At 39.9% G+C, this 115,343-nt stretch carries 94 protein-coding genes, 9 tRNA genes and 3 rRNA genes (2 of these 106 cut by a window edge); 44 read left to right on the top strand and 62 right to left on the bottom strand.

Annotated elements, in window-relative coordinates; translation table 11 throughout:
- From QQK06_RS17580 to QQK06_RS17565, 4 genes are all read right to left on the bottom strand, one after another.
- A protein-coding gene (locus QQK06_RS17580; protein ID WP_284246104.1) for a Gfo/Idh/MocA family protein crosses the window boundary here: on the bottom strand, positions 1 to 599 show its 5' portion. It extends 379 nt beyond the left edge of the window; 599 of the gene's 978 nt are visible here — the first part of the coding sequence; it begins with the start codon at positions 597 to 599; its stop codon lies beyond the left edge, outside the window.
- A gap of 36 nt (positions 600 to 635) precedes the next feature.
- Entirely contained in the window at positions 636 to 983 is a 348-nt protein-coding gene (locus tag QQK06_RS17575) for a DUF6176 family protein (protein ID WP_284246103.1), read from the bottom strand.
- A gap of 77 nt (positions 984 to 1,060) precedes the next feature.
- Positions 1,061 to 2,344 (bottom strand): YfiM family lipoprotein, encoded by a 1,284-nt coding sequence (locus QQK06_RS17570; RefSeq protein WP_284246102.1) that lies wholly within the window; start codon positions 2,342 to 2,344, stop codon positions 1,061 to 1,063.
- 124 nt (positions 2,345 to 2,468) lie between these two features.
- Positions 2,469 to 3,062, bottom strand: a complete 594-nt coding sequence (locus QQK06_RS17565; RefSeq protein ID WP_284246101.1) for a hypothetical protein — start codon at positions 3,060 to 3,062, stop codon at positions 2,469 to 2,471.
- Between the two features lie 174 nt (positions 3,063 to 3,236).
- On the opposite strand from QQK06_RS17565, the gene QQK06_RS17560 reads away from it, so the two are divergent.
- Positions 3,237 to 4,454 (top strand): pyridoxal phosphate-dependent aminotransferase, encoded by a 1,218-nt coding sequence (locus tag QQK06_RS17560; RefSeq protein ID WP_284246100.1) that lies wholly within the window; start codon positions 3,237 to 3,239, stop codon positions 4,452 to 4,454.
- A 30-nt stretch (positions 4,455 to 4,484) separates the two neighbouring features.
- Positions 4,485 to 5,096 (top strand): 5'-deoxynucleotidase, encoded by a 612-nt coding sequence (gene yfbR, locus QQK06_RS17555; protein WP_284246099.1) that lies wholly within the window; start codon positions 4,485 to 4,487, stop codon positions 5,094 to 5,096.
- A 5-nt stretch (positions 5,097 to 5,101) separates the two neighbouring features.
- On the opposite strand, the gene QQK06_RS17550 is transcribed toward yfbR, so the two are convergent.
- The 4 genes from QQK06_RS17550 to QQK06_RS17535 all read right to left on the bottom strand — a co-directional run bounded on the left by QQK06_RS17550 (position 5,102) and on the right by QQK06_RS17535 (position 10,922).
- Positions 5,102 to 5,629, bottom strand: coding sequence for a VC2046/SO_2500 family protein (locus QQK06_RS17550; protein ID WP_284246098.1), 528 nt, complete (start codon positions 5,627 to 5,629; stop codon positions 5,102 to 5,104).
- A 361-nt stretch (positions 5,630 to 5,990) separates the two neighbouring features.
- Positions 5,991 to 7,304, bottom strand: a complete 1,314-nt coding sequence (gene deoA / locus QQK06_RS17545; protein ID WP_284246097.1) for a thymidine phosphorylase — start codon at positions 7,302 to 7,304, stop codon at positions 5,991 to 5,993.
- 10 nt (positions 7,305 to 7,314) lie between these two features.
- On the bottom strand, positions 7,315 to 7,722 hold the full coding sequence (locus QQK06_RS17540) for a cytidine deaminase (RefSeq protein ID WP_284246096.1): 408 nt from the start codon (positions 7,720 to 7,722) through the stop codon (positions 7,315 to 7,317).
- A gap of 167 nt (positions 7,723 to 7,889) precedes the next feature.
- Positions 7,890 to 10,922 carry a TonB-dependent receptor gene (locus QQK06_RS17535; RefSeq protein ID WP_284246095.1) on the bottom strand — a complete coding sequence of 1,011 codons (3,033 nt, stop codon included), beginning with the start codon at positions 10,920 to 10,922 and terminating at the stop codon, positions 7,890 to 7,892.
- A 721-nt stretch (positions 10,923 to 11,643) separates the two neighbouring features.
- Here QQK06_RS17535 and QQK06_RS17530 point away from each other — a divergent pair.
- The 3 genes from QQK06_RS17530 to QQK06_RS17520 are packed head-to-tail and all read left to right on the top strand — an operon-like array spanning position 11,644 to position 14,881.
- Positions 11,644 to 12,267 carry a TetR/AcrR family transcriptional regulator gene (locus QQK06_RS17530; RefSeq protein ID WP_284246093.1) on the top strand — a complete coding sequence of 208 codons (624 nt, stop codon included), beginning with the start codon at positions 11,644 to 11,646 and terminating at the stop codon, positions 12,265 to 12,267.
- On the top strand, positions 12,267 to 13,466 hold the full coding sequence (locus QQK06_RS17525; protein WP_284246092.1) for an endonuclease/exonuclease/phosphatase family protein: 1,200 nt from the start codon (positions 12,267 to 12,269) through the stop codon (positions 13,464 to 13,466). The genes QQK06_RS17530 and QQK06_RS17525 overlap by 1 nt, the downstream gene beginning before the upstream one ends.
- Before the next feature lie 32 nt (positions 13,467 to 13,498).
- Positions 13,499 to 14,881, top strand: coding sequence for an alkaline phosphatase (locus QQK06_RS17520; RefSeq protein ID WP_284246091.1), 1,383 nt, complete (start codon positions 13,499 to 13,501; stop codon positions 14,879 to 14,881).
- Between the two features lie 269 nt (positions 14,882 to 15,150).
- On the opposite strand, the gene QQK06_RS17515 is transcribed toward QQK06_RS17520, so the two are convergent.
- Positions 15,151 to 18,339, bottom strand: coding sequence for a TonB-dependent receptor domain-containing protein (locus tag QQK06_RS17515; RefSeq protein WP_284246090.1), 3,189 nt, complete (start codon positions 18,337 to 18,339; stop codon positions 15,151 to 15,153).
- Positions 18,340 to 18,815: 476 nt separating this feature from the next.
- Here QQK06_RS17515 and QQK06_RS17510 point away from each other — a divergent pair, with 476 nt between their 5' ends.
- Complete coding sequence (locus QQK06_RS17510; RefSeq protein ID WP_284246089.1) at positions 18,816 to 20,279, top strand: M28 family peptidase; 1,464 nt, start codon at positions 18,816 to 18,818, stop codon at positions 20,277 to 20,279.
- A gap of 167 nt (positions 20,280 to 20,446) precedes the next feature.
- Positions 20,447 to 20,632 (top strand): hypothetical protein, encoded by a 186-nt coding sequence (locus QQK06_RS17505; protein ID WP_284246088.1) that lies wholly within the window; start codon positions 20,447 to 20,449, stop codon positions 20,630 to 20,632.
- A 29-nt stretch (positions 20,633 to 20,661) separates the two neighbouring features.
- On the opposite strand, the gene QQK06_RS17500 is transcribed toward QQK06_RS17505, so the two are convergent.
- From QQK06_RS17500 to QQK06_RS17450, 11 genes are all read right to left on the bottom strand, one after another.
- On the bottom strand, positions 20,662 to 21,132 hold the full coding sequence (locus QQK06_RS17500) for an outer membrane lipoprotein (protein ID WP_284246087.1): 471 nt from the start codon (positions 21,130 to 21,132) through the stop codon (positions 20,662 to 20,664).
- 19 nt (positions 21,133 to 21,151) lie between these two features.
- Complete coding sequence (gene lpoB / locus QQK06_RS17495) at positions 21,152 to 21,754, bottom strand: penicillin-binding protein activator LpoB (RefSeq protein WP_284246086.1); 603 nt, start codon at positions 21,752 to 21,754, stop codon at positions 21,152 to 21,154.
- A 41-nt stretch (positions 21,755 to 21,795) separates the two neighbouring features.
- Positions 21,796 to 22,233: a YcfL family putative periplasmic lipoprotein gene (locus tag QQK06_RS17490; RefSeq protein WP_284246085.1), complete on the bottom strand. Its 438-nt coding sequence runs from the start codon at positions 22,231 to 22,233 to the stop codon at positions 21,796 to 21,798.
- 12 nt (positions 22,234 to 22,245) lie between these two features.
- Positions 22,246 to 23,667: a COG3014 family protein gene (locus tag QQK06_RS17485; protein WP_284246084.1), complete on the bottom strand. Its 1,422-nt coding sequence runs from the start codon at positions 23,665 to 23,667 to the stop codon at positions 22,246 to 22,248.
- A 232-nt stretch (positions 23,668 to 23,899) separates the two neighbouring features.
- Positions 23,900 to 24,376, bottom strand: coding sequence for a transcription elongation factor GreA (greA, locus tag QQK06_RS17480; RefSeq protein ID WP_284246083.1), 477 nt, complete (start codon positions 24,374 to 24,376; stop codon positions 23,900 to 23,902).
- Between the two features lie 134 nt (positions 24,377 to 24,510).
- Positions 24,511 to 27,729, bottom strand: a complete 3,219-nt coding sequence (carB, locus tag QQK06_RS17475; protein WP_284246082.1) for a carbamoyl-phosphate synthase large subunit — start codon at positions 27,727 to 27,729, stop codon at positions 24,511 to 24,513.
- 24 nt (positions 27,730 to 27,753) lie between these two features.
- Positions 27,754 to 28,884, bottom strand: coding sequence for a glutamine-hydrolyzing carbamoyl-phosphate synthase small subunit (gene carA, locus QQK06_RS17470; protein WP_284246081.1), 1,131 nt, complete (start codon positions 28,882 to 28,884; stop codon positions 27,754 to 27,756).
- A 279-nt stretch (positions 28,885 to 29,163) separates the two neighbouring features.
- Positions 29,164 to 29,970, bottom strand: coding sequence for a 4-hydroxy-tetrahydrodipicolinate reductase (gene dapB, locus QQK06_RS17465; RefSeq protein WP_284246080.1), 807 nt, complete (start codon positions 29,968 to 29,970; stop codon positions 29,164 to 29,166).
- A 33-nt stretch (positions 29,971 to 30,003) separates the two neighbouring features.
- Complete coding sequence (locus tag QQK06_RS17460; protein WP_284246079.1) at positions 30,004 to 30,423, bottom strand: DUF6841 family protein; 420 nt, start codon at positions 30,421 to 30,423, stop codon at positions 30,004 to 30,006.
- A 50-nt stretch (positions 30,424 to 30,473) separates the two neighbouring features.
- The gene (gene bamJ / locus QQK06_RS17455; protein WP_284246078.1) at positions 30,474 to 31,097 is read right to left on the bottom strand and encodes a BamJ family beta-barrel-assembly machinery protein; all 624 of its coding nucleotides are present in this window, start codon (positions 31,095 to 31,097) and stop codon (positions 30,474 to 30,476) included.
- A gap of 108 nt (positions 31,098 to 31,205) precedes the next feature.
- Positions 31,206 to 32,147 carry a ketopantoate reductase family protein gene (locus tag QQK06_RS17450; RefSeq protein ID WP_284246077.1) on the bottom strand — a complete coding sequence of 314 codons (942 nt, stop codon included), beginning with the start codon at positions 32,145 to 32,147 and terminating at the stop codon, positions 31,206 to 31,208.
- A 117-nt stretch (positions 32,148 to 32,264) separates the two neighbouring features.
- On the opposite strand from QQK06_RS17450, the gene QQK06_RS17445 reads away from it, so the two are divergent.
- Positions 32,265 to 33,590 (top strand): Na+/H+ antiporter NhaC family protein, encoded by a 1,326-nt coding sequence (locus QQK06_RS17445; RefSeq protein WP_284246076.1) that lies wholly within the window; start codon positions 32,265 to 32,267, stop codon positions 33,588 to 33,590.
- Positions 33,591 to 33,750: 160 nt separating this feature from the next.
- Here QQK06_RS17445 and bamC read toward each other — a convergent pair whose 3' ends face one another.
- A complete protein-coding gene (gene bamC, locus QQK06_RS17440) occupies positions 33,751 to 34,845 on the bottom strand; it encodes an NlpB/DapX family lipoprotein (protein WP_284246075.1) in 1,095 nt (364 codons plus the stop codon).
- Between the two features lie 233 nt (positions 34,846 to 35,078).
- Between bamC and QQK06_RS17435 the strand changes: the two genes are divergently transcribed.
- Positions 35,079 to 35,606, top strand: a complete 528-nt coding sequence (locus QQK06_RS17435; RefSeq protein WP_284246074.1) for a glycine cleavage system transcriptional repressor — start codon at positions 35,079 to 35,081, stop codon at positions 35,604 to 35,606.
- 9 nt (positions 35,607 to 35,615) lie between these two features.
- Positions 35,616 to 36,086 carry a thioredoxin-dependent thiol peroxidase gene (gene bcp, locus QQK06_RS17430; RefSeq protein ID WP_284246073.1) on the top strand — a complete coding sequence of 157 codons (471 nt, stop codon included), beginning with the start codon at positions 35,616 to 35,618 and terminating at the stop codon, positions 36,084 to 36,086.
- Positions 36,087 to 36,575: 489 nt separating this feature from the next.
- Here the strand turns inward: bcp and QQK06_RS17425 are convergent, their stop codons facing one another.
- Positions 36,576 to 37,640, bottom strand: coding sequence for an AI-2E family transporter (locus QQK06_RS17425; RefSeq protein WP_284246072.1), 1,065 nt, complete (start codon positions 37,638 to 37,640; stop codon positions 36,576 to 36,578).
- 4 nt (positions 37,641 to 37,644) lie between these two features.
- Entirely contained in the window at positions 37,645 to 37,869 is a 225-nt protein-coding gene (locus QQK06_RS17420) for a sulfurtransferase TusA family protein (protein WP_284246071.1), read from the bottom strand.
- An 89-nt stretch (positions 37,870 to 37,958) separates the two neighbouring features.
- Between QQK06_RS17420 and QQK06_RS17415 the strand changes: the two genes are divergently transcribed.
- The 5 genes from QQK06_RS17415 to QQK06_RS17395 all read left to right on the top strand — a co-directional run bounded on the left by QQK06_RS17415 (position 37,959) and on the right by QQK06_RS17395 (position 42,892).
- On the top strand, positions 37,959 to 38,594 hold the full coding sequence (locus QQK06_RS17415; RefSeq protein WP_284246069.1) for a hypothetical protein: 636 nt from the start codon (positions 37,959 to 37,961) through the stop codon (positions 38,592 to 38,594).
- A 22-nt stretch (positions 38,595 to 38,616) separates the two neighbouring features.
- The gene (bepA, locus tag QQK06_RS17410; RefSeq protein WP_284246068.1) at positions 38,617 to 40,068 is read left to right on the top strand and encodes a beta-barrel assembly-enhancing protease; all 1,452 of its coding nucleotides are present in this window, start codon (positions 38,617 to 38,619) and stop codon (positions 40,066 to 40,068) included.
- A gap of 48 nt (positions 40,069 to 40,116) precedes the next feature.
- Positions 40,117 to 40,458 carry an arsenate reductase (glutaredoxin) gene (arsC, locus tag QQK06_RS17405; protein WP_284246067.1) on the top strand — a complete coding sequence of 114 codons (342 nt, stop codon included), beginning with the start codon at positions 40,117 to 40,119 and terminating at the stop codon, positions 40,456 to 40,458.
- 10 nt (positions 40,459 to 40,468) lie between these two features.
- Complete coding sequence (locus QQK06_RS17400) at positions 40,469 to 40,852, top strand: DUF2069 domain-containing protein (protein ID WP_284246066.1); 384 nt, start codon at positions 40,469 to 40,471, stop codon at positions 40,850 to 40,852.
- A gap of 81 nt (positions 40,853 to 40,933) precedes the next feature.
- A complete protein-coding gene (locus tag QQK06_RS17395) occupies positions 40,934 to 42,892 on the top strand; it encodes a hypothetical protein (RefSeq protein ID WP_284246065.1) in 1,959 nt (652 codons plus the stop codon).
- A 78-nt stretch (positions 42,893 to 42,970) separates the two neighbouring features.
- Here QQK06_RS17395 and hda read toward each other — a convergent pair whose 3' ends face one another.
- Together hda and QQK06_RS17385 are read right to left on the bottom strand one after the other, a co-directional pair.
- Positions 42,971 to 43,717 carry a DnaA regulatory inactivator Hda gene (gene hda, locus QQK06_RS17390; RefSeq protein WP_284246064.1) on the bottom strand — a complete coding sequence of 249 codons (747 nt, stop codon included), beginning with the start codon at positions 43,715 to 43,717 and terminating at the stop codon, positions 42,971 to 42,973.
- On the bottom strand, positions 43,710 to 44,849 hold the full coding sequence (locus QQK06_RS17385) for a DUF2066 domain-containing protein (RefSeq protein ID WP_284246063.1): 1,140 nt from the start codon (positions 44,847 to 44,849) through the stop codon (positions 43,710 to 43,712). The genes hda and QQK06_RS17385 overlap by 8 nt, the downstream gene beginning before the upstream one ends.
- A 174-nt stretch (positions 44,850 to 45,023) precedes the next feature.
- On the opposite strand from QQK06_RS17385, the gene purM reads away from it, so the two are divergent.
- The 3 genes from purM to QQK06_RS17370 are packed head-to-tail and all read left to right on the top strand — an operon-like array spanning position 45,024 to position 47,509.
- Positions 45,024 to 46,070 carry a phosphoribosylformylglycinamidine cyclo-ligase gene (gene purM / locus QQK06_RS17380; RefSeq protein ID WP_284246062.1) on the top strand — a complete coding sequence of 349 codons (1,047 nt, stop codon included), beginning with the start codon at positions 45,024 to 45,026 and terminating at the stop codon, positions 46,068 to 46,070.
- A gap of 3 nt (positions 46,071 to 46,073) precedes the next feature.
- On the top strand, positions 46,074 to 46,718 hold the full coding sequence (gene purN, locus QQK06_RS17375) for a phosphoribosylglycinamide formyltransferase (RefSeq protein WP_284246061.1): 645 nt from the start codon (positions 46,074 to 46,076) through the stop codon (positions 46,716 to 46,718).
- 32 nt (positions 46,719 to 46,750) lie between these two features.
- Positions 46,751 to 47,509 (top strand): DUF3108 domain-containing protein, encoded by a 759-nt coding sequence (locus tag QQK06_RS17370; protein WP_284246060.1) that lies wholly within the window; start codon positions 46,751 to 46,753, stop codon positions 47,507 to 47,509.
- Here QQK06_RS17370 and QQK06_RS17365 read toward each other — a convergent pair.
- The 4 genes from QQK06_RS17365 to QQK06_RS17350 all read right to left on the bottom strand — a co-directional run bounded on the left by QQK06_RS17365 (position 47,502) and on the right by QQK06_RS17350 (position 51,847).
- Positions 47,502 to 48,302 carry a class II glutamine amidotransferase gene (locus tag QQK06_RS17365; RefSeq protein WP_284246059.1) on the bottom strand — a complete coding sequence of 267 codons (801 nt, stop codon included), beginning with the start codon at positions 48,300 to 48,302 and terminating at the stop codon, positions 47,502 to 47,504. The two genes, QQK06_RS17370 and QQK06_RS17365, sit on opposite strands and share 8 nt — an antisense overlap.
- 65 nt (positions 48,303 to 48,367) lie before the next feature.
- The gene (locus QQK06_RS17360; protein ID WP_284246058.1) at positions 48,368 to 48,937 is read right to left on the bottom strand and encodes a DUF924 family protein; all 570 of its coding nucleotides are present in this window, start codon (positions 48,935 to 48,937) and stop codon (positions 48,368 to 48,370) included.
- Between the two features lie 527 nt (positions 48,938 to 49,464).
- Positions 49,465 to 49,791: a hypothetical protein gene (locus QQK06_RS17355; protein WP_284246057.1), complete on the bottom strand. Its 327-nt coding sequence runs from the start codon at positions 49,789 to 49,791 to the stop codon at positions 49,465 to 49,467.
- Between the two features lie 31 nt (positions 49,792 to 49,822).
- Positions 49,823 to 51,847: an ankyrin repeat domain-containing protein gene (locus QQK06_RS17350; RefSeq protein WP_284246056.1), complete on the bottom strand. Its 2,025-nt coding sequence runs from the start codon at positions 51,845 to 51,847 to the stop codon at positions 49,823 to 49,825.
- Between the two features lie 325 nt (positions 51,848 to 52,172).
- Here QQK06_RS17350 and ahpC point away from each other — a divergent pair, with 325 nt between their 5' ends.
- Both ahpC and ahpF read left to right on the top strand, forming a co-directional pair.
- Positions 52,173 to 52,742, top strand: a complete 570-nt coding sequence (gene ahpC, locus QQK06_RS17345; RefSeq protein ID WP_284246055.1) for an alkyl hydroperoxide reductase subunit C — start codon at positions 52,173 to 52,175, stop codon at positions 52,740 to 52,742.
- 105 nt (positions 52,743 to 52,847) lie between these two features.
- Positions 52,848 to 54,446 carry an alkyl hydroperoxide reductase subunit F gene (gene ahpF, locus QQK06_RS17340; RefSeq protein WP_284246054.1) on the top strand — a complete coding sequence of 533 codons (1,599 nt, stop codon included), beginning with the start codon at positions 52,848 to 52,850 and terminating at the stop codon, positions 54,444 to 54,446.
- A 61-nt stretch (positions 54,447 to 54,507) separates the two neighbouring features.
- Here ahpF and oxyR read toward each other — a convergent pair whose 3' ends face one another.
- Positions 54,508 to 55,407: a DNA-binding transcriptional regulator OxyR gene (oxyR, locus tag QQK06_RS17335; protein WP_284246053.1), complete on the bottom strand. Its 900-nt coding sequence runs from the start codon at positions 55,405 to 55,407 to the stop codon at positions 54,508 to 54,510.
- A 181-nt stretch (positions 55,408 to 55,588) separates the two neighbouring features.
- Here oxyR and fadE point away from each other — a divergent pair, with 181 nt between their 5' ends.
- The 4 genes from fadE to QQK06_RS17315 all read left to right on the top strand — a co-directional run bounded on the left by fadE (position 55,589) and on the right by QQK06_RS17315 (position 61,341).
- Positions 55,589 to 58,030, top strand: coding sequence for an acyl-CoA dehydrogenase FadE (fadE, locus tag QQK06_RS17330; protein WP_284246052.1), 2,442 nt, complete (start codon positions 55,589 to 55,591; stop codon positions 58,028 to 58,030).
- 181 nt (positions 58,031 to 58,211) lie between these two features.
- A complete protein-coding gene (gene yihG / locus QQK06_RS17325) occupies positions 58,212 to 59,105 on the top strand; it encodes a 1-acylglycerol-3-phosphate O-acyltransferase, YihG family (protein ID WP_284246051.1) in 894 nt (297 codons plus the stop codon).
- Positions 59,106 to 59,188: 83 nt separating this feature from the next.
- On the top strand, positions 59,189 to 59,857 hold the full coding sequence (locus tag QQK06_RS17320; RefSeq protein WP_284246050.1) for a TetR/AcrR family transcriptional regulator: 669 nt from the start codon (positions 59,189 to 59,191) through the stop codon (positions 59,855 to 59,857).
- A 110-nt stretch (positions 59,858 to 59,967) separates the two neighbouring features.
- Positions 59,968 to 61,341 (top strand): aldehyde dehydrogenase family protein, encoded by a 1,374-nt coding sequence (locus QQK06_RS17315; protein ID WP_284246049.1) that lies wholly within the window; start codon positions 59,968 to 59,970, stop codon positions 61,339 to 61,341.
- A 90-nt stretch (positions 61,342 to 61,431) separates the two neighbouring features.
- On the opposite strand, the gene QQK06_RS17310 is transcribed toward QQK06_RS17315, so the two are convergent.
- From QQK06_RS17310 to QQK06_RS17300, 3 genes are all read right to left on the bottom strand, one after another.
- Entirely contained in the window at positions 61,432 to 63,252 is a 1,821-nt protein-coding gene (locus tag QQK06_RS17310; protein ID WP_284246048.1) for an acyl-CoA dehydrogenase C-terminal domain-containing protein, read from the bottom strand.
- A gap of 121 nt (positions 63,253 to 63,373) precedes the next feature.
- On the bottom strand, positions 63,374 to 65,104 hold the full coding sequence (locus QQK06_RS17305) for a thiamine pyrophosphate-binding protein (RefSeq protein ID WP_284246047.1): 1,731 nt from the start codon (positions 65,102 to 65,104) through the stop codon (positions 63,374 to 63,376).
- Between the two features lie 32 nt (positions 65,105 to 65,136).
- Positions 65,137 to 66,756, bottom strand: a complete 1,620-nt coding sequence (locus QQK06_RS17300) for an FAD-dependent oxidoreductase (protein WP_284246046.1) — start codon at positions 66,754 to 66,756, stop codon at positions 65,137 to 65,139.
- A 104-nt stretch (positions 66,757 to 66,860) separates the two neighbouring features.
- Between QQK06_RS17300 and QQK06_RS17295 the strand changes: the two genes are divergently transcribed.
- Entirely contained in the window at positions 66,861 to 67,820 is a 960-nt protein-coding gene (locus QQK06_RS17295) for a response regulator transcription factor (RefSeq protein WP_284246045.1), read from the top strand.
- A 99-nt stretch (positions 67,821 to 67,919) separates the two neighbouring features.
- Here QQK06_RS17295 and QQK06_RS17290 read toward each other — a convergent pair.
- The 8 genes from QQK06_RS17290 to QQK06_RS17255 form a co-directional block, all read right to left on the bottom strand.
- Positions 67,920 to 67,996: transfer RNA gene (locus QQK06_RS17290), tRNA-Asp, on the bottom strand.
- Between the two features lie 45 nt (positions 67,997 to 68,041).
- Positions 68,042 to 68,118: transfer RNA gene (locus tag QQK06_RS17285), tRNA-Asp, on the bottom strand.
- A gap of 40 nt (positions 68,119 to 68,158) precedes the next feature.
- Positions 68,159 to 68,235 (bottom strand) — tRNA-Asp (locus QQK06_RS17280).
- Positions 68,236 to 68,262: 27 nt separating this feature from the next.
- Positions 68,263 to 68,339: transfer RNA gene (locus tag QQK06_RS17275), tRNA-Asp, on the bottom strand.
- A 153-nt stretch (positions 68,340 to 68,492) separates the two neighbouring features.
- The gene (locus tag QQK06_RS17270; protein ID WP_284246044.1) at positions 68,493 to 69,812 is read right to left on the bottom strand and encodes a TIGR03503 family protein; all 1,320 of its coding nucleotides are present in this window, start codon (positions 69,810 to 69,812) and stop codon (positions 68,493 to 68,495) included.
- Positions 69,800 to 70,555 carry a DNA polymerase III subunit epsilon gene (dnaQ, locus tag QQK06_RS17265; protein ID WP_284246043.1) on the bottom strand — a complete coding sequence of 252 codons (756 nt, stop codon included), beginning with the start codon at positions 70,553 to 70,555 and terminating at the stop codon, positions 69,800 to 69,802. The genes QQK06_RS17270 and dnaQ overlap by 13 nt, the downstream gene beginning before the upstream one ends.
- 13 nt (positions 70,556 to 70,568) lie before the next feature.
- Positions 70,569 to 71,057, bottom strand: coding sequence for a DUF2919 family protein (locus QQK06_RS17260; RefSeq protein ID WP_284246042.1), 489 nt, complete (start codon positions 71,055 to 71,057; stop codon positions 70,569 to 70,571).
- Between the two features lie 5 nt (positions 71,058 to 71,062).
- Positions 71,063 to 71,779 carry a DUF599 domain-containing protein gene (locus QQK06_RS17255; protein WP_284246041.1) on the bottom strand — a complete coding sequence of 239 codons (717 nt, stop codon included), beginning with the start codon at positions 71,777 to 71,779 and terminating at the stop codon, positions 71,063 to 71,065.
- A gap of 246 nt (positions 71,780 to 72,025) precedes the next feature.
- Between QQK06_RS17255 and QQK06_RS17250 the strand changes: the two genes are divergently transcribed.
- Together QQK06_RS17250 and QQK06_RS17245 are read left to right on the top strand one after the other, a co-directional pair.
- Positions 72,026 to 74,404: a DUF5916 domain-containing protein gene (locus tag QQK06_RS17250; RefSeq protein WP_284246040.1), complete on the top strand. Its 2,379-nt coding sequence runs from the start codon at positions 72,026 to 72,028 to the stop codon at positions 74,402 to 74,404.
- Between the two features lie 191 nt (positions 74,405 to 74,595).
- A complete protein-coding gene (locus QQK06_RS17245) occupies positions 74,596 to 76,974 on the top strand; it encodes a carbohydrate binding family 9 domain-containing protein (protein ID WP_284246038.1) in 2,379 nt (792 codons plus the stop codon).
- A 40-nt stretch (positions 76,975 to 77,014) separates the two neighbouring features.
- Here the strand turns inward: QQK06_RS17245 and QQK06_RS17240 are convergent, their stop codons facing one another.
- Complete coding sequence (locus QQK06_RS17240; RefSeq protein WP_284246037.1) at positions 77,015 to 77,851, bottom strand: RDD family protein; 837 nt, start codon at positions 77,849 to 77,851, stop codon at positions 77,015 to 77,017.
- A gap of 219 nt (positions 77,852 to 78,070) precedes the next feature.
- Here QQK06_RS17240 and cysK point away from each other — a divergent pair, with 219 nt between their 5' ends.
- The gene (gene cysK, locus QQK06_RS17235; RefSeq protein ID WP_284246036.1) at positions 78,071 to 79,039 is read left to right on the top strand and encodes a cysteine synthase A; all 969 of its coding nucleotides are present in this window, start codon (positions 78,071 to 78,073) and stop codon (positions 79,037 to 79,039) included.
- A 98-nt stretch (positions 79,040 to 79,137) separates the two neighbouring features.
- Positions 79,138 to 79,569, top strand: a complete 432-nt coding sequence (locus QQK06_RS17230; RefSeq protein WP_284246035.1) for a hypothetical protein — start codon at positions 79,138 to 79,140, stop codon at positions 79,567 to 79,569.
- A 75-nt stretch (positions 79,570 to 79,644) separates the two neighbouring features.
- Here QQK06_RS17230 and ggt read toward each other — a convergent pair whose 3' ends face one another.
- Positions 79,645 to 81,405, bottom strand: coding sequence for a gamma-glutamyltransferase (ggt, locus tag QQK06_RS17225; protein WP_284246034.1), 1,761 nt, complete (start codon positions 81,403 to 81,405; stop codon positions 79,645 to 79,647).
- 9 nt (positions 81,406 to 81,414) lie between these two features.
- Positions 81,415 to 81,993, bottom strand: coding sequence for a tRNA-uridine aminocarboxypropyltransferase (locus QQK06_RS17220; RefSeq protein WP_284246032.1), 579 nt, complete (start codon positions 81,991 to 81,993; stop codon positions 81,415 to 81,417).
- A gap of 28 nt (positions 81,994 to 82,021) precedes the next feature.
- Between QQK06_RS17220 and rrtA the strand changes: the two genes are divergently transcribed.
- On the top strand, positions 82,022 to 82,618 hold the full coding sequence (gene rrtA, locus QQK06_RS17215) for a rhombosortase (RefSeq protein WP_284246031.1): 597 nt from the start codon (positions 82,022 to 82,024) through the stop codon (positions 82,616 to 82,618).
- Between the two features lie 65 nt (positions 82,619 to 82,683).
- On the opposite strand, the gene QQK06_RS17210 is transcribed toward rrtA, so the two are convergent.
- Complete coding sequence (locus QQK06_RS17210) at positions 82,684 to 83,550, bottom strand: flagellar protein MotY (protein ID WP_284246641.1); 867 nt, start codon at positions 83,548 to 83,550, stop codon at positions 82,684 to 82,686.
- 185 nt (positions 83,551 to 83,735) lie between these two features.
- Between QQK06_RS17210 and rnt the strand changes: the two genes are divergently transcribed.
- On the top strand, positions 83,736 to 84,422 hold the full coding sequence (rnt, locus tag QQK06_RS17205; protein ID WP_284246029.1) for a ribonuclease T: 687 nt from the start codon (positions 83,736 to 83,738) through the stop codon (positions 84,420 to 84,422).
- On the opposite strand, the gene QQK06_RS17200 is transcribed toward rnt, so the two are convergent.
- The 3 genes from QQK06_RS17200 to QQK06_RS17190 form a co-directional block, all read right to left on the bottom strand.
- Positions 84,419 to 84,799, bottom strand: a complete 381-nt coding sequence (locus tag QQK06_RS17200; protein WP_284246028.1) for a hypothetical protein — start codon at positions 84,797 to 84,799, stop codon at positions 84,419 to 84,421. The two genes, rnt and QQK06_RS17200, sit on opposite strands and share 4 nt — an antisense overlap.
- Positions 84,800 to 84,937: 138 nt before the next feature.
- Complete coding sequence (locus QQK06_RS17195; RefSeq protein WP_284246026.1) at positions 84,938 to 85,543, bottom strand: peroxiredoxin; 606 nt, start codon at positions 85,541 to 85,543, stop codon at positions 84,938 to 84,940.
- Positions 85,544 to 85,640: 97 nt separating this feature from the next.
- Complete coding sequence (locus QQK06_RS17190) at positions 85,641 to 85,973, bottom strand: Grx4 family monothiol glutaredoxin (protein WP_284246025.1); 333 nt, start codon at positions 85,971 to 85,973, stop codon at positions 85,641 to 85,643.
- Between the two features lie 258 nt (positions 85,974 to 86,231).
- Here QQK06_RS17190 and sodB point away from each other — a divergent pair, with 258 nt between their 5' ends.
- The 4 genes from sodB to QQK06_RS17170 all read left to right on the top strand — a co-directional run bounded on the left by sodB (position 86,232) and on the right by QQK06_RS17170 (position 91,911).
- Positions 86,232 to 86,813, top strand: a complete 582-nt coding sequence (gene sodB, locus QQK06_RS17185) for a superoxide dismutase [Fe] (RefSeq protein WP_284246024.1) — start codon at positions 86,232 to 86,234, stop codon at positions 86,811 to 86,813.
- A gap of 308 nt (positions 86,814 to 87,121) precedes the next feature.
- Entirely contained in the window at positions 87,122 to 89,056 is a 1,935-nt protein-coding gene (locus QQK06_RS17180) for a PrkA family serine protein kinase (protein WP_284246023.1), read from the top strand.
- Between the two features lie 33 nt (positions 89,057 to 89,089).
- A complete protein-coding gene (locus tag QQK06_RS17175) occupies positions 89,090 to 90,367 on the top strand; it encodes a YeaH/YhbH family protein (protein ID WP_284246022.1) in 1,278 nt (425 codons plus the stop codon).
- A 20-nt stretch (positions 90,368 to 90,387) separates the two neighbouring features.
- Positions 90,388 to 91,911 carry a SpoVR family protein gene (locus QQK06_RS17170; RefSeq protein ID WP_284246021.1) on the top strand — a complete coding sequence of 508 codons (1,524 nt, stop codon included), beginning with the start codon at positions 90,388 to 90,390 and terminating at the stop codon, positions 91,909 to 91,911.
- A gap of 38 nt (positions 91,912 to 91,949) precedes the next feature.
- Here QQK06_RS17170 and fadR read toward each other — a convergent pair whose 3' ends face one another.
- On the bottom strand, positions 91,950 to 92,660 hold the full coding sequence (gene fadR / locus QQK06_RS17165) for a fatty acid metabolism transcriptional regulator FadR (RefSeq protein WP_284246020.1): 711 nt from the start codon (positions 92,658 to 92,660) through the stop codon (positions 91,950 to 91,952).
- An 866-nt stretch (positions 92,661 to 93,526) separates the two neighbouring features.
- Here fadR and nhaB point away from each other — a divergent pair.
- Positions 93,527 to 95,119 carry a sodium/proton antiporter NhaB gene (nhaB, locus tag QQK06_RS17160; RefSeq protein ID WP_284246019.1) on the top strand — a complete coding sequence of 531 codons (1,593 nt, stop codon included), beginning with the start codon at positions 93,527 to 93,529 and terminating at the stop codon, positions 95,117 to 95,119.
- Positions 95,120 to 95,267: 148 nt separating this feature from the next.
- Positions 95,268 to 95,786, top strand: a complete 519-nt coding sequence (dsbB, locus tag QQK06_RS17155; RefSeq protein ID WP_284246018.1) for a disulfide bond formation protein DsbB — start codon at positions 95,268 to 95,270, stop codon at positions 95,784 to 95,786.
- 50 nt (positions 95,787 to 95,836) lie between these two features.
- Here dsbB and QQK06_RS17150 read toward each other — a convergent pair whose 3' ends face one another.
- Positions 95,837 to 96,478, bottom strand: a complete 642-nt coding sequence (locus QQK06_RS17150; protein ID WP_284246017.1) for a DUF1707 domain-containing protein — start codon at positions 96,476 to 96,478, stop codon at positions 95,837 to 95,839.
- A gap of 259 nt (positions 96,479 to 96,737) precedes the next feature.
- Positions 96,738 to 98,150 (bottom strand): glutamate--tRNA ligase, encoded by a 1,413-nt coding sequence (gltX, locus tag QQK06_RS17145; protein ID WP_284246016.1) that lies wholly within the window; start codon positions 98,148 to 98,150, stop codon positions 96,738 to 96,740.
- A 272-nt stretch (positions 98,151 to 98,422) separates the two neighbouring features.
- Between gltX and QQK06_RS17140 the strand changes: the two genes are divergently transcribed.
- From QQK06_RS17140 to QQK06_RS17125, 4 genes are all read left to right on the top strand, one after another.
- Positions 98,423 to 98,498, top strand: a tRNA-Val gene (locus QQK06_RS17140).
- A gap of 37 nt (positions 98,499 to 98,535) precedes the next feature.
- Positions 98,536 to 98,611: transfer RNA gene (locus QQK06_RS17135), tRNA-Val, on the top strand.
- Between the two features lie 31 nt (positions 98,612 to 98,642).
- Positions 98,643 to 98,718, top strand: a tRNA-Val gene (locus QQK06_RS17130).
- A gap of 224 nt (positions 98,719 to 98,942) precedes the next feature.
- Complete coding sequence (locus tag QQK06_RS17125) at positions 98,943 to 99,341, top strand: ExbD/TolR family protein (RefSeq protein WP_284246015.1); 399 nt, start codon at positions 98,943 to 98,945, stop codon at positions 99,339 to 99,341.
- A 615-nt stretch (positions 99,342 to 99,956) separates the two neighbouring features.
- Here the strand turns inward: QQK06_RS17125 and rrf are convergent.
- The 6 genes from rrf to pssA all read right to left on the bottom strand — a co-directional run bounded on the left by rrf (position 99,957) and on the right by pssA (position 106,846).
- Positions 99,957 to 100,071, bottom strand: a 5S ribosomal RNA gene (gene rrf / locus QQK06_RS17120).
- Positions 100,072 to 100,257: 186 nt separating this feature from the next.
- Positions 100,258 to 103,136, bottom strand: a 23S ribosomal RNA gene (locus QQK06_RS17115).
- Positions 103,137 to 103,563: 427 nt separating this feature from the next.
- Positions 103,564 to 103,640, bottom strand: a tRNA-Ile gene (locus QQK06_RS17110).
- A 39-nt stretch (positions 103,641 to 103,679) separates the two neighbouring features.
- Positions 103,680 to 103,755, bottom strand: a tRNA-Ala gene (locus tag QQK06_RS17105).
- A 74-nt stretch (positions 103,756 to 103,829) separates the two neighbouring features.
- A 16S ribosomal RNA gene (locus QQK06_RS17100) occupies positions 103,830 to 105,370 on the bottom strand.
- Together the 16S, 23S and 5S rRNA genes with 2 tRNA genes alongside form the textbook arrangement of a ribosomal RNA operon.
- Before the next feature lie 636 nt (positions 105,371 to 106,006).
- A complete protein-coding gene (gene pssA, locus QQK06_RS17095) occupies positions 106,007 to 106,846 on the bottom strand; it encodes a CDP-diacylglycerol--serine O-phosphatidyltransferase (RefSeq protein ID WP_284246014.1) in 840 nt (279 codons plus the stop codon).
- Between the two features lie 191 nt (positions 106,847 to 107,037).
- On the opposite strand from pssA, the gene QQK06_RS17090 reads away from it, so the two are divergent.
- The gene (locus tag QQK06_RS17090; RefSeq protein ID WP_284246013.1) at positions 107,038 to 107,457 is read left to right on the top strand and encodes a DUF4124 domain-containing protein; all 420 of its coding nucleotides are present in this window, start codon (positions 107,038 to 107,040) and stop codon (positions 107,455 to 107,457) included.
- Positions 107,458 to 107,482: 25 nt separating this feature from the next.
- Here the strand turns inward: QQK06_RS17090 and clpB are convergent, their stop codons facing one another.
- The 4 genes from clpB to rluD form a co-directional block, all read right to left on the bottom strand.
- Complete coding sequence (clpB, locus tag QQK06_RS17085; RefSeq protein WP_284246012.1) at positions 107,483 to 110,062, bottom strand: ATP-dependent chaperone ClpB; 2,580 nt, start codon at positions 110,060 to 110,062, stop codon at positions 107,483 to 107,485.
- 85 nt (positions 110,063 to 110,147) lie between these two features.
- Entirely contained in the window at positions 110,148 to 110,960 is an 813-nt protein-coding gene (locus QQK06_RS17080) for a hypothetical protein (RefSeq protein WP_284246011.1), read from the bottom strand.
- Between the two features lie 29 nt (positions 110,961 to 110,989).
- A complete protein-coding gene (gene pgeF, locus QQK06_RS17075; RefSeq protein ID WP_284246010.1) occupies positions 110,990 to 111,751 on the bottom strand; it encodes a peptidoglycan editing factor PgeF in 762 nt (253 codons plus the stop codon).
- Positions 111,732 to 112,706, bottom strand: a complete 975-nt coding sequence (gene rluD / locus QQK06_RS17070; protein WP_284246009.1) for a 23S rRNA pseudouridine(1911/1915/1917) synthase RluD — start codon at positions 112,704 to 112,706, stop codon at positions 111,732 to 111,734. Before rluD ends, pgeF begins: the two co-directional genes overlap by 20 nt.
- A 152-nt stretch (positions 112,707 to 112,858) precedes the next feature.
- On the opposite strand from rluD, the gene QQK06_RS17065 reads away from it, so the two are divergent.
- Positions 112,859 to 113,623: an outer membrane protein assembly factor BamD gene (locus QQK06_RS17065; protein WP_284246008.1), complete on the top strand. Its 765-nt coding sequence runs from the start codon at positions 112,859 to 112,861 to the stop codon at positions 113,621 to 113,623.
- Positions 113,624 to 113,783: 160 nt separating this feature from the next.
- A complete protein-coding gene (locus QQK06_RS17060) occupies positions 113,784 to 114,578 on the top strand; it encodes a substrate-binding periplasmic protein (RefSeq protein WP_284246007.1) in 795 nt (264 codons plus the stop codon).
- Between the two features lie 100 nt (positions 114,579 to 114,678).
- Here QQK06_RS17060 and pnp read toward each other — a convergent pair whose 3' ends face one another.
- Positions 114,679 to 115,343, bottom strand: the final stretch of a protein-coding gene (gene pnp / locus QQK06_RS17055; RefSeq protein ID WP_284246006.1) for a polyribonucleotide nucleotidyltransferase. 1,468 nt of this gene lie beyond the right edge of the window; only the last 665 of its 2,133 coding nucleotides appear in the window; its start codon lies off the right edge, out of view; it ends in the stop codon at positions 114,679 to 114,681.

Here is a 115,343-nt window from a genome sequence, read left to right as displayed (position 1 = left end):
CCGAGCAAATAGGAAAAAAGATCGAGTCCATGACTGGCTAAATCATCAAAATAGCCGCCAAGAGCAATATTTTTATCGGTACGCCAATTATACTCTTGCGATATATCGAGTTGATTAGCAGGTTTTGATAAATGCCAGCTGAGGTGTCTGACATCACCAATGTCTCCATTATCCAACAGCGACTTGACGTGATTAAAGCGAGGTAATGATCTGCGATAATAAGCAACGAATAGCGGGACATTGGCGCGGTTAAACGCAGCGACGATTTCCTTGCTCTGCTGATAATCAGGTGCAAGTGGTTTTTCAATACAGCATGGTTTGCCTGCTTGCGCGACTTTTAAGCCATAACACTTATGAGTATCAGGTGGAGTGGCAATGTAAATAGCATCAACCCAAGGGTCATTAATAAGTTCATCTGCATTGGCATAATAACTTTCTACTTGGTGACGTTTTGCATAATCTTTTGCCAACGCGCCATTTCTTCTCATCACGGCAGCCAAATTAAAATTAGCGACCTTTTGATAAGCTGGACCACTTTTAACTTCAGTTACTGCTCCACAACCAATAATGCCCCAATTAATAACCTGTTCAATATTCAATGCTCTACTCCCTATAGAAAATAATCTAGCTACTTATTAATGAGAAAATTTAAAAGACGAATTAAAACAAAATATCGGCTCTATATCCGTGTATGGCTCTGGTGCCCAGCATTGACGGCGAAATTGTTCATAAACTTCACGAAATGGCGTCGGTGAAAGCTCATTTTCGTCTAACATAATTTTAGAAAAGTCGTGCGATTTGAGAACTATGTATAAGAAATCGGCTTCATCCGTTTGCTCAATAAAGGTTGAATCCCAAAAGTAACCTTTTTGCGTCATTTCATTGGCCGGATATTCTATATTCTCTCGCATATAAGCAATTAAACGCTCCAATTGTGAGCGATAACCTGAATTTAGTTTTATTTTGAGTAACTTAGATTCCAACTTCCTAATCCTTTAGAACTAAAATGATGCATTAGTATTGTCCTTATTAAGGCGGTAAACAATAGATTAAAACTAATTTATTCCCACCCTAACTGATAAACCGGAAGAGATTTTAATCGGCTATCAATTTCACCTATTGCTTGTTGATAATGCTGAGAGTCAGCATGTTGAAATTGCTGTTCAAAGTTCTGCTGATGTAACCCTTCCTGCAAACCATTAATGCTGGGGAGTAATTCCTGATCAGTCACCTTAGCAAGCAGCTGTTGTGCTTGTGTTGCATGTTGCTCTGAACGAGTCACTATTATCGCCAAACGGGTGCCTGCACGATCCGCCTGCAAGTCAGCAAAGCTAAAGCCACTGCCGCCTTCATTGGTATCGAGAAACTCTTTAAATTCACCAAGTGCATCACTGGCTCCATGCGTGCTAAAAAGCTGCAATGCAATGGAATAAATAAAATGCTGTTGTAAATCAACCCTGTCTTGCAAAGTCACGTTACGGCGCATTCGGTTACGAAGCACTAAAGATTGATGATCTCGAATAATGACATCTCCAACCAGTTGTTCAAACCTGTCGGCGCCAAAGTAGATCACTAGCGCCATTAACGCCGCCTGATTTTCCTCACTCGCTACGTAGTTTTCCGTCACGGTGCCACGCACCCTTGCCAATTCAAACAAATAGCGAATAAAGCCGGCTATCGATGATTGATGCGATTGACTTTGAGCAAATTCACTTAACGACTGATAATAAAATGATATTTTTTCAACATCACCAAATAACGCTAATTCATCCCGAAGCGTTAATAAAATAGATTTACTTTGCGCCGAGTCCAACGTCTCTTTGAGTGCAATATAGGCAACGATTTGCTGCTCATTGATTTCCACCGCATTAATCATGGCTAATGCCTTATCGGCGATCCCATCTTGAACTAGGTTATTCACTAACCAACGGGCGATCTTAATAAATAAAGGCCCGCTTATCGCCAGATCTCCGACAGTAATTTGCTCAAATGCAAGGCCTTGCTCTGATGGTAAAACAAACGCATGAATATTTAAGTAGCGAATGAATTCTGGCAGTGGCAGTTGTAATGACGCATTGGCTGAGGCACCAAATTTCGATAAACGAACATCAAGGCTCACCTGCGGAAAGGCACGATGCATTAGCGCAGTTAAACCATCGATTTCATGTTGCGTAGTGGTGATAACACTGATCTGATTATTTTGTTTTAATGTACTGGCAATTCGCTTGGCCAGATGCTGACTTTTTTGCGCCGCACTGGCGCTGATTTGACTTTTTTGTATCGTGCTCGGCTGTGACTGTAATGCCAGATAGAGCATAAGTACAGTGACGGTTACCAACGCCATTAAGCTAATAACTAATGCAAGAAAGAACTTTTTCAAGGTGTCTAAATAAATGAATTGCTTTAATACTGATGATACTGCGTTTAGTAAATAAATTCAGTAATTAACTTAATACGCTTACTATCTTTTAGCCTATATCACATAAGTCCCAATAGATTTTACGATTAAAAAGCTGGGCAAGTTTGAGATTAAATTCTTTAAACGTAGAGATCTTACTATCATCGGGCTTAAAACACTGCCAGATAAATTGATGACAGTTATTACTGATCACATGGTAATCACGATATTGAAATATCTGCTCAACTGCCCGTTGTGCCGCTTGCCTACTTACCAGCGGCTGAGCGTGAGAATCACAAGCAATGAAAATTTGTTTACCGGAGCGCTCTTTGGTAAACCTTAATGGCGAAATAGCTTTAATTAATCCCTCCCCATCAAGTTCAATAATGGTATCATCATCGACCCAGATACCGGTATGGTCTAAAATACCACCGATGCCACAACACACTACCGCCCCAACCTCAGGCTTGACACTTTGCTCCGTTGATAAAAAGTCTGATGGATAAATCGCAATAGGTGACTCGTGAGGCTTGAGATCTGTTAATGTTTGTACATTACGGTAGCGTAAACGTTTAAGTTGCTGAACCTTGCGATCATCTGATAACTGCTTTGCCGCTAACGCTGACACGGCAGCAGCACCAAGCCATAATAAAGGTAACGCCATAAACACCTCCAATCACATATTTTACAGCCACTAATAACAAGATTATCGTTAATTAGTACTTTTGCTATAAAAAAGTTGCAACTAACTATTTCAAAGTGTCGGATTATTAGCAACAATAGTGAGTCTAGCAATTAGCTATAACTTCAATAATTTAACGATATCAAGTGGTCTCCTATGAAAAACGTCAATAAATCTGCCAAGCTCAATAATGTCTGTTACGAAATTCGAGGACAGATAGCCGCAGAAGCCCGTCGTTTAGAAGACGAAGGCCATAAAATATTAAAACTCAACATTGGCAACCCAGCACCATTTGGCTTTGAAGCCCCTGACGATATTTTAAAAGATGTTATTCATAACCTGCCAACGGCACAAGGTTACTGTGAATCAAAAGGCATTTATCCGGCACGAGTTGCAGTGATGCAATACTTTCAGCAAAATGGCATTTTAAATGTTAGTGTTGACGATATTTTTATTGGTAATGGAGTCAGCGAGTTAATCGTTATGGCAATGCAAGGCTTGTTAAATAACGATGATGAGGTGCTGATCCCTGCCCCAGATTATCCACTTTGGACCGCTGCGGTTTCATTATCAGGTGGCGTTCCTGTGCATTACCGTTGTGTTGAAGAAAATCAATGGTTTCCTGATCTGGATGACATTGCCAGTAAAATCACCGATAAAACCAAAGCAATTGTCTTGATCAACCCGAATAACCCTACTGGCGCTGTCTATTCTGAAGACGTATTACAAGGGATTTTAGCCTTAGCCCGCAAACATCAGCTCATTGTCTTTAGCGACGAAATTTACGATAAAATTTTATATGATGACGCTAAGCATATTCCAACCGCCAGTCTAGCGAATGATGTCTTAGTGATCACTATGGGTGGCTTATCAAAAAATTACCGTATTGCTGGTTTTAGAGCCGGTTGGATGGTGATCACCGGCCCTAAATTACACGCTGAAGATTATATTGAAGGGCTGAATATTCTATCGTCAATGCGACTTTGCGCCAATGTGCCCTGCCAGCATGCAATTCAAACGGCATTAGGCGGTTATCAAAGTATTAACGAGCTGATCAAAGATGATGGACGATTAATCAAGCAACGTAATTTAGCGCACCAATTACTCAATGAAATAGATGGTATTTCCTGTAACCCGGCAATGGGCGCACTGTATTTATTTGTCAAAGTGGATGCTGAAAAATTTAATATCACCGACGATGAGAAAATGGTGTTAGATTTACTGAAACAGGAGAAAATATTAGTAGTTCATGGTCGTGGTTTTAATATTAAAGAAAAGAATTACTTCCGTTTAGTGTTTTTACCGCATGAAGATGAACTTAGACCTGCAATCGAAAAGATTAAGAATTTTTTCAGTACATACCGCCAAGAATAACACTTGATTTTACCTGCTAATGGAGCACCTATGGCAACGAAAGAGAAAAATCAGAGTACATTTTTAGCCTGGCTATTTCGCATGCCGTTAATCAAACGCTGGGCATTAATGTTTTGCGTCAAAGAAGAAAATGTTGCCGAACACTCACACCAGGTTGCCATTGTTGCTCATCTGCTGGCGGTGATTAAAAACAAAAAATTTAACGGTCAACTCAATGTTGATAGAGCCGCAACTATCGCCCTCTATCATGAAGCAAGTGAAACCCGTTACGGCGATATTGTCAGTCCAACTAAATATGCTAACAAAGAAATAGCCCGCGAATTTAAAAAAATTGAAAGTCTGGCTGAGCAAGAGTGCTTATCATCATTACCCGAAGAGTTTCAGGTGATTTTTTCCGACATCATAGTGCAGGATAATGTCGCGCATGAATATAAAAAAATTGTTAAAGCGGCGGATATTTTAGTCGCCTATATTAAAGCACTTGACGAGTTAACTCATAATAATCATGAATTTGATCACGTTAAAATTCGCTTAGAAAAGAAATTATCAGAAATAAAAAAAGAGATGCCGGAAGTAGAATATTTTCTTGCTACCTTTCTCAGTGCCTGTTCGGCAACGGTAGATAAACTAGCCGCTAGCTAAGAAAACTAAGCCGCCACATCCACTAATGGTGACTTAACTATGGTGGTTTGCACTGTTTTTAGCCATTCATTAACATTAAATGCCAGATGGGCATCGGCAAGCTCGTTTGGCTGTTGATGCTGCTGTTGACAATACAAACTGGTGTTTTCCATCACAGCTAACGCAATATGTTTACTATCATCACGAAATGCCAATGGTTTAGGTTTAATTGCCTGAGCTAAATGAATACTTGCTAGTTGCTGCGTTGCTATTAGTTCAGCTTGCGAAAACTCGCTAATTTCATCGATATTATTTAACGCTAAGCGTTGTTTTTCTGGCAGGTCAAATTGTTTTCTAAGTTGCTCTTCATCAAGAGTGTTAACTGGCTCATCAGTTTTAGGTAAATGAAACTGACTATGCGCCCTAACATCTTCCGTTAACATTGCTAGCATTAAAGCAAAGTCTGAGCGTCTACTACTGTGTACGCTCTGGTTAAGCTTTTCACCTAGCTGTAATTCTTCAACTAAAATGTCAGTATCTAACGGCTTAAGCACTAACGGGATCTACTTTATTATTTAACCTTTCCCCTTATCGGCACTAATGAGTAAAGCTTTAATTATATTTACATTTTTATTGGTAGTTCATGTAGGGAGTGTTGAAATTTGGCGTATATATTTTCAACGATACTTGCGCAGTTTATTCAAGACATCGAGATTGTGGTAACGTTGCAAACTTTTGACGTAGGCCACTCTACCTGCAAGCCAGCGCTGCCCCCAAAAAGCTTTGGAGTTAAATAATTTTTATAGTACATATAGTCAACACGCTCTAATAAAAAGGTTATGATTGTTTAACAAACATAACCTTTTTATTAGAGCATGAATAACAGCTTATTTAGTGAATTGTCGAACGACTTGCCTAACTAACCGTTTGATAAATTAACGTTTGCGCTTCCGGCGCTTGTTCACTGATATCAACAGCGGTCATATACGCATGTTTCGCTGCCCCTGCACTGTCATTATCACTGGCATGAACCCGAGCAATTACATCACCTTTATTGACCAAAGTGCCAATTGGTAAGATGCGGTCATAACCAACACTGTGATCGATTTGCTGACCATTAGCAGTTCGTCCGCCTTTCATACCGACGATCGACATACCTATATCATAAGTCTGCATTGCACTGATATAACCGTTTGCCGGTGCAATAACATCAGTGATCACATTAGCTCTGCTCATAGCATCCCATGGATTTTCAATAAAATCACTCGGCCCGCCAAGCTCGGCAATCATCTGATTAAAGAGTTCAGCCGCTTGTCCTGATTGTAGAACAGATTCAATTTTTCCCATCGCCTGCTGATGATTTTCGGCTATTTTACTATTGATCAACATCGCACTTGCCAATTGACAAGTGACCTGATGAAGCCTTGGCTCACGCTGCTTACCCGTTAAATAATCTACGGTTTCTTTCATTTCTAGCGCATTACCAGCACTTGCACCTAGCACTTGGTTCATATCGGTAATTATCGCCTGAGTTTTCACCCCAGCACCATTGGCGACATTAACAATTGATTGCGCCAAAGCAACAGCATCTGGCAAGTTTTTCATCATAGCGCCATTACCCACTTTGACATCCATAACTAAAGCGTCTAAGCCGGCGGCTAATTTTTTCGATAAAATAGAGGCGGTGATCAAAGGAATTGACTCAACCGTTGCGGTAACATCGCGAATACCATACAAACGTTTATCAGCAGGTGCCAAATTATCCGTTTGCGAAATGATCGCCATACCTAACGATTTAGTAATACGCTGAAACTCACTGATGCTAGGCTGAACATTAAAACCTTTAATACTTTCTAGTTTATCTGAGGTACCACCTGTATGACCTAAGCCGCGACCAGAAATCATCGGGACATAAGCACCACAGCTAGCAACAATTGCCGCCAGCATAAAACTCACTTTATCGCCAACACCACCAGTAGAGTGCTTATCCACTACCGGGCCGTCTAGTTCAGGCCAGGATAAAACATCCCCAGATTGCATCATTTCACGGGTTAAATTAACAATTTCATCCGTTACCATACCTTGCTGAAAAATCGCCATTGCCATTGAACCGACCTGAGCATCATTAAATTGCCCTGACACTAAGCCGTGAACAAAATGCTGAATTTCCTGCTCAGATAACGCCTGACCATCACGTTTTGTTCGAATTATTGCTTGAGGTAAATACATAACTTGTCCATTAAATTAAATCTTTAGGGGTAAAGGCGTTCGGTAGCAACTCCTCTACTGTCCATGTTTTCTTATCCGCTAAGTGATTAACTGCCATAATGGTTGCTTGAGGCTGAAAAAATTCGACAATCACTTGTCGACAGGCACCACATGGCGGTGTTAGTTTTTCTTGCTCAGTGTAAATCACTAGAGTTTCAAACTGCTGCTCACCATTAATCACCGCCTGAGCGATACAATTGCGTTCGGCGCATACCGTTAAGCCATAAGAAGCATTTTCGACATTGCAGCCACTAACAATGTTGCCGTTTTTAGTTAATGCCGCCGCACCAACATGAAAATTACTATAAGGGGCATAAGCGTTTTGATACGCAGTTTTTGCCCTAACTATCAATGCACTTTCATGTGCTGTGATATTCATTATAACTACCACCTACAAACTTAACCATTTGGTCAACTATAATATATATAATTAGACTTGTATATTAAACTTTAGCGATAAATAACCACTTTTAACCGTAGATAATTATATTTTAGACACAAAAAAGCCGGGAAACTTCCCGGCTTTTACTAATAGGCGAGCATTAATTAAAACTTGTACTCTACGCCAACTCTAATTTCATAGGCAGAAGCACTTTGTTTTCTAAATGGCGTATCATCTACTTCACTAAACTGATAGTTACCATCTTGCTCTTCTAAAACGCCCCAGTCGTCGTTTAAGAAGTTAGTAAAGTTATCAATAACAATGAAAGCAGAAGCTTTATGCCCTTCCATAATACCAGGAAGTTCTTGCGTAACTTTCACGTCGATCTTCTTCCAAGAAGGACCTTCTTCACCATTACGTTTCGCACCAGGAACGAGTACTAAACCATCTTCAGTTAATTCACCTACAGGTCCACGACGAGCATAAGTACCTGTGCCATCTTCAGTTAAGCTATACACTTCACCTGATTGATAAACAGCAAACATGGAGAATCGAGTGTCGTAACCAGAGAAAAACTCCGTTTTATAAGTTAATGTACCTGTCAATCTGTGCTTGATGTTATAGTTAGACGTTGCCGCCATGTCACCTTGTGCATCTCTTCTAGCGGTACGCTGATAGTTTGACTCTGCTTGTGAACTTACCAAACCTTGAATATCTTCTGCATCGCTATAGGCATAACCTAATGTCCAGTTAACCCCATTGTCGTATTCACCGGCAAATGCTGCAGATAGTACGTATGACGTTGCATTCTCGTCAGCATTAGTCACGGCATAAGATTCAATGCGATTTGATTGATAATCAGGGAAACCTTGTTCAGTAAGCGCATGATTACCATTAGCATCTAAAACAGGATCTAAATCACCACGCTTAACCATCAATGCATTTTGACTGCGTGATAATAAAATATCAAAGTTAGAAACGATGTTCTCTGTCAAGGTATAAGTTGTACCAAGCGAAAGTTTCCATTCTGAAGGCATCTTAAAGTCAGGGTCTAAATAATTGACATCAGCATATGGACTAAATGAGTTAAGGTTACTATTAACGTCATTGTAAGCTGCCGTTGGAATGCCCCAACCCGGACCATTTGGTCTGCCATCCTCAGCACCTGAGTGTGGTACATCAAACAAGCTTTGACCATCTTCTAAACCAGCATCGCGCGTTGAGAATGTTTTACCGCCTGTTCTAACAAATGAGTTAGTTAACCAAACCGCTGGATTGCCGCCAGAATATAAACCTAACCCACCACGTATAACTGTATCTTCATTAAACTCATATGTAACACTAAAACGAGGCTGAAGAAGAGAAACGCCATCTAATGTTTGAGCATTAGAGTAACCATAGTCTTGTTCAAAAAGAGGGTTAGCCGTCGGCTTGTCACTAGTGTCATACTCGTCATATCTCAAACCGAATACCATGTCTAAACCATCAGCTGCTTCAAAATCATACTGTGCATATAATGTATTAGTGGCATATTCCCACGCGCCAGCAACATCATTTACGTCACCCGTTGCGGCATTTTCATAACGGAAACTTGATGGCATACCATTACGGAAATCGTCAATGCTGTCAAAAATGATTTCTGACTCAGAATAACGACCAAACAAGTTGAATACGTCAATCTCTTCTCTTTCAAAACCTGCGGTTATAATAGAGCCATCATCAAGGTAGTAATTCCCTTTAATTGCAAATGTATCGACACCGTACTCAACACGATTATTTTGACGGAAAACATCGCCACCAAAAGTTACTGCCCTATCGCCGTCAATTTTAATACCAACATTGGCAAAGTCTGTACCATACAAAGGCGCATTGTCATTATCGACTGACAAACTGGTAATTCTGACTTCCGTTGTGAAGTTATCATTCCAATCAGAATATAATGAAGCAGATAAGGAAGTTAATTCTTTCTGAGTTTTATACAAATTACTTGCTAACTGAATGTCATAAAATGAGCTATCTTTTGTATCGAAATCTTCACTGTTTATATAGGTTAATGAAGTACGATGATCATCGTTAATATTCCAATCCAGTTTCACTAAGAATTTTTCATCACCTTTTGGTAACTCAGATGGTATTACGCCGGGATCATACTGATAAAGGTCCTTTGCAATTGAAATAACATCATTTACTTGTGCCTGGGTCACAAAATCAGATGCTCTTCCTGCTCCTGAGCCAACAACTCCACCTTCGTAAACATCAGAACCCTCTAATTTTTCATAAGCGGCGAAGAAGAATAACTTATCTTCAATAATCGGCCCACCAAGTGTCATCCCATAACGTTTTTCTTCGTATTCAGGCCAAGTGATATCATCACCTTTAATAGAATCACCTCTAAAACCATCATCAGTATAATCATAGAAAAATGAACCATGTAGTTCATTAGAGCCAGACTTGATAACAGAGTTAATGGTACACGCAGAAAAACCGCCATAAACAACATCAAACGGCGCTAATTCAACTGAAACTTGCTCTAATGCATCAAAAGAAAATGGAAATCTATTAGTTGGTAAGCCAGTATCACTTAAACCGAAAATGTCATCCATACGAACACCATCTACGGTAAAGCTATTAAAACGTCTATTTTTACCCGCACATTGGATAGTATCACCGTCGTCGTTCCCTTCAGAAACGTAGATACGTGGGTCTACACGGACAATGTCAGTAATCGCACGGTTAATCGCAGGCGCATTTTCAATTTGAGCCTGACTAAAGTTTGCAGCTGGCCCACGTTCATTAGTAAAACCTAATAAACTCGTTCTAGCACCACTGACCACTATGGTCTCCATAGCGTCATTAGCTTCTAATTGAACATCCAATTGAAAAGGTTTACCTAGTGCTAATGAAATATCAGCAAAATCAGCATCTTTAAATTGTTCAGAATCAATGGCGATTTTATAAGGGCCACCGACTCTCAACCCTTTTAAATTAAATACACCATTTTCACCTACATGAACTGTTTTAACAGAGCCAGAAGGCACATGGGTAACAGTTACTACGGCATCTGAAACAGGATTTCCCAGAGGGCCAACAACTTCCCCTTTAATAGACGAGGACGTTGTATTAGCTAATGATGATGTTGATAATCCAAGCGCGAGTATTACCGCACCTGAAATCAGAGAGAGGCGTTGGGTTTTCATGTTGTATATTTCCCTTGGTGTAGTTTTTAATTTTTTGATTTAATTTTAATTATTATTAAATCAGGCTTAGTCAAAATCTTATTAGCGACTATTTGATGCTAAACTTGATTGAATTAGAGCAAACATTTCTTACATTTTTATTACATTATTTCAACTGAACAAAAAATACAAGTTTTCTTACATTTAAAACAAACGTTTAAAACCCACATTAAAACCAACAAAAATAATTTAATAACAACAAGTTAAATAAAAAACCAGCAAGTAATTACGGTTCAATTCAGAGAAAATAAAACTATATAATTTTATTTAATAAATAATTTAAATAACCTAACGATAAAATATAACCAAATAGTCAACTTAATTTTATTTTTAATTATTCAACGGAATTTCAACAACTTACAGGCAACAATAAAAGCACCAAATATTCAATAAAATTTCCATTTAAAAACAACAAAAATCAAAACTAGAAGTTTTTCGATATACACAACAGTTATAGTCATAATAATGTAAAACTATTCATTTATATTTGCATCCACTCGTATTTCCATCCGTAATAATGGTTATTAAGATTGAAAAATTGAGTGAATTTCTGCTATGGTGAAACACACTAGCTTGACCAGTTGAACAGTAAAAACCACTTCATTTCGTGACTTTTTGTAAATAGCCTGTTAAAAAGGCCAACTGCTTTGCATCAATAACAATAAATAATACTAAGACGGTTATGACTGAAAAAAGACAAGGTAAAATAAGAATACAAAGTCAGGAAAAAATACTAGACGCTGCGCTGGATGAATTTATCACCAATGGTTATAAAGGGGCAACCGTCCAGTCAATAGCTGACTTAGCTGGCTTACCAAAAGCAAATGTTCTTTATTATTTCAAAAATAAAGAAAATATTTATCATGCAGTACTCGAACAAACACTCGATATGTGGGATCAAGGTATTGGTGAGATCGAATATCAGGATGGTCCTAAGCGGGCAATAGAAAAGTTTGTCGCCTCAAAAGTGAAAATGTCATTTGCTCACCCTAAAGCATCAAAAATTTACGCTATGGAAATCATCCAAGGGGCTCAACACTTAAAAGAGTTTGCCCGCACTTACCTGCGCAAATGGGTGAGAGAAAAAGCAAAAGTCTTCCAACAATGGATAGATGAAGGTCGAATGGTAAATGTTGATCCAATCAGTTTAATTTTTCTTGTTTGGTCTTCAACTCAACATTACGCAGATTTTGAAACTCAAATCTTAACTATTATGAACAGAGCAGATTATGAAGAGGAAGATATTGAACATGTCACTCAATTTTTAACTTCATTTATTCTGCGCGGATTAGCGATACAAGAATAATGCCGATACAAAATACAATTAACGTTATACTTTGCACCATACTTTTATTTTCATTTAATGTCATGGCAACCACTACTCCAACGAAATTACGGATCGCAACCTTCAATGTCAGTATGGAGGCATTAAATTATATTGAAAAAGGCGCTGGAGCTAATGTTAACGGTAACGAGTTACTTAACGCTTTAAACAGCAACCATCAGCAGATTAAGAATATTGCTGAAATAATTCAGCGTGTTAACCCAGATATTTTACTATTAAATGAATTTGACTTTGTTGAGCAAGATCAGAAAAATCATCAGGCAATTGAATTATTTATCAACGATTATTTAGCTAAGTCTCAGCAAGGGCAAAAAGCAATTCATTTCCCATACTATTATCAAAACAGCGTTAATACTGGCGTGAAAACACCCATTGATTTAAATAATGATGGCGCGATAAAACACCCCGTTGACACCTACGGCTTTGGCTACTTTCCTGGGCACTTTGGCATGGTATTACTGTCAAAGTATCCACTTGATAAAGAAAACATCCGTACTTTTCAACATTTTAAATGGCAAGATATGCCTAATGCCCTACAGCCAATAGATCCGGAAAGTGGTAAGCCCTGGTATAGTAAACAAGCCTGGCAAATACTGCGTTTATCTTCAAAGTCGCATTGGGATATACCTGTGATTATTGGCGAGCAAAAAATCCATATTCTGGCCAGTCACCCTACGCCACCGGTATTTGATGGCCCAGAAGATAGAAACGGCAAACGCAATCATGATGAAATTCGCTTCTGGCATGACTATATCACCGCTGATCTAAGTGACTATATTTATGACGATAACAAAGTAAGCGGTGGTATCAAAGATGACAAGCCCTTTATTATCATGGGTGACCAAAACTCTTCCGCAACTGAAGGCGATGCATTACGAGGGGCAATAAACTCGTTAATCACACATAAAAAAATTCAAGATCCACTACCAACTAGCCTTGGTGGGCAAGAGCATAGTCCTGATAATCCAATAGCAAAACATCATAGCGCCTACTGGCGGATGCGTGCTGATTATGTGCTGCCATCTAAAGCCGGATTTAACATTTTAAATTCTGGCGTGTTTTGGCCAACAACAGATTCAAACGAATATAGGTTAATCGCCGACAGAAGCGCATCATCCGACCATCGCTTGGTATGGCTTGATGTTGAGCTCAGCAAATAGTTACATTAATAAAATATTTAAGTGAAACAAAGATGAATAAACCTTCGATATTGCTATCGTTAGCTTGCTTAGCGGCCTGCACTAGCACAATAGCTGAAAAGCACGTCGCACAAACTTCCGTTAATCAGCCGAAAAATATTATTATGATAGTGTCTGATGGCATGGGACCAGCTTACACCAGCGCCTATCGTTATTTTTCCGATGATCCGGCGACTTCGGCTATTGAGACTACAGTTTTCGACCGCCATCTCGTCGGCAGTGCAACCACTTATCCCGCTCCAGTTTCCGGATATGTTACCGACTCTGCAGCCGCAGCAACAGCGCTTGCTACCGGTGTTAAAACTTATAATGGTGCCATTGGCGTTGATGTCAATAAAAAGCCATTAACTTCAGTATTACAGGCGGCAAAAAATGCTGGCAAAAAAACCGGTGTTGTAGTCACGTCACAAGTGAACCATGCCACCCCTGCCTCATATATCAGTCATAACGAAAGCAGAAATAACTATAATGCTCTCGCTAACAGCTATATCGATAATGGTATTAATACTGACGTATTATTTGGTGGCGGCTGGAAATTCTTTATCCGTGAAGACCGCAACATTGTCAAAGAATATCAAGCAGCAGGATTTCAATATATAAATAGCTATCAACAACTTGATTCATTACAACCGAACAAAGCTGTTATCGGCTTATTTGCTGATGTTGGTTTACCTTACGCTATCGATGACACTAATTCTTATCGTCTGTCAGCGATGACTAAAGCCGCTATCAAGCAACTGGAAAACGACAACGGCTATTTTATGTTAATAGAAGCCAGTCAGGTCGATTGGGCAGCCCACAGCAATGATATTAATTCAGCGATGCGTGAAGTAAAAGATCTCGCAGTCACACTTGAGTATTTAGAAACTTATGTCAATCAACATCCGGACACTTTAGTGGTAGTTACTGCTGATCATAGTACCGGCGGCTTTACGATCGGTGCTAATGGGGTTTATCAATGGCGTCCTCAATTACTTAGGAAAATGACGCAATCAACCTATGCAATTGCCCAGTATTTTAGCAAGCATACAATTACGCAACAAAAATTAAGTGAAATGTTTGCCGGAGAAGAGTTACAGTCTGAAGACATTAACGAAATTAATCATGCAAAATCAGCGGCAGAAAAAGCACTTGCGAACTATCTAACCTTATCGAAAGAGCAACAAGCAGAAAAACGCCAACCAGATGTAGTCAAAGCCCTATATCAAGCATTGAATAAACTAGTTGATAAACATACCAACACTGGCTGGACAAGTCACGGTCATACCGCTGTTGACGTTCCGGTTTTTGCTTTTGGCGCGCAACAACAACAATTTACTGGCTCAATCAACAATACCGATATTGCGAAAAATATTTTTGCTTTATTAGCTAAATAGGCATCTGGCAACAGATAGTATTTTAAGGCTGAGAGCTTCTCAGCCTTTTTTATTTCCTTACTTTTATATTAACGATTTTTTATATGGTCATTACGTGTCATAGCATTTTCGTCTCAGTTATAAAAACAACAGCATGAACCATAATAATCTATCAGCAATACCACTAATTGACGCTGACATAAGTAAAACGAAGACATTAAAAAAGCCAGTTGCATAAACAACTGGCTTTTCATTTAAACTAACTAATGAGTTAGCCTGTTAACAAGGTATTAGAAGCGATAAGAGGCGTTAACAAAGTAACTGCGACCTAACAAGTCATAACCAGATGAAGTGACCATATTCCCCCGGTTAGAGCCAGCTGAAATATCAATCATCTCTGGCGCTTTATCAAACAAGTTAGTAATACCAAACGTCACCGCAAAGTTATCTGCATTATAGGTTAATGAAGTATCTACGTAGATAGCCGCATCAGCACTACATACAGGTACCGTTTGTGGTTTTCCAACTAAATCTTCATTCTTAATATACTCGTTACATTTAGCTGTATCTTCAACATCGTCAGCTGCATGGGTTTCTGAGAAGTAATTGGCCATTAACATCCAGTTCCAGTCGCCACTGATGAAGTTAAAAGTCGACACTAAACGGTGCTCAGGCGTACCAAAATCTTCCAGTAAATCTTCAGCTTTTTCACCGTTGAAAATTGTTAATTCTCGCTCTGTCTGTAAGGTATACTGGTTATTCCATACCATATGCACCGGCATACCTAAGACATCCCCTAAACCGGTAGCAAAGTGAGTGTTAATATCAACCCCCTTAGACGTTTCCTCACCGATATTGATGAAAGATGTATCAACTAAAACAGGAAAATTCAATGCTGGAGCCTTACTTGAATCACGCGTAATACGACTACAGAAAGGGCTAGACAATCCTTCAGAATCATAACAACGCTTTAACATAGTAGCTGCGCTAATGCTTCGAATAGTATCTTTTACTTCCAAACTCCAGTAAGTAATACCTAAATCAAACTCTATATCTCCATCAAATACCGGCGTCCATTTAAATGACGCAGTAATATTTTCCGAAGTTTCAGGCTTTAATCCCTTAGCGTTACCGCTAGCAGATGTAGGAATAGTTGGAACACCTGAAGTACCTATAACTGTATAATCAGCCCCAGCTAAAGTACAATTACTTAAAATTGTTTCACTACGATTCTCTTTACTTGGATCATAAGCGTTTTCTGTTAATAACGACTCGGAGACAGCACATGGATCAGCCCCGCCACTTACCCCTCCGAATTGATTAGCCAAAAATTGCTCACGTAAGTTCGGAGCACGGAACGAAGTACCGTACGACGACGTAAATAATAATGAATCCGTCGGCTTATAAGTAACACGCGCACGCTTGGTTAATTCGCTACCAAAGTTAGACTCATCGGTATAACGTAATGCCGCTTCAATTTCGAATAAATTTGCCCAATCCTGATCCACTGCAATCGGCATCGATATTTCACCAAAAACATCGGTGACATCACGTTCACCTTCTGTAGCACCTTCTGTCAATGGGTTTTCTGCCGCCACTAAGCCAGTCGCACCTAACATATCGGCTTCAGACTGAATTCGATCACGCCTAAATTCCATACCGAATGCCGCTGTTACTGCTCCACCTTGCTCAAAATCAAATAGATCACCGGTCATAAATGCCGATGTCATTATCTGCTCAACCGTAGTACTGTTCATCCGCGTGCCGATTAAAAAATCTCTCTCAGCTTGCGTAGCAAAAGTACCTCCCCCATATTTTCCTCCATCAAATATTGATCGAGCAAAGAAATTAATAGGCACACACTCATTCGGTGTTATAAAACCAATGCCTGATGGAGCATTAACTCCGCAAATTGGATTACCATTCACATCCAAACGTAAAGTACCTAAAGCCAACGCTAAATTACTTTCGTTCATAATTGGCTGATCTTGTTTACCTACACCGCGATCATATGAAGCAAACATTTCATATGACCAACCTCTGTCTTCCAGAAAGCCACCGGTAAAATCACCACGTAAGCCAGTGACAAATCTGAAATGATTAAGTTCTACGTCACGCTTTTGCGGTAAATCTTCCAAAGTCATGATATGAGAAACATCAAAATCAGGAAATGGATTCAATGGATTATCAACTAAATTCAAGCTCCCATCTTCATTAACAACAAGGTTACCATTTTCATCCTCATGCGGAATATTAGCAGGAATAGTTGGAAAAATTTGCTCAGTCGATGCTAATGACGTTAAGTGACGATGGAAATAATAGGCCTCATAAAAAATTTCTTCATCACCGCCCCACCAATCAGGCATATATGAACCATTAGCCGCTAAGGTAAAGCGAGTAACCGGTTGGATCAAATCAGCTTGCATACGATCAATAGCATCTGAATATTGGGGAGAATATAAACGTCTATTAAATTGATTTTCACTTGTAATATCAATGTTAGGGTCTGTAGGTTGAGGTAACCCCAATGCAGAGCTAAAACCATCAATTCCAATATCTGAAAAACCTGGAGTAGTAAAAAAGCCTATACCAGACGGATGAGGATAGGTCATCATGGGATTGCCAAATGTAGTAGGATCATCTGGATCATAATATTCCGTAATATCTAAAATTGAATTATCCCAAAAACGGCTGGAACACACAGAAACTTTACCGCCGTCCTGTTTCTTCCAGATTTTTTTGATACAGTCGGTTCTGTCTTTTACCGCAACACGCTCACGATGGTAGTAAGAAGCAGAAAAAGCAAATTTCGCTTTATCACCTTCGAAGCCGGTGATAAATGAAAGATCAGTTTCTTCACCGCCAGTATCAGCCGGAGCGGTATAAGCACCAGAAAGCTCAAAACCATCATAGCTTTCTTTTAAGATAACGTTAATAACCCCCGCTACCGCATCGGCACCGTATATTGACGAGGCCCCTTCGGTGATCACTTCAACACGTTCCACCATATTTACTGGTAATAAACTTAAGTCCGGTTGTGAAGGCGCACCACGCACCCCGGATGCCCCTAAACGACGACCGTTAATTAAGATCAAGGTACGCTCAGGTCCTAAACCACGTAAACCAACGTTAGATGAACCAACACCACCACTTGGCGGTGGCTCAGACGCATTTGAGTTACCAGCATTTGAATTAAATGTTGAATCAAACTGCTGACCATTAGCCATTGAAGTGTTTTGTAGTAATTCACTCACAGTACGAATACCTGCTTTTAACGCATCATCCGCTTTAATGACATGAATCGGGGCTGCGTTTGAATATTCTGCTTTCTTAATACGTGAACCAGTGACTGCAATACGTTCAACTTCTTCCTCTGCTGCGGCTTCTTCCGCAAACACAGGAGCTGATAAAAATGACGCTGAGACACTAGCTGCCAATGCAAATTTAATTGCCTTAGCAAGTGGAGATGGTTTTACCATGTTGTTATTCCTCGTGTTTTATTATAGTTATCCTACCTAACTCCCAGATATTGAATTTAACGACAGCGGTAAATATTCCCTGTTATTTACACCAGTAAATTCACGGTAGACATTTCTAGACTACTTTCTTGTTTTAAAAATTAAAATGAAATTATCAAATCATATTTGTTACAAATATTTTCCATGTAAAGATATTTAAACAGAAAAATTAACGACTAATTAACCTAAAATGACGGCCATTATATCTTTTCCCTTATATTATTTAATTCAGATCCCCTCCCGCATTCTCCATTTACTGCCTTTCATAATTTTAATTTTGCAAAATCAAGTGTATACAAGAAATGACAATTTAGCCAAATAGCTGTAAAGAATTTGTTAAAAATATTCAAAATACTCATGTAGTTATATAAGTATAAATATTGACTAACTATTATCGCTTAGTAATGATGATAAAAAACCAAACAAGAAAATATCTAATGAAACGCTTTATTCTTATATTATTGTTTAGTGTGCAATCAATTATTTGTCAGGCCAATGATGTCCAGAAGCTAGTCAATGCAATGACAGAGCACACCCCTATTATCAATGATTTACGTCAACTCACTGACGAAATTGGCAGTCGCCTGACGGGTACAGCGGCAAACGAAAAGTCATTGGATTGGGCGCTAAGTAAATTCAAAAAAGCCGGCGTTAAAGCGCACAAAGAAACTTTCGAAATGCCAAGAGCCTGGGTTGAACATCAAGCATTGGGGATAGTAAGTGGTGACAGTATCGACTTTACCACCCAAGTAGCTACTATGCCTTTTACCAGTGCAACAAAAGAAAAAGGTTTAGTTGCAAATATCATAGACCTTGGCAAAGGGGACGCCAGAGCGTTCAAACAGGCGAAGCAGTTGAAAAATTCTTGGCTGCTAATAGAAACCGCATTATTGGATGATCAAGCAGGCATCCACGGGCTATTTCAGGAATATTTAGATTTTGTTGGCATTGAAAAACGTGCGCAAGAAGCTGGTGCAACGGGTATCATTTATATGTCATCCCGGCCAAAAAATTTATTATATCGCCACCTACCAAGTAAGGGCGCTGACAATAAATTACCCATCATAGTGATTGAACGTGAACAAGCACTAAAAATTCAACGGCTGTTAGCTCACAATCATCAGCTTTCCTTTACTGCCAAATTAGATATCAGCAATGAAGCCTCATATCAAACAGCAAATGTGATTGCGGAAATTAAAGGTTCACAGTTTCCCGATGAAATCGTCTTAATCGGTGCTCATATTGACTCATTTGATCTTGGCACAGGCGCGCTGGATAACGGTTCTAACGTTTCATTAGTTATCGATATCGCTCGTCAAATGACACGACTGAATATTAGACCCAAACGCACCATTCGTTTTGCATTATTTAACGGAGAAGAACAAGGGCTCTTTGGTTCATGGGCTTATACAAAACAGCATAATCATGAATTAAGCCAGCATATGATTGCCTCAACCATAGACATAGGTACAGGAAAAATCACCGGCTTTTTTACTAATGGCAGAGCCGAAGTGATACCTGTGTTACAACAAGTACTTAACCCAGTAAAATCGTTAGGGCCTTTTGAGCATGTCAATCACCCTGTTGTTGGTACCGACAATTATGATTTTATGATGAATGGCGTGGCGAATTTAGTTGCTAACCAAAAAGATGCCAATTACGCTTCTAATTATCACGCAGAATCGGATACTTTTGAAAAAGTTGATCAGCAACAATTAAAATTAAACGCCGCAGTGATGGCAGCAATGACACTCGGTTTTGCCAACCTTGATAACATTCCATGGCAACAACAAAACAGCCAACAAATTGAAACTATGGTCAAGCAGTTTGATATTGAAACGTCAATGAAAACCTTCGGCCTCTATAAAAGCTGGAAAAACAAAACCCGTCCAGCTCGCTAATTGTTAAAGCAAAACAATTAAGTCACTTATTCACTAATAGCAAACGCCTAAACGTTTGCTATTTTTTATCATGACAAAAAATATTACTCAAATTAGCTAGAGTGCTGAAAATTAACTATAATAGAAATTAATTTCTGCGGTAACTGGTAATTGCAAGGAAGCAATCTATGACTACTATCAATCCTTCTCTAGTTAAAACTTGGGTATTCTTAGCACAATCGACTGATCATAAACTTGCCAGCGCAAAGTTTTTAGCCCATAAAAAAATCAAGTCTAATTATGGCTCAATTACACTGGCAAAAATTTATCTCGAACAGCAACAAGACAAAGAAATAGAAGTTGTTGTCATTTAGGCAGCCACTCAATTAAATCGTTAGCTTGTTTACATTTGCTTATCTATTCTAACAAAGCCGCCCGCTAGGTATACCATGCGCACGTTGTCACCAATAGCAAACAACATCTGGCTGTCTTTTTCCTGCACCACCATATATTCATCGCCATTATCAGTTTTTATCATCAACTCAACCAACTGATAACGCTTGACTCTCGTGCCTTGCTTATTACTACTACCAGCAATAGAAGCGCCAATAAATGCGCCTAAAATAGTCGCGACATCATTACCGCTACCACTGCCAAATTGATGACCGATAACACCACCAAGCACAGCCCCACTAAACACCTGCCAGCCATTTGCCTGATCTTCAATGAGTTCTTTTTCGGTAATATTACGAACAGAGGTCACAGCACCAAATAATACTTTTTCTACAGGCACAGCTTTATTTCTCTGATATTCACTGGCGTTAAGCGAAAAAAGCATCAACATTAACGCGAAAATAACAATTATTGGCTTCATAGTGCTCACCTATTAATATTTACCAACCCACAGTTTGTTTAGTGCGGGTTTTACGAATTTCAGTTTCATCCGCCCATTCAACTAAACCACTTTCTAAGTCCATTAAACGTAATGTAAATTTATAATAAACATCCGCTTTATCCTGATTGTTTTTAACGATACTTGATAAGTTGCCGTAGAGCATAAATTGAGCACCGATTTGACGACCAAACTGAATAGCCTTAGATGAATCGACCATGCCACCTTCATTTTGAAACTGTAGCTGTTTACGTGCCGCTTCAACTCTTGCCATATCAACGAAACGAAATTTACCTGATCTTAACAAACGAGTAGAAACAGAATCAGTAATAGACTCCGTATCAATATGCTCACTGGTTTTATTCTTAATTCGCTCAACAAATACCACTGGGCGCTTATTTGCTGTTAATGTCCCGACCACAGGTGACAATAACAAAGAATCCGTCATTTCACTGGCGACCTTTTGTAAATCTGTTGAGCCAAAATTAATATCTGTCGTTTCCACGGCGGTCGCATCACCATAGCTCACTACTGCTCGTTGCGCACAGCCCAAAGTACTAGACAATACTGCTACTACTAATGCCGAAGTCAATTTATTGTTCATATTACTATCCTATACTTAATTTTTTATTTAGTTACTACCCACTACACTTTTGGCGATGCGTGGCGGACATAAACATTAAATGAAGTCACTTTTGCCGAAGGGGCAATGCCTCTGACAAAAGTAGACTGTAAGCCATGTATTTCCAACGGCTTCCATAGAGATTTTCCCGGCTCAACACTAAAGCCCTGTTCATCAAACCAGTTAAACTGATATTGCAGTTGCTGTGATTGATCATATTGGCTCGATAGCTCAACGTTGACCTCCAACAAATCATTAATACGACGATGCTTAACATCACTGATAGTAATGCGCTCAGCTAAAAGATCGTTATCAACTTTTAAATATGTCGCTGGCGGGGTTTCATTAGTCATAGACTCTGCGCCAATGCCAGCACTGACAGGAGAAGAAGTACTGTGACACCCTACTAGCACAAGCAGAAGTAGCGTTGTAGCAAGCTGATTTAAAAAACACTTATTCATATTGTCTCTCCACTATAAATTTTTTGTCTGTACATCGGTAAAGTCACCAAATGACGTCATGTTCACTAGTGAAATACGGCCACTTTCGATCTTTACCTCAACCTCCGAACGACCATTACTGTGCTCAAATATCAATTGATGCTGCCCTTGAGGTAAACTCACTCTTAAAACTTGAATATTTTGTGGCAACGTTTGCCAACTGCGGGTATCAGCATGCTCAGATGCCAGACTATATAAACTGGCAAGAATATTACCAATATCGCCACCTTCCTGTTTCATTTTCCGCCGTAGACGTTCCTTCGCCAGTAAACGGAGAATTTGTCGGGAGGCCATAGCAGGCAGCTGCTCTGTCAGTGTTTTTTCGGCTAAAAGCTGTAACCTAACGATATCACTGGCTTGGTAGCTTTGCTGATCGAAGATAAGCGCTAATGGCGGTGATAAATCAGCGTTCCTCTGATAAACGGGCAATGAGACGCTAAAAAAACGCATATCTCCATGACGACTACTAACAGGTAAACTCAGCTTTGCTTCCCGTTTAGCAGCTATCATTCCTTGCTCATAAAACACGACTAATTCGCCGTTATCTTGCTTGATCTTTACATTATCAATCTCACCATAACGCTCGGTAAGTGCTTGTAAATCATCTTTCATATGTAACTTAGCAGCTAAACGTAGTACATCTTGTTGGATAAATGGATTATCAGGTGAGATCTCTAACGCTTTTTTATAATCAATATAAGCATCATTAATTTCTCCCGAAGCTTCATATAACACGCCGGATAAGTAAAAGGTATAAGCGTTTTGAAAGCCGTTTTTAAGTTCTACTAATTCAGGATGCAAAACACCATAAGCCTGATAAAGAGAACTTGATGCAATTCCTTGAACCCGCATTTTTTCAACAGCTTGATCAATCACTTTTTGGTTATCCTTTAACGCTTGTTCCTGCACTAAATTCGCCCGGCGTACTTCGACTAACGCCGCTTGAAAATCGTCTTGAAAGAGGTAATTAAGCGCCTGATATGAGTGCAACATACTTTGCTCATATGTCGGTACTTGATATTGAATCGCACTATCATTACTCACTACCGCTCCTGCTTGCTCAAATCCGCTACTGATCTGGATTTTAGCTTTTGCAGCCTCGTGCTCAATTTCTTGATAAACCTCATCAAATAATCGTGCACTTTCAGACCAATTCGCCATGACAAAGTGTAAACGGGCCTGCTCAAGCAAAGATAAACTGTAGGCGTTATGACCTTTACCTTGTTTGGGTAAATAAGATAACGCAGCGGGAACATCTGCCATTAGCATCGCTCGGCGAGTTTGCTGTAATTGCTTGGTATAACCGGAGAAAAAATCCTCGAAACGCATTGAGGTGCAACTTGTTACAGCGAGCATTGCCAACATTAGCCCTAGGCGTAGAGTAAATTCCTTCAATAGTTTCTACCTGTTGCAAACACTGTTTAACTCGTTAATTATTATTCTATCGATAGTTAAATTAACCAAAGCTGAACAAATTATTTATTTCAATGACTATCAGTTAAAACTAATCGTAATTTGCAGGGTTAGCAAATAGTATTTTGTTGGGAAATTGTAAGATATGTAGCTAACTTAGCCACCGAAGCAAAAGAAGACGCAAAAGTGGCTAAGAATAAGGTGGTTTTGGGGATTAAATATGCTCTACTGCGATAATTTCATATTCAACAATACCACCAGGCGTTTTAATTTCGATTTCAGAGTCAACTTCTTTACCGATCAAACCACGGGCAATTGGCGAATTGATTGAAATACGATTATTTTTAATATCAGATTCATCATCACCAACGATCTGATACTTTACCTCTTCATCTGTATCTATATTTAGTAAAGTAACGGTTACACCAAAAATCACTTTGCCGGTATTTGGCAGCTTTGAAACATCAATAATTTGAGCATTACTTAACTTGCCTTCAATATCCTGAATACGCCCTTCACAGAAACCTTGTTGCTCACGTGCGGCGTGATATTCAGCATTTTCTTTTAAGTCACCATGTTCGCGTGCTTCGGCGATCGCTTCTACAATTTGCGGACGTTTAACTGTTTTCAAATGATGTAATTCGTCACGTAATGCATCTGCCCCGTGTACTGTCATTGGATATTGATTCATTGTTATCTTCTATATTTTTGTTAATGCTTTAAAATAAAAAAGTTGTTTTTACAAACAACTTTTTATCAAACTTATTATGTCTTAGTTATGCGTTCAGACTAATGCAAATTCAAGTCTGAACGCAAAATAAAGCGCTAATGACACTGATTATGTAATTCCTGAATAGAAGTCACAGTGTTTCTATCGTCTGCCGCGTGTGCCTGGCACGTCGCGAAAGCAGCGTTTAGTGTCGTAGTATAAGCAACTTTATAACGAAGTGCACCACCTCGTAACACTTTCGAGTCTTCAATTGCTTTACGACCTTCAGTGGTATTGATGATATAGCTATATTCTTCGTTTTTAATTCTATCGAGAATATGAGGACGCCCTTCATGTACCTTATTAACCAGGCGTACCGGAATATCTGCTTCACCTAGCATTACTGCTGTACCGTGAGTGGCATCCAACTGATAGCCTAGCGCGACTAATTGTCTTGCTAAATCAACGACTCGTTCCTTATCACTGTTACGGACAGAAATTAACGCACGACCGGATTTCGGCACTGAAACCCCAGCCCCTAAATTAGCTTTGGCATACGCCTCCTCAAAAGTTTTACCCACCCCCATCACTTCACCAGTTGAACGCATTTCTGGGCCAACTAACGGGTCGCTGCCGTGAAATTTGTTAAACGGGATCACGACTTCTTTAACAGAAAAGTATGGTGGAATCGTCTCTTTAGTGATGCCTAAGTCAGCTAATTTTTTACCTGCCATGACACGAGCACCGACTTTCGCCAATGGTACTGATGTTGCTTTCGAAACAAATGGTACTGTACGAGCGGCACGCGGATTCACTTCAATTAAGTAAACCTTACCATCTTTAACTGCCATTTGAGTATTCATTAAGCCAACGACGCCTAATTCAAACGCTAGGTCTGTCACTTGCTTACGCATCACATCTTGTACTTCCTGGTTTAAACTGTATGCAGGCAATGAGCATGCCGAGTCACCTGAATGCACACCCGCTTGTTCAATATGTTGCATAATACCGCCAACAACCACATTTTCGCCGTCACATATAACATCAATATCTACTTCAATCGCATCATCAAGAAAGTGATCAAGCAATACTGGTGCTTCATTAGACACACTCACCGCTTCGGTCATATAACGACGCAAATCGTCGAGGTCATAGACAATTTCCATTGCACGACCACCTAAGACATAGGAAGGACGCACCACCAGAGGAAAACCAATAGCTTCTGCTTTTGCTAACGCTTCGTCTAAAGAGGTAACGGTCGCATTTTCAGGTTGTAATAGACCTAAACGCTCAACCGCCTGTTGAAAACGTTCTCGGTCTTCAGCTCGGTCAATAGCATCAGGTGAAGTACCGATAATTGGCACGCCTGCTGCTTCTAATGCTCTGGCTAGTTTTAATGGTGTTTGACCACCGTATTGCACTATCACCCCTTTCGGTTGTTCAATACGGACAATTTCTAAAACGTCTTCAAAAGTGATCGGCTCAAAGTATAAGCGATCTGAAGTATCATAATCGGTAGATACCGTTTCAGGGTTACAGTTAACCATAATGGTTTCATAACCGTCTTCTCGTAACGCTAACGCCGCATGAACACAACAATAATCAAATTCGATACCTTGACCGATACGGTTCGGGCCACCACCTAAGATCATGATCTTATCTTTATCAGTCGGCGCCGCCTCACACTCTTCATCATAGCTTGAGTACATGTATGCAGTATCAGAGCTAAATTCTGCCGCACAAGTATCAACGCGTTTGTACACTGGAAAGATTTCGGCATTATGACGCTTTTTACGAATTTCAGCTTCACTAACACCAATGACATCCGCTAAACGCGCATCAGCAAAACCTTTACGTTTTAACTGACGTAAGTAATCAGGTGTTAGACCCGCCATGCCACCTTCAGCCACTTTTGCTTCTTGTAAGACAATATCTTCAATTTGTACTAAGAACCAACGATCAATTTTTGTTAAACGAAAGACATCATCAACCGATAAACCTAAACGAAACGCATCGGCTACATACCAGATACGCTCTGCGCCAGCTTCTTGCAATTCATGCATGATTTTAGTTTTTGCACCAGGCTGAGTAACATCCACTTTCGGATCAAACCCTGTCGCCCCAACCTCTAGGCCGCGTAATGCTTTTTGCATCGACTCTTGCTGATTACGGCCAATCGCCATAACCTCACCAACAGACTTCATCTGTGTGGTTAACCTGTCTTCAGAGCCCGCAAATTTTTCAAAATTAAAGCGTGGGATCTTAGTAACAACATAATCGATGGTCGGTTCAAACGATGCTGGAGTTGCACCACCAGTAATGTCATTTGATAACTCATCTAAGGTATAACCTACCGCTAACTTCGCAGCGATTTTCGCAATTGGGAAACCAGTTGCTTTTGATGCTAATGCTGATGAACGAGAAACACGCGGGTTCATCTCAATAATCACCATACGGCCAGTATCAGGGCAAACACCAAACTGTACGTTTGAACCACCTGTTTCAACACCAATTTCACGCAATACCGCCAATGAGGCGTTACGCATGATTTGATATTCTTTATCCGTTAACGTTTGCGCTGGCGCTACGGTAATAGAATCACCGGTATGAATCCCCATAGGGTCGAAGTTTTCAATCGAACAAATAATGATACAGTTATCATTTTTGTCACGTACCACTTCCATTTCATATTCTTTCCAGCCAATTAATGACTCGTCTATTAACAGTTCATTAGTTGGAGATAAATCTAAACCGCGAGTACAAATGGTTTCATACTCTTCTTGGTTATAAGCGATACCACCACCCGTACCGCCCATAGTAAAAGACGGACGAATAATACAAGGAAAACCAATGCGTTTAGCTGTTTCACGCGCTTCATCCATTGAATGGACAATTTCAGCACGCGGTGTTTCAAGACCAATGTTTTTCATGGCTTTATCAAAGCGGCTGCGATCTTCCGCTTTATCAATAGCATCGGCTGTGGCACCGATCATTTCGACATTAAACTCTTTTAATACACCGTTTGCTTCTAATTCCAATGCACAATTTAATGCAGTCTGACCACCCATAGTAGGTAATACCGCATCAGGGCGTTCTTTTTCAATAATCTTACGCACAACTTCCCAGTGAATTGGCTCAATATATGTGGCATCAGCCATTTCTGGATCAGTCATGATAGTGGCAGGGTTAGAATTTACCAAAATAACTCGGTAACCTTCCTCTCGCAACGCTTTACACGCTTGTGCGCCTGAATAGTCAAACTCACAAGCTTGACCGATAACAATTGGGCCAGCACCTAAAATTAAGATACTTTTTATGTCAGTACGTTTTGGCATAGTTCTTCGTCTCTCTTTTGGTGGTTAAGCGTTGTGCTGTTTCATTAATTCAATAAAGTGGTCAAACAAAGGAGCCGCATCATGTGGCCCTGGGCTTGCCTCTGGGTGCCCCTGAAAACTAAACGCAGGCTTATCTGTGCGGTGGATCCCTTGAATGGTGCCATCAAATAACGAGTTATGAGTAACCGTTAAATTATCAGGCATATTATTTTCATCGACGGCAAAGCCGTGATTTTGTGCAGTGATCATCACCACATTACGATCATGATCTTTAACTGGGTGATTGCCACCGTGATGACCAAATTTCATTTTGATTGTCTTCGCACCACTAGCCAAACCAAGCAATTGATGTCCTAAACAAATACCAAAAATTGGTAACCCAGTATCAAGGAACGTTTGAATAGCAGAAATCGCATAGTCACACGGTTCAGGGTCTCCAGGGCCATTAGATAAAAAGATACCGTCAGGATTCATCGCTAACACATCAGCGGCAGAGGTTTGCGCTGGCACCACGGTTAATTTACAGCCACGGTCTACTAACATACGTAAAATATTACGTTTAGCACCAAAATCGTAAGCAACGACATGAAAGTCGCTATTTTCTGGCGTTTGATGCCCTTGACCAAGTTGCCAACTGCCTTCTTTCCATTGATACTGTTCTTTAGTTGAAACTACCTTTGCGAGATCCATGCCTTTTAAGCCAGGAAATGCTTTGGCCTGCTCAAGCGCACTTACCTGTTCAATATTCTCGCCAGCTAAAATGCAGCCATTTTGCGCACCTTTTTCTCGTAAAATACGTGTCAATTTACGAGTGTCTATATCTGCGATACCTAAAATATTATTCGCTTTTAAATAGCTGCTCAAATCTTGTTCATTACGAAAATTACTCGCTAATAGCGGTAAATCTCTGATCACTAAACCTTTGGCCCAAATAGCTGATGATTCTTCATCTTCACTGTTAGTGCCTGTATTACCAATATGCGGATAAGTCAGGGTAACAATTTGTTCTGCATATGATGGGTCGGTAAGAATTTCTTGATATCCGGTCATTGAAGTATTGAATACTACTTCACCAACAGCCGCCCCTTCTGCACCAATTGCGGTGCCTTTAAAAACAGTGCCGTCTTCAAGCACTAAAATGGCAGATTTAGTCAATTTAACCTCCGTAAAGATGAAAGAAACTTAATAATGAGCCAGCGAATGTCATCACTATTAAGCGCCAAAGCTATGCTAAAATATACGCGATAAAAGCGCATAAAAAATGCCAAAAACCTGATCCAATTCCCTGGAACGAACAAATTTTTGACAAAATCCACTTATTTTACGCTTAAGCTTGGCTTTCGTCTAGTAAAAAATGTAAAAACCATTACTTTTATTAGCTTTTTAATCTAAAGCGCTAAAAGTAGCACTTTTCTAAAAAACTTCTTATTAAAACTAGTCGTTCAGACCTAGTACATCCTGCATATCATAAAAGCCACTATCTGCGTTGCTTAACCAGAAAGCTGCGCGCATTGCACCTAATGCAAAGGTCATTCGTGATGTAGCTTTATGGGTAATTTCTAGTCGTTCGCCTAAGTCGGCAAAAAATGCCGTGTGCTCACCAACAATATCACCAGCCCGAACAGTAGCGAAACCTATAGTGTCTTTATCTCGCTCACCAGTGATGCCTTCGCGGCCATAAACCGCTACTTTCGTTAAATCTCTACCTAAGGTATCAGCAATCACCTGCCCCATTTTCATCGCTGTCCCTGATGGCGCATCTTTTTTGAATCTATGATGTGCTTCAAAAATTTCTATATCAGTATAGTCGCCAATTGCTTTTGCGGTAACTTCTAGTAGCTTAAAGAGTAAATTAACACCAACGCTGGTATTAGGCGCTAATACGACGGGAATACTTTCGCCGTATGCTTGAATATCAGTGATTTGCTGCTCATTAAAGCCCGTGGTGCCGATGACGAGTGCTTTATTATGTTTTTTACACCAGGCTAAATGCTCAAAAGTTGCCTCTATTGAAGTGAAGTCGATTAAAACATCCGCTGCTAATAACGACTCAAGTTCAGTACTAGTCTGCTGACCAATTTTTCCGATGCCGGCTAACTCACCCAAATCAACATTAACAAAAGAGGAGTTGGCACGAACACTGCCGCCAACTAATTCGATGGATTGATGCTCTACTGCGGCTTGAATTAAATTCCTACCCATGCGTCCGCTACAACCTAGAATGGCAACTTTTACTTTCATTTATTCTTAATCTCTTATTTTCTAATCAAACAACTAACTAATATTTAATACATTAGTTAAGGCTACAGATTGCGATAATTGCTGTGAACTGACACTAACAATTTTATAACTGTTTCCCTCTTTTATCAGGTGATAAAAGGCGGAAAAATCAGCAAAGATCTGTTGTTCAGCATTAATAAATGCCCAGTCAACACAGGCCAACACTATCTCGTCATTAACTAAAGTATAACTAGCCCGTAATACCTTAATTTCTTTCGTTTGGGCTTGCTTTAATTGCTGAAAAATCTCATTTAACACTTGATCAAGCTGCTGTTTCTGCAGCACCACCACCATATTATCCGGAGTACTCAAAGTACAAGGTAAGTGATAACAATCAGCGACATCTGATAACTGATACCCAGCAAATGCCGCTTGATACTGGTTAAATAAATTTTCTAACGTTTCAGTGACCACAAAAAAATCTCAAAAAAAAGCCCTCTACAGAGGGCTTAACTATTACTGAATTAGCTCACAATGGCTAATAATTCAACATCAAAAACTAATGCTGAATATGGTGGAATCGCACCTTGAGAGCCGCGCTCACCATAGGCTAAGTTATAAGGAACATATAAACGCCATTTAGAACCTTCCGTCATTAACTGTAATGCTTCTGTCCAACCAGCGATCACGCCGCCAACAGGAAACTCTGCCGGTTGACCACGATCATATGAGCTATCAAATACATCACCATTGATAAAAGTACCGTGATAATGTGTACGTACCGTACTTTGAGCCGTTGGCTTTTCACCATCACCGCTAGTGATCACTTCATACTGTAAACCTGACTCAAGTACAGTAACTTCATCACGTTTAGCATTTTCTGCTAAGAAAGCTTCACCTTCAGCCGCTTTTACTTTTGCTGCTGCTTGCTCTTGCTCTTGTAATTTTTTAGAAACAATTGAGAAAGCTTCATTTAAATCTTCATCTGATACCTGACTTGCGGCATTTGCAAGTGCATCTGCTAAACCGGCCTGAACCGCAGTAACGTCAAATTCTTTAAATGGATTATTACGCAATTGATCGCCTAATTGACGGCCTACACCGTAGCTAACACGTTGTTCAATAGTTTCAAATGTATTTTCGGACATAGTACCCACTTATTTGTTCCCCCTATTTCAATAGGGTGAGTGATAAAAAATTCGCGCAAGGATATCACAAACAGGCGTTCGTCTGTAGTGTTGGATAACCACTATTTGTTATTTATTATAATTTTTACTAGTAAGCTGCTGATAGCATTGCTTAAGGACGGGGGTTGTTAGTTGATGCTGCATCGCCAACTGGTAAGGATATGCCACCAAGGTGTCAAATTCACTTTGCAGGCCGTTTTCAAGATCCCGCTGCATTGAGGTTTCGCTCTGCGCTGGCAATGCATCAATAAATTTAACCGTTTGCAAAATTAAAGCATCAGTAATGGCAACACCTAAGTATTGCGCAATTGTCGCATATTCATTGATGATCGCTAACAATTTATCTCGCTGCTCTCCTTGACGTAGTTGTCCGACAGGTAATCTCAAGCATGATGCCAATGCGCCCCAAGCAGCTACAAAAATAAATTTCCGCCATAGTGCGAGATTAATATCTTTAGCAACCCCAACACTTACCTTAGCCTGCTTAAAACATTGCACGATATCTTCCATCCTTTGTTGCTCATTATGACGAGCTGTTACCGTATCATTTTGTGGTAATAACCCTAAGGTAATATGAGGTTCCGCGCCGGTATGAGCTATTACTCCAGGAGATTTGAGCTGACTAATAATTTTTGCCAGCCCACCGTAAACTTGCTGAGATCCGATTCCATTATCTATTAACAGTTGTGCCGCGTTAACACCGTTTAATAAAGGAATGATACGAGTAGTGCTGCGGATCACAGGCTCAATGAGCTTAATTGCATCTATTAACTGAAATGACTTCACCGCCAGTAAGATAACATCCGCTATCGCGAGCTGTGCGCTATGTTCAACAGCAGTTATTGACTTAACAACAAAATCACCATTAAGGCTCTCGATAACCAATCCCTGTTGTTGCATCACAGATAAATGTTCACCACGGGCAATAAAACTAACCTCTTGTCCTGATTGTGCCAATCGCGCACCAAAATAACCACCGACCGCACCGCTACCAACAATGACAAAATGCATAAAACGCCCCGCTAATACCAAAATGCCATGAGTTAATCACAAAACACCATAGACATTTTCTTAAATTACTTTATTGTTTGCCATTATACCGATATTACTACTATTTATAATTAATCCATGACGACAACTAATAAAAATAACAATAACGTTAATAGACGTTTACTCAGCTTGTTTCCCTTTGCTGTATTTCTCGGACTATTTCTGGGCACTGGTGTTGTATTGACACTACAGGGAATTGATTTTGCTTTTTATCAGCTACCTGCCAGTATCGCCATTATACCTGCAATTCTGGTTGCTATTTGGCTTGGTAAAGACAGTATCAACGAACAAATTAACCAGTTTATTCAAGGAGCTGGCCACCAAAACATTATCACTATGTGTATCATCTACTTACTCGCTGGCGCATTTGCTGTAGTTGCTAAAGCAACCGGAAGTGTTGACGCCAGCGTGCAATTAGGCTTGTCACTGTTTCCGGACTATTTGATCTTACCCGGTTTATTTTTAGTTGCCGCTTTCATATCGACCGCGATGGGTACATCAATGGGAACCATAGCAGCTATAGCGCCAATTGCCTTAGGATTTATTGAATCAGCAAACTTAGATGCCAGTGTCGTAGCCGGGGTCATCATCTCTGGCGCAATATTTGGCGATAATTTATCAATTATTTCTGATACCACCATTGCCTCTACCCGCAGTCAAGGCGCCCATATGAAGGATAAATTTAAAGTAAACTTTAAATTTGCAGTACCAGCAGCGCTGATCTGTTTGGCTATTTTTTCCAGCTTAGGGGTATCAGTACCTCACGAAGCGGTTAGCGAAACCAATGCCATTGGCTTATTGCCTTATATCGTAATTTTAGTACTGGCATTATTAGGTGTGAATGTCTTTTTAGTGCTGCTTATCGGTATTGTACTTGCAGCAGCCGTAGGCATGTTTACTAATGGTTACCAGCTCGCGACCTGGATCGAAGACATCAGTAAAGGTTTTGCCAATATGCAGGATATTTTTATTCTCGCATTGTTTATTGGCGGTTTAAGTGAACTGATCAAACGCCAAGGTGGTCTTGCGGCATTAACTCATGCAGTAGAAAAATTTGCTCGTAAACTTAATCCGAACAACCATAAACGCGCAGCCGGTTTAGGCATTGCCTGCCTTGCTTTTAGCTGTAACTTTTTTACTGCCAATAATACCGTCTCTATTATTGTTACCGGCGATACCGCAAAAGATTTAGCCACCGATGGCGATCTCAGCCCTGCTCACTCGGCCAGTCTGCTAGATATATTTGCCTGTATTAACCAAGGCTTACTGCCATATGGTGCTCAGGCATTATTATTAGGTACCACATTAAAAATATCGCCAATCGAAGTGGTGTCGAGTGCTTATTACCCAATGATCTTACTCGTAGTCGCCAGCATCGCATTTTGGCGAGTAACAAAGAAATAAAGCCATGAGTCATTTGCTTAAGTGCTAGCAGCATATAAAAAGCCAGTCGAACGACTGGCTTTTTATATTTGCAGTGTTGGTCTTTTCAGTGTCTGTTTAAGCGAAAAGAATATGTTACCGCGCTTTCATAAAGCCTGAAGTCCCTACAACACAATAATGATTAATACCCTTCTCTAAAAGATAATCCAGGTTCAACCACGTTAAAGATACGCTCTAACATTTCACTGGTTAACGGCTGACCATTAGCATCGACAATAGTGACCGAAGTTTTATCTGCATCATCCTGAGCTGGAGATAGAATAAACTGATAGCGTTGATTATCCAGTTCAATTACCGGAACTTCATCACCCCAAAGCTTATCCCAAAGACTAACGTTAGGCTTTTCATAATCAACATAATAAACTTTCTTCGTTTCATTGAGATCAGCGACTGAAAAACCATGATCTTCAAAGAAAATAGGCATATTCGACCATAACAGGTCTTGCTCCATTTCAACTATATAAGCCGGCTGCCCTTCATTATTAGCCCCTAAGGTTACTAATTTTTGATTGGCGCGTAATAAACGGTTTTCCTGCTGGTGCTTACGGTATTGATAATCAACCTGTCCGATGATTTCATTTAACATTGCCATTTCAGCACGCTGCTTATCAATCAAGTTCATTTCTGTATTTTCACCCGACTCATCAGTTTTGACATAATCTACTAATGAAACGGTCAAACCCACACTGCGACCGTGTGGTTTAATTTCAAATTGAAATCTAAAACGCATACTTTCTGTTGATTCGATTTCCTCAAACAACCAAAATCCCGATTCGGTGATATTGTTATACCATTGCGATTCGTAGGTGTTATTTTCTTTATCAACCAACTCTATAACTACGCCGTCATCACTTAACTGCTGCTCTAGTGCCTGATAAACAAAGTCGTGAATGTTAGTATCATCAAGTACCTGATCAAACCACACTTTGGCTTGTGCATTGTTAGATTCAACCCGAGTAGATGCAGCAACAGGTAACACTAGCGATGGTGCTCTAACATCCATTTGTTCTGCCACTGGCCCACGGTGGTTGATATCATCAGTGATGAAATATTCTTTACTTTGTTTTGGCTTATCTAATCCTGCAGGTACAGTTAATAAACTTGCCTCTTGTTGCTGAGCATAATCAAAACTGCCAGTTGCCTGCTTATTATTAAGCGAACCACACCCTACTACAGCTAAACTGAGCAAGGAAAAACAAAACATTTTACGATCCATTAAAACTCCCGCGGATAACTTCTGAATCACGATTGGTAACAATACCAATTTGACAGTATTTCTATTATTTCAAGTGGATAAATAGACGCTCGATCTTAAATAAAGTTCACACTTGTTTATTTTTGATGGCACATGGTACTTGCCCGTAAAAACAAACACAAGAATAATTGCTAATGCGATACCTGAACATTTAAGCTACAATGTCGGCTTTTTTCGATACTGAAGGTTCAAACATGTCGCAATATCTCGTTGTTACGGTGATGGGAGCAGACAGAACAGGGAGTGTTAGCAGCTTAACTAAGCTGGCAAGTGAATGCGGCTGTAACATTGTGGACAGTCGTATGGCAATATTTGGTCTGGAATTTACCATGATCATGCTACTTAAGGGTAGCGCAAAAGCCATTAATCAAATAGAAAGTAAAATACCTGCAGTTGCCGTTAAACGTGAACTTATCACTATGATGAAACGGACATCCGATTATAAATTGCAGGACTATACCGAGCATTACCTTGCTGAATATGCCGGCATAGATCAACCGGGAATTTTAAAAGCGATCACCGCATTTTTCGCCGCTCGCAATATCGATATCTCATCGTTAAAATCAGAAATTGATCCGGAAACCAATCAAAACAGCGCCATAATACGCATTGCTTTGACGCAAGAAACGCCAATTGAACAGTTGGAAAAAGATTATTTTGAGTTATGCGAACAAATCGATGTTCAAGGGCGTATCACTAAATGCAATTCAAACTTAATATAAAGGATAATTATGAAAACTCTCACCGTTGGCGATAACGCCCCTTTATTTAGTCTAAAAGATGAAAACGACGCCTTAGTTAACCTTGCTGATTTCATCGGTAAACAACAGGTATTAGTTTATTTTTATCCAAAAGCTATGACCCCAGGGTGTACAGTACAAGCTCAAGGCTTAAGAGACAGTAAAGCGGCACTGGAGCAACATAATACAGTGGTATTGGGTATCAGTCCGGATGAACCTAAACGATTAGCGAAATTTTGTCAGCGTGACCAATTAAATTTTACGCTTTTATCTGATGTTGATCATAAAGTCGCTGAAGATTTTGGTGTTTGGGGATTAAAGAAATTCATGGGCCGCGAGTATGACGGTATTCATCGTATCAGCTTCTTGATCGACCTAGATGGCAAAATTAGCCATGTTTTTAACAAGTTTAAAACTAAAAACCACCATGAAGTTGTCTTAGAAGTACTGGCTAATAGTTAAGTGAATAAACTTGAGTGCTAACTGTCAGAATAATAAGTCAAAATTTATTAATATCTGACAGTTACTTCTCCACAACACCTAAATTCGGATCTTATCCGAAATTTTTACACTAAGACTTTGCCCTTATATAAAATAAATACAAATTTCTGCAAAGCTTCAGAAAGAATATGGCTAACATCCCCATAATAAGATACTTATTGGAAAAAATAAGATGGTCATTCAGACGCAGTAATTTTTATTACTTCATTCGCAAATACAGCTGTAATCCATATAAAAGCAAACCACTCCATATTTTCATATCACCACAACTCCAGTTAATAGATTTATATCTCTATGAGTAGCAGCGAATGACTAGTCAATAATAAAAATGCCCTAAGGCCGGTTAATTGTCTCATAAATTCGATCTGCCTTTCGCTCTCATTATGCAGAATACAAAGAAACCAAGATTTATTTTAATCTTGGTTTCTTGTTAATTTATAAATTTTACCTTCAGGAGACAGGAAAGTCAGTCGATGACGGCCAGGCATTTAATACTGCTTTGACTAAGGTTGCTAATGGAATGGCAAAAAACACTCCCCAAAAGCCCCATAAGCCACCAAATAAAATCACTGCAACAATAATAGTAACCGGGTGTAAATTTACCGCCTCAGAAAATAATAGTGGTACTAATAAATTGCCGTCTAATGCCTGAATAATGCCATAGGCGAGTAACACATAGCCAAACTCCGAGCCTAATCCCCATTGAAACAAGGCAACTAATATCACAGGAAAAGTCACTATGGTTGCACCGACATAAGGTACCAAAACAGATAGGCCAACTAACACACCAAGCAATACTGCGTAATTTAACCCTAAGGCAATAAAGGTAATGGTGGATACCGTGCCTATGATCAAAATTTCAATCACTTTGCCGCGGATATAATTCATGATCTGCTGGTTCATTTCATCGCCAACTTGTGTCGCCATGCGACGATCTTTCGGTAGAAATACGCTAAAGCTCGCTAACAGTTCCTTCTTATCTTTAACAAAGAAAAACACCATTAACGGCACTAAGATCAAATAAATAAGCAAAGCGACTAAGTCTGAGATCGACGCCAATGAGGCTTTTAACGCCGCCTGCCCCCATTCGATAATTTTTTCATTCACCATACTTATCATCGACTGAATTTGCTCCGCCTTAACAAATTGCGGATACTTTTCGGGTAAGGTTAACAGGTAACTTTGCCCTTGAGTGATCATCTCCGGCACTTCCTGTAATAAGTTACTACTTTGTTGCCAGATAACCGGCAATAACCCTAACATCGTCAACAGTGTCACTCCAACGAATACACTAACTACCACCACAGTCGACCATTTTCTCGATAAACCATACTGGCCTAATCGGTTAACCGGTAAATCTAAAAGAAACGCAATAGCAATAGCAACAAATACCGGCATTAGTAAACCACTTAAAAAATAAATCGCTAAAAATGCTGCTAATAAAATCACGACTAAAGTGATGGCATTCGGATCAGAAAATTTTTGCTTATACCACTGAGTAAAAAACGAAACCATTTAACTAGTTACCTGTTGTTATTGTTAATTCAAGCACGGATGAATCTAGCTGTGCCATTGTGTATTGAAACCCTTTTTCTTGTAAATACTTAGGAATATCAGTTTTAGAACCTTTATCGGCAATACGGATAATACAGCGGTCAATTTGTGTCATTTTTTTTAATATTAACCGCATTTTAACCAAAGGTAGCGGGCACTTATCCATGGTTGCATCGTACTTATAGATCATAAAGAAATTTACATCAGCACTTTTGTTTAATTATCTATTCTGCGACAATTGATTACAATCAATTTGTCATAAAATGCTAACGAGTTTTAATGAGCGAATTATCTGTCGATGCAAACCTCAAAGAAATTAACGCCTTTAAGAAAAAAATTTGCTGGGGGGATGTTCCAGCAATTTATCATATGGCGCAAAATACGGTAAGTGAACTGGACGGTCTATTTATCCACGGCTTTGACAATGCGTTTAAGCGTATTCTCGACAGAAATAACTGGAACCTTGACTTGCTTCAAGGCTATCAAGGACCAGCGCAGGAAATACGAGTCAAAATCAAGCCCAAAATAATGTTAAAACATTTTTATGACGAGCAAAACTATGAACTCCAATGCGTTCCAATAGTGCAAGGAGAAGGTGCTATTACAGCATTAAATAATCATCCACTCTGCCCCTTTATTCAATGGCAGCCAGAAGCCATGAGCAAATTATATAAAGCCAGTAATTTGGTTGCCTTTATCCAGTTTGCTTTTAATAAGGGCGATCAGGCAGATATGGCATTACTTAGATATGCTCATATAAAAATATTACAATTAATTGAAATTTTAAATGAATCATTTGATATTGTTAGCGTCAAAGGTTACAACATCGCGCAATTTTGTCAGGAAATTCACCAGAGAAAAAATTTGTTCGATACCTCAGATTTACACAATAACTCAATCAAAGATGCAGAATAATAATTTGAGCAAAACAACCTCCTTGATCACAACAGCTTTATTAACTGTTTTTTTGTCTTCACCGTTTGGTTATGCGCAACAAGACAGTAAAAATAAGTTACCCGAGATTGGCGCAGCAGGTAGCAGTGTGCTATCTATCGATAAGGAACGCCAAATCGGTGATGCCATGATGCGCCATTTACGAGCATCACAGCCGATTATTCACGATCCTATTTTAACGGAATATATTAACGATCTCGGTAATCGTATGGTGCGTCATGCTCAGGACGTTAACTATAATTTTGAGTTTTTCCTGATAAACAATAAAGAAATTAACGCCTTTGCCTTTTTTGGTGGTCATATTGGTGTCCACAGCGGCTTGATCACTACGGCCACTACTGAAAGCGAATTGGCATCTGTACTTGCTCACGAAATTTCCCACGTTACCCAACGCCATCTGGCACGAAAAATGGAAGCGAGTAGTCGCAACCAACCACTCACGATGGCCGGCATGATCTCTGGGGTATTATTAGCGTTAGTCAACCCAACCGTCGGTATGGCGGCGCTAAGTACGACAATGGCAGCTTCACAACAAGCGGGAATTAACTACACCAGAGGTAATGAAAAAGAAGCTGATCGTGTTGGCATTCAACTGCTGGCAAACAGTGGTTTTAACCCTATGGGTGCTCCAAATTTTTTCGCAAAGTTATCGGAAAAATATCGCTATACCAGTAAACCGCCAGCGATGTTACTCACTCACCCTATGCCGGAGTCTCGCATTGCTGAAGCTAGGGTAAGAGCACAAAATTTCGGCGCTCCTCAGATCGCGCCAAGCTTATCGTTTGAGTTAGCTAAAACCCGTATTCAGGCACGCTATCAATCAACGCCAAAAGACAATATCAGATTGTATTTAGCAAAACTGGATAAACAGCAATATAGTTATCAGGCGGTCGCGCAATATGGTTTGGCTATCGCTTATTTTGAGAACAAACAATATTCACAAGCACAAGAAATTTTAGAGCAGTTGAGAACACAAGAACGCAATAACTTGTTTTATATTGATGTGCTAACAGATACTTACATCCAGTTAGAACAGTTTGATGCTGCATTAGCGATGTTGGCGGAAGTAGAAAAACTGATGCCGAAAAATCAGGTGGTGGCGCTCAACTACGCCAATGCCTTATTATCGGCAAAAAAATACCAACAAGCAGAGCAAGTACTGCAAGACTTTCTATTGATAGATAAAAATAACTACCTAGCCAACGATTTACTAACTCAGGTATACCAGGCGCAAAAGAATATGGCAATGATGCATGCCACTAAAGCAGAAGTGTTAGCCCTATTGGGGGCCTACCCACGCGCGATAGATGAATTACAAACTGGCTATAATTTTGCTAACGAAAAAGGCAATGAAAAGCCATTGATCAAAAAGCGTATTAAAGCTCGTATTATTCAATTGCAAGAGCAAGAAGAAAAACTTAAGCGATTAAACTAAGTTATTTAACACCATTATTTCAAAGTAAAATTAAAGAGAAAGACATTTATGTTAACTATTTACCATAACCCTCGTTGTTCAAAAAGCCGTCAAACCCTGGCATTAATCGAAGAAAATAACCAGCCAGTTAATGTGATTGAATATCTGAAAACACCATTAACGGAAATTGAGATTAAACAATTATTACGCTATTTGTCAGTAACTCCTATTGAAATGATGCGAACTAAAGAAGCCGAATTCAAAGAGCAAAACTTAAAAGATGCAGATGATGCAACGTTAATCAATGCCATGATCAATACCCCAAAATTAATCGAACGCCCTATCGTGGTCAAAGGCGAGCAAGCGGTGATCGGTCGACCACCTGAAAACGTATTATCACTTTTTAACTAAATGGCGAACCATGAAAAGATACCTTTCAACAGCTAGTCATAAAAAAATAGCCTTAACCGGCTATTTTTCATTATTATTTTATATGCCAGTTTGGTTGCTGCTACTCAATCCATCCGACGGTTTATCCCCCGTATTAACGCTAACCATGTTTACTTTACCTTTGCTATTTCCTTTAAAAGGCTTAGTTCAAGGCAATCCATATACTTATGCCTGGTCAAACTTTATCGTCATGATCTATTTTTTACATAGTTTGACCACATTATGGGTATCGGCATCTGACATCATCTGGGCCACTTTGGAATTATTATTTGCTACCATGATGTTTATTTCTAGCACTTATTACGCTAAATATCGCGGTCAGGAACTGGGGTTAAGTATTAGAAAGAAAAAATAAGCGTTTACAACTATTTAACATTCTTTATTTAATGTTATGATAATGCCAAGTACTAAATTATTCGTAGCATAAGGAGCATCAGTGAATAATAGACTTGCGATCTTTTCTTTATCGTTATTGCTTATCGCCTGTAATGGCAGTAGTGGCAGCACAGTTACGCCGACTACTCCGATTAATACCAGTGAACCGATAGACACCAATATAGTTCAGCCAGATAAAGAAATTTATATTGGTCAATCTACCGAACTGATATTATTGGCCCCAGATGAAAAAATCAGTGATATTCAATGGCAACAGACATCTGGAGAGCCATTAACTTTCTATGCAGACACCAGTAAGGCGATAGGTTTTACCCCACTAGTCGCTGGTGACTATAGTTTCACCGTCAGTTATAAAAATGAAAATGCTCAACCACAGCAGCTGAGCTATCAATTTTCCGTTGCCCAAAATCAAGCATTGTTAACCGCTCGCTTAGGACATGCGGTAATTGAAGGCAATGGCGTCTCATTAATTAGTTACCCCGTAACGACTGATAACGGCATCACTATAGATCCAGCTTCTTTAAACTGGCGGCAAACAGAAGGCCCAGCAGTTACTTATACCGATAATGATACTCAAGGCAAAGTCGCAGTGTTTTTTGACGCTCCCGCCGTTGATAAAGATACCTTGCTACAATTTACCGTTTCAGGCGAAGCGAATGGTGAAAGCTATTCCGATAATATTGCGATTTTAGTGGAAAACAGCGATATTCCGGTAGCATCCAGTAATGATTCCCCGTTTAGCGACCGAAAAGCCAAGGTCTTTTTATATAACGCTAGCTCTCCCGCGGGTCAAACACTAATCGATTGCGTCTACTCTAATAAGGCCAGTTATGATAATTCTTGTACCTTAAGCCAAACACCACTTATTGCTCATATCAGCGAATCGCCAACGATAGACGATATAATGGATCGGGTAATTGTGTCTCATCAATGGATGGGAGATCAGTTTAAACAGTTTTTACAAAGCTATGATAATCAACACCATGATTTTAAAAACCTGCTGCGCGCCACCACAGCAATAGTAATTTCGTACGATATCCGCCCTTCTTTCTATCACCCCTATACCGGAGCGATTTATCTCGATCCCAGTGATTTATGGGAAACTCCTGAGCAAAGAGACACCATTAATCAGGCACCAGATTATCGCGCTGCTTTTGGTAGCGAATTACAGTTTGAAATGCCATGGCGTTATGTCAAAAATAACGAATATGCTAATTATTATGCACCAATAAGCTATCGTTTATCACGCTCGCTATCCAGCGCCTTATACGATATGGCATCTCTGCTCTATCATGAACTAGCCCACGCTAATGATTTTTTTCCAAGCACAAGCTGGCATTCAATAAGTAAAACTAAAAGTTTATTGAAAATCGTTAATGAACGATTTTATCAACAACAAATCCAGTCTGATAATTTACAGCAAGTCTACCCGTTAGATCCTTTATATCCTGATGACGCTAACGAGCTAACCCAACTTGCTCAAGTACGATTTCATGGCGAAACCGCCAGTGAACAGCAACAAGCATATACACCAGATGATATTGCTAATATGTTTAAAACCGAGGGGGCACCACAGTTTTATAGCTATAGCTCGACGCGTGAAGACTACGCAATATTATTTGATGGTTTTATGATGCAAGTACGCTATAACGTGTTGCGTGATGTTGCTGTCAGTGATCAAGCTTATCAACAAATATTTTGGGGGCAACGGGGTCGTATTGGTGAGTCATGGATCAAACCGCGAGTTGAATTTGTGAGCTCACGCATATTACCTGAACTCACACTGGTATCAGATTATGTAAACGCTTTAGCACCACCACAAGCACTCGATATCAGTAAAGATTGGAGTGGTAGCTTAGTGATTGAACAGCCTAATGAGATCAAACCTAATACTTTAGCTGAGCACTTACTGAAACAAAGTAAGCCTCAAGATCCTCGACTCGTGCCACAAGATGGTATCGATCGTCATCAGCAAAACCGACGCTTTATTTATAAGTAGTTTGGTAGTCGCGCTTAAAAGCCGTTAGCTAAGTCTCAGTAACGGCTTACAGTCAGGAAATAATATTGATTAAGCGAGTTACGATTCAAGCAACACTTGTTTAATAAAGGGAATAGTAATTCTTCGCTGTTCCCTTATTGACGCCTTATCCAGCTTATCTAGTGCATCCAACAAACTGTTCATTTCACGTGATAAGCGCGTGAGTAAAAAGCGAGCGACTTCTTCCGATAGCAACAAACCACGTTGTTGAGCACGAAATTGAATCGCGGTTAATTTTTCTTCATCGGACAAAGGTTTTAGCTGCTCAACCAACCCCCAAGATAATCGTGAACCAAGGTCCGGTAGCGTTAAGCCAAGTTGATTAACACTTTTATCACCAGTAATAATAATTTTTTTGTTATGCTCAAAGACACGATTAAATAAATCAAACACTGCCTGTTGCCACTGAGCGTTATCAGCGATGAGCTGCACATCGTCTAAACAAATCACATCAATGGTTTCTAAGCCATCAAGCACTGCCACTGATAACTGTTGCAACTCAGAAAAAGACAAACAAACCGATGACAATCCCAGCTCTTGCGCATAAGCACAACTGGCATGTAATAAATGGCTTTTACCAACCCCTGTTAAACCGAATAAATAAAAACCTTTAACACTATCGTCAGTCACCTGCTTTTCTTTGCCTGATCTTGTTTGAGCAGGCGCCCCATTAATAAACGCTTTAAGCAAATCAGTCACGGTATGATTAGTGATACTTTGATAGCTTATAAATGTTTCATCATCAGGTAGCTGTACTGATAAGGTTAACTGAGCAATCTTACTCATGTTGCTCCCAATAAAAAACAGGCACACTGCCCGGAATTTCAGGCGCTAACGGGTCGATATATTGCTTTAACGTGCTATTGAGTTTTAACGAAGCAAGCAAGGCTTGCTTTGATCCTAACAAGGTTAAATTAAACCGCCGAGTCATGCCAACAGCACTAACTAATTTCACTGACTGCACTGCGGACAATTGTTGTAAAAAATCTTTTACCTGAACGTAATGCGCTAACGAATCAATGTTAGCAACTTCCAGTTCAAACTGGTTATTGTCACCCGTCGTTAATGCATAGCGCTGATACAAATCATCAGCGATATCATTTAGTGCCTGACTCAACAATTCACTGCGCTCGGTACCGTAATAGCGTTCACTAAATTGCTGAGTTTCATCATTATTAGCAGTGGAAATAAAACTCCAGTCCAGCGCTATGGCGGGTTGACACAGTAACTGGCATTGCTCTGCAATCGTTAACTGTTCTTGCGACAATAAAGTATTATCAGAAACACGAACAACTAAAATAGCTTCAGCAAGATATTGCTGTGATGCGCTAATCAACGGCTGTTGGAAACGTCCCCAGATATCAGAAATACTGAGGCTACCACCGGCCAATTCAGCGTTAGGTAACACCACTGGTAACCCACGTAATTCAATAAACTCAGTTACTGCCTGAGTTAACTCGTCATTTTTCTCAGGAACAACTAAGTTTCTCTTCAATCCCTGCTCATTTATTAGCCATAAGACGATTTGTGGTCTCAAACTGCCCCAAATCGGTAAACTTGCTTCAACAAAGAGATCGTTAATTTTTGCGGGATCAAAACTTGCGCGCAAGTACTGCTGGCCATTAGCTCGTTCATAACGATAATTAGTCACTAAACTATTATAGCGATTTAACTGTTTCTTCAGCTCATCATCTGACAATACTTGCTGCTGACCACCAACTTTTACCAGCACAGACCGTAAAGCCTGCTTTAATGCAAGATTACGATCATTACTACTTTGAGAATTTACCGCTACTTTAGCAACATATAAATCTTTAACTTCTACTGCATTAACTACTGACTGTGTTAACAACACCAGTAAATTAACTGTAAAAACAAGCCAATATCTCATCATTCCCGTTAAAGATAATTTTTTCATAGCGGAATATTATCATAACTCTTTGCTAAATTAGCCACTAAAAATCATTTAAATAAAATAATTACCTTTAAAGATTTTCACCGCCCCTTTGCGCTGGTAGAATATGCGCTTTTATAGCTGACTAACTCTTTGTCAGTGACATTTTTTAAAACGGTAACAAATAGAGGTTTCCCCGTGAGTGAAGAAAAACAGTCTCTAAGCTACAAAGACGCTGGTGTTGATATCGATGCAGGTAATGCGCTTGTAGAAAACATTAAAGGTGCGGTAAAACGTACAACTCGCCCTGAAGTAATGGGTGGCTTAGGCGGTTTTGGCTCTGTTTGCCAGCTTCCAACCGGATATAAAGAACCGGTATTAGTTGCCGGTACCGATGGCGTAGGTACTAAACTTCGCTTAGCCATTGATTTAGGTAAGCATGATACTGTCGGTATCGATTTGGTTGCTATGTGTGTTAACGACTTAATCGTACAAGGCGCTGAACCACTATTTTTCTTAGACTACTACGCCACAGCAAAACTTGATGTCGATGTTGCTTCTGCTGTTGTTGCTGGCATTGCAGAAGGTTGTGTACAATCGGCCTGTGCGCTGGTTGGTGGTGAAACAGCTGAAATGCCGGGCATGTATCATCAAGGTGATTATGATATCGCGGGCTTTTGTGTCGGTGTTGCAGAAAAATCACGCCTGCTTGACGGTAGTAAAGTTGCGGCAGGCGACCAACTTATCGCCCTGGGATCATCTGGCGCTCACTCGAACGGTTATTCATTAATTCGTAAGGTATTAGAGGTTAACAATACCGATACTAACGAATTATTAAAGGGTAAATCGATTGCTGACCACTTAATTGAGCCAACCAAAATCTATGTTAAGTCGGTATTAGCGTTATTAAAAGAAGTTGATGTCCACGCCCTCTCTCATATTACCGGTGGTGGTTTCTGGGAGAATATTCCTCGTGTATTACCAGAAAGTGCACAAGCCGTTATTAATGGTGACAGCTGGCAATGGCCTGAAATATTCAACTGGTTACAAGAAAAAGGCAACATCACCACCCACGAAATGTATCGCACCTTTAACTGTGGTGTCGGCATGATCATCGCCGTACCAGCAGATCAAGTTGAAAGTAGTTTAGCGATTTTAACAGCCAATGGTGAAAAAGCTTGGCATATTGGTGAAATTGCTGAAATGCAAGCAGGTCAAGAGCAAGTTATTATTAATCAAGGTTAAGCTATGAGCCGCCGAATTGTTGTATTAATTTCTGGTAGCGGGTCAAATTTGCAGGCAATTATTGATGCCTGCAAAGCGCCTGACTATCCAGGAGAAGTCGTTGCAGTAATTTCCAATAAAGCCGATGCTTATGGATTAACCCGTGCTGACAATGCTCAAATAGCCAATCAGGTTATTTCACACAAAGACTTTGTCAGCAGAGAAAGCTATGATCAAGCATTGATAGAACAAATTGACGTTTATCAGCCTGATCTTGTGATACTTGCTGGCTTTATGCGTATCTTAACACCTGAATTCGTGCAACATTTTTCAGGAAAATTATTGAACATTCATCCATCTTTGTTGCCAAAGTACCAAGGACTTAATACCCATCAACGCGCAATTGATGCCGGCGACTCAGAACATGGTGTCAGCGTGCACTTTGTTACCGAAGAGCTAGATGGAGGTCCGGTAATTTTGCAAGCGAAAGTACCAATTTTTGCTGAAGACGATGCAGAGATTCTGGCAAGCCGCATCCATCAGCAAGAACATCGTATTTACCCGCTGGTGGTAAAATGGTTCTGCTCAGATAGATTAATGATGCAAGATGAAAAAGCGGTACTCGACGGTAAGACATTACCGTTATCAGGCTACGCAAACGAAGAATAACAGTTTTTCTCACCAGAAAATTAGGATACTTTATGATCAGAGCACTGTGTTTTTGCTGTCTGGCAACACTTTCGAGCGTCAGCGGGGCAGAAACAGTACCAACAAATCAAAACATTGAGGTTAAGCCATTCACCGCAGAATACAGTATTCTTCATAAAGGCTCATCTGTCGGTAAAGGGATCAGAGCACTGACCCAACTCGCGAATGGGCAAATTCAATACAGCTACCAAACAGAAATAGAATGGTTAATATTTTCTGATAGCCGCAAAGAAACTTCTGTTGTAACGATCGAAAATGGTCATGTCACCCCTGTACATTATCAGTTTAATCGAGAAGGTACAGGTAGAGACAAGTATTATGAATGGCAATACGATATCGCAAATAATAAAGCTACTGATATTAAAAAGAAGCAAACAATCGATGTAGAATTTCCATTTAATATCCAAGATAAACTCAGTTATCACTTACAAAATCGCTTAAATCTAATAGCAAATCCCGAGCAAAAGCTATTTGTGTATCCGGTGATCAGCAGCTCAGGTAAAATTAAAAATCACGTTTACCAATATGAAGGTGAAGAAGAGATCATGTTACCCTATGGCTTAGTCAAAGCGATCAAACTTAAACGTGAAGTGATTGAAAAAAAACGTATTACCTATGCTTGGTTTGCACCAGAATTAAACTATTTATTGGTTAAGCTTTATCAAGCCAAAGGGGGGGTTGAGCAATTTGAGGCGCAACTGACTTCTGTTAGCATAAACAACGATAAACAAGCTAACCCAATAGCTAACTAGGGCTTTTTGTCCTTGTTTGACCACTGGCAATCACCTCCCCTAAACTAAAGAGCTGCCATTGACCTGGCAGCATCTTTTGCCAGGTTTCATCGTCAGTTAACGGCTGGGTAGCAATAACAGTGACCACATCTTTATCTGTGGTTTCTTTATGAAAATCGACCATCATTTCTGCATCAATTAAGCTCGCTTCACCAAATGGCGCTCTGCGGGTGATCCAGTGTAGATTGTTTGAACAAAACGCGAACAGACAATCACCATTCGATAAAATTAAATTAAACACCCCTAAACGATTGATCTGTTCACTAAGCTGAGCAATAAATGTAAACAGCTCGTCATTGCTTGGCTGCTGCTGAGCAAATTTTAAATGTAACTGATCTAGCAACCAACAAAATGCGTGTTCGCTATCTGTGGTACCAATAGGAATATGATATTTTATCGAAAGTTGCTGATGAACGTCTTTTAATTGGCCGTTATGAGCATAAGTCCAGTTTTTCCCCCACATCTGGCGGATAAACGGATGAGTATTTTCTAAACACACGGCACCTGAATTAGCCTGGCGAATATGACAGATCACCGCTTCACTTTTTATTGGGTATTCAGTCACTAAGGTCGCTATCGGCGACTCGGCACTTGGCAAAGGATCTTTAAAACTACGGCAGCCCTTGCCTTCATAAAAAGTAATGCCCCAGCCATCTTTATGCGGTCCGGTATTGCCACCGCGCTGCATTAAACCGGTAAAACTAAAACAAATATCGGTTGGCACATTGGCCGACATTGCCAGGAGTTCACACATAGTACAATCTTTTAATAATGTTTCTTAATAGCTGATTATACACAGTTTTAATTAAGGACTATAGCTTAAAAGCCAGCCCCCGGTTGTGCTAAATATTCCAACTCTTGCGGCGTTGAATATCGCCCAAGAATTTCATTTCGATGAGGATAACGGCCAAACTGTTCAATGATCGCCTTGTGCTTTAATTCAAATTCAAGATTATTCGGCGCGCCGAGCTCAGTGAAAAGTTTTACCGCTTGGTTGTGTATCACTAATGACTCACTATGCATAAACGGCATATACAAAAAACTGGTCTGCTCTACGGTTAATGCTTTATCAAAGCCCTTGGCGATAGCCACTTGTGCTAACGCTAATGATAAAGGATCATATAAAAACGCTTGTGGCTCATCACGAAAAATATTTCGGGAAAACTGGTCGAGGATAATAACTTCTGCAAGGCTACCTAACGCATTGTCACGCCAGCCAGATAATTCACAAGCAACGGCTTTGCCGTGGAGCTCAGCAAACTTGTCACGAAGAAGTTGATCAAAGCTGGTATCTTTAGCAAACCATTTGGCTTTATCTATTTCTTCAAACCAAAATGTAATTACGTCTTGATAGCTTTCCTGATCACTTAGCATGCCCTGCTTCACCATAATCATCCTCCTGAGTTTGAATTAACCTTAGCACCTTTTGCCAAGGTCGCATGATCTGGCGTTACTAGGTTATCAATATCCACCAACTGCCAAGGTTGACCTTACTAACGATAATTTCGTTTATTTAATCTTGGATAATCGCCAACATCAAACGCCAGGCGCTGACCAACAACAATACATTCAAGCACACTATCACTATTATTGATCAGTAAATGTGCTTCGTCCCCGGCCTTAACCGAATAACTTTGCTCACCTATTTGCGCCTCCCCTTGACCTTCAAGAATATAAAGACATCATCTTCAGGATAATGTTTATGAAATTAGGTGGATTGATGCCCTGGCTAAATTTCTATTAGATGAAAGCCAAAGCCGGTTAAGCCGGTAAGATCGCCCTAAGATTTATTTACCCGCTTGGCGTTATCATTGAGAAAATGTGTCTTGTCAATCCCTTGATATTGTTCTATTTCTTCTTTGGTAATTAAATACTTGTCCATATTTTTCCTATGGTGCCAAATAACATCCAGTCAATTAATGTGATTTAAACGAAGCTGCGCAATAAGGGCAAGCGATAACCGTTTTTTTGCTTTGAGTATAAGTATACGCTAACTCTTCGTTACAACTTTCACATTTAATACTTGGCTTAAAATAACGTGCTAGCATCCAGCTAATAATAAAATAACCCGCTAGCACATATGGAAAAAGGTTTTCTTTAGTGATAAAAACCAAAAGTTCATAAAATGGGCTTATTCTCAACATACCACCAAAACCAATTAAGATCGGGCTTAATGCTATAATAGAGACAAAAATTGCGTATTTCTTACTCTTATTTCTAAACGCTTTTACTTGCTCTTCCATTTTGTTTCCTTGCACTAAAATACAGCCAAGCCTACTCGCTTACTGAATTAATCAACTGTGGTACCCTAGTTGCTATCAACTGATATGTATCAGGAGATGAATTTTTATATTCCTCAACTCGTTCACGATGACTTTTCACTATTTTCATTCCCCTTTTAACTAAAACCTCAATAACACCGATAAATTTCTGCCGATACCTTAACATAGATAACGCGTGATCTAAGGCATCCATGCCCCGAGGAATAACATTAATATCAACATGATTATCAAGTAGAAAAATCAGCATCTCTTGCGCATTATTAATCGTACTGTGATAGATGGCATTGTAACCATTGCTATCGACAAGATGGATATCTAAACCATAAGGAATAAGTCGTTCAGCTAATTCAGGGTTATTAAGCCGAGCGAGCATAAAAACGTAACCTTCAGGCAATACCGCACCAGCTTCTAATAACGAACGAATAATTGACCAGTCTTGATTGGAAGATATTGCCAACATTAATTGAAGATCCAATTTTTCACTTTCCTTGGTATCTTCCATGTTATCAATAATTTCTTGCGTGACTTCCCAATTATTATTTCCGGCCGAAGCTATTGCTTCATTTATAGTTTCATTTTGCTGTTGGGATAACTCTTGTTTCGATTCATCTTCTACCATCTCGATTTTCTTCTGCATTTCAGCAAGCATTAATTGCTGCATAGCAAGCTTAGCTACTAAATCATCCCTTTCACTTAACTGTTCAATAATTTCATTAGTTGTCAAACTATCTCTATCAAAACTAGCAACTAACTCCCTTGCTTTCTTATCTGGAGACACTCTTATAGCTGATTTACTAATAGCGGTACGATGCTTTTTCTTAAATATTGTTTTTATCAATTTGCGACCTGCTTTAAGAAAACACTTATTTTCTATGCTGTCGGTACCTTCATCTTTTAAACGGCCACTCAGTACAATTTGATATAATTCAATTATTTTTGAATGAACAAATTCCTTTTGTACATCAGAAATACTTTTCTCATTCAATTGCGTAAATATAGTCTGATAATTGGCAATTAACGGCTCTGGCAGCCAACTACGTAATTTTCCTACCGTTCCTAAATTATTAGGCCTAATATTATGATTCATCAAAATAATAAACATTTCAGTATATTTTGCTTTTTCTTGTTCATTTTCAGGAACAGGTAATAAATCCAGTGCACTTTTACTAAATAAATCTGGTGTGGCGGGGCTATCTAAAGACAACCAGTATTCCAGTAATTCAGGTGCTAATGCTTTAGTTGCTACGACACTAAGTGAACTATAAAACCCTAAATCAAAATAAGTACGTGTCACGTCCAGGCCGCTAGCATTGTATAACAGAGCGACAAAGTTTACTGGTAATGCTAATTCTGTAGCGGTCATTAAATCGACAAAGGTTGGTTTAACCCCACTTGATATTAAACGTAGAACAATATCTTGCCCCTGAAGTTCAGCATTTTTCTTTAAAATAAAACTAATCGGTGACAACACACCTCGAAAAGTAAAGGAATAATCTGTGGGCGATAATTTGTTTTGCTGATAAGCCGCTAATAATTCATCCCATTGTTCTGACTCAACAAGCGATTGAAATAATTTATTTTCACTCTCTGACATCATGCCTGCATCTTTCGCAGCCACGTCAGGTAAACCGTTTGAGCTTTTCCTGTTTCTATTAAGAACTCTCCCTCTAAAAAATCCAATACCTGAAAGCTCAGAGATATGATCGATCACCATTCTTTCAATATTGTTCTTTTCAAATTGCAGATACATTTCTTTTATCAACACTTTTTTTTCATTTGCCCATAAAGAAACGTCTTCAACCGGGGTTACATAGTGCTCACAAAAACTTGGAAGAGTATTACGAATGTAATGACTTTTTTCCAACTCCTGGCTAATATCGGTAGCTCTTAATTGGGGAGCAACTTGAACGTCTTGAGTTTTAACTATTTGATTATTATTCTGATTAGAGTTATTACTATAAAAAGCAACCGAAAAAAGAAGTATCAATAAAATTGTAATAGGGAGTATTTTTTTCACTGTTAAAAATCATCCATTGATTTACTAGCTAAGAAATCCCCTAGAAGTAACTACTTAGCCATATACGATATTTAAACAAAACATTATCACAAAATGTTAATACATTGTAAACAAACCACTTCATTTGACTGTAATGATAATTATCAAGTGCAACACCGCTGTTTAGTACTGCACAAATAACATCTCTTAAATTTAATAGCTAAAATCTATCGAACTAATAATTATAAACGATTTAATCAATGACAAAATTATTCATATCATAGTTACCAGTTAAACAGTAGATAACAAAAGTTATCAAGAATATAAAAACCAACTGGAGAATGACATGAATCAATCTATTATCAATACGAAAATTTTACCTTTTAAAACAACCGCATTTCATAACGGCGATTTTATCGAAGTAACAGAAGCAGACACCGCTGGCAAGTGGTCGGTATTTTTCTTCTACCCTGCTGACTTTACTTTTGTTTGTCCGACTGAATTAGGCGACCTGGCAGATCACTACGCGAAATTACAAGAAATGGGTGTGGAAGTGTACTCGGTATCAACCGATACCCACTTTACCCACAAAGCATGGCATGACAGCTCAGATACCATTAACAAGATCAATTACCCAATGATCGGCGACCCAACCGGCACTATCACCCGTAACTTTGGCGTGATGATTGAGCAAGACGGGTTAGCGCTTCGCGGCACTTTTGTTGTTAACCCTGAAGGTGAAATCAAGGTAGCTGAAATTCACGACTTAGGCATTGGCCGCTCTGCCAGCGAGTTAGTACGAAAAATTCAGGCCGCGCAATATGTTGCCTCACACGACGGTGAAGTATGTCCAGCGGCATGGCAGCCAGGCGAAGCAACATTAGCACCTTCACTGGACTTGGTTGGCAAAATCTAACATTTGCCATTAATCATCGACTTCACGCTCTAATATACAGCGTGTGAAGTCGGCACTTTTTCCTGTTTCAATCAAGTTAGTCCTAATTATTTAAGGAAGTTCACTATGTTAGATACAACATTAAAACAACAGTTATCAAGCTACTTACAACAACTACAATCTGCCGTTGAGCTTTCACTTTTTTTAGACAGCAGCCCTAAATCAATCGAACTTAAAAACCTGGCGCAAGATATTGCTGCATTATCGCCTTTGATCACGATTAATGAAAATCCAGAAGGCAATGATTCACAAGAACGCACACCTTCAATGCTGGTGCGCTCAGTCAACACTAACAGTAAAATACGCTTTGCCGGTATTCCTATGGGCCACGAATTTACCTCACTCGTGCTCGCGTTATTACATAGTGGCGGTCATCCGCAAAAACTTGAAACAGAAGTGATTAAGCAAATTCGTGAATTGCCTGGCAATTTTCGTTTTGAAAGCTATGTCTCATTAAGCTGTCAAAACTGCCCGGATGTTATTCAGGCGCTGAACATGATGGCGGCACTCAACCCCAATATCACCAATGTGATGATCGATGGCGCCTTGTTTAGTGAAGAAGTGCATAGTCGCGATATTCTTGCCGTGCCGTCGGTGTATCTAAATGGTGAATTATTTGCTCAGGGCCGTATTAGCCTAACCGAAATATTAAATAAACTGGATACCAATGCCGAAGCCCGACAGGCAGATAAAATTAATGCCAAGGAGGCATTTGACTTTCTGGTAGTCGGCGGTGGCCCGGCTGGTGCATCAGCCGCTATTTATGGTGCCCGTAAAGGTATTAAAACAGGGCTAGTTGCTGATCGTTTTGGCGGTCAGGTACAGGATACCATGGCGATCGAAAACTTTATTTCAGTTAAGGCCACCGAAGGGCCTAAGCTGGTTGCCAGTTTAGAAGAACATGTTAAAGACTATGATGTTGATGTGATGAACGGCCAGCGAGTGAAAAAAATTATCGAAGCACAAAGTGCCGGTGATTTGATTACTATCGAGTTGGAAAGTGGTGCCAGCTTGCAAAGCCGCTCAGTATTGCTAGCCACCGGTGCCCGCTGGCGGGAAATCAATGTTCCTGGTGAACAGGAATACCGTGGTAAAGGTGTTGCCTATTGCCCGCACTGTGATGGCCCGTTATTTAAAGGTAAATCTGTTGCCGTCATTGGTGGTGGTAACTCTGGCATAGAAGCGGCCATTGATTTAGCCGGTATCGTTGAGCATGTGACTGTCTTAGAGTTTGACTCTTCATTGCGTGCTGATGCTGTGTTACAAGAAAAAGCAAAAACGATGGCCAATATTGAAATCATCACCAATGCACAAACCACTGAAATATTAGGCAATGGCAAACGAGTAACGGCTATCAAGTATACCTGCCGTAAAACGAATACCGAACACCAATTAACTCTTGCCGGGGTATTTGTGCAAATTGGTTTAGTGCCCAATTCACAGTTTTTACACGGAGATCTCGAACTAACATCTCACGGGGAAATTATCACCCAAAGTAACGGTCAAACTAGTATGTCAGGGGTCTTTGCCGCCGGCGATGTTACCGATTCACCTTATAAGCAAATAATAATTGCTATGGGTAGCGGCGCAACATCAGCACTAGGAGCATTTGATCACTTAATTCGCACTGCACAACCTATGGCTAACACCGAACAAGCAGCATAAAGTGTAATCTTCTTGCTGTGATTAAAATGCCAGTTCACCTATCTCAGAGATCTGGCATTTTTCAAATTTTAAACGACGCCATTGAATTTTTTACACAAGTAACAACTTTACGAATACAGGCCATCCGAGAGTAACCCGGCCGGATCAATAACGAAATTTGACGATTCGGCTCAGGTTGCTGAAAACGAGTGTAATAAACATCTTCATGCCCAGTGCGGTTTAATGTTGCAAGCTCAGGCAATAAAGTTACCCCCATATTACTTGCCACCATATAACGTAAGGTTTCTAAACTGGTTGCCCGAAAACTTTGATCTTCATTGGCACCGGCACTAAAGCAATAGCCCATTGCCTGATCGCGCAAGCAATGACCATCTTCTAAGGTCAAAATATTATGATCAGCTAAATCCTTTAGCGTTATACTCTCTCGTTTGGCAAATGCGTGCCCTTTCGGTGAGGCCATAACAAACGCTTCGTTAAATAGGTCATAACGCTCAAATTTATCCATGCTATCTAGCCAGGGTAAAATCAAAGCATCCAATTTCCCTTCAGCAAGTTGTGTCAGTAAATGCTGAGTTTTATCTTCATAAAGATAAAAATTAATACTCGGTAGTTCATTGTTTAAATCCGTCATAATATGCGGCAATAAATACGGCGCTAATGTCGGGATCATGCCTAAGTGTAAATCTCCTGATAACGGGTCAAGTAACGCTTTGGCCGAGGTTTGGAAATCTTCTGCTGCCTGCAATACTCTACGAGCTTGCTCTATCAACTGCTCTCCCATTGGCGTTAACATCACCTTGCGAGTTTGTCGTTCTACCAATGTTAAACCAAGTTGTTCCTCCAACTTAATGATTTGCCCGCTTAATGTCGGTTGACTAACAAAACACGCCTGAGCCGCTTTACCAAAATGTCGGTATTTGGCTATGGCATCTAAATACTCTAAATCACGCAACTTAACCATAGAAACAACCTATTAATATAAGATATTTAATTAACTTATCTGATAATATCAGTTAGCTTTTTACCATTGCAAATAGCAGGTATTGTAAAATTTCAGTTATAGTTAAACTAATAATTGAAAATTCGTTTAAATCGCTTTAAGCTAAAACCAAAGTGGTCAGACCTCTGTATAAGGAATATTTGTGGAATTATTAACTTGGTGGCTTTGTGCTATCGCCTTGATTGGCTTTATGACGTATCAGCGATCTTCGCTGTCAACATTTACCCTTTCATTCACGGTACTTATGATATTAGGTACTTTTTTTGATGCCGTATCTTTCTTCGGCTGGCTAATATTCGCCATACTGGCATTGCCTGTTAATCTGCTGGAGTTTCGTAAAAAATATATTAGTCAACCTTTGCTGTCTGCATTTCAAAAAATCATGCCAGAAATGTCTAAAACTGAAAAAGAAGCGCTTGATGCAGGTACAACCTGGTTTGAAGCAGACTTGTTTCGCGGCGATCCTGACTGGCAAAAACTACACAATTACCCGCAGCCACGACTAAGTGCAGAAGAAAAAGCCTTTTTAGATGGTCCAGTCGAAGAGGTTTGTCGTATGGTGGATGACTGGCATACCACGCATGACCGAGCAGATATGTCGCCAGAAGTGTGGCAATATCTAAAAGATAACAAGTTTTTTGCGATGATCATTAAGAAGCAATATGGCGGTCTAGAATTTAGTGCCTTTGCCCAATCACGCGTCCTACAAAAGTTATCCGGCGTCAGCACAGTGCTCGCCAGTACAGTGGGTGTGCCTAATTCATTAGGCCCAGGCGAATTATTGCAACATTATGGTACCAAAGAGCAACAAGATCATTATCTGCCACGGTTAGCCAAAGGTGAAGAAATCCCCTGCTTTGCCCTAACTAGCCCAGAAGCGGGCTCAGATGCCGGTGCTATTCCTGATTTTGGTGTCGTTTGTCAAGGCACTTTTAATGGTGAAGAAGTACTGGGGATGAAACTAACCTGGAACAAACGCTATATAACCTTAGCACCAATTGCGACTGTATTAGGTCTGGCATTTAAACTGACTGACCCTGATGGCCTGTTAGGTGAAATCCCTGATTTAGGCATCACCTGTGCCTTGATCCCAACCGATACCGAAGGTGTTATCACCGGCCGCCGACATTTCCCGTTAAACGTACCATTTCAAAATGGCCCAACCCAAGGCAATGAAGTCTTTGTTCCATTAGATTATATTATTGGCGGCCCCAAAATGGCGGGGCAAGGCTGGCGTATGTTGGTTGAATGCCTATCGGTTGGACGCGCAATCACCCTACCATCTAATAGTGCCGGTGGTATCAAATCTATTGCATTGGCAACGGGCGCATACAGTCGTATTCGTCGCCAGTTCAAATTACCTATTGGTAAAATGGAAGGCATTGAAGAAGCACTAGCACGTATTGGCGGTAATGCTTATTTAATGGACTCTGTCACTACTTTGTCAACAGGGGCGATTGATCTGGGTGAAAAACCTTCTGTTGTTTCAGCAATTTCAAAATACCATTTAACAGAGAAAATGCGCCAATGCGTCACTGATGCCATGGATATTCATGGTGGTAAAGGCATCTGCATGGGACCGAATAATTATCTCGCCCGTGGATATCAGGGAGCCCCCGTTGCAATCACGGTAGAAGGTGCAAACATTTTAACCCGTAGCATGATCATTTACGGTCAGGGCGCGATTCGTTGTCATCCGTATGTGTTAGCAGAACTTGAAGCGGCAAACACGCCAGATGTTATCAAAGCGCTAAATGATTTTGATCATGCGTTATTTGGCCATATTGGCTTTACCATCAGCAATATCGTTCGCAGTAAATGGATGTCATGGACGGGAGCTCGTTTTGTTGGTGCACCATTTAATGATCAGACTAAGCGCTATTACCAGTTACTTACTCGTTTTAGTGCTAACCTAGCAATGCTGTCAGATATCGCAATGCTAACCCTAGGTGGCGATTTAAAACGAAAAGAACGTATTTCTGCACGTTTAGGCGATATCCTTAGTCATTTATATTTAGCCAGTGCAACATTAAAACGCTACAACGATGAAGGCCGCCAAGAGAGCGATTTACCTTTAGTTAGCTGGGCGGTTGAAGACTCTTTATATCAAATACAGCAAGCAATAGATGAATTATTAGGTAATTTCCCTAATAAAGCAGTTGCGTTGATATTACGGGCGGTAATTTTCCCATTAGGTACTTGGTTAACAAGACCTTCCGATGTTACTGACCACCAGGTTGCCCGTTTATTACAAACTCCGAATGAAGCAAGAACACGTTTAGGTAAAGGTCAGTATCTCACCGATGATGGCAAAAACTTGCTGGGCCAACTAGAAACTACCTTAGCAAACATCCTTTTATGTGAACCTTTATTTGATAAGGTTTGTCAGGCGATTGGAGAAAAACTTCCATTTTATCAATTAGATAAAGTCGCAGAAAAAGGACTGGCAGCCAAGGTACTGACTGAGGAAGAAGCACAGTTACTCAAAACCACCGAACAACTTCGACTGGTAGCGATTAATGTTGATGACTTTGATCATAGTGAGCTGATCTCGGCAAAATTTGCTCAAACACAATCTAGCTAAACTCAGACTATTCAGATGTAAAAAAGCAAGCATAATCGCTTGCTTTTTTTATAGCTAGAATAGATATCATCAGTAATATCAACAACTCAGCGTACAGTTGTAACAAATAAAGCATTACCAAATAACAATGAAAACAAGTAAAATATTCTAATGAATTTTTTTAAGATCTCGCTATTCATCTATGTTGTCTGTGTTACCTGCTTTTATTTTAATGCCGATCTCTTTTACGTTATTTTGCCTTAATCTGGTATTTTGTGGCTCATTAATCTTTATCGGTGGCTTACTAAAATACTTGCTACCTTTTTCATTATTTCACCAATTATTATATCGCCCTATGCATGCTATTTATCGGTTATGGGCACTAAATAACTACCTGATCATGAGCTTGTTTAACAACATCAAGTGGACGATTAAAGGAGATGAGAATTTAAATAAGGAATCATGGTATTTATTGATTGCTAATCATCAAAGCTGGCTCGACATTTTTGTGTTATCTCATTTTACCCGAACACGCACACCCGAGCCCAAATACTTTTTAAAAGAATCCTTAAAAAAAGTACCTTTTATCGGTATGGGCTGCTGGGCGCTCGATATGCCATTTATGAAACGTTACAGTAAATCATTTTTAAAGAAAAACCCTCATTTGATCGGCACAGATTTAGAAACAACGAAAAAAAGTTGTGAAAAATATAGAAACAAGCCGACGACTATTATCAATTTTGTTGAAGGCACCCGCTTTACTGAGCAAAAGCATCAAGCGCAAAATAGTTCGTTCGAGCACCTATTAATACCCAAAGCTGGTGGTATCGCTTTTACCTTAGCTACGATGGGTGAACAATTTGATAAAATTCTTAATATCACCTTAGTCTATCCGCAAAACCCCGGGCATATCATGAAAGACATGCTTAAAGGACGATTAAAGGAGGTGATCATAGATATCGAACAAATCGACGATCTGAGCGAACTTAGAGGAAATTACATAGAAGATATAAATTACAAGCGTGATTTTCATCGTTGGCTAACCACCACATGGCAACGAAATGATACAAAAATAGCTCAGTATAATGCGAAATAAATAGTGCCAAAGCGCAGACATCATTGAAAACTCCCGATAGTTACGTTAATTTAGCGTTAACTAATAGTTAACTTATTTTAAAAATGACAGTCGTTGCCTCTCCTCGCCCTGTTCGACGCCGAACTAAAGGTGAACAAACTCGAAACCAAATCTTACACGCCGCCATTGAAGTATTAGCAACCCAAGGGATCAAAGCAACAACCCACAGGGCCATAGCTAATCACGCACAGCTGCAGCTATCGTTAACCACCTACTACTTTAAGGATATTCAAGAGCTGATTCATCAAGCATTTATTCTTAATTGTGCTCAAATCACGACCAGAGCTAACACCGCTTGGTTACCAGCATTTGAGATGCTAGCAAAATATAAAAAAGCACAACTAAAAAAACTAGCGATACGTGCTGAACTTGCTGAATTATTAACAACCATGGCAACACAATACCTGATTGATAATATTCAAAATAATGCCGTTGAATTAGCAGTAAAACGTTTATTATTCACCGAAATTCAAAGTAGCCCCCAATTAAGGGAGCTTGCTAACTCGCACCGAGACGCACTATTAGCCCCCTGTATACAGCTTTGCCATTACTTTAATCAGGAGACGGCTGATATTGATGCCGATATCATGCTGACCCTATTTAGCCAGATAGAATATCGAAATATTGTTATTCCACAGCAAGATGTCGATAATAGCGCCATCTATGCCATGGTAAAACGTCTGATCTATTGGCTTTTGCAAGTCAAACAATAGCGCTTCAGTTTCTAAATCAAAGTGTTAATAGCTAAAAACTTGTTTTGTACAAAAGTTCGAATTAAGGTAGATTAAGTCATCCGACCAATGAATAATAATAAGGACGCTTTGTGAACTTTGAACAACAGGTGAACGGGCATAGATGCTATTTCAATAGCCAGGTACCCCATGATCTCAAATGGCGTAAGCAACAGTTACTGCAAATTAAAAAACTGGTTGAAGAAAATGAACAAGCTTGCCTAGATGCTCTTGAACAAGATTTAGGAAAACCAGCAGTTGAAGCTTGGATCACCGAAGTCTCTTACATATCAGGCGACGTTGATCACGTCGTCAAGCGCATAGATAAATGGGCAAAAAAGCGTAAAGTACGTACGCCTATTGTCGCTCAACCAGGACGTTCTTATATCCAACCTGAACCGCAAGGAACCGTATTAATTATAGGTGCCTGGAATTATCCTCTGCAACTAGTGTTAGCACCATTAGTCGCCGTTATCTCTGCCGGTAACTGTGCGATCTTAAAGCCATCAGAACTAGCACCAGCGACCTCTGCATTGTTAGCGAAACTTGTTCCACAATATTTAGATACCAGTGCATTTTCGGTCGTTGAAGGTGGAGTTGAAGAAACCACTAAACTGCTAGCACAACCATTCGATCATATTATGTATACTGGTAATGGTCAGGTTGGACGTATCGTTATGACAGCCGCAGCAAAACACTTAACACCAGTCACATTAGAATTAGGTGGAAAAAGCCCGGTATATATAGATCAAAGTGCTGATCTGGAGATTACTGCCCAACGCCTCGCCTGGGGTAAATGGATGAATGCCGGCCAAACCTGTATTGCACCGGATTACATTCTTACGGATAAAAGCTTGATCCCACCACTTGTCACTGCCCTGAAAAAACAAATCAAACAAATGTTTGGTGAAGATATAAAAGCTAGCCCTTCTTATGGCAGAATCGTCAATCAACGTCATACAAAGCGGATTGCCTCTTACTTAAGTAGTGGTGAAATTGCCTTTGGTGGCACCACAGATATTGACGCTAAATATATCGAACCTACATTGATAATCGATCCTGCTTTGGATAGCCCATTAATGACAGATGAAATTTTTGGTCCCATTCTACCTATCATTAGTATTGAAAGTTTCGCGCAGGCCAAACAATTTATTAAAGAACGAGATAAACCGCTGTCTTCATATATATTTACCAAAGATAAAGCGCAAACTGATAATTGGATAAGTGAAATTAGCTCAGGAAATCAATGTGTCAATGATGTCATTATGTTCAATGCCGTGCCTGATTTACCATTCGGCGGCGTTGGCCCCAGTGGCATAGGACAATACAGTGGTAAAGCAGGTTTTGATAACTTCAGTCATTTAAAGTCTGTATTAACTCGACCTTTTCTCAAAGACTTACCAGTACGTTTTGCACCTTATACGCAGTTGAAATTTAAGTTGTTACGTTTGATCCGCCACTTATAAACGGTCGAAGCTTAGTTCTGATTTTAGAAATAAAAAAAGCTGCAAGTTGCAGCTTTTTTATTAACTTAATTTTTTAGCTCTATTTAAGAGTTAAAGAAAAGATAACAATTCTTCATCTAATTGCATCAGTGATTTAGGATCTGCCATCATAGTCGCAGCATGAGATTTAGTTCTTGGCAAGATACGTTCAAAATAAAACTCTGCAGTCTTAATTTTAGCTCGATAAAAATCTCTATTCTCAACGCCTGAGGCTAGTTTTTCATATGCCGCCTGCGCCATTTTCGCCCAGAAATAAGCCATAGTGATATAACCTGAATACATCAAATAATCCACCGAGGCAGAACCAACAAAGTCTCTGTCCTTTTTCGCTTTCAGCGCTAAACGTAAGGTATATTGTTGCCAGTTGGCTGCCGCTTTACTTAATGGCCAGATAAATTTATTCATTTGGCGTTTATGTGGATTACCGGAAATCATACTCTTGTCTTTACAGAAACCTAAAATTTCCATAGTAAAGCTTTTCAACGACTTACCCCGGCTTAATAAAATTTTACGGCCAAGTAAATCTAACGCCTGAATACCGGTAGTCCCCTCATACAAGGTAGCAATCCGGGTATCACGAACAATTTGCTCCATGCCCCACTCTTTTATGAAACCGTGACCACCGAACACCTGAACCCCGAGGTTCGCACTTTCTAAGCCTACTTCGGTTAAAAACGCTTTTAAAATGGGTGTGATAAAGCCTAAACGATAATCCGCACGCTTACGCTCCTTTTCATCCTTAGAATTTTCAATCACATCCACCAATTGAGATGCATAGTAAATCATCGCTCGCCCACCTTCACTAAAGGCTTTTTGCGTTAACAACATCTTTCTAACATCAGGATGAACAATAATAGGATCAGCAACTTTTTCTGGCTGTTGTGCACCTTTTAAAGAGCGCATAGATAAACGCTCTTTCGCATATATCAGTGCATTTTGATAAGAAAGTTCTGACGCACAGACTCCTTGCAACGCGGTACCAACACGTGCGGTATTCATAAAGGTAAACATGCATTCTAGGCCTTTATTTTCTGGACCTATTAATACCCCTTTAGCTTTATCAAAGTTAAGCACCGCAGTCACCGATGCCTTGATCCCCATCTTATCTTCAATGGAACCACAGCTAACATTATTCTCACCAAGAATATTGCCCTGACTGTCAACATCCATCTTAGGCACGATAAATAAAGAAATACCTTTAGTCCCCTCTGGGGCATTCGGTAAACGGGCAAGTACAATATGAACGATGTTATCCGTCATATCGTGCTCACCTGCCGAAATGAATATCTTGGTACCTGTTATTGAATAACTGCCATCATCATTAGGTACCGCTTTGGTTTTCACCTGTCCTAAATCCGTTCCACATTGCGGCTCGGTTAAACACATAGTGCCGGTCCAAGTGCCTTCAATAAGCTTAGTGAGATATAATTGCTTTTGCTCTTCGCTGCCATGAACATCTAATGTGTTCATCGCACCATGGCTAAGACCTGGGTACATTGCCCAAGACCAGTTAGCTGTGCCCATCATTTCAGATTTGATCATACCAAGTGAAGAAGGTAACCCTTGACCACCGTATTCCAAATCATGGGACAATGCTGCCCAGCCCCCTTGCACATATTGCTGATAAGCTTCTTTAAAGCCTTTGGGTGTGGTGACCTGGCCGTTATCAAATTGACAACCTTCTTTATCGCCACTTTGATTTAATGGTAATAGTTCGTTTTCACTAAACTTGGCGCACTCCTGTATGATTGCATCAACAAGATCTGGAGTTGCCTCTTCAAACTCAGGATATTTTTCATAGTGCTTGTAATAATCCAAAACATCTTCAAATAAAAATTTAATATCGGCAATTGGCGCTTTGTATGTCAGCATAGCTACACTCCATAATGGTACGACCTGTTATAATAGCCCTAATACTATGAGAGTTTATCGGCAAAATCAACTGGTCTAACCACTTTATTTTATTACTAGATGCTCAATATTGTTTCATTCGTTACACTCGGCGCCATAATGCCCTAGAGATCATCCGCACTTTAGTTGGCAATTTCATCCGTTTTAAGTTAGTCGCAATAATCCCCTGAGTAAATCGCGTTTTCTTCGAGTAATCGATATTAACATCTACCACCACGGGATGTTGCTCAGTACTTAATTCAATCGCCTGAGCCAGTTTTTCTGCCACTTGGTCATTATTATCTATCCTCAAATAATGACAACCACTGGCTTGCGCTATCCCTTGAAACTTAATATCAGGCAGCACAGTGCAAGTTTTTTTATTATAAGGAGTCGATTGTGCCTGAGAGATTTGCGCCAGCTCACCATCATTAAAGATAATAAAAATTCCGCCAACAGATAAATGAGCCGCGGTAAAAAGCTCAGTTTGACTCATTAAAAATGCGCCATCCCCGATGATCCCAACCACCTGATGCGCTGGATTGGCAAGCTTAGCACCGATGACAGCAGGGATCGCATAGCCCATACAATTAAAATCTGTTGGACTGAAAAAATGCTTCGCTTGATAGCACGGCATTAATTCAGCAGTTAAAAATGTATGATTACCATCATCGGCAATCACAAAAGCATCATCCGCCAGTTGCGCCCTTAATTGCTGAAAAAAATGTGCTGGATTAACCCGCTCTCCGCTGTGATGCGCTAACCAGCTATCAAGGTAAGCCTGTTTATCATCAGCAATACTTTGCCTGATAGCATCACCACGTTTTGCTTTAATGGTCTGTTCAGTTAATGACGTTGCTAACTGAGCCAAAGCAAATGTTGCATCTGCTTCAATGGTAACTTTAGCCGGATAATTAGCATTAAACACCTGGGGATTAATATCAATATGGATCAAGTTTTCCGGCACAGTGACACCAAAACTTCCCGTCGCAATCTCTGCAAAACGAGTCCCGACAGCGAGCAAACAATCACATGCTTTAAACGCATTAGTGGCAGCGGGCACCGCAGCTGGTCCAAACCCCATTCCGGTATGCAGCGGATGTTTAGCACTGAAAGCACTTAAGCCTTGTAAGGTAGTTGCCACCGGCGCATCGAGCAACTCAGCAATCGCCGCAGTACTTTCCGTCGCCTGAACCGCTCCCCAACCAACAAAAATAGCTGGATTTGTTGCCTGAGCTAATAACTGTGCCGCCTCAGTAATCGCCTGTTTTGCCATATGAGTTAACGAAACTGGTTCAGGTCTATAAATGGGTAAGTCGTCCACTTCCCCTTTATCCAGTTGTAAATTAACCGGAATTTCAACAAAAACGGGACCTGGCTCACCTTCATTTGCCACTCGATAAGCTTCAAAAATGGTACTAACCACGTCCTGATGCGACGTTACTTTAAAGGTTTTCTTAGTGATAGGTTCAAGCATCTTATGCTGATCCATATCATGTAACTGGTATTGAAACTGTGAATCTGTTCTTACCCCGCCACTGATCACTAGCATAGGAATACCATCTAAAAATGCTTCGCCTATGCCACTGGCCGCATGTGTTGCCCCTGCAGCCGGCACAATTACTAACGTGCCAATATTATCACTGCTGCGACTAACTGCATCAGCCATAAAGGCGCCATAGCCTTCATGCGTTACTAGCACCGGATTAATTAACGGTGACTTTTCCAGCTCATCATAAATTTCAGTGTTATGAACTCCAGGGATACCAAAGGTAAACTTAATCTCAAGTTGTTCAAGTGCATAGCGCACTAACCAGGCTGCTGTTTTCTTCATATTATGACTCTCACACTGTTACCTTATTTTTATTATCTCGCTGAAGTTATCGCCTTTGCAGCATTACGCGCAGTCAATATACAGCCAGCTAAAAATGTGCCTTCTAATGATTTCTCTCCATTAGCACCACCACCACCAAATCCAGCGGCTTCCCCAATACAGTAAAGTCCCTGCATCACATTACCTGCTTGATCTAGTACTTGACTGTTTAAATTAGTTTGAATTCCGCCAAGACTTTTACGGGCGATAAGTTGTACGCGAATGGCGATCAATGGATTCTTTTGTGGATTTTTGCCAATCGGTGCTGGAGTACAAGTTCTTAATCTATCAGGGCGCCATTGCCTGGCATGACGAATACGGCGTACCTGATCATCATTCTCTATGCTAGCGCCATTAGCAAACTGTTGATCATACCCCTTAATAACTTTAGTTAACTCATCACTATTAACAAAATTATCACCCGTTAACTGATTCATTTGCTGAACTAACCCGTCAATCGAATCCGCACAGATCACATCTTCACTTTCTTCTAATAATTGCCGCACCAAACGCTTATTGCCAAATAAAATTTCAGCTATAAACTGCCATAGCTTTTTATCTCGAATTGATGGGTTATGTGCTGAGCCTGAAACTGCCAGTTCCTTTTTGGCTATCTGCCAGTTTAGAATTTGCCAGGTCCATGGCTTTTGCTGCTTGGCAACTTGCTGACATAACTCATGAGTATCAAAACCTGTCACTAACGGCGTAGGACCAATACGTTGCCCTCGGTGATTTAACCATAACGCGGATTTACAAGGGATCAAACTGAGTCCATGATGTTCAAATTCCGCCTGTGGATGACGTATACCTGCGGCATAATTCCACATTTTGTCAACATGAGTCAGTTTAGCTCCCTGAGCTGCTAACTGCTGATGGAGTTTGCCATCTGAAATAGGATTCGCGCCATTAAGCATATTAGCATTGGGATTATTAAACCCTGAAAGCCAGTTTTTCTTTGCATTTTCCAGCGCACCATTAACCCCGCCACAAGCAATAACAACATTAGCAGCGTTAACGACAAGCTTCTGGTTGGTTTGCTCATTGATTATCGACAAACAATGAAACTCTTGCCCTTGTGCAAATGCCGTCGCCTTATGCTGAGACAAGATAGTCAATTGCCGATTGGCCAGATAAGGTGTTAACTGTTCAATAACTGTTTCCACTAACTGCCAGCCAGTCCCCCAAACCACATGATAACGAGGCAAGGAATTACCCGGTGTATAAAGACCACGCTCGACCCAGTTAACCGCAGGTAAAAACTTGAGCCCCAATTTATCTAACCAAAGATAAACTTTATCAAAACAATGTTCTGCATATTCCTTTGCCCAGGCCTTAGGCCAATAATCATGTTCAGAAAAATTAGCAAAACTGTACCAGTCCGCTAACAATTTATCGCTAGAATCGGGAATTTTCATCCGCCGTTGCTGCTTAGTGCCGCAAAGTGCCATACCGCCAAAAGCCCAGCGCGCTAGGCCTCCAAGCCGTTCAGCTTTATCACGGTCAACAATAATCACCTGTTCGCCTTGTGCTAATAACTCCAAAGCACAAACTAAACCGGCAATTCCTCCGCCGGCAATAGCTGTATCACAATGCAAATTTTCTACTTGTTTCATTAACGCACCTGCTGATAGCATCAACTCTACTTTAGTTTGCTCCAGTATGGTTTGCTTGAATATAGTAAAAATTACCTAACGTAACTTACATGGTTAACATGACAATGAAACATTTATCTGCTGAGCATTTTATCAGCCAGCTTTATAAAGAAGCCCCGAATATTGCACTCGATCAATTTTCCAGCTGGGCACTCGAGCAGTTACGCCAGGTGATCCATTTTGATGGTGCAATTTGGGGAACCGGTCATATATCAACCAAAACTTTCCACACCCAATATTCACTTGATGTTTCCGGCGAGATATTTGAGCAATTATTAAAATATCTCGATATAAATCCCATTTTCAGTGAATTAACTGAAAACCAGGGACAAGCAGTGAATATGAGTGATGTAATAGAGGATAGTGATTTTTATCAATCAGAACTCTATCTCAAATGTTTTAACCCTTATGGTATTGAACGTATCCTTAGCTCGATTCATTCAGATGAACGTAGTGGTATTTTTACCTTGCTAACCTTATATCGCTTTAACCGTGAAGATTGTTTTAGTGAACAAGAACAACAATTACAGAACAGGCTGCTTTATCATTTACTCAGCAGTGCTTCCCATCGCTTGTTCATGGAATTAACTGACTATAACCCGCAACGACAACTAGAAAATCGCAGCGCCTTATGTGATGCTAAAGGGATATATCATAGTGTGACGCAAAAATTTCTCGATATCATTGAGCAGTACTTTCCAGCGCCAAAACTACAAAAATTTCCATTCGACTTTTTATCTCATTCAACCAGCTTTAGTTACAATAATTTGCTATTTGAAGTGCTGCCTTATGGTGAATTATACAAGATATCGGTACGGGTAAAAAATCAATTAGATCAGCTTACTAACAGAGAAAAACAAGTAGTAGATAAGATATGTCAGGGAGGAACATTTAAACAAGTCGCTAGGCAACTTGAACTGTCACCATCAACCGTTTCAAATCACCTCTACCGCATTTATTTAAAACTCGGTATTAATACCCGCAGTGAATTGATCACTCTAGTCAACACCAGTCAAAATAAATAACCACGGCTTGAGATAAAAGATAAATATCAGAATTAATACAATGAGATGATTAAACAGAATACTAAGAATTTTAAACTAAGAAGAGATGAAGGAAAAATGTGGCGGAGTGGACGGGACTCGAACCCGCGACCCCCGGCGTGACAGGCCGGTATTCTAACCAACTGAACTACCACTCCGCGATATTTTTCTTAAGCGCATTTCCAATAAGTCATTTGAAATAGTGGCGGAGTGGACGGGACTCGAACCCGCGACCCCCGGCGTGACAGGCCGGTATTCTAACCAACTGAACTACCACTCCGCAGTATTTCAAACTTCAACTTGTCTAAGGTTATATCTAGTGGCGGAGTGGACGGGACTCGAACCCGCGACCCCCGGCGTGACAGGCCGGTATTCTAACCAACTGAACTACCACTCCGCAGAAGATATAATGCAATAATTAATTTGGCGGAGTGGACGGGACTCGAACCCGCGACCCCCGGCGTGACAGGCCGGTATTCTAACCAACTGAACTACCACTCCGCGCCTTAATTACTGCGTTCAACAACAAGTCGTTGAATGCGGCGGGAATAATACGGTTAACAATCGAATGCGTCAACCACTTTTTTACGATCAATTAACTATATGGACAATTGATGAGCAATAAGTCGAAAAACATAGCAAATCAGGTAAAAATTATCCTTTATTAGCGAGCTTCTTTTTACGCAAATAGAAAAATACACCAATACCTAACAAGATAATAATACCATTTGCGACGCCAATAATGATCCAGGTTCGTTGTTCTCTAGCCTTGACTTGAGCTTCTTGTTCAGCTTTTGCCTGTGCTATTTGCATTTCAAATTGCGCTTTTTCTTCAGCAATCTTTTCTGCCATTTCTCGTGCAGCTGCCTCAGCAGAGCTTTCCGAGGATTCACCATCTAAGGTTGGCACTAATGGCCCATCAGGGCGTTCAACGTTAAAACTAAAGTCAGGTACGACTAAACGAAACTCCCGACCGTTTATCGTTGTCCCAAAGGCATTTAAACTAACGCGGTGTAAACCGGGTTCAGAATAATCAATCATTTTAATTCGCTGTTTCCCGGAACCATCCATAATAGCAAAGGGTTCACTTTGTCGATCCGGGAAAATAACTTTGCCCTGAAAAATTAAACTATTAACATCGACATAAGTGTCATCAATATTAAGGGTTAAAGTATGGCCTTGTTCAGGGCTTAAAGAAGTTTCAATTGAAAGAGTTATTGGATTCGGCCTGACAATGACGGGCTTTTGTCTTAATTCCCGCGTTGCCATGGGCATTTTTACCCTATAAATAGGTAGCCACTCACCAGCAGAAAAGTCCAGTGTAAATTCACCGGTAAAAAGACTGTCTCTGGCATACTCATCTAATTCGTAGCCATCATCACGAAACGTACCAAGCTCAATAGGTTCAGCACCAAAATTATCATACGCTGAGTTATTAGTACTATAAAATGCAATTTCGAGCTCAATGACATCATTAAATAGCGGATCATCAATAACCTTATCGCTATTATAAATTTGCGCTTCAACCTTAAGCGTTTCTCCCGATAACAAGATCTCAGCCAAAGGTTCAACTTCCAGCCTCACATCAGTCACTAACATGATCTTACTATTAGGCAAAATATCGCCAATCGCCTGCCAAGGACCAGGCATAGGCTTCTTGATTTGGATCATGTCAAAGGTTTGATCGTCATACCACTGCACTTTATCTTGGGGGATCGTATTAATTTTATACTTGCTGCCATCAGGGCGGACTAAAATAATCGGTGGTGTGCCGCGTCTACGATAAAATAACAACGTCACTTCTTCTAATTGCGCATCAATATGAAAGCGATTATCAAAATATGGGATTTGGTTAGTAATATCATCCTGTTCGTAATATTTAATTTCGGGCGTTTCACTAAAGGTAAATCCCTTAGTAGTAAATGATAATAAATATACAACAATCAAAGATACTATCAGGCTCAATTTGGCCATATAGGCTCGCTCCCTTTTTCTGCAACTATAGCTAGTCTTTCTTTATGTGCTAGCTCTTCATCGGCAGTTGCATGGATAATCTTTAATTTTTGCCGTGACGAAGATAGCCTTCTGATGGCATTCACATCTTCACCGTCTTTAGTACCATCTCCCACCATTAAATTTAACGCGGCTTGTTTACGTGTCATTTCCACGTAAACAAAGGCTAATAACTGGGCATCGATCAAAGCCCCGTGATAGGTGCGGTCAATTAATTTATCTACTTTATAAAAACGCGCTAAATAGTCCAACGTTTTTGGCGAGCCAAACTCGTCTTTCGATACCTTTAACGTATCCGTAACCGTACAGATATCTTCAGTTTTTGGTAGCCCCATATTGGCAAGCATAAACTCATGGTCCATAAAGCCAACGTCAAACTTCGCGTTATGGATAACTAACTCTGCACCTTTAATAAAATCGATAAATTCTTGTGCTATCTCTTCAAATTTAGGTTTATCACGCAAAAAATCGTCGGTTAAGCCGTGGACATCAATAACTTCCTGCTCCATCACCATTTGCATGCCATTTTGCATCGGTTTGATGTAAACGTGATAGTTACGACCAGTTAACTGGCGGTTGATCATTTCCACGCAACCAATTTCAACAATACGATGCCCTTCTCTCGGGTTAATCCCTGTGGTTTCCGTATCGAGAATGATCAAACGCTGTTCTTTATTATTTTTGCTATTTTTTGTATCTAACATAAAACCCTATTACTTACTTTTCAGGAAGCTGTTGTGGAAACTCTTCAATATTTAATTTTACCCGTTTACTGTAAAATAAAAACAAGCAAAACAATAACCCGATGATGGCATTAACGACTACCCACCAAAGGGCCACTTGTGATAAATAAATAAAGCCTAGTAAATTAACGACAAAATCAAATGCTAACGCGGCGAGTAAAATAACACGTAATTTTTGCCAACTTCGGCGCACCCAAGTACGGGCGTCCGGCCGCCGTAAACTTAAAACAGCGACTACATACAAGCCTACAGCACCAGATATCAGGCTCAAATAAAACAATGTTGGATCAGGATAAACCCACTGAATAATGCTGACCCTATCCTTCATATTGGTTACTGACATTAGCCAGACAAAATACCCGCGTAAGACAAAGATCAATAATAAATAAATACCTTTTGATATTTTTACGCAATCAAAATTATCAAAATCAGCCGGGGTGTAATTGGCATATCTATGACTCATAACAATTAACTACGTGCTTTACGCTCTGTCGCCAGCAGTTCCTGACCAAAGGTTATCGCCCTAACCGCTTTCGATTTAAACTCTCGAATAAACAAGGTATAAACGACAAACAAACTCGCCAGGATAAATAATAACGGATGAAAGAACCAACAAATCGCAGCCATAGAAAAATAATAAGAGCGTAGACCATAGTTATATGAATGAGCTGCCTGATCTTGTACCACCGCCATTTGTTTAGCGTAATTTTTTAAATTGTCATTTTTATCCACTTCCCCTAATGGCGCTGCACCTATCATAACATTTAAAAAACCATACTGACGCATTGACCAAGTAAACTGAAAAAATGCTAAAACAAAAATAGATGCCAGCACGCCCAACTTAAGTTGAATAAGCGCGTGATTAGGCGTTTCAGCATAAGGAATAGATGCAATCACCGCTTCCAGTTTTTCTACCTGAGCAAATAAAGTTAGCACACCTGCCAGTACCAGTAAGGTAGAAGAAGCGAAAAACGCAATATTTCGTTCTAAATTAGCCAATAAAGCCGCTTCACCTACTTTTATTTCACGACTCATCACTTCAAACATCCAATGAATACGATGTTGATGCAAGCAACGGGCAATACAGTTAGTAGTTTTCGCTTTACGACGAGCAAATGCGGTATACCCCATCCAAGAAATAAGAAAACAGGCTAACGCGATAATATCTAACAAGGAAAATGACATAATCCACTGTAACAGCTAATTAAACGTTTACTAATTATGCCGAAATCATTGGTAAAATTCGACCTTTAAATAGTCTAATTAAACTGACCAGCAGATATGTTAAAAATAACAAATAATTAACAAAATCAGCACAGTATCGCCATTAAACCTATGAAAGATGCCAGTTATCGCTAATCTTTTGACTCCACAAGCTTAGTTCATAGAATGGCTGATTTAACGATTCAATTCACCAATAGCGGAGCATAAATGTTTGCAGTAAAAACAAAGTTTCTCGCGATACTTTCCACTATTTCATGCACTTTCCTGCTAACATCTTCTCCTTTAGCAGCGAAAACACCGAGTAAAGCAAACATTGAAATATCACGGATCTCAGGTGAAATTACCATAGATGCTCAGTTAGATGAACCACAATGGCAGCAAGCAACTAAGGTATTAGTCAATAATGTTACCCGCCCCTATGACAACATTACTAGCCCAGTTTATACCGAAGCACGTTTAATGGAAGACGGTGAAGTGTTTTATATTGCCTTTATTGCCAAGGACCCTAACCCGACACAAATCCGTGCATTTTTAAAAGACAGAGATAAATCGTGGGGCGACGATATTGTTGGGATAAAAATAGACACCTTTAACGATCAACGTAGCGCTTATCGCTTTCTCGTTAATCCGCTTGGCTCACAAATTGACGGTATAGAAAATGAAGTAACGAAAAAAGAAAGTGATTCCTGGGATGGCATTTGGGACAGTGCCGGCACGATTACCGATGACGGCTATATTGTTGAATTCGCCCTGCCATTGCGCATGCTTAATTTTACTGAAAAATCACAATTTCAAAATTGGGGCATCGAGCTGCTACGGATGTATCCTCGTGATGAAAGACTCAGACTTTCTAACATTTATTTAGATCGCAGTAATAACTGTGAAATATGTCAACTGCACACCGCCACAGGTTTTAGCGGTGCGAAACAGGGGGATAACTTAACCGTCACCCCGTCATTAGTTGTCGGCAAACACGAAGAAAAAGACAGTGACACTGAGCTTTGGCAAGAAAATAAAAATACCGAAGCCAGTTTAGATCTGCGCTGGGGGATCACGCCGGAGTTATTGTTAAACGCGACTATTAATCCTGACTTTTCAACCGTTGAAACTGATAATGCACAATTAAATATCAATAATAACTTTGCGCTACATTTTCAGGAAAAAAGGCCTTTCTTTCTCGATAATGCCGATTATTTTGATTCCAACTACAACTTAATTTACACCCGTAATATCAATGCACCTAATTATGGCGCTAAATTAACAGGTCGTAAAAATGCTCACTCTTTCGGCTTATTCGCAACAGATGATAGCACGACCAATATTCTGATCCCCGGCAACAGAGCTTCGGCAATAGCGGAAATTGAGGGAGAGTCAAAAGCAACGGCACTACGTTACCGTTATAATTATAATTCAGACATTACTCTGGGCTGGATCAGCACGTTACGTACTGCCTCTGACTATCATAATGCAGTACACGGCGTTGATGCACGTTTTCGCATTAACCAAGCGGATGTTTTTAAATTTCAATCTTTATACTCAAACACTCAGTACCCTGATAATTTAGCGGAGCAGTTTTGCGATAGTGAACTATTAGCCGATTGTCAATCACCACAAACAATACAATGCCAGTTTAGTGATTGTTATTATAATGAGCAGACGTTAAGAACATTAAACTCAGATGCCTTTAGCGGTAACGCCTTTAGAGCTGGTTTTTATCATAATGACAGCAACTGGTATTACCGAGCGACATATGATAGAAAAAATGCCGGTTTTCGCGGAGACTTAGGTTTTATTTCGCACATAGATCACCACAAATTTTCTATCGGTGGAGATAGAAAATGGTATGCCAAGCCGGGCAAATGGTGGAATCAGATTAAGGTTTATTCAGATTGGGACATCACCCATAACGATGATAACGAACTCATTGAAAAAGAGTTTGAAATCAATACTCAACTCAATGCTCTTTATAACGCTTACTTTCGCGTAGGCTACACTCATAGAGAGCTGGTGGGCAGCCGACTTGATCAATCATCATTAAAAATTGATGGTAACACCACACTGTTTACCGAAAATCAGTGGCAGTTAACCGCCAATATAAAACCTATATTAGGCTTAAGCCTCAATAGTCACTTTACTATTGGTGACGCGATAGATTACAGTAATAACCGTTTAGGTCAGCAACAACGACTCACACTATCAAGTAAGTGGAACGCCAATAAGCATATTGAATTAACAGTAAAACAGGTATTTAGACAACTAAATGCCGACAGCAACAATGTCTTTAATGCCCGTTTAACGGATGTTCGCGCTAATTATCAATTTAATGTTAACAGCTTTATTCGTCTAACACTGGTTTACAATAATACCTCCCGCAACCCAGACAATTACTTGTATAGTGATCCAGAAGATATCAGCAAGCACAGCAGAAGCCTTTCATCAGAATTATTATATGGCTATAAGCTAAACCCGCAAACGGTGTTTTATCTTGGCTATTCCGATTATAGCGATACCGAAGAAAACTTTCGTGACTTAGCACGTAATCAACGTAGTATGTTTATGAAGTTTAGTTATGCTTGGATGAAGTAATATATAAAAAGCAGTACTCGGTAAAAATAGAGTTACTTTAAGATGAAAAAGCTTAACATAGCGATTTTTCAAGCTTTTTTATCTCAATTCATATGAATAAATTGTAATCACTGCAAAAATTTGTAAAAATTTGCCCTCCCAAGAATATACTGTGCACCAGTGCAGATAACAATAATAAAATTGGAGCTGTCATGCAGTCAAAGAGTCGTTACTGCTCTCGGTTATTTTTTCCTGTATTTTTTTTACTATCGCTACTCCTGCTTTTAAATAAAGTACAAGCAAATAATAACGAAAATACTGTTAACATTCCCTATAGTCATTTATCTGCAACTATTGATGGCAACTTAGATGACCCCATCTGGCGGCAGGCAAGAACTATTTCACTCGATACTGTAAACTGGCCGTGGAATAACCAAGAAAGTCCCGTTACAACAACAGCAAAAATTATTGAAAATGGTGAATTTATTTTCATCAGTTTTTTGGCACATGATCCACACCCAGAACACATCAAAGCGTTTCTCGGGGACAGAGATAGCCGCTGGGACGATGATATCGTCGGCATCAAGCTAGATACCTATAATAATCGTCGGCTCAATTATGAGTTTTTTGTAAATCCGTTTGGCGTACAAATGGACAGTATCAAAAACGTGATGAAAGGCACAGCAAACGATTCCTGGAACGGTATTTGGGATTCGTTTGGTAAACTAACGAGCCAAGGATTTCAAGTCGAAATCGCACTGCCCTACCGCATGCTAAATTTTGACGATAGCAAACAAACTAAAACTTGGGCATTTGAGCTGGTCCGTTTGTATCCAAGAGATACTGCACTGCGCATCTCACATATCCCAATCGACAGAGACAATGATTGTTGGTTATGTCAAGCACCGGAAATATCAGGCTTTAGTAACGCTGAGACCGGTAAAAACCTAATGTTAACACCAACTTTAGTTGCCAACCGAAGCGAAGAAAGAGACATATATCAGCCGCAAAGCGATTGGCAGAGCGACAATGATCTAGATGCAGGTTTAGATTTACGCTGGGGCATCAATGCTAATACCTTACTCAATGTCACACTAAACCCAGATTTTTCTACCGTAGAAAGTGATGCGGGTCAGCTCAGTGTGAATAAAACCTATTCATTATTTTATGATGAAAAACGGCCCTTCTTTTTAGACAACGCCGACTACTTTGCCAGTCAATATGATCTGGTTTATACCCGCAATATTGCCGATCCAGATTATGGTGCAAAATTAACCGGCACGAAAAACAACCATAACTACGGCATGTTTATTACTAACGATACTGAAACTAATTTTATTGTTCCCGGTAATACCGGCTCAGAGATCGCATCATTAAACAAAAAAAGTCATTCGGCCGCGTTTAAATATCGCTATGATTTCAATGACGACTTTTCCATCGGCGCTATCAGTACCTTAAGAACAGCCGATAGTTATCACAACTATCTACTTGGTGTTGATTCGAAATATAGAATCGATGAATCAAACACTGTCTCGGGGCAGGTACTTAACTCAGCAACACAATACCCGGATGATTTATTTCGTGATTTTTGCTTTAGCGACAATGCCGCTGACTGCACTAACAAAACAGCCACTAGCTGCACATTCGGTAACTGCTCTTATTCTGAGCAAGTACATCGAACCCAACAACAGGGTGAATTTACCGGCAGTGCACTTAAAGCCAATTACGAGCATAAATCTGAAGATTGGCACTTAGTCGCAGAGCATCAGCGAATCAACAAAAACTTTCGCGCAGATTTAGGCTACATGCCAAAAGTCGATTACCGCTCTGAGCGGATATTAGTTGATCGATTATTTTACGGGCAACCGGAATCTCTGTGGTCTGAAATGAAAATATCTGGCCAATGGCAGATTAATCATAACCAAAAAGGCGAGCTGCTAGAGAGATCACTGCATTCTAGTTTTTCCATTGATGGCCCAATGCAATCAAATTTTGAAGCAAGCTTTGATTATGCAAGTAAGGTAGGTTTACGCCACAATGAATCTAGCCTGGCAATCGATAATAACACCAGCCTATTTAATGAAAAATTACTCACTTTATATGGCGGTGCACAATTAACCAATGCTGTTTTTGCGGAAGCCGAGCTTAAATTCGGCGACAAAATAGATTATCGCAATAATCGTCTTGGTGATTATCGAGAGCTTTTTTCTGGCATTTCTTACAATATCAACCGCCATTTACAAGCTGATATATATTATACCGACAGTGAGTTAACGGCCGATGGCGCTAATGTTTATCAAGCTAAATTAACTGAACTTAGAGTCTCTTATCAATTTGATGTTCATAGCTATTTAAAGCTCAACCTGGTTTACAGCGACGTCGACATTAATACCGCTAACTATCCATACGCTGAGGTGTCAAATACAAACAAAAACCTATCAAGCCAGCTAATATACGCCTATAAGTTAAACCCACAAACCGTGTTTTATCTTGGTTATTCGGATAATAGTTATCAGGACGACTACCTAAACAGCTTGGAACGCGATCAACGCACCTTTTTTACTAAAGTCAGCTATGCTTGGATGCCTTAACCCCTAGCGCAAATAAACCGATATTAAGCAGTGAATTGCATTAGTGCGCTTCACTGCTATTCAGCTTTTTTAAATCGATCACCACCGTTGATGAAATTTTATCGTGAATTGCCTGACGATTAGGATCCCAGTATATTTGTATAAAACCTAATAACCCTGTTGCCAGCCCTGCTCCATAGCCACCATAGCGACCAAAGCTATCCCATACCGACAACGGCGTGCCATCAAGCTGGATCACTTTAATTTGCATTAAACGCTTGCCTGGTGTCTGACCATGCCAAATTGCAGTGAGCACACTAAAATAAAATGCAGCCCAGCCAAAACTTAAACCTAAATCATTAATTAAGCCTTTGAGCCATTCTACCCCTTTATAAATCATCTCGCTGTTACTATGTGGAGCATTGGTTCGCTCACGCTTTTCAAGCTCTTTTAACGGTGCTGAACTTTGCTCAATCACAGGTTTAGCCATTTCCGATATTTCAGCTGACGCGCTATCTGTATACTGCTCAATGAACTCAGGTAACGTTGACAACAACAGCACTAATAACATCATTGCACCAAAATAACGTAATAAACGCCGACGAAAATTACGCTTTTTACCTTGCTGTTGAGCCCTTTTTTTGCTGCCTAAGCGAAAAAATGTCATTGCGACAACAAATGCCAATAGCTCACCTGGCGTTTCTGCTAATAAGGCGATCAAGATAAAATCTATCAGTAACGCCAGCCCACGTTTCCATGGAACGGCCAATGGTAAACCAAATAACGATTTGTCTATTTCAAAAGCAAACGGTGTTAAGATTTTTTTAGTTTCTTCTGCATCGAGCGGACTCGCTCCTTGCGCTTCTTCAACGGCAATTATTTGCTTTTTATCAACCACAACTTATCCTTAATTCAACAACTGACGATAATAGCGTCAACATTTAGGTGATTATGCAGCAACATGCTACTTATTACTTTTTGAAATATAAGATATAACTAATCGGAACTTCTGTTTATAGAAATAACAATTACTATTATTACTATATCGTGAGAATGGTAATGTTTAAACGTTAGTTCAACACGAATTTTAGCTAATTAATTATCAAAGGATTTGCAGATGTCAAATATTTTTGAAGATAACTCAACCTCAATTGGCAAAACGCCACTGGTAAAACTTAATCGTGTCACTGGCGGTAACGTTTACGCAAAAGTTGAAGCAAGAAACCCAAGTTTTAGTGTTAAGTGCCGTATTGGTGCCAATATGATCTGGGATGCAGAAAAGCGCGGTGTACTTACTGCTGGCAAAGAAATCATCGAACCAACAAGTGGTAATACGGGTATCGCTTTAGCCTTTGTCGCAGCAGCACGCGGTTATGCCATTACCTTAACTATGCCAGCTACTATGAGTTTAGAGCGTCGTAAATTACTCGCAGCATTAGGTGCTAAATTAGAGCTTACCGACGGCGCGAAAGGCATGGGTGGGGCTATTGCAAAAGCTCAGGAAATTAAAGATTCAGATCCAGATAAATATGTTTTATTGGGTCAATTTGATAACCCAGCTAACCCAGAAATCCATGAAAAAACAACTGGCCCTGAAATTTGGCAAGATACCGATGGTAATATCGATATTTTTGTTGCCGGTGTTGGTACTGGCGGCACTATTACTGGTGTCAGTCGTTATCTTAAAAATACTCAAGGTAAAGATGTTTTATCGGTTGCGGTTGAACCAACGGACTCCCCTGTTATTTCACAAAAATTAGCAGGTGAAGAACTTAAACCGGGACCACATAAAATTCAAGGCATCGGCGCAGGCTTTATTCCTGGCAACTTAGATCTAGAAGTTATTGATGCAGTTGAACAAGTGTCAAATGATGACGCGATGGAAATGGCGCATCGATTAATGAAAGAAGAAGGGATCTTAGCCGGTATTTCTTCTGGTGCCGCCGTTGTTGCTGCTAAACGCTTAGCGGAAAAACCAGAGAATGAAGGTAAAAATATTGTCGTTATTTTACCAAGCTCAGCAGAGCGCTATTTATCCAGCGCGCTATTCACTGACAGCTTCTCGGACAAAGAACTCGTTCAGTAGCTCTTCATAACTACTTAAAAATAAGGCGCATGATGCGCCTTTTTTATTAATTAAAATCATGTATTATGTGGCTATTAGTCGTTAGTTAATACATCAAGATGAAATACTTTATATATTTAATATTTCCATTGTTATTTTTGCTCAGTGCTTGCGGAGATCAAGAAGAGCAAATCAAAGAAATCGATAACCCTGAAAAAGTCGCCATTGCGTTTTTCAATGCCCTGTATAATGAAAAAAACCTAGAAAAAGCAGCATCCGTCTGTAGCCCAAAACTTTCACGGATCATTATGCATTATAAATCGCCGAAAGCTGTGGCAAGACACATTTTTAATATGTCTTATGATAAAGTGATGGTAGAGCCTGATTCGAGTGGTGTTAAAGTGCGTGAGCAATTTAAAAACAAAGCCGTGATCACCTTATATTTTGATGGTAGTTATAACGATGAAAGACTAAAAGATGTCAAACGCATCTCGCTAATTCAACTTGATGATCGCTGGGTAATAGACAAAATTTTAAAAGACCCTTTTTAGACGGTTGCTTAAATAATCAATCATAAAAAACGGTCAAATGACCGTTTTTTATTTTACCCGTTTTACTGAGCTTGCCTAATCTCCCATCACCTTACCTTCACGGCGAGGATCTGCACCACCAACTAATCCGTAAGGAGTAACCTCTATCGCATGTAAGCCACTGTTTAAATCACGTAGATAGACCTTATGACCTTTCGCCTCAAGCCCTGATTTTATTTGCTCAATCGAAGTACCTTTCTCTAAGGTAGTAACACGATTACGATTGGTAACTTTCGGCAAGTTTATTGCCTCTTGTGGATTTAACTGCCAATCAAGCATAGCAAGTAGAGTTTGCGCGACATAATCAATAATACGGCTACCGCCAGGTGAACCGACGACAATTTTCAACGCGCCATCTTCAAACACCATCATAGGAGCCATAGAACTTCTTGGCCTTTTTAATGGTTCTAAACGATTAGCGACCAATTTACCATTCACTTCAGGCTGCAATGAAAAGTCTGTTAACTGATTATTTAAAATAAAACCTTCGACCATCACTGCAGAGCCAAAGCCCATTTCAATGCTTGTGGTCATAGACACCGCATTGCCATCTGCATCAACAATAGAAATATGACTAGTAGACGGTAGTTCCAACGCATTATCATCAGCTAACGCAAGTGCACCTTTCGGCATCCCAGGTTGTGCTCTATTTACATCCTGATGAATATTAATTAATTCAGTTCGCTGCTGCAGATAAGCTGGCTCTAATAAGCCATCCACGGGTACCTTAACAAAATCATTATCCGCCATAAAACGCTCCCGATCAGCAAATGCCAAACGTGAGCTCTGAGTAAATAAATGCACGGTTTGCACATCTTCAAATTTTCGCTGAAACATTTTAAACGGTGCTAACTGACTTAAAATTTGAATCACCGCGACTCCACCGGAACTCGGCGGCGCCATACCACAAATTTGATACTTACGATAAGCCCCACAGACCGCTGCACGTTCTACTGCCTGGTAATTAGCCATATCTTCTAATGATAATACTCCCGGCGCAATCGGCGACTCCTGCACCGCTTTAACGATGCTTTTCGCTATCCAGCCACGATAAAAAGGTGTTATCCCCTCTTTCGCTATTGTGCTATAAACCTTGGCTAATTTCGGGTTTTTAAGTTTATCGCCCGCTTGTACTGGCCGTCCATTTGGGAAAAAGTAATGATAAATCTCCGGTAATTCAGTGATCCCAGGATTAAACTCCAGTTCCACTAATTTTTGTAACCGAGGGGATACCCTAAAGCCACTTTCCGCTAGTTTAATCGCATCTTGAAACAACATTTCCCAGGGTAATTTACCATATTGCTGATGTGCTTTTTTCAACGCCGATAAAACCCCTGGCACTCCGACAGAACGTCCTCCGACAACAGCTTTTATCCAAGGAATTGCTTTACCGCTTTGATCAAGAAATAAATCTTGCTGTGCTCGCTTTGGTGCCGTTTCGCGGCCATCAAAGGTGGTTAATTTTTGCTGATGACGATCCCAATGCAAAATAAAGCTACCACCACCAATACCTGACGACTGCGGTTCAACCAAATTTAACGCCATTTGTACCGCAATGGCAGCATCAATCGCGCTGCCTCCCTGTTTTAAAATATTGTACCCGATTCGGCTGGCATAAGGGTTAGCCGCAACCACCATAAATTTCTTTGCTTTAACCGCTTGTTTTTGCTCTATACCTGTTGCGGCTTCTGGCTCACGATCTTCCTTTACCTGATCAGCAGTAGCGGCAATAGTCTGAGATTGCAGCAATATAAATAGTAAACTCGCAATGAGCCCTAACCAATTTGGAGATAACATAAACTTCCTTTATTTTGCTCTAAATGACATTTGCAATTGATTAAACTGTTCAAAACGATTTAATAATTCATGATAATTTTTTGCTCTACTTTCTAGTAAATTCAGCGCATGACAGCACGCTTCTAATGTTGATAATGCACCTTGCTTTTTGGTTTGCCGAATTTGATAACGACTTTCCACCCCTGACGGTAAAATCAAATGCGGTAAGTGATGCAAAAACCTATTGATCATAAATAAACGATACGCTTTTTTCCAAGTACCGTCGAGCAGTATCAGGCATCGAATATCGGACTGATAATCCCCTGCATCAATAGTAACTGCATGCTCAGATGGATATAACAATGCTATATGCCCCTGATATTTAGTTAATATTGATAATAAATCTTGATGCTCTGCAAAGTCTTCCCCAACAAAGACTTCAGCACTCGCTAGCGAGTTAACTAATAAGGTTGCAGTGCCTTTAACTTGCTTTACTTCGCTAGGGTGTTGTAAAACCACAACATGAATACTGTTGTCTATAGAAGTAAATAAGTGACAAATACAGCTAACTTGCGGGCGATGACATGAGTTACAATAGACTCGAGACATTAACTTTATAAAAACCTATTACAATATAATGTTGAAAATTAAACAATTACCAATAAATACAACGCATATTTCTGGCCCAGTTCTATTACTGATTTTAACTGTTTTTTGTTACTTTTTTAATGAAAATTTTAGCCAATACTTTGTCTATAACAGACCTTTAATTATTGAACATCAATATTGGCGGCTGATCACCGCACACATTTTTCATACCAACTACGCACATTTATTACTCAATGCCCTGGCAGTTATTCTACTATGGTTAATCCACGGCCACTATTATTCTTTATTTCAATACCTAAGCTTAACGCTTATTAGTGCTCTTATAATTAGTATCAGTATTTTTATTTTTGACCCAGAAATGCTGCAGTATGTTGGACTTTCCGGTGTTTTGCATGCGTTATTTGTTTGGGGAGCGTTAAAAGATATTACAGCAAAAGAAAAAACGGGTTATTTGTTATTAATTGGTGTGATTGTCAAAATTGCTCACGAACAATTTTTTGGTGCGAGCGAAGACATTGCCAGCCTAATAAATGCCAGTGTGGCAATCAATGCTCACTTATCCGGCGCACTCGTTGGACTCGGATATTATTTTATCCCCAAAATAGGCAAAAAATTTATACACTAAATAAGCAAATAGCAATAAAAAAGCCAATCACTAAGGATTGGCTTAACACGAGAAAATAGTAACAGCTATTCTTTGTCCATCCGGATAACAACCCGACGGTTTTTCGCTCGACCTAATACTGTATCATTCGATGCGATATGGCGTTTTTCGCCATAACCTTTTGCTTCTATACGCGATGGGTCAATACCATTTTTAACAAAATAATCGCGAATTTTATTTGCGCGCTGTTCAGACGTTTTTTGGTTCGTTGCTCTGCCGCCATAACTGTCGGTAAAACCATCAACTAACACCAGCTCAAGCTCGGTATCTAAACTCAAATATTCGGTGATCATGGCAATACGGCGTTTCGATGCTTTAGTAAATTGATCACTATTAAACTCAAAATTTAACACCGTGTAAGCAATATCATCAAAACTGTAATTTAATAGATTGCCAACACAACCGATAAACTCTTGGTACGCCTTATTAAAGCGTGACGTTGATAAGCCAACGGCAATACGGTCATTTTCGTTATACCAATCATCATAATAAAAGGTAGGATTCATCCCTTGCTCTAATTCTGAGAGCATCGTCCAAGCAACCTTTTTAGGTAAATCAGGGGAAAACTGCTTATGCAACTTCATATCTGCAATGGTACGTTCTGCTATACCTGGCTTCCAGTTCGGTGCTATCGCCCTAACTTGCGCTAACGAATAATTATCAGGTAAACGCAGCATATCTAACTCAAATTCCATGTTTGAATTTCGGTTAGCACGACTATAGAATTTCGCTTTACCATAATTCGGAATATTATGGGATAACGTACATTCCAGTCTTGAAGCATTAGTCAACTGCCACTGAGAACTCCCCAGATCGGCTTGGTATTGCCTGATCCCGGCATGACTTTGGCTGACAAATATACTTAATGATATAGCTAATAGAGTTTTCTTCATCATGATCTTATCTATCTTCAAGAACTTCACTCTTACTATCGACTTTACTGCCAATTACTTTAACAGTTTTTTATAATTATCGCAGATAATGGCTATTTTTCTAGAAACGCTTTAGTTTTACAACTAAAAATCTGCGATAATGCTGACAATAGACCAAGTGTAAAATTAAGACTTCAGATAACCCCATGACAGAAGTAACAAATAACAATACTCAATCTTCAGAAGCCGTAAAATATCATTATGCAAATCGTTTTCGTGGCTATTATCCGGTAGTAGTTGATGTTGAAACCGCCGGCTTTAATGCACAAACAGATGCCCTGCTTGAAATAGCAGCTACCACTTTAACGCTTAATGAAGACACAGGAATGTTTTCTTTAGATGAAACGATTCACTTTCATATAGAACCATTTGAAGGGGCTAACTTAGAGCCCGCGGCCTTGGAATTTACCGGCATAGACCCAAATAACCCGTTGAGGGGTGCGATCAATGAAGAAGAAGCATTAAAAGCAATCTTTAAAATGATCCGTAAAAAAATGAAAGCAGCCGGTTGCCAGCGCGCTATTATGGTGGCACATAATGCCGCTTTTGATTTAGGATTTGTCAATGCGGCAACTGAGCGATGTAAGATTAAACGTTCACCTTTTCATCCTTTTGTCAGTTTTGATACCACAACGTTGTCAGGTTTGGCATTAGGCCAAACAGTATTAGCAAAAGCTTGTCAGGCAGCGGAGCTTGAATTTGATAATAAAGAAGCACATTCCGCATTATATGATACTGAAAAAACTGCAGCGCTTTTTTGTTACATAGTCAATAAGTGGCAATCATTAGGCGGCTGGCCGATTGCTAATGAGGCACCATCAGAAAAAAGTTAAAACAAACCTTTTGCCTTTGACCGGTTTGTCCGGCGACACACTAAATTTCTTAACGCTAAGACAAATAATGCAAAAGCAACAAACTGCAAGATGGGTTGACGGGTAGACATTAAAATAAAGATCCCTATTGCCCCATAGGTATAAGGTAAGTATTCATATAATAATTCAGGCAACGCGTGTTTAATTGCACGATAATTCTGCTTGTCTAACCGCCTATGCGCAGAACGAGTCACTAAAACAACGCAGGCAACGATATAAAAAATAGCGCCAGAGAAAATATAATACCAGCTATCGCCATAGGCGAGTAATGCCCCACTGAGTAAAAAATATAAATACGGCAAATTTTCATAAATTACTTTAGGTAATACCACAGCCACGATCTCCCTGTTAACGGTTTTAGTGTAGTAGCAAATGCTAAATAATTAAATTTAAATCAAATTTTTTCAAGTATTAAATATCAGATAACAAAAAAGCCGCAAATGCGGCTTTTATTAAATTAACAAAACTCAGTGATATTATAATTTATCAGCATTATCTGTTAAGTAAGAAGCAACACCTTCAGGAGATGCTGTCATACCTTTATCACCTTTATTCCAACCAGCTGGACAAACTTCACCGTGCTCTTGATGGAATTGTAATGCATCAACCATACGGATCATTTCATCTACGTTACGGCCAAGCGGTAAATCATTCACTACTTGATGACGAACATTACCTTCTTCATCAATTAAGAATGAACCACGAAAAGCAACACCAGCTTCTGGATGTTCAACATCATAAGCTTGACAGATTTCATGTTTAGTATCAGCAACTAAAGTGTACTGAACTGGTCCGATACCACCTTCGTTTACCGGGGTATTACGCCATGCATTATGTGAGAATTGTGAGTCAATGGACACACCAATAACTTCTACGCCACGGCTTTTGAACTCTTCAAAACGGTGATCAAATGCTAATAACTCTGAAGGACAAACAAATGTAAAGTCTAAAGGATAGAAAAATACTACCGCTTTTTTCCCTTTAATTGCTTCAGATAAAGTAAAGCTATCAACAATCTCACCACTACCTAAAACTGCTGCGGCTGTAAAATCCGGTGCCGGACGACCTACTAATACACTCATTTTTTTCTCCGATTTATTTACGTGATTAATATATGTATTTCTGCCTCACTAAGTATTGAGGCAGAAGCTATTTTTTCAACTAATAAATTTAAATAATCTATTGCTCAGACGCTTGCTTTGCTGCAACGTCTTTAACTAAGGTTTGTAATTCACCTTGTTGATACATTTCCAAAATAATATCACAGCCGCCAATTAGTTCGCCGTCAACCCATAGCTGAGGAAATGTTGGCCAATCGGCATATTTAGGTAATTCAGCACGAATGTCTGGATTTTGTAAAATATCAACATAGGCAAATTTTTCACCACAAGCCATTAACGCTTGCGATGCTTGAGAAGAAAACCCACAGCTCGGCAATTTTGGCGAACCCTTCATATATAATAAAATGCTATTCTCAGCGATTTGCTGTTTAATACGTTCAATCGTATCCATATCAACCTCTAATTTAATACTTATTGCATTGAATAATGGTGACTTTCATTGCTATATTCAATGCAATAACCACTATTTAATAAATCGTTCTAAGTGAAACGATATTAACTTGATAATTACTCTGGCAAAACCTATATATTTGGGTAAACTATGCAGAGTTGTTAATACCTGAGTATTTTACTCGGATTTTTATAAAAACAAACTACTTCTTTTATTTTGGGCAAAATAAATATTTCTAATCAATTCCTGGAGAATATAATGGCTATTGAATTACCAGCGTTACCTTATGCACAAGACGCTTTAGCACCGCACATTTCAGCAGAAACTTTAGAATACCATTACGGTAAACATCATAATACTTACGTAGTGAAACTAAATGGTTTAATTGAAGGTACTGACTTCGAAGGTAAATCATTAGAAGAGATAGTAAAATCTTCTGAAGGTGGGGTATTCAATAACGCAGCGCAAATTTGGAACCACACTTTCTATTGGAATAGCTTAAGCCCTAACGGCGGCGGTGAACCAACAGGTGCTTTAGCTGACGCAATCAACGCCAGCTTTGGTTCATTTGCTGAGTTTAAGGCCAAGTTTACTGACAGCGCCATTAATAACTTTGGTTCAAGCTGGACCTGGTTAGTTAAAAACAATGACGGCAGTTTAGCCATTGTTAATACATCAAACGCAGCAACGCCATTAACAGATGAAGGCGTTACTCCGCTATTAACTGTAGATTTATGGGAGCATGCTTATTACATTGACTACCGTAATTTACGTCCTAGCTATATGGAAGCATTTTGGGCATTAGCTAACTGGGATTTTGCTTCAGCAAACTTTGCATAAGTAGCAACTCAATGTTAAAAATAAAACCAGAGATTTTTTTCTCTGGTTTTTTTATCACTAAACCTCAGTAACCCCACAAAATTCTCTTTCACGCCCCGTCATTAAATTTACAAAATAATATCCATTTTTTACTACGTTATAAAAAATAAAGACTAAGCTTATAAATAGATAAGGTGATTTTTCGGTCTTTATTATTTAGCAGACTGAGTAAGAACAACAACAAGGAAAGTCACAAGAGTTGTTACAGCCAATTACACTCTTCAAGCTCTTATTCAGTGAGTAGTAAAAATTTTTTTGTGGAGACGGTTATGAGTATTTTTCAGCACTATCAGTCACGTTATGATCAAGCGCAAGAGGAAACTTGCTCTGTCCAAGATTTCTTAAAAATTTGCCAAAAGGATCATTTTGCTTACGCTAGCGCCGCCGAACGGCTGCTTAAAGCCATTGGCGAACCAGAAATGATCGACACTTCTAAAGAGCCTGCGCTAAGCCGTATTTTCTCTAACAGGGTCATAGCTCGTTACCCTGCCTTTAAAGATTTTTATGGTATGGAAGAAGCAATAGAACAAATTGTTTCCTACCTCAAACATGCCTCGCAAGGTTTGGAAGAGAAAAAACAAATTCTTTATTTATTAGGCCCGGTCGGTGGTGGTAAATCTTCATTAGCAGAAAAGCTAAAATCTTTGATGCAAAAAGAACCCATTTATGTGCTGAGTGCAAATGGTGAACGTAGCCCGGTAAACGACCATCCATTTTGCCTATTTGATAAAAATGCCGATGGCAAAATTTTAATGGATGAGTATAACATCCCGGAACGCTATCTAAATTGCATCATGTCCCCATGGGTCGCAAAACGACTACATGAATTTAAAGGTGATATTACTAAATTTGATGTTGTTAAAGTCTATCCGTCTATATTAGATCAAATAGCAATTGCCAAAACCGAACCTGGTGATGATAACAACCAAGATATTTCGGCATTAGTCGGTAAAGTTGATATTCGCCAATTAGAGCACTTCGCGCAAAATGATCCTGATGCCTATAGCTACTCTGGAGCATTATGCCGGGCAAACCAAGGGGTGATGGAATTTGTCGAAATGTTTAAAGCCCCCATTAAAGTGCTTCACCCGTTACTCACTGCAACACAAGAAGGTAACTATAATCCAACCGAAGGACTTTCAGCCCTACCATTTGACGGTATTTTACTCGCGCATTCCAATGAGTCAGAATGGCAAACCTTTAGAAACAACAAAAACAATGAAGCATTCTTAGACCGAGTCTACATTGTAAAAGTGCCTTACTGTATGCGGGTTTCTGAAGAAGTTAAAATTTATCAGAAACTATTGAGAAACAGTGAGCTGGCAGAAGCGCAATGTGCCCCTGATACCTTAGAAACCCTAGCGCAATTTTCAGTATTATCTCGCTTAAAAGCGCCTGAAAACTCGAGCATTTATTCAAAAATGCGCGTTTATGACGGTGAAAGCTTAAAAGATACCGATCCAAAAGCAAAATCTTATCAAGAGTATCGCGATTATGCAGGTATTGATGAAGGCATGTCAGGCCTGTCTACCCGCTTTGCTTTTAAGATCTTATCTCGGGTATTTAACTTTGATCATATGGAAGTCGCCGCTAACCCTGTTCATTTATTTTATGTCTTAGAACAACAAATCGAACGAGAACAACTACCAAAAGAAACCGCAGAGCGTTATCTGGAGTTTATTAAAGGATATTTATCACCTCAATACATAGAATTTATCGGCAAGGAAATTCAAACAGCGTATTTGGAATCATATTCTGAATACGGCCAAAATATCTTTGACCGCTACGTTACTTACGCTGATTTTTGGATCCAAGATCAAGAATATCGAGATGCTGAAACTGGACAATTATTTGATCGTGAAGCACTAAATAATGAGCTAGAGAAAATAGAAAAACCAGCCGGTATCAGTAACCCAAAAGACTTCCGCAATGAAATTGTTAACTTCGTCCTTCGGGCGAAAGCTAATAACAATGGTAAAAACCCAGTGTGGACCAGCTATGAAAAACTACGCACGGTTATTGAGAAGAAAATGTTTTCTAACACTGAAGACTTGTTACCAGTGATCTCATTTAATACTAAAACGTCAAACGACGATCAGCAAAAACATGATGATTTTGTCGATCGTATGATGAGCAAAGGCTACACTAAAAAGCAAGTGCGCCTGTTATCAGAATGGTACCTTCGTGTGAGAAAGTCTTCATAACGATAAGCAACCCTGGTTAATAGAGGTAGTTAGATGGCCAATTTTATCGATAGAAGGTTAAACAGTAAGAACAAAAGCACTGTCAATCGGCAGCGCTTTATTCGTCGCTATAAATCTCAAATCAAAAAATCCGTCGAACAAGCTGTCAATAAGCGTGGGGTCACCGATGTTGACAGCGGCGAAAACATCACTATTACCAAAAAAGATCTCAGTGAACCAGTATTTCATCAAGGTAAAGGTGGCGTGAAAGATAGAATACACCCTGGCAATGATCAATACAGTGAGGGAGATAAAATCAAACGCCCTCCTCAACAACAAGGTCAAGGCAGTGGGCAAGGAGAAGCTAGCAACTCGGGTGAAGGAGAAGACGATTTTGTCTTTTCAATCTCTAAAGATGAATACCTTAACTTATTGTTTGAAGATCTAGAGCTACCTAATCTGGAAAAAAACCAACTGGATAAACTGATCGATTATAAAACCGTACGTTCAGGCTATTGTGCAGAAGGTGTTCCGGCTAACATTGACATAGTTAAATCATTACAAGGTTCTATTGCCAGACGCATTGCGATGACATCAAGCAAGCGCAGATCTCTAAAAGAGCTAGAGCAACAGCTATTTGAATTAGAAAATGATACCCATGAGCACATTAAAGAAATCAAAGCGCTGAAACTGGAAATCAAAAAGCTCAAAGAAAAAATCAACAAAGTGCCTTTTATTGATACTTTTGACTTACGCTTTAGAAATTACGCCAGACAACCAGTACCAACATCCAAAGCGGTGATGTTTTGTTTAATGGACGTTTCTGGCTCAATGGATCAAGCAACCAAAGACATAGCAAAACGATTTTATATACTATTATATTTATTTCTCACCCGAACCTATAAAACCATAGATGTCGTCTATATTCGCCATCATACGCAAGCTAAAGAAGTAGACGAACAGGAGTTTTTCTACTCTCAAGAAACAGGCGGAACCATAGCCTCCAGCGCATTAGAGTTAATGGTAAAAATAATGGACGACCGTTATAACCCAAGAGAGTGGAATATCTATGGTGCTCAGGCATCAGACGGTGACAATTGGGCTGATGATTCACCACATTGCAAAGAGTTAATGTCAGAAAAGATTTTACCCATTGCACGATATTTTGCTTATATCGAAATCACCCAACGAGCACACCAAACCTTATGGCAATATTATCTGCAGGTTGCTGAACAGCATAAACACTTTGCAATGCAGCATATTCGCTCCGTCGAAGATATTTATCCAGTATTTAGAGAGCTATTTAAAAAAGATAGCCAAAAAGTCGCCTAACCATCGCTTAAGGAGTCATTATGGCCAAAAAGAAAAAAATGCTTTCAGATGGACCAGACTGGACTTTCGAGCTGCTTGAACAATATCAATGTGAAATCGAACGTATTGCAAAGCACTATCGTTTAGACACTTACACCAATCAAATAGAAGTGATCACCGCAGAACAAATGATGGATGCCTATGCCAGTGTTGGCATGCCTATTGGTTATAATCATTGGACCTTTGGTAAAAAATTCATCCAAACAGAGCAAACATATAAGCGGGGCCAAATGGGCCTGGCTTATGAAATTGTCATCAATTCAGATCCGTGTATCTCCTACCTAATGGAAGAAAATTCAATGACAATGCAAGCGTTAGTAATGGCGCACGCATGCTATGGTCATAATTCTTTTTTTAAAGGTAATTATTTATTTAAAGCGTGGACAGATGCTAGTTCAATTATTGATTACTTACTATTTGCCAAAAACTATATTGCAAAGTGTGAGAATAAGTATGGAATTGACGAAGTAGAAGCTTGCTTAGATGCTTGCCATGCCCTAATGAATCAAGGTGTAGACCGCTATAAGCGGCCCCAAAAAATCTCGTTAGAGCAAGAATTAGAGCGACAAAAAGCACGAGAGGAGTACCTACAATCTCAAGTTAATACCCTGTGGCGTACAATTCCAAATAGCAATGCAAAAGGTGCCAAAAAGAAAGAAAACTTCCCAAGTGAACCACAGGAAAATATTCTCTATTTTATTGAAAAAAATGCGCCATTACTTAAACCCTGGCAACGAGAGATAGTACGTATTGTCCGAAAAGTATCGCAATATTTTTACCCTCAAAAACAAACACAAGTAATGAATGAGGGTTGGGCCTGTTTTTGGCACTACACTATTTTAAATCACATGTATGATGAAGGCTTAGTAAGCGACCAGTTTATGATGGAATTTTTACATAATCATACCAATGTCGTGGCTCAACCTGATTATAACAGCCCTTATTACTCTGGCATTAACCCTTACGCACTGGGTTTTAACATGTTTATCGATATTAAACGTATTTGCCAATCACCAACAGAAGAAGATAAACAATGGTTCCCGGATATCGCAGGTAGTAACTGGTTAGACACTGTACATTTTGCTATGGAAAATTTTAAAGATGAAAGTTTCATCAGCCAGTTTTTATCACCTAAATTGATACGAGATTTCAAACTATTTCATATACATGATGATGAAAACGATAATTTTATCGAAATAGCGTCAATCCATAACAGTAGAGGCTATCAAAAAATTCGTAATACCTTATCAAATCAATACAATCTTAGTAATTTAGAAGCGAATATTCAGATCACTAAGGCAGATGTTAACGGTGACCGTTCTTTAACCTTAAAATACACACCACATCAGGATATCCCACTCGCCGACTCTAAAGATGAAGTATTAAAGCATTTGTATTATTTATGGCAATTTGATGTCAAATTAGTACAGGATAATAAAGAAGGTCAAGAAGAAATCATCGCTCAAATTCCCCCTGCGGAAGTGGATAAAGAAAAGGCAAGCTAACCGCTTGCCTTTTCATCTAATTCAACCGGATATACTGTTTATTCAGATAACTCTTTTAGTACGTCATCTTTAAGTTCTGCCCATAATTTACCTGACTCAATACCGTATTTTCGCACGGTAAACACAGACTCATCATGTTTGCCTTCTTTTGCTAACTCGATCAGTTTTTGATAATACTGACGAGAGATTTCCCGCCCTGTTGGGTGAGCAAAATACAAAGAACCTAAACGAGAATATAAACCTCTAAAACCATTTAAAATCAATAAATAAATAGAGTTACCTGAAGCGACTACCAGTTCTTTATTCAACTGATAATCAAATTCGGCAAAGGCTTCACCATTATCAGCAATAGACTCGTATGCTTGCAGTAACTCTATCGTTTTCTCGGGATTATTCTTAATAGCACCACGAACATAAATAGCGCTGATGTTAGTACGAGCAGACATTAAGTTATCTACTAGATCTGGAATACCGTCCTGATCTAATTGCGCTAATGTTTCAAGAATATTTAACCCTGATGTTTCCCAAAAATTATTCACTCGCGTTGGCTTACCATGTTTTATGGTCAACCAGCCATCACGAGCCAATCGTTGTAACACTTCTCTTAGCGTAGTACGAGTAACACCAATTAATTCAGACAACTCTCGTTCTGCTGGTAAAATTGAACCAGGTGGAAACCCACCGTTCCAGATAGATTCAACAATATACTGTTCTGCAAATCCTGCCGGACTTTGTGCTTTAATAACCATGGGCTCCACGAAACTCATTATAAATTGGGAAGTTAAAACTGATTGTACCAGAAGATAATTTTGGTACAAGCTAGATCAGACAAAGTTAATTTAACTGATCATACATGTTTTACACTGCCTGAGAATTTAACGTTGTAAATAGCAGATTAGATTGCCGACAAACAGTCGTTCTTATGGAATCAATTACGACTTTCCGGTCCCAACTTACGCCTGCTTGGTCGTGATGAAATTCAAGGTTAACATCATAGAATAACTCATGTTTTTCAATTCAGAGTCAATCGAGCACTTATTAAATGAGTCAAATAACTCCGTATCAGTTTTCATATTTTTTGTTCTAGTGTTTCTTCTCTATGTGCCGTAAAACTCAATAATAGTAAAGTAGTATTGGTAATAGTTTTCACCAGATCTCCTAAATGATTAACGCCGCGTTAAGGGGAATTTTATTGTTGGCTTAAATGTTGAACGGAGCGAAGACAGCCAAGTGTAAATTTTCCCTCTTGAACGGCTTATTGCAGGCATTTAAATAAACAGGCGCTTAACTTGCTCATTATTATTACGGTCTGAAATTATAAACTCAACCGAGATAGAGTACGACTCACAAACTTTATTGTAAATCAAAGCCTCATCGCTATATACAGCCCTAAATTGATAAAAATACGCTCTGTTTACATCCCAGTAACCTAAGTAATACAAACTATTAAAAGCTTATTTAGCTCTGCTCAAAAAATCTTACTTTTTCGTAGCAGTTAAAAGCTATTCTAATTTACAAGGTTAACTTTAATGCTTACACTAGAAATCAGTACTTAATAATTAATAACAATGACAATACCTTAGTAACTATTGTCGTACATAACAAAAGGTTCATTATGCAACAATCATTTATGAGTGCTTTTTATAAGAACTTTCTGGGGAATTCGCCAGAATGGTATAAATTAGCCATTATCGCATTTCTTGTTTTAAACCCAATATTGTTTTTCTATGTCAATCCTTACATTGCAGGTTGGGCCTTAGTTATTGAGTTTATCTTTACCTTAGCAATGGCATTAAAATGCTACCCTCTACAGCCTGGGGGTTTGTTGGCAATAGAAGCAGTTGCCATTGGCATGACCTCTCCAAAACAAGTTATGCATGAAATGGTGATTAATTTTGAAGTGATCCTGCTACTTATCTTTATGGTAGCTGGCATCTACTTTATGAAGAATTTATTGTTGTTTTTATTTACTAAAATTATCACTAAGGTACGCTCAAAAACTTTAGTATCCCTATTATTTTGTTTCTCTGGCGCATTTTTATCAGCGTTCTTAGATGCACTAACCGTTATCGCCGTAATCATTAGTGTTGCGGTAGGCTTCTATTCTGTTTATCACAAAGTCGCATCAGGTAAAGAGGCTCACCATGAGCATGACCATACATCAGATAACGAAGTCACTGAATATTCTCGAAATGATCTTCAACAATTCCGTGGTTATTTAAGAAATCTGATGATGCATGCTGGCGTTGGTACAGCATTAGGTGGCGTTTGCACTATTGTTGGTGAACCACAAAACTTGATCATTGGACAGCAAGCTGGCTGGGAATTTATAGAATTTGCTGTTCGCATGTCGCCTGTTACCATCCCAGTTTTCATTTCAGGCATGTTAACTTGTGTGTTACTAGAAAGAGTAAAATGGTTTGGATACGGCGTAAAAATACCCGCGAATGTTTACACCATTTTAAATGACTTTGATGTTGAAGAAAGTAAAAAACGTAACATACGCGATAATGTCAAATTGGTCATGCAAGGATTAATCGGCATTTGGTTAATTATTGGCTTAGCCCTTCATTTAGCCCCAGTGGGCATGATAGGTTTATCAGTCATTATTTTAGCGACTACATTCACCGGTATTACAGAAGAGCACCAAATAGGACATGCGTTTGAAGAAGCGCTACCGTTTACCGCACTTTTAGCTGTCTTCTTTGCTGTAGTAGCAGTTATCATTGATCAACAATTATTCACACCGGTTATTACCTGGGTATTAACATTCGAAGGTAATATGCAATTAGTCATGTTTTACCTAGCTAATGGCTTATTATCTATGGTAAGTGATAATGTTTTTGTTGGTACGGTTTATATTACTGAAGTTCAAAAAGCGCTCGCTGCAGGTACTATTACGCGAGATCAATTTGACTTACTTGCGGTAGCTATTAACACGGGTACCAATTTACCAAGTGTTGCCACACCTAATGGGCAAGCAGCATTTTTATTCCTATTAACATCAGCATTAGCACCGTTAATTAGATTGTCATACGGGCGTATGGTCATTATGGCTCTCCCTTACACTATCGTATTAACCATTGTCGGTATGTTGGCTATCTCAACTGGCCTATTAGAGTCTAAAACTGCAGATTATTATGAATCAGGTATTATTAAACATCATAAAGTGACAGATGGAGCGGCGAACAACTCGCAGCACCATTAACATTAATCACTGATTTTTTATTAAACGCCTTAAGCAACAACTTAAGGCGTTTTTCATTTCTCTCATAAATATTTATTACAAAAGCCATAGTGAAATTTTTTACTAACTTTTATACTCTTATCTACAAAAATAATGATTAGGATTTTTCGTGAAATTTTTTAGTAATTTATCTGTTAATAAAAATGCTTGGCTGCTTTTAGCCTTGAGTGCATTGGCCTTAGAGTTCGCTGCCCTATTTTTTCAATACATCTTAGATCTTAAGCCTTGTATTATGTGTATCTACCAACGCGTTGCTATCTGGGCGATATTTCTTGCTGGTATTATCGGTTACTTCGGGTGTCAACAAGTATTATTCAGATTAATTGCATATGCTTTCTGGGGAGTCGGTGCCATTTGGGGATTATTAATCGCAATTGAGCATGTTGAAATACAATCATCAACAACCTCATTTTTATTCGGCTGCGAGATTATTCCAAACTTTCCACAATGGGCACCACTTCATGAATGGTTACCATCGTTATTTGCCGCTACTGGCGATTGTGGTGAAATAAGTTGGCAGTTCCTAGGTTATAGTATGCCACAGTGGATGATCGTCGTTTATGGGTTATATAGCGCTTTGTTTTCTATTGTACTGCTAACAAGGTTACAGCAAACTAAAATGTTTTAACTAAATAAAACGGCAGAGATGAATTCTTCGCTGCCGTTTTTATCTTATGCTTAATTAAACATCTTTTTCATATTATCAGCAAAGGAAACAAACCTTTCTTTAATTGTCCGTTTTAATTTAATATTCAAACCACCAAACAAACAAAGTCCTTCGATAATAATTGTCGGCGCATTTCTATCGGCAACTGACGGTGCCTTATTATTTACCCCTCCAAAAATACAAAACGCTTTCGAGACAACATTAACATTCGCTGGAATATAAATGTTATCCCCTCCAAATAAGCAAAATACTTTAACGGTAATATGTAACTGTGAAAATTTCGCTTCACTAAAGTCAATGGAACTGCCACCAAAAATACTAATAGCTCTTAATTCTTTTGCTACCGTCCAATAGCCACTGCGATTATTACCACCAAAAATACTCACTAAATAATCAACGTCCTCATTTTTTGATGGCGCAACATTAGCAAAAAAGTCGTTTCGCTTACTCTCGGCATATTCCTTATCAACATTGAGTTCAAGGTCTTCAGCAAGAGCGGCGATTTCTTTGTGAACATTACTTGCCATAGCAATATCTAAGCGGCGTTCAAACGCTTCAAAAGAAAGCTTTCCATGGCTGTAATTCATAATCAGTTGATCAATAACTTCTTCTCTCACCGACTCTATCGGTCGATCTTCTACTACTACTGGCATCCAATATTCCCTTCTAGATAATCAATCACTATTAGCGGTTTACAAGCAAGGCACACGCCAAAACAATATAACCTTATTAATCAATGATTTAATAGAAAAAGGTTAGCGTTATGCTAAAATTTTTTGTTAGATTAACAAACTATTAGTAACTTATGCCAATAAATTAAAGCAGAACAACTGCAAATTAGAAAGGGAGTAAAAAAAGGCACTTTATACAGTTAAAGATAAAGTGCCTCAAAATGATAATTAAATAAGTAAATTAGCTATTGGCAATACGTTCAGCAATAGCAGCTAATGCTTTATCAATACGAGCCAACACTACATCTTTAGCAAGTAAAGCAAGAGTAACATCTAATGATGGCGAATTACCTGCCCCTGTTGCTGCAACCCGAAGTGGCATACCAACCTTTCCCATACCAACTTCTAACTCGTCAGCGGTGTCATTAATTGCCTGATGAATATTTTCTGCCGACCACTCAGTTAATGCAGCCAGTTTAGTTTTCACTACTTCTAATGGCTGCTGTGCCACCGGGCGTAAATGTTTCTTCAATGCTGTTGCATCAAACTCATTATATTCTTGATAAAAATAACGTGATATCTGTGCCATTTCTTTGAGCGTTTTAACGCGATCGGCCTGAACCTTGACAACTTCAGCTAAATCAGGCCCAGTTTCTGTGTTAATTCCCTGATCAGCCATATGCCAGGCTAAATGTTCAGCAACATAGCTTGGTGCTAAGTTTTTCATATAGTGCTGATTAACCCAAATAAGCTTTTCAGTATTAAACGCTGACGGTGCACGATTACAGCCCGTTAGATCGAACAATTCAATCATTTCTTCACGTGAGAATATTTCCTGATCACCATGTGACCACCCTAAACGTACCAAATAATTCAATAACGCTTCAGGCAAATAACCATCATCACGATATTGCATCACACTGACAGCACCATGTCTTTTTGATAAACGTTTGCCATCATCTCCTAAAATCATTGGAATATGAGCATATTCAGGTAAAGGTGCATCAAGCGCTTTTAAAATATTAATTTGACGTGGCGTATTATTAACATGGTCGTCGCCTCGAACAACATGAGTAACTCCCATGTCCCAATCATCAACGACAACAGTTAAATTATAGGTAGGGGAGCCGTCTGAGCGCGCGATGATTAAATCATCTAACTCTTCATTGGCAATAGTGATATCGCCTTTGACCAGATCATTAATAACCACATTGCCATCTAATGGATTTTTAAAACGAATGACATAAGGTTTGTCTTCAGGGTAATCCGTACGATCACGCCACATACCGTTATATTTCTCTTTTTCACCGTTAGCGCGTGCTTCTTCTCGCATCGCCTCAACTTCTTCTGGCGTACAATAACAACGATAGGCATTACCAGAGTCAATCAACTGCTGAATAACTTCTTTATAACGATCAAAACGTTCTGTTTGAAAATATGGCCCTTTAGTCCATTCAAGATTTAGCCAATTCATACCATCCATAATGGCATCAACGGATTCCTGAGTTGAACGTTCAAGATCCGTGTCTTCAATACGTAAAATGAAATCTCCACCATTCTTTTTCGCATATAACCAACTGTAAAGAGCAGTTCTCGCCCCGCCAACATGTAAGTAACCGGTTGGGCTTGGCGCAAAACGTGTCGTTAAACTCATATTAAAATCCACACTGTTTAATTGTTATTTACCAGTTATAGTAACCAGTAAAATGAACTTGAAAAAATTAGCGGCATTTTATCAGGCTACGTCATGGAAAACATCCTCTCTATAGCTAATTTTTCATCTCCACCTGTTTAGTCAAGCTCACAAAAGCACCACTATGATGAAAATTAAAGCACTTGATTCAAATTAGTGAAAAAAATAGAAAAAATGCTTTAGTTTTTGTTGACAGTTTTTGTGTTCCACCTATAATACGCCACCACAGAGACGGACGATTAGCTCAGTTGGGAGAGCACCGCCCTTACAAGGCGGGGGTCACTGGTTCAAGCCCAGTATCGTCCACCACTTTGCTTTAAAACAAATTCTCTGTATATAAATATTTGGACGATTAGCTCAGTTGGGAGAGCACCGCCCTTACAAGGCGGGGGTCACTGGTTCAAGCCCAGTATCGTCCACCAAATATTTACACTCATGATTCATATACTATATGGACGATTAGCTCAGTTGGGAGAGCACCGCCCTTACAAGGCGGGGGTCACTGGTTCAAGCCCAGTATCGTCCACCACTTCCTAGACCTTATACTTCTTTAATTTATCACTTAAAAAACCACTTTATTTCTATATTAAATCTATCGACTGCTACGCCTGTATATATTTTTTGATTGACTAAATTTTAGATACCTAATGCCAAATTTATCAATTTTTTATTAATTAAATGTAAATAACACTTTCATTTACGAAAAAGATCGTAGATAGTAATAAAACAACTAAAATAAAACTAAGAATAATTATGGCTAGAAAGAAATTTTATGAAGAACGAAATGAAGGTGATGTCGATATGACGCCAATGCTTGATATCGTCTTCATATTACTAATATTTTTCATTGTTACCACTTCATTTGTTAGAGAAGAAGGCTTAGAAGTAAATCGCCCTAAAGCACAGAAATCAGCAAATAATCAAAATAACCCTGTAATAGTAGTGACAATATCTGAGACAGGTTTAGTATCCTTTAACGGTAAAATTGTTGATATAGAAAGACTACCTGCTCGAATTGAGAATTACTTAGCAACAAATAATACGAATAGCGCGGTAGTAATACCTAATGTTGATACCACACACGAACATGTCGTTAATGTTATCGATAAAATAAAAATATTTGACCATTTAACAATATCTATCGGTAAATAATCCAGCTTTCATTAAGCCAATAGACAACTTACTATTGGCTTTTGCATTTAATATAATAATCTATATACAGCTAATTCAGCCTAATGACTTCTTTCAATAAGGATTAATCTCCCTATAGCTAGATAATCAAAAACTCACGTAATTCGACATTTTAGCAGATCTATATCTAGTTAATGCAATATTGCTAACGGTTTTTACCGGTCCCCTTTCTGAATAATTACATTGCAACTTGTAACGACAAGAGCTTAATTGTAATCCCTCATTGCAAGGCTTTAAGAGCGCATAAACGCTCTCATATAGGCTTAACTAACATGAGCATTACCCATCCTCGACATTCTTTCAATTTGCGCACATGAGTGCTTAAACGCCAAAAAGCAAAAAAACGTTACAGTGTAGCGGGCTTTTGGCTACATGGGTGTAATAATCTCGAGCAACCATGGATGGCAGCTCGACCTAAATAAGCGTCTAGCGATGTCCTACTGACATAGATGGATTGACTAATGGCGCGAAGACAGGAAGTCTAAGAGCGACCGGCGCTTGGTGCCTACACTCTACGTCTTAAAAAATACATAGCAAAAAGCCCGACACTTTCGTATCGGGCTCTCTTTAATAGAAGTCTAGCGATGACCTACTCTCACATGGGAACTCCCACACTACCATCGGCGCAGTTGCGTTTCACTTCTGAGTTCGGCATGGGATCAGGTGGTGCCACAACGCTATTGTCGCTAGACATAAACTGGCGTTAATCAAGCTCTCGCTCAATTAACCAATCTTGGAAAGCTGTTTCAATCTTCTTATTCAATTCTGAGTACGTGATTTGACGTGCATGGATGCACTAATGTCGATGAGGTTCATGGATGAACGTTTTTCATCGACGATATGTCAGTCTACAACTTTAAAACCACTTGGGTGTTGTATGGTTAAGCCTCACGGGCAATTAGTATCAGTTAGCTCAAGGCCTCACAACCCTTACACACCTGACCTATCAACGTTGTAGTCTCCAACGACCCTTTAGGGAGCTTAAAGCTCCAGTGAGAACTCATCTCAAAGCCTGCTTCCCGCTTAGATGCTTTCAGCGGTTATCAGTTCCGAACGTAGCTACCGGGCAATGCCATTGGCATGACAACCCGAACACCAGTGGTTCGTCCACTCCGGTCCTCTCGTACTAGGAGCAGCCCTCTTCAATTCTCAAACGCCCACGGCAGATAGGGACCGAACTGTCTCACGACGTTCTAAACCCAGCTCGCGTACCACTTTAAATGGCGAACAGCCATACCCTTGGGACCGACTTCAGCCCCAGGATGTGATGAGCCGACATCGAGGTGCCAAACACCGCCGTCGATATGAACTCTTGGGCGGTATCAGCCTGTTATCCCCGGAGTACCTTTTATCCGTTGAGCGATGGCCCTTCCATACAGAACCACCGGATCACTATGACCTGCTTTCGCACCTGCTCGACGTGTCTGTCTCGCAGTTAAGCTGGCTTATGCCATTGCACTAACCGTACGATGTCCGACCGTACTTAGCCAACCTTCGTGCTCCTCCGTTACTCTTTGGGAGGAGACCGCCCCAGTCAAACTACCCACCAGACAGTGTCCCCAAGCCCGATAAGGGCCCTAGGTTAGAACATCACGCATACAAGGGTGGTATTTCAAGGTTGGCTCCACCACATCTAGCGACGCGGTTTCAAAGCCTCCCACCTATCCTACACATGTAGGAGCAATGTTCACTGTCAAGCTATAGTAAAGGTTCACGGGGTCTTTCCGTCTAGCCGCGGGTATACGGCATCTTAACCGCAATTTCAATTTCACTGAGTCTCGGGTGGAGACAGTGTGGCCATGATTACGCCATTCGTGCAGGTCGGAACTTACCCGACAAGGAATTTCGCTACCTTAGGACCGTTATAGTTACGGCCGCCGTTTACCGGGGCTTCGATCATGAGCTTCGCAGAGCTAACCCAATCAATTAACCTTCCGGCACCGGGCAGGCGTCACACCGTATACGTCATCTTTCGATTTTGCACAGTGCTGTGTTTTTAATAAACAGTTCCAGCCACCTGGTTACTTCGACTGTCACCAGCTTAGGGAGCAAGTCCCATCACCAGCAACAGCGTACCTTCTCCCGAAGTTACGGTACTATTTTGCCTAGTTCCTTCACCCGAGTTCTCTCAAGCGCCTTAGTATTCTCTACCTAACCACCTGTGTCGGTTTGGGGTACGGTTCCTATATATCTGATGCTTAGAAGCTTTTCCTGGAAGTATGGCATCAACAGCTTCAACTCCGTAGAGTCTCGTCTCGTGTCTCAGTCTTAAGAGTCCGGATTTGCCTAAACTCTCAACCTACACACTTTCACATGGACTACCAACGCCATGCCTGCCTAGCCTGCTCCGTCCCTCCTTCGCAATATATAGAAGTACAGAAATATTAATCTGTTTCCCATCGACTACGCGTTTCCGCCTCGCCTTAGGGGCCGACTTACCCTGCCCTGATTAACATGGGACAGGAAACCTTGGTCTTTCGGCGGGGGAGTTTTTCACTCCCCTTATCGTTACTCATGTCAGCATTCGCACTTCTGATACCTCCAGCAAGCTTTACAACTCACCTTCAACGGCTTACAGAACGCTCCCCTACCACTTAATCCTAAGATTAAATCCGCAGCTTCGGTGCATAGTTTAGCCCCGTTACATCTTCCGCGCAGACCGACTCGACTAGTGAGCTATTACGCTTTCTTTAAAGGGTGGCTGCTTCTAAGCCAACCTCCTAGCTGTCTGGGCCTTTCCACATCGTTTCCCACTTAACTATGACTTTGGGACCTTAGCTGGCGGTCTGGGTTGTTTCCCTCTTCACAACGGACGTTAGCACCCGTAGTGTGTCTCCCGCATAGTACTCATTGGTATTCGGAGTTTGCAAAGGGTTGGTAAGTCGGGATGACCCCCTAGCCTTAACAGTGCTCTACCCCCAATGGTATTCGTGCGAGGCTCTACCTAAATAGATTTCGGGGAGAACCAGCTATCTCCCGGCTTGATTAGCCTTTCACTCCGACCCACAGGTCATCACCGCATTTTTCAACATACGTGTGTTCGGTCCTCCAGTTGATGTTACTCAACCTTCAACCTGCCCATGGGTAGATCGCCGGGTTTCGGGTCTATACCCTGCAACTAAACGCGCAGTTAACACTCGCTTTCGCTACGGCTCCCCTAATCGGTTAACCTTGCTACAGAATATAAGTCGCTGACCCATTATACAAAAGGTACGCAGTCACCCGAAGGCTTCCACTGCTTGTACGTATGCGGTTTCAGGTTCTATTTCACTCCCCTCACAGGGGTTCTTTTCGCCTTTCCCTCACGGTACTGGTTCACTATCGGTCAGTTAGGAGTATTTAGCCTTGGAGGATGGTCCCCCCATGTTCAGACAAAGTTTCACGTGCTCCGTCCTACTCGTTTTCACGTTGTGTTTGCTTTCGTGTACGGGGCTATCACCCTGTATCGCCAGCCTTTCCAGACTGTTCCACTAACGCCCACACGCTTAAGGGCTAATTCCCGTTCGCTCGCCGCTACTAAGGAAATCTCGGTTGATTTCTTTTCCTCGGGGTACTTAGATGTTTCAGTTCTCCCGGTTCGCCTTCTTTGGCTATGTATTCACCAAAGAATAGTTGCTTATGCAACTGGGTTTCCCCATTCGGAAATCTGTGCCTATAACGCCTTTTATCGGCTTAACACAGCTTATCGCAGATTAACACGTCCTTCATCGCCTCTAACTGCCAAGGCATCCACCACATACGCTTAGTCACTTAACCATACAACCCCAAATAGTTTGGTACGCCAGGGTGACTAAACCCCAACAATTGTAAAGCCTGACATTTTCACGTACTCAATAGAGTATCTTGAATAAGAATTTGATAGTTTTTCAACTATCGGTTGATAATCTTTCCTTCTCAACATAGGTCGAGGAGAAAGGATTATCGGTGATAAATATTGGCGCGACACCAACATTTATCGGGATATATATCAGCTTTCCAGATTGTTAAAGAAGTAGTAATTAGCGCGCATTCGGCTAAAAACTTGGTTTAAAAAACCAAACTTAAATCATCATCAAATGATACGTTAAGTTTGGCCTTTCGTTCCTTGAAGAAGTACGTTCAATTCAAGTTAATCAAGCTAGTTAGTAGCGACGTGTAGGCTTTTTTACACGAGCTGCGAACTAACGCAGAGTAACGAAGAATTTGGTAGGTCTGGGCAGACTTGAACTGCCGACCTCACCCTTATCAGGGGTGCGCTCTAACCAGCTGAGCTACAGACCTATTTTAGTATTCACCGCCAGTAGGTCACTCAGATAAAGTTGGTGGAGCTAAGCAGGATCGAACTGCTGACCTCCTGCGTGCAAGGCAGGCGCTCTCCCAGCTGAGCTATAGCCCCAAAGGCTTTGTCTTCTTCTAATTCGTTATCATACAATGTGTGTGAACACTCAACACAAGTTAATTCGTTCAAGATAAGGAGGTGATCCAACCCCAGGTTCCCCTAGGGTTACCTTGTTACGACTTCACCCCAGTCATGAAACACAAAGTGGTAATCGCCCTCCCGAAGGTTAGACTAACTACTTCTTTTGCATCCCACTCCCATGGTGTGACGGGCGGTGTGTACAAGGCCCGGGAACGTATTCACCGCAACATTCTGATTTGCGATTACTAGCGATTCCGACTTCATGGAGTCGAGTTGCAGACTCCAATCCGGACTACGACGTACTTTAAGTGATTCGCTCCACCTCGCGGTCTTGCAGCACTCTGTATACGCCATTGTAGCACGTGTGTAGCCCATCCCGTAAGGGCCATGATGACTTGACGTCGTCCCCACCTTCCTCCGGTTTATCACCGGCAGTCTCCTTAAAGTTCCCGCCATTACGCGCTGGCAAATAAGGATAGGGGTTGCGCTCGTTGCGGGACTTAACCCAACATTTCACAACACGAGCTGACGACAGCCATGCAGCACCTGTCTCAGCGTTCCCGAAGGCACTAATCTATCTCTAGAAAATTCGCTGGATGTCAAGGGATGGTAAGGTTCTTCGCGTTGCATCGAATTAAACCACATGCTCCACCGCTTGTGCGGGCCCCCGTCAATTCATTTGAGTTTTAACCTTGCGGCCGTACTCCCCAGGCGGTCAACTTAGCGCGTTAGCTACGCTACCCACGTTTCAAGAACACAGACAGCTAGTTGACATCGTTTACGGCGTGGACTACCAGGGTATCTAATCCTGTTTGCTCCCCACGCTTTCGTGCCTCAGCGTCAGTATTTGTCCAGGTGGCCGCCTTCGCCACTGATGTTCCTTCCAATCTCTACGCATTTCACCGCTACACTGGAAATTCCACCACCCTCTACAATACTCTAGTTAGCCAGTTTCAAATGCAGTTCCGAGGTTGAGCCCCGGGATTTCACATCTGACTTAACTAACCGCCTACGCACGCTTTACGCCCAGTAATTCCGATTAACGCTCGCACCCTCCGTATTACCGCGGCTGCTGGCACGGAGTTAGCCGGTGCTTCTTCTGTCGCTAACGTCACAGTGCAAAGGTATTAACCTTACACCTTTCCTCACGACTGAAAGTGCTTTACAACCCGAAGGCCTTCTTCACACACGCGGCATGGCTGCATCAGGGTTTCCCCCATTGTGCAATATTCCCCACTGCTGCCTCCCGTAGGAGTCTGGGCCGTGTCTCAGTCCCAGTGTGGCTGATCATCCTCTCAAACCAGCTAGAGATCGTCGCCATGGTAGGCCATTACCCCACCATCTAGCTAATCTCACTTGGGCTAATCTAAAGGCAAGAGGCCCGAAGGTCCCCCTCTTTGGTCCGTAGACATTATGCGGTATTAGCAGTCGTTTCCAACTGTTGTCCCCCACCTTAAGGCATATTCCCAAGCATTACTCACCCGTCCGCCGCTCGACGCCGAAGTACAAGTACTTCTCGTTTCCGCTCGACTTGCATGTGTTAAGCCTGCCGCCAGCGTTCAATCTGAGCCATGATCAAACTCTTCAATTAAAAAATCGTTTGTGAGAGACAAGCTCTCGACTCAATGAATTCTGTACAAATAAAACTTACTTACTACCCGAAGGTAATAATTGTTTTGTATGAACATCTTCACTGAGATTATTGTTGCTACCTAAGTAGCTGTCGAATCAATCTCATGTGAGTGCTCACACAAATTGCATGATAACTAATTGTTAAAGAACGTTATCTTTTCTATATAAAGAAGAGATAACTGAAGTTAAATCGCATTCGTTTAACTCCGACACTTCGATTTGGCTAGAAGCCTTGCCCGAAGCGAGATGCGCATTCTACGCAACTCAGTTTTGATGTCAACAAGTTTTTGAAAATTTCTTTAGCTTTTTCGCCGCAGCACTTTTTCTTAACTTAACTGACCCGTTTACCTATCAAATTCGATAACTAAACTTATCAAAACACTCCTCTGGGCTGTCCCTGAGAAGTGGATGCGCATTTTAGGGATTTTTGCGACCACGTCAACAGTTAATTTCACTTTTTTTGAAATAATCGTCTGGATGCTTAAAAATAGTACAAAGGTGATGTTTTTTCCAATAACAAAAACAAAAAAAGTCCGAATAACGGACTTTTTCTTAATAACTATATAGCTGCAACACTAACCAGTGATAAATGAGACTAGCTACCTTTTGAATTTTTAGCATCCTTTATATTATCTTCGGTATTGGTGGATTGATCATTTGACGACTTAAATTCTGCATCTTGATCATCACCAACGACATGCTCAAGTTTTAGTTTTTTAACACTACGAATAGTAGTCACTGGTCCTGAAGCAGCATAAAGAATAAAAATAGCACTTAATAATTCAGCAGGGCTTGCCGCTACAACAACAAAGACTAAAACGATAAGTAACACAACAATAAAATTTACTTTGCCCTTCCAGTCAACATCTTTAAAGCTGTTATACCTAAAGTTACTCACCATCAACAATCCTGTCACTATTGTGATAATGCCAAATACTAAGCCTAAATCTTGACCATTGACCTGGTATTCTGTGCCAAGCCAAACCAGACTTGCAATAACCGCCGCGGCTGCGGGACTCGCTAAGCCTTGAAAATAACGTTTATCAGCGACACCTACTTGTGTATTAAAACGTGCTAAACGAAGCGCAGCTGCGGCAACAAAAACAAAAGCAGCAAGCCAACCAAATTTCCCCATGCCGGATAATGCCCAATTATAAGCCACTAAGCCAGGGGCAATACCGAATGAAACCATATCGGCCATACTGTCATACTCTGCGCCAAACTCACTTTGGGTATTTGTCATTCGCGCAACACGACCATCAAGGCCGTCAAATATCATCGCAACAAAGATTGCTATTGCTGCCGCCTCAAAATGACCATTCATCGACGATACAACAGCAAAAAAACCAGAAAAAAGCCCCGCCGTGGTTAGTAAATTGGGTAATAAATATATTCCCTTAGTTGGCGTTGTAGGTAAATTATCTCTATTTGGCATAAAATCTAAAATTTAAGTAACTGGTAAAATGGCGCTAATTTATCATAGTTCACGTCAGATAACATACTCTTACCAAACAAAGCGCAGGAAAATATGGTTAAAATTTGTAAACTGGCAATTGAGTTGTTATATATTCATTATAGAGACTTGCTTAAAATGTCTTTAAGCAGCGAATGTTCAGGCATCAGTTTATGCAAAAATATAGCGCAATTAAAAATGTTGGATTCCTTCTACTCTGTGTTTCGGGAATGTCGTTTGCTGACAATTTCACTGTATATCGTTGGGTTGATAAAAATAACGTTGTCCATTTTAGCCAAAATCAGCCTAGTCATGATAACTATACCGAATTAACCTTATCTAACCTTGAAAAAAAACCAGAAAAAGACACTGTCGCTGAAAAGACACAAGATCAACAACAAACAACACAAGAAGATCAAACAGACTTAAATAATAAATGCCAGGAAGCTAAAACTAATCTCAATACACTCAAAGGATTTGATAATATTCAATACACTGATAGCAATGGTGCGGCAAAAGTACTATCTGAAGTGGAAAAATCTCAACAAATTGCCATTAATGAGAAATATGTAGAAGTTTATTGCGAGCAATAAACTTCTATCACACTTTTATTCCCAATTAATTGTCAGCACTAAACACTAAATTATCGCCTTCTACATCGATCACTATTCTACTGCCAGAGATAAACTCATTTGCCAATATTTTTTGTGCTAATGGGTTCTCTATTCCTTGCTGAATTGAACGTTTTAATGGTCTTGCACCAAATAAAGGGTCAAAGCCAGCCTGTGCAATTAATGCAAGGGCTTGCTCAGTCACTGACAAATCAATATCTCTATCTGCTAAACGTTTTGCCAAATCATCTATTTGAATGCCAGCAATTTGTTTAATTTGCTCAGACAATAAAGGATGAAAAACAACTGATTCATCTACACGATTGATAAATTCAGGCTTGAAATGCTGACTTAATTCCGCCATCACCTGATTTTTCATCGCTTCGTAGTGACTATCATCCCCGAAGCTTTGAATAATATCCGAACCAATATTTGACGTCATGATCACTACTGTATTTTTAAAATCTACTGTGCGACCTTGTCCATCTGTTAAACGACCATCATCTAATACTTGCAATAAAATATTAAAAACATCAGGATGTGCTTTCTCTATTTCATCTAGCAGTATCACTGAATACGGCTTACGTCTTACCGCTTCCGTTAAATAGCCCCCTTCTTCATAACCGACATAGCCGGGAGGAGCTCCTACTAAACGGGCTACGGAATGCTTTTCCATAAATTCAGACATATCAACACGAATTAAAGCATCTTCGGTATCAAATAAAAAGCTTGCCAACGCCTTGGTTAATTCTGTCTTACCCACCCCTGTCGGGCCTAAGAATAAAAACGAACCTATAGGTTGATTGGGATCAGCCAATCCGGCGCGTGAACGTCTTATCGCATTTGAAACCGAAAGCACAGCTTCCGATTGACCGATAACACGTTGATGCAATTCATCTTCCATCCGCAGTAATTTATCTCTATCTTCTTCCAACATTTTAGCTACAGGAATACCCGTTGAACGACTTAACACATCGGCTATTTCGACATCCGTAACTTTATTTCTCAATAAACTCATTTCTTGCATTTCAGCCTGAGTTGCTAAATCTAACTGCTTTTCCAAGTCAGGTATACGGCTATATTGCAATTCTGCCATGCGATTTAAATCACCGTTTCTTCGCGCAGCATCAAGCTCTATTCGTGCGTGATCTAGATCTTCTTTAATGGCTTGAGTGCCATGAATAGCGGCTTTTTCTGAGGTCCATACTTCATCCAACTCATCAAATTGACGTTGGTAGTCAGATAACTGCTCATTAATCAATGTCAGTCGCTTACTCGAAGCATCATCCGTTTCATCTTCCATCGACTTTTGCTCAAGCTTTAACTGAATGATTTTACGTTCCAGTTTATCTAGCTCTTCAGGCTTAGAGTCCATTTGCAGGCGAATACTCGATGCAGACTCATCAATTAAATCAATAGCTTTATCTGGTAATTGACGATCACTAATGTAACGATGGGATAAAGTTGCTGCCGCTACAATCGCCGGATCAGTTATTTCAACATTGTGATGTAATTCATAACGCTCTTTTAAGCCGCGCAAAATAGCGATGGTGTCTTCTACACTTGGCTCATCCACTAACACTTTTTGAAAACGGCGCTCAAGTGCAGCGTCTTTTTCGATATATTGTCGGTATTCATCTAAAGTCGTTGCACCTACGCAATGTAAATCACCACGCGCTAATGCTGGTTTAAGCATATTACCTGCATCCATAGCGCCATCTGTTTTTCCTGCGCCGACCATAGTGTGCAACTCATCAATAAATAAAATAACTTGCCCTTCTTCTTTAGCAAGTTCGTTTAAAACTGCTTTTAATCTTTCTTCAAATTCTCCGCGATATTTTGCCCCTGCGACCAAGGTTCCCATATCGAGCGACAAGACGCGCTTATTTTTTAACCCCTCAGGCACTTCATGATCAACAATACGTTGTGCTAAACCTTCAACAATTGCTGTTTTACCTACCCCAGGTTGACCTATTAATACTGGATTGTTTTTTGTTCGGCGTTGTAATACTTGAATGGTACGGCGAATTTCATCATCTCGGCCGATAACGGGATCTAATTTACCTTCTTCTGCTCTAGCTGTAACATCAACAGTAAATTTATCTAATGCTTGACGGACATCTTCAGCATTTTGGTCATTTACATTTTGACCACCTCTTATATGCATAATAGCATCTTTGATCCGAGTTTCAGTTGCACCTAATGATTTTAAGATTTGTCCCAGCTTACCTTTATCTTGTAATGCCGCTAATATAAAAATCTCGGAGGAGATAAATTTATCCCCTTCTTTCTGGGCATATTTATCACATAGGTTCAGTAAATTACCTAAAGAATTTGAAAGCTGAACTTCTCCGCCAGTACCGCTCACCTGTGCAAACGACTCTATCAGCTGTTCAAGTTGGGACCTTAAAGAATAGATATCAACTCCGGCACTTTTCAGCAAAGGTAAAGTGCTGGCGTTGTTTTGATTTAATAATGCCAGCATTAAATGTGCTGGCTCTATAAATTGGTGATCTTTACCTAATGCTATCGATTGCGCATCAGAAATGGCGACTTGAAAGGTTTGGGTGAAACGGTCTAAACGCATAAGTTTTTTCTCCTACAGCCATATTACTGGACTTACGATTAATCTCACTTATAAAACTATGGGCTTTTACAAAAAATTCAAGCAATTAATAATCACATGCTTGATACTCATCAAGTATTTGTGATGCAATTTCCCCCAATCTAGCCTGTGTTGAATTATCGAGTTTTATTTTGTCACTATAAGGTAAGGCATCCGCCAACTCCCCTGTGATCACCTGATAAAAAACTAATGCTGTAAAAACGCTACCTGCATATGCGGCATGATTACCATCAGGGGCATGTAAGGTTAAATCTGGTAACTGTGATAACACCTCATTCCAACCTAAACCAACTGGCGCAACACAGGATTGCTGATTATTTTTAATCGATAAATGAATATCATGAACATATTGCGCTTCCCATGTACTCCCCCGTTGAGGGTGTTCCGGAAATAAAATTGGGGTAATACCACGCTGCTTAATTAAATATATCCATTTTTCAGCTTCTCTTGTTGAATAAAGCACAGATTTACTTTGTGAGTATTTCTGTCCTTGTAACACCACATGGCTCCAATTCTTTCGTTCAATTTCTTCTAAAGTTACACCATCATTAATTCTGTTATCTAAATAATTGTAATTTGACAAACGCTCAACAGAGACTTTCGCATTAGGCTTACCAAGTTTAATAAATCGCTCTATCAAAGCCGGTAAATCATTTGATGCAACATGACTATTGCCGATTAGTAATACTTGATATGAAGAAACTACAGTATTATCAGGAATTGCTAAGTTTTCATCCGGCGATTGATCAATAACAATCGTTTCACTAGTTTTTTTGCTATTGTCGGATGAACTCGAAGAACCGCAATTGATCAACAACAGCGATAAGAAAGACAGACAAGCAAGTTTCCACAGTTTCATAACATTCCCTATATTTTGATTATTTATTGTTAGTTAATGCAAATAAGCGAAGCCATACGGCCCGTTTGAGGTGCTTTTCGATATGAATAATATCGATGGTTATTACTAAAGGTACAGTAATGATCATTAATGATAGTTTCAACACCGCAATCAAATAACATTTGTATCGAAATGTAAGGTAAATCTGCTAGCCATTTATCATCAGTCACCTGAGTAAAGGCCTTGACGTAAGTTTCAGATATCGAAATAAAAGCTTCTTTAACTTCTGCTCCTACTTCAAACGCTTCTTTTCCAATGCATGGACCTAGCCAGGCAACTATTTCCTTGTTGTCGGTTTGCATCATTTCCAGTGTATGTTTAATAATGCCAGCGGCCAACGGACGCCAACCACCGTGAATAGCGGCAATTTCATCGCCATCTTTACTGGCAAGTAAAATTGGCAAACAATCAGCAGTCATAATGGCCAGTGCTAACTTCGGTGTTTGCGTAATAATCGCATCAGCAACCAAAGGCTTGTCACTTACTATTGAGATTTTTTCAACATATGCGCCATGTACTTGTTCAAGCCACTGAATGTTAGCTTTGGCTGGTAAATAAGATAATAATTGTGAGCGATTATTTAATACTTGTTGAGGATCATCTCCCACATGCAAACCAAGATTAAACGCGTCATAAGGTGCTACGCTTGCCTTTCCTTTGTTAGGCGACAACCGAGTCGTTTGAAATGCCTGAATATTATCTACAGGCAAATCAATATTATCAAAGGCTTGATTAATACTCTGCCTGAGCATTAAGTTTAGTATCTTCGCGCAAGATATTAGTGAGTTGCACCATATCTTCTGGTATTTCTGCGTGCCACGTCATCTGCTCGCCAGTTATTGGGTGAAACAGAGACAACATTGTGGCGTGCAATGCCTGACGTTTAAATGATTTCAATACTTCACGTAATTCTGATGTCGCATTTTTTGGCGGACGTGGACGACCACCATAAACCGGATCGCCGACGAGTGGATGAGTAATATGTGCCATATGAACGCGAATTTGATGAGTACGTCCTGTTTCCAATCTTAAACGTAAGCGAGTATGTAATCTGAACTTTTCCATGACTCGATAATGAGTCACAGAAGGACGTCCAGACGTAGTCACTGCCATATGAGTACGCTTTGTTGCATGACGACCTATAGGTTCGTCCACCACGCCACCTGCTGTCATCAAACCATTGGCAATCGCTTCGTATTCGCGGGTAATTTCTCTTGCCTGTAATGACTCTACTAAATTAGTTTGCGCCGCAATAGTTTTAGCAACCACCATTAATCCTGTTGTATCCTTATCTAAGCGATGAACAATCCCTGCCCTCGGTACAACAGCTATATCAGGGCAATGATGTAATAAAGCATTTAATACTGTACCATCAGGATTACCAGCCCCCGGGTGAACCACTAGGCCGGCTGGTTTATTGATAACAAGAATATCATCATCTTCATACACGATATTAAGTGGAATATTTTGCGCTTCAAAACGCTCTTCTGCTTCTACTTCAGTTTCAATGACGATAGTTTCACCACCAAACATTTTCTCACGTGCTTTGGTTAATACTTCCCCATTAACAGATACATGACCAGCTAATATCCATTCTTTTAATCGAGAGCGCGAATATTCGGGGAACATTTCCGCTAAGCTTTGGTCGAATCGCTTACCTAAACAGGTTTGAGGGACTATATCTTGGTGTTGAATAATTTCAGCCATTAAATTCTCTATTAATTAGCACTGTGCAAGGTTTGTTTGCTAGGTTAGAATGCTTATATGTATTTTACCTGTTTGACAGCGCAATTACATTAAGTAAATAAAAACAAGTAAACAATTTATTTTAACAATTATAAGTAGTGATACCCAAGTCTATGGACAAACTGACATTTAAAACTTTATTTTTAACACTTCTTCTTACTCTAGTAGGTTGCTCGTCTTCTAACGATACTGAAGTAGATAAGATACCCGACAAATCGGCTCAAGCACTATTTGCAGATGCTCGCGAAGCGTTAGATGGTGGCTTATATAAAAAAGCGATTCAAATATTATCCGCCATAGACTCGCGTTATCCGTTCGGCCCTATTTCGCATCAAGTACAGTTAGACTTAATCTACAGCTATTATAAAAGTGGTGATTCGGCACAAGGTATCGCATTAGCCGAACGTTTTCTACGTTTAAATCCTAACCATGCCAACATTGATTATGTCTATTACATGCGTGCATTGATGCACTTATCAACCGAAGAGAATATGTTCCAAGATTTGCTTGGCATTGACCGTGCTGACAGAGACCCAACAGCGGCACGTGAAGCTTTTAACGATTTTAAAACCATTTTGACGAATTACCCTGAAAGTAAATATGCCGCTGACGCGAGAAAACGCATGATAGGCATTAAATCTCGTTTAGCTAAATATGAGTTATCTGTTGCACGCTTTTATTTAAAACGTGAAGCGTACGCTTCTGCAGCTAACCGTGGCAGATATATTGTGGAATACTACAACCCAAGTGAGGCAGTAGAACAAGCATTAGAAATTATGATCGAGTGTTATGATAAAATGGGGTTAGAAGACTTAAAAAGTAATGCGAAACAGGTCTTAGCAGCAAACTATCCTAACAACCCATTAATCGATGGTTAGTTAAGTTGCAATAATTAAAAACTAATAAATTCTAAAGGCGCTCAGGCGCCTTTTTTATTAAATTTTTTTGTCACGCTTAGTTTTGTTTACAATGTTCTATGGTTACACAAGATTCCCTAGGTTAGATTAATTGCAGGAAATCGTTATACTTTTATCTATTATGAAGTATTTAATACATGTATTAATCTTATTTTATTTGTTGCCTCTTTCTGTTTTTGCAAACACAAAGGGGATAATAAGTAACGACGTTACTAAAAGTAATAAAACGACCTTAACTGTCGCAATAGCTGAGGGAGGGTATTACCCGTTTTATTATAAAGAAAAAGATACTCTAAAAGGCTTATCGGTAGATATCATAAATTATATTAAAGTGAACTCTCACTTTGATTTTAACTTTATTACCTTGCAATGGCCTAGAGCACTTGATCTTGTTGCACGCGGTAAGGTTGACCTGATACTTACCTTATTTAAAACGCCTAAACGCAAACAGATTTACTATTTTATCGAACCTAGTTATGGTAGTGAAATTAATCAACTATTTAGTTTAACAGATACTGATATTGATTTTACCGGTCAGCTAACGCAACTCGCTCCTTATGCAATTGGCACACTTAGAGAGTATTCCTATGGAAAAGCTTTCGATCAAGCGCAGTATTTAAAAAAACGCCCAGCATTAACCGAAGAGGTATTATTAAAACTATTATTGAATAAACAAATCGATATGCTGATCGGCAATCCGTTCAAGTTTAGTCGCTTAATAAACCATGAACAGCTAAATACTAAAGTGAGAGCAATAATGCCATATGTCGCAATGACTCCAGTATATATGGTGTTAACCAAAGAAAGGAAAGATTCACACACAATTAAACAAACTTTAGAGCAACTCATCCAACAACTAAAATCGACACCTAGTTATCAAGAACTATTGGATAAATACCAGCTAAACTTCAAATAGCAAACTTAATCAGTATTACTATTTTCTTACAAACACAGCCATAAAAAAACCAGCGCCTAAACGCTGGTTTTTTACAAGACTAATGTGCTAAATAAGAATATTATTCAGCTGTATCCGCTTCTGGCGCAGGAGCTGCTTGTTCAGCTGGCTTTTCAGCCGCTTCTTTCATGCTTAAACGAACACGGCCTTGACGGTCAACTTCTAATACTTTCACTGTCACTTCCTGACCTTCAGAAAGTACGTCGCTTACTGCATTAACGCGTTCATCTGAAATTTGTGAAATATGTACTAAACCATCTTTACCTGGTAATACATTAACAAAGGCACCAAAGTCAACGATACGAACAACTTTACCGGTATAAACCGTACCAACTTCAATTTCAGCGGTTAGTGCTTTAATGCGGTTAATCGCATCTTCAGCTTGCAGGCCATCGGTTGCAGCAATTTTTACTGTACCATCATCTTCAATTTCGATAGTAGTACCAGTTTCTTCAGTAAGTTGACGAATAGTCGCCCCACCTTTACCGATAACATCACGAATTTTATCTGCATTGATTTTTAAGGTATGAATACGCGGAGCAAATTGTGAAATATCATCACGTGCTGAATTAATCGCAGAATCCATGACAGATAAAATATGAGTACGTGCTGCTTTTGCTTGGTTCAAAGCAATTTGCATGATTTCTTGCGTGATACCTTCAATTTTAATGTCCATTTGTAGTGCGGTAATACCTTCAGTAGTACCCGCCACTTTAAAGTCCATAT

Origin of the sequence: Thalassotalea insulae (genome assembly GCF_030161395.1) — a bacterium.
Classification (GTDB): domain Bacteria; phylum Pseudomonadota; class Gammaproteobacteria; order Enterobacterales; family Alteromonadaceae; genus Thalassotalea_E; species Thalassotalea_E insulae.
The sequence above is the reverse complement of the archived record's forward strand: the minus strand, read 5'-3'. Positions and strand labels throughout refer to the sequence as shown.

Coding starts and splice junctions, on each gene's coding strand:
- oxyR (WP_284246053.1), bottom strand. CDS start 55,407: ATGGTTAAGTTGCGTGATTTAGAGTATTTAGATGCCATAGCCAAATAC.
- QQK06_RS17450 (WP_284246077.1), bottom strand. CDS start 32,147: ATGCATTTTGTCATTGTTGGTAGCGGTGCGGTCGGTGGTTATTTTGGT.
- QQK06_RS17305 (WP_284246047.1), bottom strand. CDS start 65,104: ATGAAGAAAACAGCAGCCTGGTTAGTGCGCTATGCACTTGAACAACTT.
- QQK06_RS17370 (WP_284246060.1), top strand. CDS start 46,751: ATGATCAGAGCACTGTGTTTTTGCTGTCTGGCAACACTTTCGAGCGTC.
- sodB (WP_284246024.1), top strand. CDS start 86,232: ATGGCTATTGAATTACCAGCGTTACCTTATGCACAAGACGCTTTAGCA.
- carB (WP_284246082.1), bottom strand. CDS start 27,729: ATGCCAAAACGTACTGACATAAAAAGTATCTTAATTTTAGGTGCTGGC.
- QQK06_RS17570 (WP_284246102.1), bottom strand. CDS start 2,344: ATGGCGTTGGTAACCGTCACTGTACTTATGCTCTATCTGGCATTACAG.
- QQK06_RS17500 (WP_284246087.1), bottom strand. CDS start 21,132: ATGAAGCCAATAATTGTTATTTTCGCGTTAATGTTGATGCTTTTTTCG.
- rnt (WP_284246029.1), top strand. CDS start 83,736: ATGACAGAAGTAACAAATAACAATACTCAATCTTCAGAAGCCGTAAAA.
- lpoB (WP_284246086.1), bottom strand. CDS start 21,754: ATGAACAATAAATTGACTTCGGCATTAGTAGTAGCAGTATTGTCTAGT.
- QQK06_RS17535 (WP_284246095.1), bottom strand. CDS start 10,922: ATGAAAACCCAACGCCTCTCTCTGATTTCAGGTGCGGTAATACTCGCG.
- pssA (WP_284246014.1), bottom strand. CDS start 106,846: ATGCCAAATAGAGATAATTTACCTACAACGCCAACTAAGGGAATATAT.
- QQK06_RS17510 (WP_284246089.1), top strand. CDS start 18,816: ATGAAACGCTTTATTCTTATATTATTGTTTAGTGTGCAATCAATTATT.
- QQK06_RS17060 (WP_284246007.1), top strand. CDS start 113,784: ATGAAGTATTTAATACATGTATTAATCTTATTTTATTTGTTGCCTCTT.
- QQK06_RS17540 (WP_284246096.1), bottom strand. CDS start 7,722: ATGAATATCACAGCACATGAAAGTGCATTGATAGTTAGGGCAAAAACT.
- deoA (WP_284246097.1), bottom strand. CDS start 7,304: ATGTATTTACCTCAAGCAATAATTCGAACAAAACGTGATGGTCAGGCG.
- QQK06_RS17175 (WP_284246022.1), top strand. CDS start 89,090: ATGGCCAATTTTATCGATAGAAGGTTAAACAGTAAGAACAAAAGCACT.
- QQK06_RS17310 (WP_284246048.1), bottom strand. CDS start 63,252: ATGCTGACATACAAAGCGCCAATTGCCGATATTAAATTTTTATTTGAA.
- yfbR (WP_284246099.1), top strand. CDS start 4,485: ATGGCAACGAAAGAGAAAAATCAGAGTACATTTTTAGCCTGGCTATTT.
- QQK06_RS17150 (WP_284246017.1), bottom strand. CDS start 96,478: ATGCCAGTAGTAGTAGAAGATCGACCGATAGAGTCGGTGAGAGAAGAA.
- arsC (WP_284246067.1), top strand. CDS start 40,117: ATGTTAACTATTTACCATAACCCTCGTTGTTCAAAAAGCCGTCAAACC.
- bcp (WP_284246073.1), top strand. CDS start 35,616: ATGAAAACTCTCACCGTTGGCGATAACGCCCCTTTATTTAGTCTAAAA.
- QQK06_RS17365 (WP_284246059.1), bottom strand. CDS start 48,302: ATGTGTGAACTCCTGGCAATGTCGGCCAATGTGCCAACCGATATTTGT.
- QQK06_RS17490 (WP_284246085.1), bottom strand. CDS start 22,233: ATGAATAAGTGTTTTTTAAATCAGCTTGCTACAACGCTACTTCTGCTT.
- QQK06_RS17210 (WP_284246641.1), bottom strand. CDS start 83,550: ATGAAGAAAACTCTATTAGCTATATCATTAAGTATATTTGTCAGCCAA.
- QQK06_RS17230 (WP_284246035.1), top strand. CDS start 79,138: ATGAAATACTTTATATATTTAATATTTCCATTGTTATTTTTGCTCAGT.
- QQK06_RS17320 (WP_284246050.1), top strand. CDS start 59,189: ATGACAGTCGTTGCCTCTCCTCGCCCTGTTCGACGCCGAACTAAAGGT.
- QQK06_RS17090 (WP_284246013.1), top strand. CDS start 107,038: ATGCAAAAATATAGCGCAATTAAAAATGTTGGATTCCTTCTACTCTGT.
- ahpF (WP_284246054.1), top strand. CDS start 52,848: ATGTTAGATACAACATTAAAACAACAGTTATCAAGCTACTTACAACAA.
- rluD (WP_284246009.1), bottom strand. CDS start 112,706: ATGGCTGAAATTATTCAACACCAAGATATAGTCCCTCAAACCTGTTTA.
- pgeF (WP_284246010.1), bottom strand. CDS start 111,751: ATGCTCAGGCAGAGTATTAATCAAGCCTTTGATAATATTGATTTGCCT.
- QQK06_RS17420 (WP_284246071.1), bottom strand. CDS start 37,869: ATGATCTATAAGTACGATGCAACCATGGATAAGTGCCCGCTACCTTTG.
- dnaQ (WP_284246043.1), bottom strand. CDS start 70,555: ATGTTAGATACAAAAAATAGCAAAAATAATAAAGAACAGCGTTTGATC.
- ahpC (WP_284246055.1), top strand. CDS start 52,173: ATGAATCAATCTATTATCAATACGAAAATTTTACCTTTTAAAACAACC.
- bamC (WP_284246075.1), bottom strand. CDS start 34,845: ATGGATCGTAAAATGTTTTGTTTTTCCTTGCTCAGTTTAGCTGTAGTA.
- QQK06_RS17425 (WP_284246072.1), bottom strand. CDS start 37,640: ATGGTTTCGTTTTTTACTCAGTGGTATAAGCAAAAATTTTCTGATCCG.
- QQK06_RS17260 (WP_284246042.1), bottom strand. CDS start 71,057: ATGAGTCATAGATATGCCAATTACACCCCGGCTGATTTTGATAATTTT.
- QQK06_RS17360 (WP_284246058.1), bottom strand. CDS start 48,937: ATGGTGAAGCAGGGCATGCTAAGTGATCAGGAAAGCTATCAAGACGTA.
- yihG (WP_284246051.1), top strand. CDS start 58,212: ATGTTGTCTGTGTTACCTGCTTTTATTTTAATGCCGATCTCTTTTACG.
- gltX (WP_284246016.1), bottom strand. CDS start 98,150: ATGAGTTTAACGACACGTTTTGCGCCAAGCCCAACCGGTTACTTACAT.
- bamJ (WP_284246078.1), bottom strand. CDS start 31,097: ATGTCCGAAAATACATTTGAAACTATTGAACAACGTGTTAGCTACGGT.
- QQK06_RS17255 (WP_284246041.1), bottom strand. CDS start 71,779: ATGTCATTTTCCTTGTTAGATATTATCGCGTTAGCCTGTTTTCTTATT.
- QQK06_RS17190 (WP_284246025.1), bottom strand. CDS start 85,973: ATGGATACGATTGAACGTATTAAACAGCAAATCGCTGAGAATAGCATT.
- QQK06_RS17065 (WP_284246008.1), top strand. CDS start 112,859: ATGGACAAACTGACATTTAAAACTTTATTTTTAACACTTCTTCTTACT.
- QQK06_RS17250 (WP_284246040.1), top strand. CDS start 72,026: ATGTTTGCAGTAAAAACAAAGTTTCTCGCGATACTTTCCACTATTTCA.
- clpB (WP_284246012.1), bottom strand. CDS start 110,062: ATGCGTTTAGACCGTTTCACCCAAACCTTTCAAGTCGCCATTTCTGAT.
- QQK06_RS17505 (WP_284246088.1), top strand. CDS start 20,447: ATGACTACTATCAATCCTTCTCTAGTTAAAACTTGGGTATTCTTAGCA.
- hda (WP_284246064.1), bottom strand. CDS start 43,717: ATGAGTAAGATTGCTCAGTTAACCTTATCAGTACAGCTACCTGATGAT.
- QQK06_RS17355 (WP_284246057.1), bottom strand. CDS start 49,791: ATGGAAGAGCAAGTAAAAGCGTTTAGAAATAAGAGTAAGAAATACGCA.
- purN (WP_284246061.1), top strand. CDS start 46,074: ATGAGCCGCCGAATTGTTGTATTAATTTCTGGTAGCGGGTCAAATTTG.
- QQK06_RS17565 (WP_284246101.1), bottom strand. CDS start 3,062: ATGGCGTTACCTTTATTATGGCTTGGTGCTGCTGCCGTGTCAGCGTTA.
- QQK06_RS17180 (WP_284246023.1), top strand. CDS start 87,122: ATGAGTATTTTTCAGCACTATCAGTCACGTTATGATCAAGCGCAAGAG.
- QQK06_RS17080 (WP_284246011.1), bottom strand. CDS start 110,960: ATGAAACTGTGGAAACTTGCTTGTCTGTCTTTCTTATCGCTGTTGTTG.
- nhaB (WP_284246019.1), top strand. CDS start 93,527: ATGCAACAATCATTTATGAGTGCTTTTTATAAGAACTTTCTGGGGAAT.
- QQK06_RS17295 (WP_284246045.1), top strand. CDS start 66,861: ATGAAACATTTATCTGCTGAGCATTTTATCAGCCAGCTTTATAAAGAA.
- QQK06_RS17220 (WP_284246032.1), bottom strand. CDS start 81,993: ATGTCTCGAGTCTATTGTAACTCATGTCATCGCCCGCAAGTTAGCTGT.
- QQK06_RS17195 (WP_284246026.1), bottom strand. CDS start 85,543: ATGAGTGTATTAGTAGGTCGTCCGGCACCGGATTTTACAGCCGCAGCA.
- dapB (WP_284246080.1), bottom strand. CDS start 29,970: ATGAAAGTAAAAGTTGCCATTCTAGGTTGTAGCGGACGCATGGGTAGG.
- QQK06_RS17415 (WP_284246069.1), top strand. CDS start 37,959: ATGAGCGAATTATCTGTCGATGCAAACCTCAAAGAAATTAACGCCTTT.
- QQK06_RS17560 (WP_284246100.1), top strand. CDS start 3,237: ATGAAAAACGTCAATAAATCTGCCAAGCTCAATAATGTCTGTTACGAA.
- QQK06_RS17515 (WP_284246090.1), bottom strand. CDS start 18,339: ATGGTAAAACCATCTCCACTTGCTAAGGCAATTAAATTTGCATTGGCA.
- ggt (WP_284246034.1), bottom strand. CDS start 81,405: ATGTTATCTCCAAATTGGTTAGGGCTCATTGCGAGTTTACTATTTATA.
- QQK06_RS17125 (WP_284246015.1), top strand. CDS start 98,943: ATGGCTAGAAAGAAATTTTATGAAGAACGAAATGAAGGTGATGTCGAT.
- QQK06_RS17525 (WP_284246092.1), top strand. CDS start 12,267: ATGCCGATACAAAATACAATTAACGTTATACTTTGCACCATACTTTTA.
- QQK06_RS17270 (WP_284246044.1), bottom strand. CDS start 69,812: ATGGCCAAATTGAGCCTGATAGTATCTTTGATTGTTGTATATTTATTA.
- QQK06_RS17170 (WP_284246021.1), top strand. CDS start 90,388: ATGGCCAAAAAGAAAAAAATGCTTTCAGATGGACCAGACTGGACTTTC.
- QQK06_RS17435 (WP_284246074.1), top strand. CDS start 35,079: ATGTCGCAATATCTCGTTGTTACGGTGATGGGAGCAGACAGAACAGGG.
- QQK06_RS17300 (WP_284246046.1), bottom strand. CDS start 66,756: ATGAAACAAGTAGAAAATTTGCATTGTGATACAGCTATTGCCGGCGGA.
- cysK (WP_284246036.1), top strand. CDS start 78,071: ATGTCAAATATTTTTGAAGATAACTCAACCTCAATTGGCAAAACGCCA.
- QQK06_RS17385 (WP_284246063.1), bottom strand. CDS start 44,849: ATGAAAAAATTATCTTTAACGGGAATGATGAGATATTGGCTTGTTTTT.
- rrtA (WP_284246031.1), top strand. CDS start 82,022: ATGTTGAAAATTAAACAATTACCAATAAATACAACGCATATTTCTGGC.
- greA (WP_284246083.1), bottom strand. CDS start 24,376: ATGAATCAATATCCAATGACAGTACACGGGGCAGATGCATTACGTGAC.
- QQK06_RS17400 (WP_284246066.1), top strand. CDS start 40,469: ATGAAAAGATACCTTTCAACAGCTAGTCATAAAAAAATAGCCTTAACC.
- QQK06_RS17520 (WP_284246091.1), top strand. CDS start 13,499: ATGAATAAACCTTCGATATTGCTATCGTTAGCTTGCTTAGCGGCCTGC.
- fadR (WP_284246020.1), bottom strand. CDS start 92,660: ATGGTTATTAAAGCACAAAGTCCGGCAGGATTTGCAGAACAGTATATT.
- QQK06_RS17245 (WP_284246038.1), top strand. CDS start 74,596: ATGCAGTCAAAGAGTCGTTACTGCTCTCGGTTATTTTTTCCTGTATTT.
- QQK06_RS17530 (WP_284246093.1), top strand. CDS start 11,644: ATGACTGAAAAAAGACAAGGTAAAATAAGAATACAAAGTCAGGAAAAA.
- QQK06_RS17445 (WP_284246076.1), top strand. CDS start 32,265: ATGACGACAACTAATAAAAATAACAATAACGTTAATAGACGTTTACTC.